The 112,913-nt window shown below is 70.3% G+C and carries 112 protein-coding genes and 3 tRNA genes (2 of these 115 running past the window's edge); 56 read left to right on the top strand and 59 right to left on the bottom strand.

The genetic code is table 11. From position 1 onward, the window contains the following. Positions 1-112, bottom strand: the 5' end (the start) of a protein-coding gene (locus KV097_RS16350; RefSeq protein WP_220366459.1) for a phosphoenolpyruvate carboxykinase (GTP). Its footprint begins 1,730 nt before the window's first position; the window shows 112 of its 1,842 coding nt (coding positions 1-112); its start codon is at positions 110-112; its stop codon lies off the left edge, out of view. A gap of 120 nt (positions 113-232) precedes the next feature. Between KV097_RS16350 and KV097_RS16355 the strand changes: the two genes are divergently transcribed. The 3 genes from KV097_RS16355 (at position 233) to KV097_RS16365 (ending at position 2,312) form a co-directional block, all read left to right on the top strand. Further along, entirely contained in the window at positions 233-556 is a 324-nt protein-coding gene (locus tag KV097_RS16355; RefSeq protein WP_220343063.1) for a helix-turn-helix transcriptional regulator, read from the top strand. A gap of 90 nt (positions 557-646) precedes the next feature. After that, positions 647-1,039, top strand: coding sequence for a YciI family protein (locus KV097_RS16360; protein WP_220343062.1), 393 nt, complete (start codon positions 647-649; stop codon positions 1,037-1,039). Positions 1,040-1,073: 34 nt separating this feature from the next. Further along, on the top strand, positions 1,074-2,312 hold the full coding sequence (locus tag KV097_RS16365; RefSeq protein WP_308289467.1) for a sigma-70 family RNA polymerase sigma factor: 1,239 nt from the start codon (positions 1,074-1,076) through the stop codon (positions 2,310-2,312). A 1,026-nt stretch (positions 2,313-3,338) separates the two neighbouring features. Here the strand turns inward: KV097_RS16365 and KV097_RS16370 are convergent. Further along, the gene (locus KV097_RS16370; RefSeq protein ID WP_220366460.1) at positions 3,339-4,127 is read right to left on the bottom strand and encodes a TIGR04255 family protein; all 789 of its coding nucleotides are present in this window, start codon (positions 4,125-4,127) and stop codon (positions 3,339-3,341) included. Positions 4,128-4,558: 431 nt separating this feature from the next. Then, positions 4,559-4,631: transfer RNA gene (locus tag KV097_RS16375), tRNA-Arg, on the bottom strand. A 181-nt stretch (positions 4,632-4,812) separates the two neighbouring features. Between KV097_RS16375 and KV097_RS16380 the strand changes: the two genes are divergently transcribed. From KV097_RS16380 to KV097_RS16390, 3 genes are all read left to right on the top strand, one after another. After that, complete coding sequence (locus KV097_RS16380) at positions 4,813-6,675, top strand: hypothetical protein (protein WP_220366461.1); 1,863 nt, start codon at positions 4,813-4,815, stop codon at positions 6,673-6,675. A gap of 553 nt (positions 6,676-7,228) precedes the next feature. Then, positions 7,229-9,061, top strand: a complete 1,833-nt coding sequence (locus tag KV097_RS16385) for a phosphoenolpyruvate carboxykinase (GTP) (protein ID WP_220366462.1) — start codon at positions 7,229-7,231, stop codon at positions 9,059-9,061. Positions 9,062-9,205: 144 nt separating this feature from the next. Then, positions 9,206-9,442 (top strand): hypothetical protein, encoded by a 237-nt coding sequence (locus KV097_RS16390; RefSeq protein ID WP_220366463.1) that lies wholly within the window; start codon positions 9,206-9,208, stop codon positions 9,440-9,442. Positions 9,443-9,586: 144 nt separating this feature from the next. Here the strand turns inward: KV097_RS16390 and KV097_RS16395 are convergent, their stop codons facing one another. Further along, the gene (locus tag KV097_RS16395; protein ID WP_220366464.1) at positions 9,587-10,609 is read right to left on the bottom strand and encodes an LLM class flavin-dependent oxidoreductase; all 1,023 of its coding nucleotides are present in this window, start codon (positions 10,607-10,609) and stop codon (positions 9,587-9,589) included. Between the two features lie 64 nt (positions 10,610-10,673). Between KV097_RS16395 and ygiD the strand changes: the two genes are divergently transcribed. Further along, the gene (gene ygiD, locus KV097_RS16400; RefSeq protein ID WP_220366465.1) at positions 10,674-11,546 is read left to right on the top strand and encodes a 4,5-DOPA dioxygenase extradiol; all 873 of its coding nucleotides are present in this window, start codon (positions 10,674-10,676) and stop codon (positions 11,544-11,546) included. 116 nt (positions 11,547-11,662) lie between these two features. Here the strand turns inward: ygiD and KV097_RS16405 are convergent, their stop codons facing one another. Both KV097_RS16405 and KV097_RS16410 read right to left on the bottom strand, forming a co-directional pair. After that, positions 11,663-13,105: an MFS transporter gene (locus tag KV097_RS16405; RefSeq protein WP_220366466.1), complete on the bottom strand. Its 1,443-nt coding sequence runs from the start codon at positions 13,103-13,105 to the stop codon at positions 11,663-11,665. 171 nt (positions 13,106-13,276) lie between these two features. Next, positions 13,277-14,494 carry an arginine deiminase gene (locus tag KV097_RS16410; RefSeq protein ID WP_220343052.1) on the bottom strand — a complete coding sequence of 406 codons (1,218 nt, stop codon included), beginning with the start codon at positions 14,492-14,494 and terminating at the stop codon, positions 13,277-13,279. Positions 14,495-14,517: 23 nt separating this feature from the next. On the opposite strand from KV097_RS16410, the gene KV097_RS16415 reads away from it, so the two are divergent. Then, the gene (locus KV097_RS16415) at positions 14,518-14,919 is read left to right on the top strand and encodes a DUF4446 family protein (protein WP_308289468.1); all 402 of its coding nucleotides are present in this window, start codon (positions 14,518-14,520) and stop codon (positions 14,917-14,919) included. Here the strand turns inward: KV097_RS16415 and KV097_RS16420 are convergent. The 6 genes from KV097_RS16420 to KV097_RS16445 all read right to left on the bottom strand — a co-directional run bounded on the left by KV097_RS16420 (position 14,916) and on the right by KV097_RS16445 (position 19,066). Next, the gene (locus tag KV097_RS16420) at positions 14,916-16,010 is read right to left on the bottom strand and encodes a phosphatase PAP2 family protein (RefSeq protein WP_220366467.1); all 1,095 of its coding nucleotides are present in this window, start codon (positions 16,008-16,010) and stop codon (positions 14,916-14,918) included. The genes KV097_RS16415 and KV097_RS16420 overlap by 4 nt on opposite strands. A 90-nt stretch (positions 16,011-16,100) precedes the next feature. Continuing rightward, on the bottom strand, positions 16,101-16,739 hold the full coding sequence (locus KV097_RS16425; protein WP_220366468.1) for a LysE family translocator: 639 nt from the start codon (positions 16,737-16,739) through the stop codon (positions 16,101-16,103). Positions 16,740-16,811: 72 nt separating this feature from the next. Then, positions 16,812-17,585 (bottom strand): ABC transporter permease, encoded by a 774-nt coding sequence (locus KV097_RS16430; RefSeq protein ID WP_220366469.1) that lies wholly within the window; start codon positions 17,583-17,585, stop codon positions 16,812-16,814. Continuing rightward, positions 17,582-18,358: an ATP-binding cassette domain-containing protein gene (locus tag KV097_RS16435; protein WP_308289469.1), complete on the bottom strand. Its 777-nt coding sequence runs from the start codon at positions 18,356-18,358 to the stop codon at positions 17,582-17,584. Before KV097_RS16435 ends, KV097_RS16430 begins: the two co-directional genes overlap by 4 nt. Further along, a complete protein-coding gene (locus tag KV097_RS16440; protein ID WP_220366470.1) occupies positions 18,355-18,714 on the bottom strand; it encodes a DUF1048 domain-containing protein in 360 nt (119 codons plus the stop codon). Before KV097_RS16440 ends, KV097_RS16435 begins: the two co-directional genes overlap by 4 nt. A 1-nt stretch (position 18,715) precedes the next feature. Continuing rightward, the gene (locus KV097_RS16445; RefSeq protein ID WP_220366471.1) at positions 18,716-19,066 is read right to left on the bottom strand and encodes a PadR family transcriptional regulator; all 351 of its coding nucleotides are present in this window, start codon (positions 19,064-19,066) and stop codon (positions 18,716-18,718) included. Positions 19,067-19,197: 131 nt separating this feature from the next. Here KV097_RS16445 and KV097_RS16450 point away from each other — a divergent pair, with 131 nt between their 5' ends. From KV097_RS16450 to KV097_RS16460, 3 genes are read left to right on the top strand one after another with little or no spacing between them, the layout of a single operon-like run. After that, positions 19,198-19,548: a helix-turn-helix transcriptional regulator gene (locus KV097_RS16450; protein ID WP_220366472.1), complete on the top strand. Its 351-nt coding sequence runs from the start codon at positions 19,198-19,200 to the stop codon at positions 19,546-19,548. Next, positions 19,545-20,027 (top strand): SRPBCC domain-containing protein, encoded by a 483-nt coding sequence (locus tag KV097_RS16455; protein ID WP_220345815.1) that lies wholly within the window; start codon positions 19,545-19,547, stop codon positions 20,025-20,027. Before KV097_RS16450 ends, KV097_RS16455 begins: the two co-directional genes overlap by 4 nt. A 32-nt stretch (positions 20,028-20,059) precedes the next feature. Then, a complete protein-coding gene (locus KV097_RS16460) occupies positions 20,060-20,401 on the top strand; it encodes a DUF2200 domain-containing protein (RefSeq protein WP_220366473.1) in 342 nt (113 codons plus the stop codon). On the opposite strand, the gene KV097_RS16465 is transcribed toward KV097_RS16460, so the two are convergent. Beyond that, positions 20,398-20,901: an alpha/beta fold hydrolase gene (locus tag KV097_RS16465; protein WP_220366474.1), complete on the bottom strand. Its 504-nt coding sequence runs from the start codon at positions 20,899-20,901 to the stop codon at positions 20,398-20,400. The genes KV097_RS16460 and KV097_RS16465 overlap by 4 nt on opposite strands. A gap of 89 nt (positions 20,902-20,990) precedes the next feature. Between KV097_RS16465 and KV097_RS16470 the strand changes: the two genes are divergently transcribed. Then, the gene (locus tag KV097_RS16470) at positions 20,991-21,359 is read left to right on the top strand and encodes a putative quinol monooxygenase (protein WP_220366475.1); all 369 of its coding nucleotides are present in this window, start codon (positions 20,991-20,993) and stop codon (positions 21,357-21,359) included. A gap of 31 nt (positions 21,360-21,390) precedes the next feature. Then, on the top strand, positions 21,391-21,924 hold the full coding sequence (locus KV097_RS16475; protein WP_220366476.1) for a GNAT family N-acetyltransferase: 534 nt from the start codon (positions 21,391-21,393) through the stop codon (positions 21,922-21,924). 32 nt (positions 21,925-21,956) lie between these two features. Here KV097_RS16475 and KV097_RS16480 read toward each other — a convergent pair whose 3' ends face one another. Both KV097_RS16480 and KV097_RS19545 read right to left on the bottom strand, forming a co-directional pair. After that, positions 21,957-22,418: a cupin domain-containing protein gene (locus KV097_RS16480; protein ID WP_220366477.1), complete on the bottom strand. Its 462-nt coding sequence runs from the start codon at positions 22,416-22,418 to the stop codon at positions 21,957-21,959. A 65-nt stretch (positions 22,419-22,483) separates the two neighbouring features. After that, positions 22,484-25,036: a LuxR family transcriptional regulator gene (locus tag KV097_RS19545; protein WP_304610684.1), complete on the bottom strand. Its 2,553-nt coding sequence runs from the start codon at positions 25,034-25,036 to the stop codon at positions 22,484-22,486. Positions 25,037-25,113: 77 nt separating this feature from the next. Here KV097_RS19545 and KV097_RS16490 point away from each other — a divergent pair, with 77 nt between their 5' ends. Continuing rightward, entirely contained in the window at positions 25,114-25,944 is an 831-nt protein-coding gene (locus tag KV097_RS16490; RefSeq protein ID WP_220366478.1) for an SDR family oxidoreductase, read from the top strand. A gap of 49 nt (positions 25,945-25,993) precedes the next feature. Beyond that, positions 25,994-26,665, top strand: a complete 672-nt coding sequence (locus KV097_RS16495) for a hypothetical protein (protein WP_220366479.1) — start codon at positions 25,994-25,996, stop codon at positions 26,663-26,665. Positions 26,666-27,105: 440 nt separating this feature from the next. Here the strand turns inward: KV097_RS16495 and KV097_RS16500 are convergent, their stop codons facing one another. Further along, positions 27,106-27,426, bottom strand: coding sequence for a hypothetical protein (locus KV097_RS16500; RefSeq protein WP_220366480.1), 321 nt, complete (start codon positions 27,424-27,426; stop codon positions 27,106-27,108). A gap of 773 nt (positions 27,427-28,199) precedes the next feature. Between KV097_RS16500 and KV097_RS16505 the strand changes: the two genes are divergently transcribed. Together KV097_RS16505 and KV097_RS16510 are read left to right on the top strand one after the other, a co-directional pair. Beyond that, positions 28,200-28,694, top strand: a complete 495-nt coding sequence (locus tag KV097_RS16505; RefSeq protein ID WP_220366481.1) for a hypothetical protein — start codon at positions 28,200-28,202, stop codon at positions 28,692-28,694. A gap of 561 nt (positions 28,695-29,255) precedes the next feature. Further along, positions 29,256-30,290 (top strand): hypothetical protein, encoded by a 1,035-nt coding sequence (locus KV097_RS16510; protein ID WP_220366482.1) that lies wholly within the window; start codon positions 29,256-29,258, stop codon positions 30,288-30,290. Between the two features lie 412 nt (positions 30,291-30,702). Here KV097_RS16510 and recD read toward each other — a convergent pair whose 3' ends face one another. The 3 genes from recD to recC are packed head-to-tail and all read right to left on the bottom strand — an operon-like array spanning position 30,703 to position 39,151. Then, the gene (recD, locus tag KV097_RS16515) at positions 30,703-32,439 is read right to left on the bottom strand and encodes an exodeoxyribonuclease V subunit alpha (protein WP_220366483.1); all 1,737 of its coding nucleotides are present in this window, start codon (positions 32,437-32,439) and stop codon (positions 30,703-30,705) included. Next, positions 32,436-35,771, bottom strand: coding sequence for a UvrD-helicase domain-containing protein (locus KV097_RS16520; protein WP_255559676.1), 3,336 nt, complete (start codon positions 35,769-35,771; stop codon positions 32,436-32,438). The genes recD and KV097_RS16520 overlap by 4 nt, the downstream gene beginning before the upstream one ends. Beyond that, the gene (gene recC, locus KV097_RS16525) at positions 35,768-39,151 is read right to left on the bottom strand and encodes an exodeoxyribonuclease V subunit gamma (protein ID WP_220366484.1); all 3,384 of its coding nucleotides are present in this window, start codon (positions 39,149-39,151) and stop codon (positions 35,768-35,770) included. Before recC ends, KV097_RS16520 begins: the two co-directional genes overlap by 4 nt. Positions 39,152-39,584: 433 nt before the next feature. Between recC and KV097_RS16530 the strand changes: the two genes are divergently transcribed. From KV097_RS16530 to KV097_RS16545, 4 genes are all read left to right on the top strand, one after another. Next, positions 39,585-40,073, top strand: a complete 489-nt coding sequence (locus tag KV097_RS16530; protein ID WP_220366485.1) for a hypothetical protein — start codon at positions 39,585-39,587, stop codon at positions 40,071-40,073. Beyond that, positions 40,070-40,513, top strand: coding sequence for a hypothetical protein (locus tag KV097_RS16535; protein WP_220366486.1), 444 nt, complete (start codon positions 40,070-40,072; stop codon positions 40,511-40,513). The genes KV097_RS16530 and KV097_RS16535 overlap by 4 nt, the downstream gene beginning before the upstream one ends. A 489-nt stretch (positions 40,514-41,002) precedes the next feature. After that, on the top strand, positions 41,003-41,179 hold the full coding sequence (locus tag KV097_RS16540; RefSeq protein ID WP_255559678.1) for a hypothetical protein: 177 nt from the start codon (positions 41,003-41,005) through the stop codon (positions 41,177-41,179). 43 nt (positions 41,180-41,222) lie between these two features. Then, positions 41,223-41,561, top strand: coding sequence for a cupin domain-containing protein (locus KV097_RS16545; RefSeq protein ID WP_220366487.1), 339 nt, complete (start codon positions 41,223-41,225; stop codon positions 41,559-41,561). A gap of 9 nt (positions 41,562-41,570) precedes the next feature. Here KV097_RS16545 and KV097_RS16550 read toward each other — a convergent pair whose 3' ends face one another. Then, a complete protein-coding gene (locus KV097_RS16550; protein WP_139084771.1) occupies positions 41,571-42,233 on the bottom strand; it encodes a response regulator transcription factor in 663 nt (220 codons plus the stop codon). A 103-nt stretch (positions 42,234-42,336) separates the two neighbouring features. Between KV097_RS16550 and KV097_RS16555 the strand changes: the two genes are divergently transcribed. After that, positions 42,337-42,615 (top strand): GlsB/YeaQ/YmgE family stress response membrane protein, encoded by a 279-nt coding sequence (locus KV097_RS16555; protein WP_139084769.1) that lies wholly within the window; start codon positions 42,337-42,339, stop codon positions 42,613-42,615. A 106-nt stretch (positions 42,616-42,721) separates the two neighbouring features. On the opposite strand, the gene KV097_RS16560 is transcribed toward KV097_RS16555, so the two are convergent. From KV097_RS16560 to KV097_RS16585, 6 genes are all read right to left on the bottom strand, one after another. Next, a complete protein-coding gene (locus KV097_RS16560) occupies positions 42,722-43,579 on the bottom strand; it encodes a hypothetical protein (protein WP_220366488.1) in 858 nt (285 codons plus the stop codon). Continuing rightward, complete coding sequence (locus tag KV097_RS16565) at positions 43,576-44,148, bottom strand: RNA polymerase sigma factor (RefSeq protein WP_220366489.1); 573 nt, start codon at positions 44,146-44,148, stop codon at positions 43,576-43,578. Before KV097_RS16565 ends, KV097_RS16560 begins: the two co-directional genes overlap by 4 nt. Before the next feature lie 124 nt (positions 44,149-44,272). Next, the gene (locus KV097_RS16570) at positions 44,273-46,372 is read right to left on the bottom strand and encodes an iron ABC transporter permease (protein WP_220366490.1); all 2,100 of its coding nucleotides are present in this window, start codon (positions 46,370-46,372) and stop codon (positions 44,273-44,275) included. A gap of 21 nt (positions 46,373-46,393) precedes the next feature. Then, positions 46,394-47,386: an iron-siderophore ABC transporter substrate-binding protein gene (locus KV097_RS16575; protein WP_220366491.1), complete on the bottom strand. Its 993-nt coding sequence runs from the start codon at positions 47,384-47,386 to the stop codon at positions 46,394-46,396. Between the two features lie 32 nt (positions 47,387-47,418). Next, positions 47,419-48,252: an ABC transporter ATP-binding protein gene (locus KV097_RS16580; RefSeq protein ID WP_308289470.1), complete on the bottom strand. Its 834-nt coding sequence runs from the start codon at positions 48,250-48,252 to the stop codon at positions 47,419-47,421. Positions 48,253-48,319: 67 nt separating this feature from the next. Continuing rightward, entirely contained in the window at positions 48,320-49,351 is a 1,032-nt protein-coding gene (locus tag KV097_RS16585) for a beta-propeller fold lactonase family protein (RefSeq protein ID WP_255559798.1), read from the bottom strand. A 154-nt stretch (positions 49,352-49,505) separates the two neighbouring features. Here KV097_RS16585 and KV097_RS16590 point away from each other — a divergent pair, with 154 nt between their 5' ends. Beyond that, positions 49,506-50,069: a dihydrofolate reductase family protein gene (locus KV097_RS16590; protein WP_220366494.1), complete on the top strand. Its 564-nt coding sequence runs from the start codon at positions 49,506-49,508 to the stop codon at positions 50,067-50,069. A 9-nt stretch (positions 50,070-50,078) separates the two neighbouring features. Here KV097_RS16590 and KV097_RS16595 read toward each other — a convergent pair whose 3' ends face one another. Continuing rightward, positions 50,079-50,945 carry an alpha/beta fold hydrolase gene (locus KV097_RS16595; protein WP_220366495.1) on the bottom strand — a complete coding sequence of 289 codons (867 nt, stop codon included), beginning with the start codon at positions 50,943-50,945 and terminating at the stop codon, positions 50,079-50,081. Positions 50,946-50,987: 42 nt separating this feature from the next. Further along, positions 50,988-51,836: an alpha/beta fold hydrolase gene (locus tag KV097_RS16600; protein ID WP_220366496.1), complete on the bottom strand. Its 849-nt coding sequence runs from the start codon at positions 51,834-51,836 to the stop codon at positions 50,988-50,990. A 58-nt stretch (positions 51,837-51,894) separates the two neighbouring features. On the opposite strand from KV097_RS16600, the gene KV097_RS16605 reads away from it, so the two are divergent. From KV097_RS16605 to KV097_RS16640, 8 genes are all read left to right on the top strand, one after another. Further along, on the top strand, positions 51,895-52,365 hold the full coding sequence (locus KV097_RS16605) for a MarR family winged helix-turn-helix transcriptional regulator (RefSeq protein WP_220366497.1): 471 nt from the start codon (positions 51,895-51,897) through the stop codon (positions 52,363-52,365). Between the two features lie 39 nt (positions 52,366-52,404). Next, entirely contained in the window at positions 52,405-52,749 is a 345-nt protein-coding gene (locus KV097_RS16610; protein ID WP_220342994.1) for a TfoX/Sxy family protein, read from the top strand. Positions 52,750-52,806: 57 nt separating this feature from the next. After that, the gene (locus tag KV097_RS16615) at positions 52,807-53,448 is read left to right on the top strand and encodes a hypothetical protein (protein ID WP_220366498.1); all 642 of its coding nucleotides are present in this window, start codon (positions 52,807-52,809) and stop codon (positions 53,446-53,448) included. A gap of 166 nt (positions 53,449-53,614) precedes the next feature. After that, positions 53,615-54,673 (top strand): PrsW family intramembrane metalloprotease, encoded by a 1,059-nt coding sequence (locus KV097_RS16620; protein WP_220366499.1) that lies wholly within the window; start codon positions 53,615-53,617, stop codon positions 54,671-54,673. A 4-nt stretch (positions 54,674-54,677) separates the two neighbouring features. Next, positions 54,678-55,028, top strand: coding sequence for a VOC family protein (locus KV097_RS16625; RefSeq protein ID WP_220366500.1), 351 nt, complete (start codon positions 54,678-54,680; stop codon positions 55,026-55,028). A gap of 43 nt (positions 55,029-55,071) precedes the next feature. Then, the gene (locus KV097_RS16630; protein WP_220366501.1) at positions 55,072-55,557 is read left to right on the top strand and encodes an SRPBCC domain-containing protein; all 486 of its coding nucleotides are present in this window, start codon (positions 55,072-55,074) and stop codon (positions 55,555-55,557) included. Between the two features lie 56 nt (positions 55,558-55,613). Beyond that, positions 55,614-55,817 carry an antitoxin MazE-like protein gene (locus KV097_RS16635; RefSeq protein WP_220345780.1) on the top strand — a complete coding sequence of 68 codons (204 nt, stop codon included), beginning with the start codon at positions 55,614-55,616 and terminating at the stop codon, positions 55,815-55,817. Continuing rightward, complete coding sequence (locus tag KV097_RS16640; protein ID WP_220345779.1) at positions 55,814-56,140, top strand: type II toxin-antitoxin system PemK/MazF family toxin; 327 nt, start codon at positions 55,814-55,816, stop codon at positions 56,138-56,140. The genes KV097_RS16635 and KV097_RS16640 overlap by 4 nt, the downstream gene beginning before the upstream one ends. 10 nt (positions 56,141-56,150) lie before the next feature. Here the strand turns inward: KV097_RS16640 and KV097_RS16645 are convergent, their stop codons facing one another. Next, entirely contained in the window at positions 56,151-57,701 is a 1,551-nt protein-coding gene (locus tag KV097_RS16645; protein ID WP_220366502.1) for a PucR family transcriptional regulator, read from the bottom strand. Between the two features lie 114 nt (positions 57,702-57,815). Between KV097_RS16645 and KV097_RS16650 the strand changes: the two genes are divergently transcribed. The 5 genes from KV097_RS16650 to KV097_RS16670 all read left to right on the top strand — a co-directional run bounded on the left by KV097_RS16650 (position 57,816) and on the right by KV097_RS16670 (position 64,845). Further along, entirely contained in the window at positions 57,816-59,333 is a 1,518-nt protein-coding gene (locus KV097_RS16650) for an APC family permease (RefSeq protein ID WP_301022511.1), read from the top strand. Beyond that, the gene (locus KV097_RS16655) at positions 59,333-60,778 is read left to right on the top strand and encodes a gamma-aminobutyraldehyde dehydrogenase (RefSeq protein ID WP_220345777.1); all 1,446 of its coding nucleotides are present in this window, start codon (positions 59,333-59,335) and stop codon (positions 60,776-60,778) included. The genes KV097_RS16650 and KV097_RS16655 overlap by 1 nt, the downstream gene beginning before the upstream one ends. Before the next feature lie 5 nt (positions 60,779-60,783). After that, complete coding sequence (gene gabT, locus KV097_RS16660; RefSeq protein ID WP_374106996.1) at positions 60,784-62,115, top strand: 4-aminobutyrate--2-oxoglutarate transaminase; 1,332 nt, start codon at positions 60,784-60,786, stop codon at positions 62,113-62,115. Positions 62,116-62,212: 97 nt separating this feature from the next. Further along, on the top strand, positions 62,213-63,706 hold the full coding sequence (locus KV097_RS16665) for an aldehyde dehydrogenase family protein (RefSeq protein WP_220366503.1): 1,494 nt from the start codon (positions 62,213-62,215) through the stop codon (positions 63,704-63,706). Beyond that, positions 63,703-64,845: a CaiB/BaiF CoA-transferase family protein gene (locus tag KV097_RS16670; protein WP_301022509.1), complete on the top strand. Its 1,143-nt coding sequence runs from the start codon at positions 63,703-63,705 to the stop codon at positions 64,843-64,845. The genes KV097_RS16665 and KV097_RS16670 overlap by 4 nt, the downstream gene beginning before the upstream one ends. A 43-nt stretch (positions 64,846-64,888) precedes the next feature. Here KV097_RS16670 and KV097_RS16675 read toward each other — a convergent pair whose 3' ends face one another. After that, complete coding sequence (locus KV097_RS16675) at positions 64,889-67,690, bottom strand: DUF6801 domain-containing protein (protein ID WP_220366505.1); 2,802 nt, start codon at positions 67,688-67,690, stop codon at positions 64,889-64,891. Positions 67,691-67,861: 171 nt separating this feature from the next. Between KV097_RS16675 and KV097_RS16680 the strand changes: the two genes are divergently transcribed. Beyond that, a complete protein-coding gene (locus KV097_RS16680) occupies positions 67,862-68,605 on the top strand; it encodes an HAD family phosphatase (protein WP_301022921.1) in 744 nt (247 codons plus the stop codon). Continuing rightward, the gene (locus KV097_RS16685; RefSeq protein ID WP_220366506.1) at positions 68,602-71,097 is read left to right on the top strand and encodes a glycoside hydrolase family 65 protein; all 2,496 of its coding nucleotides are present in this window, start codon (positions 68,602-68,604) and stop codon (positions 71,095-71,097) included. The genes KV097_RS16680 and KV097_RS16685 overlap by 4 nt, the downstream gene beginning before the upstream one ends. A 210-nt stretch (positions 71,098-71,307) precedes the next feature. On the opposite strand, the gene KV097_RS16690 is transcribed toward KV097_RS16685, so the two are convergent. Both KV097_RS16690 and KV097_RS16695 read right to left on the bottom strand, forming a co-directional pair. Beyond that, positions 71,308-72,246, bottom strand: a complete 939-nt coding sequence (locus KV097_RS16690; RefSeq protein WP_220366507.1) for a DUF6801 domain-containing protein — start codon at positions 72,244-72,246, stop codon at positions 71,308-71,310. Between the two features lie 135 nt (positions 72,247-72,381). Then, positions 72,382-73,983: a phosphatase PAP2 family protein gene (locus KV097_RS16695; RefSeq protein ID WP_220366508.1), complete on the bottom strand. Its 1,602-nt coding sequence runs from the start codon at positions 73,981-73,983 to the stop codon at positions 72,382-72,384. Between the two features lie 43 nt (positions 73,984-74,026). Between KV097_RS16695 and serS the strand changes: the two genes are divergently transcribed. Then, on the top strand, positions 74,027-75,301 hold the full coding sequence (gene serS, locus KV097_RS16700; protein WP_220366509.1) for a serine--tRNA ligase: 1,275 nt from the start codon (positions 74,027-74,029) through the stop codon (positions 75,299-75,301). Next, on the top strand, positions 75,298-76,116 hold the full coding sequence (locus KV097_RS16705; RefSeq protein WP_255559679.1) for an HAD family hydrolase: 819 nt from the start codon (positions 75,298-75,300) through the stop codon (positions 76,114-76,116). Before serS ends, KV097_RS16705 begins: the two co-directional genes overlap by 4 nt. Before the next feature lie 46 nt (positions 76,117-76,162). Here the strand turns inward: KV097_RS16705 and KV097_RS16710 are convergent, their stop codons facing one another. The 7 genes from KV097_RS16710 to KV097_RS16740 all read right to left on the bottom strand — a co-directional run bounded on the left by KV097_RS16710 (position 76,163) and on the right by KV097_RS16740 (position 80,919). Then, complete coding sequence (locus KV097_RS16710; protein WP_220366510.1) at positions 76,163-76,768, bottom strand: winged helix-turn-helix domain-containing protein; 606 nt, start codon at positions 76,766-76,768, stop codon at positions 76,163-76,165. Between the two features lie 130 nt (positions 76,769-76,898). Continuing rightward, positions 76,899-77,585: a WhiB family transcriptional regulator gene (locus KV097_RS16715; RefSeq protein WP_220342962.1), complete on the bottom strand. Its 687-nt coding sequence runs from the start codon at positions 77,583-77,585 to the stop codon at positions 76,899-76,901. Between the two features lie 75 nt (positions 77,586-77,660). Then, positions 77,661-78,230, bottom strand: a complete 570-nt coding sequence (locus tag KV097_RS16720) for a bacterial proteasome activator family protein (protein WP_220342960.1) — start codon at positions 78,228-78,230, stop codon at positions 77,661-77,663. A 14-nt stretch (positions 78,231-78,244) separates the two neighbouring features. After that, positions 78,245-79,096, bottom strand: a complete 852-nt coding sequence (locus KV097_RS16725) for a galactose mutarotase (protein WP_220366511.1) — start codon at positions 79,094-79,096, stop codon at positions 78,245-78,247. Further along, entirely contained in the window at positions 79,093-80,070 is a 978-nt protein-coding gene (locus tag KV097_RS16730; RefSeq protein ID WP_220342957.1) for an NAD(P)H-quinone oxidoreductase, read from the bottom strand. The genes KV097_RS16725 and KV097_RS16730 overlap by 4 nt, the downstream gene beginning before the upstream one ends. 19 nt (positions 80,071-80,089) lie before the next feature. Beyond that, positions 80,090-80,326: a DUF6457 domain-containing protein gene (locus KV097_RS16735; protein ID WP_220342956.1), complete on the bottom strand. Its 237-nt coding sequence runs from the start codon at positions 80,324-80,326 to the stop codon at positions 80,090-80,092. After that, entirely contained in the window at positions 80,323-80,919 is a 597-nt protein-coding gene (locus KV097_RS16740) for a molybdenum cofactor guanylyltransferase (protein WP_220366512.1), read from the bottom strand. The genes KV097_RS16735 and KV097_RS16740 overlap by 4 nt, the downstream gene beginning before the upstream one ends. 47 nt (positions 80,920-80,966) lie before the next feature. Between KV097_RS16740 and KV097_RS16745 the strand changes: the two genes are divergently transcribed. From KV097_RS16745 to KV097_RS16765, 5 genes are all read left to right on the top strand, one after another. Further along, complete coding sequence (locus tag KV097_RS16745) at positions 80,967-81,806, top strand: carbon-nitrogen hydrolase family protein (RefSeq protein ID WP_220366513.1); 840 nt, start codon at positions 80,967-80,969, stop codon at positions 81,804-81,806. Then, the gene (locus KV097_RS16750) at positions 81,803-82,870 is read left to right on the top strand and encodes a hypothetical protein (protein WP_220342950.1); all 1,068 of its coding nucleotides are present in this window, start codon (positions 81,803-81,805) and stop codon (positions 82,868-82,870) included. Before KV097_RS16745 ends, KV097_RS16750 begins: the two co-directional genes overlap by 4 nt. A 70-nt stretch (positions 82,871-82,940) precedes the next feature. After that, positions 82,941-83,029: transfer RNA gene (locus KV097_RS16755), tRNA-Ser, on the top strand. A gap of 4 nt (positions 83,030-83,033) precedes the next feature. Then, positions 83,034-83,513, top strand: a complete 480-nt coding sequence (locus KV097_RS16760) for a hypothetical protein (RefSeq protein WP_220342948.1) — start codon at positions 83,034-83,036, stop codon at positions 83,511-83,513. A 58-nt stretch (positions 83,514-83,571) separates the two neighbouring features. Further along, positions 83,572-83,658, top strand: a tRNA-Ser gene (locus KV097_RS16765). Here the strand turns inward: KV097_RS16765 and KV097_RS16770 are convergent. From KV097_RS16770 to KV097_RS16790, 5 genes are all read right to left on the bottom strand, one after another. Next, complete coding sequence (locus KV097_RS16770) at positions 83,640-84,392, bottom strand: ABC transporter ATP-binding protein (RefSeq protein ID WP_220345764.1); 753 nt, start codon at positions 84,390-84,392, stop codon at positions 83,640-83,642. The genes KV097_RS16765 and KV097_RS16770 overlap by 19 nt on opposite strands. Then, complete coding sequence (locus tag KV097_RS16775; protein ID WP_220342944.1) at positions 84,389-85,339, bottom strand: ABC transporter ATP-binding protein; 951 nt, start codon at positions 85,337-85,339, stop codon at positions 84,389-84,391. The genes KV097_RS16770 and KV097_RS16775 overlap by 4 nt, the downstream gene beginning before the upstream one ends. A gap of 5 nt (positions 85,340-85,344) precedes the next feature. Continuing rightward, a complete protein-coding gene (locus KV097_RS16780; RefSeq protein ID WP_220366514.1) occupies positions 85,345-88,011 on the bottom strand; it encodes an FtsX-like permease family protein in 2,667 nt (888 codons plus the stop codon). Continuing rightward, entirely contained in the window at positions 88,008-90,413 is a 2,406-nt protein-coding gene (locus KV097_RS16785; RefSeq protein WP_220366515.1) for a hypothetical protein, read from the bottom strand. The genes KV097_RS16780 and KV097_RS16785 overlap by 4 nt, the downstream gene beginning before the upstream one ends. A 129-nt stretch (positions 90,414-90,542) precedes the next feature. Beyond that, positions 90,543-91,325 carry an IclR family transcriptional regulator C-terminal domain-containing protein gene (locus tag KV097_RS16790; RefSeq protein WP_220366516.1) on the bottom strand — a complete coding sequence of 261 codons (783 nt, stop codon included), beginning with the start codon at positions 91,323-91,325 and terminating at the stop codon, positions 90,543-90,545. Positions 91,326-91,492: 167 nt separating this feature from the next. Between KV097_RS16790 and KV097_RS16795 the strand changes: the two genes are divergently transcribed. The 6 genes from KV097_RS16795 to KV097_RS16820 are packed head-to-tail and all read left to right on the top strand — an operon-like array spanning position 91,493 to position 97,984. Beyond that, positions 91,493-92,953 (top strand): benzaldehyde dehydrogenase, encoded by a 1,461-nt coding sequence (locus KV097_RS16795; protein WP_220366517.1) that lies wholly within the window; start codon positions 91,493-91,495, stop codon positions 92,951-92,953. A gap of 29 nt (positions 92,954-92,982) precedes the next feature. Continuing rightward, the gene (locus KV097_RS16800; RefSeq protein WP_220366518.1) at positions 92,983-93,930 is read left to right on the top strand and encodes an ABC transporter substrate-binding protein; all 948 of its coding nucleotides are present in this window, start codon (positions 92,983-92,985) and stop codon (positions 93,928-93,930) included. Next, complete coding sequence (locus tag KV097_RS16805; protein ID WP_220366519.1) at positions 93,927-94,769, top strand: ABC transporter permease; 843 nt, start codon at positions 93,927-93,929, stop codon at positions 94,767-94,769. Before KV097_RS16800 ends, KV097_RS16805 begins: the two co-directional genes overlap by 4 nt. After that, positions 94,766-95,539: an ABC transporter permease gene (locus KV097_RS16810; RefSeq protein WP_220342932.1), complete on the top strand. Its 774-nt coding sequence runs from the start codon at positions 94,766-94,768 to the stop codon at positions 95,537-95,539. The genes KV097_RS16805 and KV097_RS16810 overlap by 4 nt, the downstream gene beginning before the upstream one ends. Beyond that, a complete protein-coding gene (locus KV097_RS16815; RefSeq protein WP_220342931.1) occupies positions 95,529-96,371 on the top strand; it encodes an ABC transporter ATP-binding protein in 843 nt (280 codons plus the stop codon). The genes KV097_RS16810 and KV097_RS16815 overlap by 11 nt, the downstream gene beginning before the upstream one ends. Then, positions 96,368-97,984: a thiamine pyrophosphate-dependent enzyme gene (locus KV097_RS16820; protein WP_220366520.1), complete on the top strand. Its 1,617-nt coding sequence runs from the start codon at positions 96,368-96,370 to the stop codon at positions 97,982-97,984. The genes KV097_RS16815 and KV097_RS16820 overlap by 4 nt, the downstream gene beginning before the upstream one ends. 94 nt (positions 97,985-98,078) lie before the next feature. Here the strand turns inward: KV097_RS16820 and KV097_RS16825 are convergent, their stop codons facing one another. The 7 genes from KV097_RS16825 to pcaH all read right to left on the bottom strand — a co-directional run bounded on the left by KV097_RS16825 (position 98,079) and on the right by pcaH (position 104,572). Further along, a complete protein-coding gene (locus KV097_RS16825) occupies positions 98,079-98,774 on the bottom strand; it encodes a 3-oxoacid CoA-transferase subunit B (protein WP_220366521.1) in 696 nt (231 codons plus the stop codon). Then, positions 98,771-99,463, bottom strand: coding sequence for a 3-oxoacid CoA-transferase subunit A (locus KV097_RS16830; protein ID WP_220366522.1), 693 nt, complete (start codon positions 99,461-99,463; stop codon positions 98,771-98,773). Before KV097_RS16830 ends, KV097_RS16825 begins: the two co-directional genes overlap by 4 nt. Further along, positions 99,463-100,650 (bottom strand): thiolase family protein, encoded by a 1,188-nt coding sequence (locus tag KV097_RS16835; protein WP_220366523.1) that lies wholly within the window; start codon positions 100,648-100,650, stop codon positions 99,463-99,465. Before KV097_RS16835 ends, KV097_RS16830 begins: the two co-directional genes overlap by 1 nt. Positions 100,651-100,717: 67 nt before the next feature. Further along, positions 100,718-101,923 (bottom strand): 4-carboxymuconolactone decarboxylase, encoded by a 1,206-nt coding sequence (gene pcaC / locus KV097_RS16840; RefSeq protein ID WP_220366524.1) that lies wholly within the window; start codon positions 101,921-101,923, stop codon positions 100,718-100,720. Beyond that, positions 101,920-103,209: a lyase family protein gene (locus tag KV097_RS16845; protein ID WP_220345753.1), complete on the bottom strand. Its 1,290-nt coding sequence runs from the start codon at positions 103,207-103,209 to the stop codon at positions 101,920-101,922. Before KV097_RS16845 ends, pcaC begins: the two co-directional genes overlap by 4 nt. A 5-nt stretch (positions 103,210-103,214) precedes the next feature. Further along, a complete protein-coding gene (gene pcaG, locus KV097_RS16850) occupies positions 103,215-103,772 on the bottom strand; it encodes a protocatechuate 3,4-dioxygenase subunit alpha (protein WP_220342914.1) in 558 nt (185 codons plus the stop codon). Continuing rightward, entirely contained in the window at positions 103,769-104,572 is an 804-nt protein-coding gene (gene pcaH, locus KV097_RS16855) for a protocatechuate 3,4-dioxygenase subunit beta (protein WP_220366525.1), read from the bottom strand. Before pcaH ends, pcaG begins: the two co-directional genes overlap by 4 nt. A gap of 67 nt (positions 104,573-104,639) precedes the next feature. Between pcaH and KV097_RS16860 the strand changes: the two genes are divergently transcribed. Next, positions 104,640-105,461 (top strand): IclR family transcriptional regulator, encoded by an 822-nt coding sequence (locus KV097_RS16860; protein ID WP_220342912.1) that lies wholly within the window; start codon positions 104,640-104,642, stop codon positions 105,459-105,461. Continuing rightward, complete coding sequence (locus KV097_RS16865; RefSeq protein WP_220345751.1) at positions 105,458-106,642, top strand: 4-hydroxybenzoate 3-monooxygenase; 1,185 nt, start codon at positions 105,458-105,460, stop codon at positions 106,640-106,642. The genes KV097_RS16860 and KV097_RS16865 overlap by 4 nt, the downstream gene beginning before the upstream one ends. A 3-nt stretch (positions 106,643-106,645) precedes the next feature. Here the strand turns inward: KV097_RS16865 and soxR are convergent, their stop codons facing one another. Beyond that, positions 106,646-107,113 carry a redox-sensitive transcriptional activator SoxR gene (soxR, locus tag KV097_RS16870; RefSeq protein ID WP_308289471.1) on the bottom strand — a complete coding sequence of 156 codons (468 nt, stop codon included), beginning with the start codon at positions 107,111-107,113 and terminating at the stop codon, positions 106,646-106,648. A gap of 54 nt (positions 107,114-107,167) precedes the next feature. Here soxR and KV097_RS16875 point away from each other — a divergent pair, with 54 nt between their 5' ends. The 3 genes from KV097_RS16875 to KV097_RS16885 are packed head-to-tail and all read left to right on the top strand — an operon-like array spanning position 107,168 to position 109,115. Next, on the top strand, positions 107,168-107,914 hold the full coding sequence (locus KV097_RS16875; RefSeq protein WP_220366526.1) for a thiamine pyrophosphate-dependent enzyme: 747 nt from the start codon (positions 107,168-107,170) through the stop codon (positions 107,912-107,914). Beyond that, positions 107,911-108,816 carry a transketolase family protein gene (locus tag KV097_RS16880; RefSeq protein WP_220366527.1) on the top strand — a complete coding sequence of 302 codons (906 nt, stop codon included), beginning with the start codon at positions 107,911-107,913 and terminating at the stop codon, positions 108,814-108,816. Before KV097_RS16875 ends, KV097_RS16880 begins: the two co-directional genes overlap by 4 nt. Continuing rightward, positions 108,813-109,115, top strand: coding sequence for a WhiB family transcriptional regulator (locus KV097_RS16885; protein WP_220342902.1), 303 nt, complete (start codon positions 108,813-108,815; stop codon positions 109,113-109,115). Before KV097_RS16880 ends, KV097_RS16885 begins: the two co-directional genes overlap by 4 nt. On the opposite strand, the gene KV097_RS16890 is transcribed toward KV097_RS16885, so the two are convergent. The 7 genes in view from KV097_RS16890 to KV097_RS16920 are tightly spaced (at most 40 nt apart) and all read right to left on the bottom strand, a layout consistent with a single transcriptional unit that may run on beyond the window. Then, positions 109,112-109,600: a VOC family protein gene (locus tag KV097_RS16890; protein WP_220366528.1), complete on the bottom strand. Its 489-nt coding sequence runs from the start codon at positions 109,598-109,600 to the stop codon at positions 109,112-109,114. The two genes, KV097_RS16885 and KV097_RS16890, sit on opposite strands and share 4 nt — an antisense overlap. A 34-nt stretch (positions 109,601-109,634) precedes the next feature. Next, a complete protein-coding gene (locus tag KV097_RS16895; RefSeq protein ID WP_220342898.1) occupies positions 109,635-110,063 on the bottom strand; it encodes a nuclear transport factor 2 family protein in 429 nt (142 codons plus the stop codon). 11 nt (positions 110,064-110,074) lie between these two features. Continuing rightward, positions 110,075-110,368, bottom strand: a complete 294-nt coding sequence (locus KV097_RS16900; RefSeq protein WP_220342896.1) for a DUF503 domain-containing protein — start codon at positions 110,366-110,368, stop codon at positions 110,075-110,077. 3 nt (positions 110,369-110,371) lie between these two features. Beyond that, positions 110,372-110,887 carry a universal stress protein gene (locus tag KV097_RS16905; RefSeq protein WP_220342894.1) on the bottom strand — a complete coding sequence of 172 codons (516 nt, stop codon included), beginning with the start codon at positions 110,885-110,887 and terminating at the stop codon, positions 110,372-110,374. Positions 110,888-110,890: 3 nt separating this feature from the next. After that, positions 110,891-111,361 carry a GNAT family N-acetyltransferase gene (locus KV097_RS16910; RefSeq protein WP_220342892.1) on the bottom strand — a complete coding sequence of 157 codons (471 nt, stop codon included), beginning with the start codon at positions 111,359-111,361 and terminating at the stop codon, positions 110,891-110,893. A 25-nt stretch (positions 111,362-111,386) separates the two neighbouring features. Then, the gene (locus KV097_RS16915; protein ID WP_220366529.1) at positions 111,387-112,658 is read right to left on the bottom strand and encodes an RNA polymerase sigma factor; all 1,272 of its coding nucleotides are present in this window, start codon (positions 112,656-112,658) and stop codon (positions 111,387-111,389) included. 40 nt (positions 112,659-112,698) lie between these two features. Continuing rightward, a protein-coding gene (locus KV097_RS16920) for a YciI family protein (RefSeq protein WP_220343703.1) crosses the window boundary here: on the bottom strand, positions 112,699-112,913 show its 3' end. Its footprint extends 220 nt past the window's final position; the window shows 215 of its 435 coding nt (coding positions 221-435); its start codon lies beyond the right edge, outside the window; it ends in the stop codon at positions 112,699-112,701.

A 112,913-nucleotide genomic window follows, 5' to 3' on the forward strand; every position in this document is an offset into this window, starting at 1 on the left:
TGACGACCTCGATCCGATCGGCCCCCGTGACCTCGGCCCAGTGGCGCACGTACTCGCGGACACGCGGGTTCGTGAGGCCGGCCTCGTCCATCGCCTTCTCGGGATCTGCCATCAGGTGGGTCCTTTCGTTGTACGGGGTGCGAAGAAGGGTTCCACGACTTGAAGAAGTCTGCAACGATCCCTAGTTTGTTGCCCCGTGCACCATACGGTCGGAGCCCGAACAGAGGTCTTGATGACGCGCCACGTGCCGCAGCACCAGTCGGAGGCAGAGCTCTTCCGCACTCTCGGGCACCCCGTTCGGATCCGTGTCCTGGAGATCCTCCAGGACGGGCCCACCCCTGTCCGATCGCTGCTCGCCGAGCTCGGGATCGAGCCGTCGAACCTCTCGCAGCAGCTCGCGGTGCTCCGCCGAGCAGGCCTGGTGCAGTCCGCGCGGGAGGGGACGACCGTGACGTACGAGCTGTCGACGCCGGATCTCGAGCACCTCTTGCTGGCCGGTCGCCGCATCGTCGCCCGCCCCGCCGCGGCAAGCGCACCCGTCGTCGTCGGAGGCTGAGCGAGGCAGCATGTCGACATCGCGCCCTCGGCTCCGACGTTCCCCTCAGACGGCGCGTGATGCCGTCGTCCCGACGATCGAGGAGCTCGCATGAAGTACGTGATCATGATCCACTCCAACCCGCAGCCGTGGGGTCACCCCACAGGTGACTACCTCCCGGAGTTCCAGGCGCTGCCCGCCGAGGAGCGCGAGCGCCTGACCGGCGACTTCGAGCGCACGCTCACCGAGATGCAGGAACGCGGCGAGCTGGTGATGGGCGAGGCTCTGGGCGACCCGACCACCGCACGCCTCTATCGCTGGGAGGACGGGCGGCCGCTCGCGACGGACGGGCCTTACTCGGAGTCGAAGGAGCACCTGGCGGGCTTCTTCGTCATCGACGTCGAGAGCCTCGAGCGTGCGGAGGAGATCGGCGCGGTGTTCGCCGGGCCGGGCGAGACCGTCGAGCTGCGCCCCATGATGTGGCCGGGCGGCGACGACCAGTGACGCCGTCCTCACCGTGAGGCGCGGAGGCTGAGACGTGCTGGACGCACGGGTGCTCGAGGACGTGTGGCGGCGCGAGTCCGCGCACGTCCTGGCGGCGCTGCTGCGACGGCACGGCGACCTGGCGGACTGCGAGGATGCCGCACAGGAGGCGGCCCTCGCGGCCTCCGTGCAGTGGGAGCGCGACGGACTCCCGCAGAATCCTCGGGCCTGGCTGATCCGGGTGGCCTCGCGCCGCCTGGTCGACACGGTCCGCTCGGGCCGGGCGCGGGAAGAGCGCGAGGCGACGCACACCGACCGTATGGACATGCCGGCCAACGCCGACGGTGACGCCCGCCGTACGGATGCCGACGACACTCTCCGTCTGCTCGTGCTCTGCTGCCATCCCGCCCTCAGCCGCGCCTCCCAGGTCGCCTTGACGCTTCGCTCGGTCGCCGGCCTGTCCGCGAGCCAGATCGCGGCCGCCTACCTGGTGCCCGAGAGGACGATGGCTCAACGCCTGAGCCGTGCGCGCGCGACGCTCCGTGCCGCCGGAGCGCGGTTCGAGCTGCCGCCACCCGCGGAGGCAGCCTCACGCCTCGCCGCTGCGCTGGACGTCTGCCACCTGATGTTCAACGAGGGCTACGTGCGGAGCTCGGGCGAGCACCTCCTGGACGCCGACCTCGCCGGCGAGGCGATCCGCCTCACCCGACAGCTCCACCGCGCCGTCCCCGAGCACGACGAGGTCACCGGTGCGCTCGCGCTGATGCTCCTCACCCACGCGCGGGCACCGGCGCGCACCACTCCCACCGGCGACCTCGTCCCGCTGGCCGAGCAGGACCGTCGCACGTGGGACGCGACGCAGATCGCGGAAGGCGTACGGCTCCTCGAGGAGGTCCTTCCGCGCGGCCACGTCGGGCGCTTCCAGCTCCAGGCGGCGATCGCCGCCGTGCACGCGGAGTCACCGACGTGGGAGGAGACCGACTGGGCACAGATCAGCGTGCTCTACGCGATGCTCGACGCCGTCGCCCCCAGTCCCGCGGTCACGCTCAACCGTGCGGTCGCCGTCGGCATGGCGGTCGGCCCCGCGGAGGGCTTGGCGCTCGTCGACGACCTGCTGACCGATCCGGCGATGCAGCGGCACCACAGGACCCACGCCGTCCGAGCTCATCTGCTCGAAAGCGCCGGTGAGCTCGCCGGGGCCCACGCCGCCTACCAGCGGGCCGCGGCCCTCACCGCGAGCCTGCCCGAGCAGCGTTACCTCAACCGACGCGCGGCACGGCTCCCGCGCTCGTAGCGCCGTACGGTGTCGGCGGACCACGTGCACATTCTCTTCGCTAACGGCATGCGGTCGCGAACGGTGCCCGAGCCCTCACGGTCCTGGCACCTCAGGGGGCGTTCCAAGCCATCGGAAGCTCGAAACGATCGAATCTCGTACGATCTTCTTCTCGGTTTTCGGCATGCTCGGAGAGACGGTTCGCACGAGCCCGTGCGCCTCCCCCAAGACGCAGTCGTCAGGATCATCCTTCTGGATAACACCTGCCACACCCCCGTCCCTTACGCATCGCGTGCTGAACTCGATCGCATGGTAGGTGGAACGGTCGTACATGCGTTCAAGTTCCACTCCAACCTCGGCGCGAAAGGACTCCAAATGGACTGACATACCGTCACCCTTGTCGAACTGCAGTGAGGCACGCCCAGGTTCAGGCTCAGCCGTAAGCAGGTTGGGGACGATGTAATTCGGTCTCCGGAGTATTCGCCTGTAGAGCATTTCCTCAGGTGGGATCGAATCGTCGTTCCAGAGCCAATGACTCACGTGATTGCCGTCAGTGACGCGAAACGAACAGGGACCGCCACTTCGGGTTGTTCGCTATGACCTCAGAGGTGAGGTCACGAAGGTAGGAGCGAAGACGCGTCTCAGAAGGTCCCGAGTACACGTGCACCCCCCGTCGCGAAACAATAGAGAAGTTGGCCTGACCGAATTCGTCAACCTCAATTTCTATCCGGCGAACTCCGGCACGCCACTCTGCGATCAGAATCTGATCCGACTCATCGTAAGTAATTGTCGGAAACACTGAGTTAGTTGCGAGGACATTGCGGAGAACACTGAGTAGGCGACGGCGCGCTAGCTGGGTGGGTTCACCCAAGCCGAGATCTTGCAGATCGAGGATCAAACGGTCAAGGTCGTGGCGCGCGTATTCGAACGCGGCGATTCGCGGCCACGAATCACTTGGCTGAGTGTCGGAGATCACGACCCATCCCTCGGCCCGACTTCGCGCATCGCGCGAGGCCCACGTCTCCGCGTGCTTCTCAAGGATCATTGTCATGACATCCTTCCCCATGCCTCATGCATTTCCACGCTCGTGAACTCAACGAACTTGCGAATCAATTGCCGGTGGGCTACGTCTAGTCCTGCCAGTCGTAGATTCGACTCATCACTCAATAGGTCTCGTTCTGATTCGATGGCGAGGAACGTACCGTCGTCATCGACATCCAGACTGAGATTCACACTGCACCCCTCCATGCCCTCATCAGTGCACGTGTGTAGTCTCAGTCCTGAGTAAGTCGCATTCAGGGACTCCCCCACGTCTTCGATGTCCGGGGCGGACCATCTCGTAGCGATGCCGACGATCATCTGCTGGGCCGAATAGCCCTCGATCCTATTGACGTACTGGCATTCCGCACCAGCCAGGATGAGCGCCTCAGATGTCTCGGCCTCGACCGCGGCCTCGAACTGAGCGAACCGCTCCGCCATCGTCGTCGAAAGTGAATCGAATCCGGGGTATCTAGAGTCCGGGCTGAAACTCCAAGACAGAATGAAGCGGTCATTCTGAATGGCGAGATTCTGCTGGTCGTCCTCGGCAGACCACATCAAGTATGGAAATGGCCAGGCCCGCGGCGAGACCGGGACGACGGCCATTTCTTCGCCACCTCGGTTGCGCGGCCGCAGTGGCGGCAACTCAGCGGTGACCGGATAGTCATTTCGCCATCGCTCACGCAGGGAAGAGAAGTGGCTGACTTGCAGTCCTTCGACGGGCTCAAAGTAGACCGCCAAGTAGACACTGCGCACAGGAGGATGGGCGAAGCGGGCCTCTTGGCTCAACGTGTCCACGCTTGGAGGATAGCCGAGATCTACATCTGTGCCGCCAGTTTCCACTGTGTCAGCGAGGACTCGCTTGCAGTCACCGCGAGGACGATCGAATCACAAGGCGACACCGGTTGCCTGATCCCGTGGCAAGCGGCTCAAGCAGGCGTTCCTCGAGCCCGCCCTTATCCCCACTTCGAGAGAGTCACCATCCGAGACAGAGCCGCCGGCCGGCAGCGGCGGCGGCTCTGCATGCGTGCCCACGGAGGGTTGCCACGCGGTTGGGTGCGTGAGGAGTGATGCAACGAAGACGCGCCGCCCTTATCCTGCCCGCGCCCGAGCCGGCCCTCAGTACATGAGCGACCGACCGGCCACGGCCCGCAGGTTTACCCAGAGCGACTCGGCAGAAGAACGCAAGAGGCCCGGCACCATGGACGGTGCCGGGCCTCTCACTCCTGCGCGCTCGAAGGGATTCGAACCCCTAACCTTCTGATCCGTAGTCAGATGCTCTATCCGTTGAGCTACGAGCGCCCGCCTCGCACACCGGCGAAGCGACCCCTACTCTAGCGGGTCGTTCGCGGAGACCGAAATCGGGCTCCCCCGCCCGAACATTCTCGCCCCGGTGACCCCCGCGGGGCACTAGGTTTCGGTCCGGCGGCACAGCCCTCTCTCGGGTCGATCTGCCGTCCTCCCCCGTGAAACCGAGGTAAACATGACCGCACACGCGCGCGCCCGCAGGCGTACGCTCACGATCGTCGCGGCGGCCGCGACGGCCGTCACCGCGACCGCGCTGGCCGCGACCGGCCCGGCGATGGCCGAGCCCGTCGCCGCGACCGCCGCTGTCGGGTCCGCCTGTCCGGCGGCGTTCCCGCCGGCCGAGCTCGTCCGGGCGACCACGACGACGCCCGGCACAGCCGTCGAGGGCCTGACCGTGTCGACCGGCACCGAGACCGACACGGTCACCGGTGAGTTCGTCGGGACCATCGAGGACGGCATCGCACCGGGCGTCGACATGCTGGTGTTCAAGATGCGCGGCTCGCGGATCACCGACTCCGCCGGCAACGTCGACCGCGGCATCTGGGCCGGCATGTCGGGCACCCCGCTCTACGCCCCCGACGGGCGTCTGGTCGGCGCGGTGGCGTACGGCCAGTCGTGGTCGCCGAGCGAGTACGCCGGTGTCACGCCGGCTGCCGACCTCTACCGCTCGGGGTCGTACTCCTCGGCCGCCGCCTCGGTCCGGATCACCTCCAAGGTCGCGGACTCGATGCGTGCCACCGGTGCCTCCAAGGCTGCCGGCTCGCTGCGCCGCCTCCCGACACCGATCACCATCCCCGCCGGCGTCCCGTCGTCGAAGGCGGCGGCGATCGCGAAGAAGGCGAAGCTCAAGAACGTCACCTTCCGCAACGGCGGCGCGAGCAGCCGGACCGGGACGAAGGCGATCCCGGTCTCGGCCGGCTCCAACGTCGCCGCCTCCTACTCGTACGGGTCGCTCCCGCTCGCCGGCGTCGGCACGACCACGGCCGTCTGCGGCTCGACGGTCTACGCGTTCGGGCACCCGATGGACTGGCTCGGCAAGACGCGGATGTCTCTGCACGGCGCCGACGCCGTCTACGTCGAGCGCGACCAGATGGAGGGGTCGTTCAAGATCGCCAACCTCGGCGCGCCGATCGGCACGTTCACGCAGGACCGTCTGACCGCGATCGTGGGCACCCTCGGCAAGGCGCCGACCGGCCCGACCGTGCGGACCACCAACCGCTTCGAGAACCGCAGCCGCTACTCCGCGACCACGGTCATGTCGCAGGACTGGCTGTCGACGGTCGGAGCGACGCAGTCGAGCTACGACGGATGGACCGTGACCGACGGGACCTTCGGTGGCGAGGCCCGCGCGTACCGGTCCATCAAGGTGCGCCGCGCCAACGGCCAGATCCTGACCTACACGCGCAGCGACGTCTATGCCGACAGGTACGACATCACCGCCGGTGCCGCCGACCAGTTCGCGGGTGACATCGACTCGATCCTCTCCAACGACTACGAGGACGTCACGATCGTCGACGCCGCGCAGACGACGACGATCAGCGAGGGCTACAAGGCGTACCGGATCTCGCGTGTCGACGCGAAGCAGTTCGGGCGGTGGACGAAGGTGACCGACGAGGGGTTGATGGCTCGTCGCGGCGGCTTCCTGCGTCTGCGTGTCACGCTCGCGCGCGAGCGGGGCTCGATCGGCCCCGCCAAGAAGATCGTGAGCCTCAAGGTCGCCGTCCCGCGCAGGAAGTTCAAGCGGCCGATCGGGATCCTCAACGTCTCGGGAGGCACCAGCCTCGGCTACGAGGATGACGAGTACTACGAGGAGTACGCCGAGGACGAGTACTCGACGGCCAGCGATGCGTCGTCGCTGCCCGGACTCCTCAAGGCGATGACACGGGCGGAGCGCGGCAACGAGGTCACCGCACTCCTCAGCATGGGCGCCGGACGACGCGCGGTCGACAAGATGCACCGTCGCGCCACCTCGACGATCGTCACCGGCCAGCTCATGGTCCCGGTGATGCAGTACGGCAAGCCGCCGAAGAAGCGCTGACACCACGGCGTACGACAGAGGGCCCGCACTCCCGCAAGGGGGTGCGGGCCCTCCGCCTTTCCGCTCGCGGGTCACTCCCTGGCGCTCGCGGGTCACTCCCTGGCGTTCGCGGGTCACTCCCTGGCGTTCGCGGGGCACCTTTGGTCCTGAGGGTGACCCGCGAGCCGAAGAGAGTGACCCGCGAGCCGAAGAGAGTGACCCGCGGGCGGAGGGGGTCGTGGGAGGTTGCGACCCTGTCCGGAGATTGTGAAAAGCCAACTAGTTGGACGACTGTCCTGGTTCGACCCTTTTGAACTCGATTTGTGGGCCGGATCAACTTAAAACCGCAGGCCAGAGGCCCTTGTGAGAATGTTCACTATCTCGAGGCCCGTGTGAGGCGGGGGCGCGAACGGGGCATACATTGGCGACACGGCTCTCGTCCTTCGGGACCGCGCACCGGTCCCGCAGCGTGAGCCTCGCCCACCTATCCACATCAGCTGACCGGTCACGGGATTGGCCTGGCCAGTGCGAATCAACACGCTTGAATCGCGATGCGAGAAGGACACAGATCATCATGGCCGCAGACATCACCACCGACGCCCCGACAAGCACCTACAGGTCGAGCCACGCCGAGCTCCAGACCTGGGTCGACGAGGTCGCCGCACTCACCAAGCCCGACTCGATCACCTGGATCGAGGGGACTCCCGAGGAGTGGACCCGCCTCACCGACGAGCTGGTCGCCGCCGGCACGTTCGTGCGGCTCGACGAGAGCAAGAAGCCCAACTCCTTCTGGTGCGCCTCCGACCCGACCGACGTCGCGCGCGTCGAGGACCGTACCTACATCTGCAGCGTCGACAAGGCCGACGCCGGACCCACCAACAACTGGATGGCTCCGACCGAGATGAAGCGCATCATGATCGAGCTGTACGACGGCTCGATGCGTGGTCGCACGATGTACGTGATCCCGTTCGTGATGGGCCACATCGACTCCGCTCACCCGATGTTCGGCGTCGAGATCACCGACTCCGCCTACGTCGTCGCGTCCATGTCGGTGATGGCGCGTGTCGGCCGTGAGGTCCTCGACCGCATCGAGAGCACCCACGCGTCCTTCGTCCCCGCGCTGCACTCCGTCGGCGCGCCGCTCGAGCCGGGCCAGGACGACGTGCCGTGGCCGTGCAGCGACACCAAGTACATCGTGCAGTTCCCCGAGGAGCGCATGATCTGGTCGTACGGCTCGGGCTACGGCGGCAACGCCCTCCTCGGCAAGAAGTGCTACTCGCTGCGCATCGCCTCCGCGATGGGCCGCGACGAGGGCTGGATGGCCGAGCACATGCTGATCCTCAAGCTCACCTCGCCCGAGGGCGTCGTCAAGTACGTCGCCGCGGCGTTCCCCAGCGCCTGCGGCAAGACCAACCTCGCGATGGTCGAGCCGACCATCGAGGGCTGGAAGGTCGAGACCCTCGGCGACGACATCGCCTGGATGCGCGTCGGCGCCGACGGCCGCCTGTACGCCGTCAACCCTGAGTTCGGCCTGTTCGGCGTCGCGCCGGGCACCGGCTGGGACACCAACGCCAACGCGATGCGCACCATCGCCAAGGGCAACTCGGTGTTCACGAACGTCGCGCTGACCGACGACGGCGACGTGTGGTGGGAGGGCATGACGAAGGACGCGCCCGCGCACCTCACCGACTGGAAGGGCCGCGACTGGACCCCGGAGTCCGACGAGCTCTCGTCGCACCCCAACAGCCGCTTCTGCACCCCCATCCGTCAGTGCCCGATCCTCGCGCCGGAGTACGACGACCCCAACGGCGTCCCGATCGACGCGATCCTCTTCGGCGGTCGCCGCAAGACGACCATCCCGCTGGTGACCGAGGCCCGCGACTGGACCCACGGCACCTTCATGGGCGCCACGCTCTCCTCGGAGACCACGGCCGCGGCGACCGGTGCGGTCGGCGTCGTCCGTCGCGACCCGATGGCGATGCTGCCGTTCATCGGCTACGACGCCGGTGACTACTTCAGCCACTGGATCTCGATGGCCAAGAACAACGACGAGTCGAAGTTCCCCAAGATCTTCTACGTCAACTGGTTCCGTCGTGACGACGACGGCTCGTTCCTGTGGCCGGGCTTCGGCGAGAACAGCCGCGTCCTCAAGTACGTCGTCGATCGCATCGAGGGCAACGTCGACGCCGTCGAGACCCCGATCGGTCTCGTGCCGGCGCCCGGCGCCCTCGACACCGACGGGCTCGACGTCAGCGAGGAGCAGCTTGCGAAGGCCCTCGCCGTCGACGCCGACGAGTGGAAGACCGAGATCCCGCAGATCAACGAGTGGTTCGAGACGTTCGGCGACACGCTGCCGGCCGTGCTCTGGACCGAGCTCGACGGTCTGAAGGCCCGCCTCGAGGCCTGAGCTCTGGCGCGGCGCCCCGTACCCTCACGCAGGGTGCGGGGCGTCGTGCTGTCCGGGGCGCGTACGACTGGGGTCTGACCCGCCGCCCGCAGCACGGGCCCGAGGGCTGACGGGTCACGGCGCGCGCCGCCGTACGGTCACGGAGTGCTGATCTCCGACCCGCTCTCACGCCTGATCGCCGAGGCCGCCACCGGCCTCCCCTCCCCGCTCGCGACAGCGGTGGAGCTGCTTTCCGACATCGGGCTCGTCGTGCTCGCGCTGGTCCTGGCGGCCGCCTCGTACGGGCGTGGGCCTCGCACGCTCGCCATCGGGCTCGCGGCCGGAGCCGGCGTCGTGCTGGCGTACGGCGCCAGCGAGGTGCTGAAAGGTCCTCGTCCGTGACGAGCGGCCGTGCCGCGCTGTCGACGTGCTCGCGACCTGCCCCGCGGAAGGCGACTGGGCGTGGCCGAGCAACCACGCGACGATCGCCGCCGCCCTCGCGACGGCGGTGGTGCTGATGGCGCCGCGGTGGTGGGGTGAGCGGCGTCAGGCCGACCGGGGCGACCAGCCGATCGCCGGCAGGACCTCCTCGGTCAGGGCGGCGAGGTGCTCGACGTTGTAGGCGACGCCGAGCATGTTCGGCACCGTGATCAGCAGTGTGTCGGCATCCCGTACCGCGGCGTCCGCGGCGAGCTCCTCCGCCAGCGCGGCGGGCTCACCGACGTACGACTTCCCGAACCGCGACACCAGCCCGTCGATGACCCCGACCTGGTCTGCGTCCGAGCGCTCGCCGAAGTAGGCGCGGTCGGTGTCGTCGAGCAGCGGCACGATGCTGCGGCTGACGGAGACCCGCGGCTCGCGCTCCCAGCCCTGCTCGGCCCACGTGTCGCGATAGCGGGCGATCTGCTCGGCCTGGAGCTGGTCGAACGGCACGCCGGTGTCCTCGGTCAGCAGCGTGGACGACATGAGGTTCATCCCCTGCTTCGCGACCCACTCGCCGGTCGCCCGGGTCCCCGAGCCCCACCAGATGCGGTCGCGGAGCCCGTCGGACTGCGGCTGGATCGAGAGCGGCACCTGCTGGCCGGTCATCGCGGGGTCGGACAGCGCCACGCCCGCACCCCTGATCGCGGCGAGGAAGATCTCGGCATGCGTCCGCGCCATGTCGGCGTCGGTCCCGCCCTCCGGCGGCACGAACCCGAACGACTCGTACCCGCGCTGCGCGTTCTCCGGTGATCCGCGGCTGATGCCGAGCTGGAGCCGGCCCGCGCTGATCAGGTCGGCGGCGGCCGCCTGCTCCGCCATCGCGAAGGGGTTCTCGTAGCGCATGTCGATCACGCCGGTCCCGATCTCGATCCGCGACGTCCGCGCTGCGATCGCGGCCAGCAGGGGGAACGGCGACGCGAGCTGGCGCGCGAAGTGGTGCACACGCACGTACGCTCCGTCGAGACCGAGCTTTTCGACCTCGACGGCGAGATCGATCGTCTGGAGCAGCGCGTCCTGTGCCGTACGGACCTGCGAGCCCGGGACGGCCTGCCAGTGGCCGAAGGAGAGGAAGCCGACGTTCTTCATCTCCCCATGGTAGATGAAGTGTCAACTACCTCCGGCCTCCGGGGGCTTGGGCGACAATGACGACATGGCCGACCTCGCAGCCCCCTCCCTCATGCCCGCCGCGTTCATCGGCCACGGCAACCCGATGAACGCGCTCGAGCGCAACCGCTACACCGCGGCATGGCGTGCGCTGGGCGAGTCTCTGCCGAAGCCGCGCGCGATCCTCGTCGTGTCGGCGCACTGGTACATCAACGCCACGGCGGTCACCGCGATGCGCACCCCGAGGACGATCCACGACTTCTACGGCTTCCCACGCGAGCTGTTCGAGGTGCAGTATCCGGCGCCCGGGATGCCCGAGCTGTACGAGGAGGTCTCCGACGCCGTGCACCCGACGTGGTGCGGCGAGGACCAGGACTCCTGGGGCATCGACCACGGCACCTGGTCGGTCCTGACCCACGTCTTCCCCGACGCCGACATCCCGGTGGTCCAGCTGAGCATCAACGCCGACAAGGGCCTCGACTACCACCTCGACCTGGGCCAGAAGCTCAACGCCCTGCGCGCCGACGGGGTGCTCGTCCTCGGCAGCGGCAACGTCGTCCACAACCTCGGCGGGATGGACTGGGGACTCGCGGACGAGGGGTACGACTGGGCACACCGCTTCGACGAGTCGGCCAGGGAGCTGATGGCCGAGGACCCGACCAACATCGCGACGATGGACGCGCACGCCGACTACCGGCACGCGGTGCCCACGCCGGACCACTTCCTGCCGTTGCTCTATCTCGCCGGGATGGCCGACCAGTCAGGCCGTGGAGCGGACGTGCTCGTCGACGGCTACACGTACGGGTCGCTGTCGATGACGGCGTTCACGCTCGACCTGGACTGCCCGGACGCCGGTGCGGGAGCTCCCACAGGTGATCCCGGCACCCCTGCCTCGCCCCCGGACGGCTCCAACATCTGACCCGTCCGGCCCCGGCCCTCCCTCCCCGTCCCCGATTTGTGCACTTGGTCGAGGAATCCCCGGCCCGATTCCTTGAGGAGGTGCACAAATCGCGGACGGAGCGGGCGGGCAGGGAGTCAGTCGGCGAGCGCGGGTTCCGGCTCGCGGTCGACGTCGAGCCCGCCCTCCAGCTCGCGCCGGCTCATCTTCGGGATCAGCAGCGCGACCAGCGCCGCGACCAGCAGCGCCGCCGACAAGAACAGGAACCCCGCGACGTACGACGACTCTCGCGGCTCCCCGCCGCGTCCGAGCTGGCCCGTCACGATCGTCGCCATCACCGCCGAGCCGACCGCGCCGCCGATCGTACGGATGTTGGCGTTCATGCCGCTCGCCACGCCGGTCTGCTCCGGCGGCACCGCGGCGACGACGAGGCTCGCCAGGCAGGCGAAGACGGCGCCGAGGCCGATCCCGAACAGGCCGCTGGCGATCGCCGTCTGCCACGGCTCGTGGTGGACGAGGCCCATCGCCCCGAGCCCGATCGCGCTCAGGAGGCAGCCGATCACCACGACCGGCTTGGGGCCACGGATTCGGGTGAGCGGCGCGGTGACGAGTCCCATCACGAACGTGCCGACCGCCGAGGGCAGCATCAGCAGGCCCGACTGGGTGATGGACGCGCCGAACCCGTAGCCGGTGACGCTCGGGTCGGTCTGCAGCAACCGTGGCGTGAACGCGAACGACGCATACATGCCGACGCCCATGAGGAACGCGACGAGGTTGGCGGTCCACACCGCGGGGAGGCGCATCATGCGCAGGTCGATGAACGGTACGGCGGCCCGCTGCTCGACGTACACCCATCCGAGGAGCAGGACGACCGCCGCGATGAGGAGGCCGACGACCAGCGGCGCACCCCACCCGACGCGCGACCCCTCGCTGATGCCGATCAGCAGCGCCGTCAACCACCCGGCGAAGAGCAGCGTCGGGAGCAACGGGATGCGGCCCGGCGTGCGTACGGGGGACGCGGGCACGAGGAGCCACGCCGCGACGGCCGCGGCGCCGGTGACGATCGCCGGCAGCCAGAACAGCCACACGTAGCCCAGCCCGTCCACCATCGGCCCCGCCACCACCGTGCCGAAGCCACCGCCCGCTCCCATCAGGGCCGACGTGAAGCTGATCGCGCCGGAGATCTTGGGCTCGGGGAACTCGTCGCGGATGATCCCGAACGCCAGGGGTACGACGCCGCCGCCGACGCCCTGGATGACCCGCGCCGCGATCATCACGCCGACGTTCGGGGCGAGCGCAGCGACCACGGACCCGACCGCGAGCAGCCCGAGCGCGTACACCAGCACCCGCTCCTTGCCCGTCGCGTCACCGAGTCGGCCGGCCAGCGGCGTGAAGACCGAGGCGGAGACGAGGTAGGCAGTGACGACCCAGGTCACGGTCGTCGCGTTGGTCCCGAGCTCCTCCTGGATGCGCGGGAGCACCGGGATCGTGAGCGACTGGACCAGGGCGAACGACGCGACTCCGACGCACAGCACCGCGAGCGTGACGCGATAGTGCGTACGACGCGCGGTCGAGATCACCCTGGCCCCCTGTCACGGCGGCCGCGTGGGTGCGACCAGTCCTGCTATGCAACCAACCACAGGCCGTACGGGTTCATTCCGGCCGGGGGGCGTTTCGGGTGCTCACACCTCAGACGCCACGATCCCACCCCGAATACGAGGTGGGATCGTCGGACTTCCGGTGCGAGCACCTCAAACGCCGGGCACCACCGGGTCGCGCGCGATCGGGCACGACATGCAGCGAGGGCCGCCGCGCCCGGTGCCGAGCTCCGAGCCCTGGATCCGGATCACCTCGATGCCCGCGGACTCGAGCCGCGCGTTGGTCTCGATGTTGCGCTCGTACGCCACGGCGAGCCGCGGCGCGATCGCGAGCGTGTTGTTGCCGTCGTCCCACTGCTCACGCTCGGCGGTGACGGCGTCGAGCCCGGTGTCGATGACGCGCAGCCGGTCGATCTGCAACGCCTTCGCGGCCGCCTCGAGGAACGGAGCCGGCTCGTCGATCGACAGCGCGGTCCCGGAGCCCTCGGTGACCGGGTAGGCGCGGAGCGTGTCGGCGACCGCCGGATACATGACCACCGCGTCGACGTCGACCATCGTCACGACCGTGTCGAGGTGCATCGTGGCGCGGTCCTGCGCGATGGGCACCGCGAGCACGGTGGTCGCGAGGTCGTGCGCGAAGCACTGCCGCGCCAGCCGCTCGAACCCGGCCGGCGTCGTACGCTCTCCGACTCCGACCGCGATCACGCCGTCTCCGAGCAGCAGCACGTCGCCGCCCTCGAGGTGCTCGAGACGCGGCCCGTGGACGCGGGGAACGTGGGCGAACCGCGGGTGGTGCTCGTACACGATCTGCGTCAGGTGCGACTCGCGGGAGCGCGCGGGCATCGCAAAGCTCGTCAGCGCGACCTCGTCACGTAGCCACACCGATGAGTCGCGGGTGAAGAGGAGGTTGGGGAGCGGGTCGATGAGGAAGTCCTCGGGCTGCAGCAGCACGGTGACGACGCTGCGGATGCCGTCGAGCTCGTCGTTGCGCAGGCCGGCGGTGAGGATGGCGGCCAGATGCTCGGGGTCGTACGTCGTGAGCGCTCCGACGAGGTACTCCGCCACCGAGTCGCCGAGCCGCAGGTCAGCGGTGACGTCGGAGATCGCGGTCGCGCGGGCGGCGGGGTTCTCCAGCGTCTCCACGAGGAGGTCGCGCAGATAGAGGACCTCAACCCCGTGCGACTCCAGGGCACCCGCGAACGCGTCGTGCTCCTCCTGCGCCCGCCCCACCCAGGGCAGGCCGTCGAAGAGCAGGGAGTCGTTGTTGCGCGGGGTGAGCCGCTTGAGCTCGGGACCTGGCCGGTGGAGCATCACCGTGCGAAGGCGTCCGACCTCGTTCACCACACCCGGCGGGTTGACTTCGGCATCCATCCGTTCACCTTAGGCTGGACCCCGTGGCCCTCGCAGTCTCGCTCCTCGCCCTGGTGGTCGCGGCCCTCGCTCTGGGCCTCGTCACCGCGAGTGCCCGCAAGGCGCGACCCGACACTCGGCCGGTCGACCACCTGCCGCGAGACACCGCAGCGCTGCGGCGGGAGGTCGCCGCGCTGGCCGACGTCCAGCGGCACACGTTCCGGCACATGGCGGTCGTCCGCTACGACGCGTTCGGCGACACCGGCGGCGCGCTGTCGTGGTCCCTGGCGCTGGCCGACGACTCCGGCGGCGGCGTCGTCCTGACCTCGATCCACGGGCGCAACGAGACCCGGACGTACGCCAAGAGCGTCGCCGGCTGGAGCAGCGAGCAGACGCTGACGCCGGAGGAGGAGCGGGCCCTGTCCGAGGCCCGCGGGACGGGCTAGGCCGAGCCAGACGAGCTGGAGCCCGACGAGGTGGAGCCCGACGAGGTGGAGCTCGGCTCCTTGACGCTGCTGTAGCGCGTGCGTTCGCCGCGCCGGCGCTCCCAGGCGTCGCAGCCGATCATGACCGCGAGGGCGAGGGCGAAGCCGCCGATGATGTCGATCACGTAGTGCTCGGCGTAGTAAACGAGAGTGAACGACATCACGAGCGGATAGAGCAGCAACACCCAACGCCAGCTCGTCCGCAGGCGCTGGACCCCGTAGAACGCGATCAGCGCCGCGAGCCCCGCGTGCAGCGACGGCATCGCCGCGACGGGGTTGCCGACGTTGGCGAGGACCAGGTGGAACCCGCCGAGGCCCATGTCGGACCAGCCGCGGCCGGTGAGGCGTACGACCTCGTCGGCGAGATAACCGTCGCGCGAGGCCATCCACGGCGGGGCCATCGGATAGAGGATGTAGATCACGAGCGCGCCGAAGCTGATCGCGAGATAGCGACGCATCCAGCGCACCCACTCGGTCCGGGTCATCAGCCACAGGACGACGGCGATCGAGAGGCCCGCGATGAAGTGCGTGAAGTAGACCGTGGTGAAGACCACGTCGTACCACTGCGGCGGAGAGTCCAGCGAGCACGGCTGCTCGCAGAGCCAGTCCTGCAGGTGGCGGGTCGGGGTGGTGCCTCCGCCGAGCCACTCGTCGAAGACGATCGGCTCGGTGACGTGCACGGGCAACGGGATCAGCTCGTCGGCGAGCCCGCGGCTGTAGAGATAGACGAGCAGGAACGCGACCGGTCCCCACCAGTCGCGGAGGAACTGCATGTGCGTACGCCAGCCCGCGCCGAAGTTCCACGCGATCGTGAGGACCCACAGCCACGCGACGATCTGGACGACGTCGGTCGGCAGGCCGATGAAGGCGAGCCACAGCCCGAACCCGCCGACGAAGACGACCATCGCGGCGATGCGCCCGCGTCTCGAGGTCAGCGGGTTGTTGTCGGGCACAGCGCTCTCGGGCATGCCGTCCTCGTCCAGCACGCCGTCGTCCAGCAAGCCCTCGTCGAGGACGTCAGAACGCGCCGGGTCGCGGGTCGACTCGTCCACTCAGCCCCCTACGATCTCGCGCGCTCGAACCCAACGTTAGGACGCCACGGTGTCATACGCGATGTGATTAGCCGCCTACGGGTCGGCGAGTCACGCGGGCTTGGGCGCGTCCACGGCGAGCTTGACGCCGACCATGCCGAGGAGGCTGCCGCTGATCCGGCGCTGCCACGCCATCCACGACGGCCGACTCGCGAGGAACGCGGCGATCCCGCCGGCCACGATGATCAGCGTCGCGTTGACCACGGCGCTGACGGTGATCTGGATACTGCCGAGCACGAACCCTTGCAGCACCACGTCGCCGCGCGAGAGGTCGACGAACTGCGGGATCAGCGAGACGTACATGATCGCGGCCTTGGGGTTGAGCAGGTTGGTCGTGAGACCCATCGTGAACAGCCGCCGGTGGGAGTCGCGTGGGAGGTCGCGTGCCTCGAACGCGGAGAGGCCGCCGGGCCGGAGGGTCTTCCAGGCGAGCCAGAAGAGGTAGGCGGCGCCGGCGATCTTGAGCGCCACGTACAGCCACGGCACCACGACGAAGACCGCGGCGAGACCGACGTTGGCCATCACCATGTAGACCCCGAAGCCGACCATCGTGCCGAGGAGCGACACGAGGCCGGCGAGCGGGCCTTGGCTGATGCTGCGGGAGACGAGGTAGATCATGTTGGGCCCGGGTGTGAGCACCATCCCGAGGGCGACGAGCGCGATGCCGACAGCGGCGGCGGTCTCGATCATGCGCGGCTCCTCGGCTCGACCAGGCACTCTGCCTCCGAGGGTGCCACGCGCCTCTCGGGCGCAGCACGCGCTTTATGCCGTGGCGATCTTGCGGTGGTAGGCGCCCATGGCGAGGACGTACGCGACGACGAGGATGCCGAGGCACCAGGCCAGGGCGACCCAGAGGTCGTTGCCGACGGGCTGCTCGGCGAACAGCGCGCGGATCGAGTTGACGATCGGCGTGACGGGCTGGTTCTCGGCGAACCACCGCACCGGAGCGGACATGCTGTCGGTCGGGACGAACGCCGAGCTGATGAACGGCAGGAAGATCAGCGGGTACGAGAATCCGCTCGCGCCGTCGATCGTCTTTGCGGTCAGGCCCGGGAGCACCGCCAGCCAGGTCAGAGCGAGGGTGAACAGGGCGAGGATGCCGAAGACGGCGAGCCAGTCGAGCACGGTGGCGCTCGTCCTGAATCCCATCACGAACGCGACCGCGATGACGACCGCGACGGAGACCAGGGTGGCGACGAGCGAGGTGAGCACGTGCGCCCACAGCACGGACGAGCGGGCGATCGGCATCGACTGGAAGCGCTCGAAGATGCCGGCCTGCTGGTCGGTGAAGAGCCGGTAGGCGGTGTAGGCGATGCCGGAGGCGATCGTCATGAGCAGGATGCCGGGCAGCAGGTAGTTCACGTACGAGCCGGTGTCCTGACCGGTGTCGATCGCGCCCCCGAACACGTAGACGAACAGCAGCATCATCGCGATCGGGGTGACGACCGTGGTGATGATCGTGTCGGGGCTGCGGGAGATGTGGCGCAGCGACCGTCCGGTCAGCGTGGTGGTGTCGGGCAGGAAGTGCGTGGTCATCTGGACTCCTTGCGGTCGGCTCCGACGATGGAGAGGAAGATCTGCTCGAGGGTCGGCTGCTTCTCGACGTACTCGACCTCGGCGGGCGGCAGCAGCCGTTTGAGCTCGGCGAGGGTGCCGTCGGCGATGATGCGACCCTCGTGGAGGATCGCGATCCGGTCGGCGAGCTGCTCGGCCTCGTCGAGGTACTGGGTGGTGAGCAGCACGGTCGTCCCCTGACCGGCGAGCTCCTTGACGGTGTCCCAGACCTCGAGGCGTGCCTGCGGGTCGAGCCCGGTGGTGGGTTCGTCCAGGAAGATCACCGGCGGGTCACCGATCAGGCTCATCGCGATGTCGAGGCGGCGGCGCATGCCTCCGGAGTACGTCGACACCTTGCGACCACCGGCGTCGGTGAGGGAGAAGCGGGCGAGCAGGTCGTCCGCGATCGCGCCCGGGGCCGCGAGGTGGCGGAGCTTGGCGACCAGGACCAGATTCTCCCGGCCGCTGAGGATCTCGTCGACCGCGGCGAACTGGCCCGTGAGGCTGAACGACTCCCGTACCTGCGCGGGCTGCGTCGCGAGGTCGAAGCCGTTGACCGTCGCCGTCCCCGCATCGGCCGTGAGCAGCGTCGCCAGGATCCGGATGACCGTGGTCTTGCCGGCGCCGTTGGAGCCGAGCAGGGCGACGATGCTGCCTGGCGCCACGTCGAGATCGACGCCGCGCAGGACCTGAAGCTCGCCGTACGCCTTCTCCAGGCCGCGCAGCTGGATCGCGGGGGTGGCTGTGGCGGTCACGCGCCCGCCGCCTCGTCGATCGCCTTGATGAGGCGGGCGCGCTCCTTGTCGATCCAGTGCTTGCCCGAGTATGCCGCGGCGAAGGTCTCGGCGAACTCCACCGGGTCGTCCCCGACGATCGCGCGCACCGGCGTCTCGTCGGCGGCGGCTCGCTCCCACAGGTCGGCGAAGTCGTCGAACATCCTCATGAAAGTCTCGCCGTCGGTGATCCCGGAGCAGTACATGAGGTAGCGCTCGAGCGCCTTCGCGGCCGTCTCGTACGGCTCGGGGAGGGCCCCGATGCGGGCCCGGTAGCGCCGGAACTGCTTCTTCTGCTCGAGCGACCCGATCACGGTCTCTATCCACTTGGCGGCCATCTCAGCCTTCTCCTTCTGCGTTGTCTGTCTGTGCGTGGTGGAGCTGTTCGATGCGCTCGACGAGGAAGCCCCACGTCTTCCAGAACTCGTCGAGGTGCGCCTGGCCCTGGGTGTTCAGGGAGTAGACCTTGCGTGGCGGCCCCTTCTCGGACGGGACCTTCTCCACGTCCACGAGGCCGCGCTGCTCGATCCGTACGAGCAGTGCATAGACCGTGCCTTCGGCGATCTCCGCGAAGCCCTGGTCACGCAGCCACGCTGTGATCTCGTACCCGTACGCGGGTCGTCGGGTGAGGATCGCGAGGACGATCCCCTCCAACGTGCCCTTGAGCATCTCGGTCATCTGCTTGCCCATGGAGGTCACCTCCTCTCGGTACTCAGCGTTGTTGACTACTGGTACATAGTAACGCTGAATAGTCCTTCCGCACGGGTTCTTTATCGACTGAGACATTCCACCTTTCGGTTCACTGTCGTACGGTGAACCTTATGGTTCAGCAATCGCTCGACAAGGTCTTCGCGGCGGTGGCCGATCCGACACGACGGAAGGTCCTCGTACGGCTCGCCGAGAGCCCGGCCGCCGTGAGTGAGCTGGCCGCTCCGTTCGGGATGACGGTGACCGGGATGGCCAAGCACGTCCGCGTTCTCGAGGATGCGCGGCTCGTCACCACCGCGAAGGTCGGCCGTACGCGAGTGTGCCGGCTCGGCGAGGAGCGGCTGGAGGACGCGATGGCCTGGATCGGGTTCTACCAACGGCTGTGGGAACGCCGCCTCGACGGCATGGAGGCCTACTTCACGTTGGGCCTCGGCAAACGCGACACCTTGGAGGACGAGACATGACCGAGAACGAGAGCACGACTGAGGACCTGGCGCTGAGGCTGTCGCGCTGGCTGCCTGCGACGCCGGACGAGGCGTTCGACGCCTACACCGACGCCGAGAAGCAGAAGACGTGGTTCAGCATCCTCGACGAGGAGCCCGGCATCGTCGAGATCGACGTCGACCTCCGCGTCGGCGGCACGCAGACCGCTGTGTGGGGGCCGAGCCGCGACCAGCTCTTCCGCGAGGTGCAGACCTTCGTCGAGATCGACCGCCCGCACCGGCTGGTGACCGACTCGACCGGTTCGGACCCGTCGGGGGCGGAGATGACCACGCACGTCGAGGTGACGTTCGAGGCCGATGGCGACGGCACGTTGATGACCGTCGTGCAGAGCGGGTTCCCCGTGCCGGAGGTTCGCGACTTCTTCACCAGCGAGGTGTGGGCCGGCGCGTTCGACCGGGTCGAGGCCTTCCTGCGTACGCCGGCGGCGCGACTGCGGTGACCCGGGCCGCCGACGGGACTATCCTCACGAGGATGAGCCGCGTCTTCACCATCAGCGTCGCGTCGGTCTATCCCCACTACGTGGCGAAGGTCGAGAAGAAGGGCCGTACGAAAGCTGAGCTCGACCAGGTGATCGAGTGGCTGACCGGCTTCGACGAGGCTGCGCTGAGCAACCACCTGGCGAAGGAGACGACCTTCGAGGACTTCTTCGCCGACGCGCAGCTGAACCCGCACGTCTCCGAGATCACCGGCGTGGTCTGCGGGGTGCGGGTCCAGGACATCGAGGATCCCCTGATGCAGAAGATCCGCTACCTCGACAAGCTTGTCGACGAGCTCGCCAAGGGCAAGGCGATGGAGAAGGTGCTGCGGAGCTAGGCGCCGCGCGCCTCCGCAGCGATCGCCTGGGCTAGTCCCTCGAACTGGTGCCCGCCTGCGGGGTGCTCCACCACGCGCGCCGACGGCATCCGTACGGCGCCCAGCGCCAGGTGCTCGAACGGCACGACCTCGTCGTCGCGGCAGTGGTGCAGCGAGGTGTCCATGTCGGGCTCCGCCCCGTCGTACACGTACTGGGCGACGTCCCAGCCGTCCGGGCTCCAGTCCGGCGTCGCGAGCAGCAGCGCCCTCCGCGGCGCCCACCCACGCTCCGGCAGCACCCACTGCAGGATGGTCGCGCCGAACGAGTGACCGACGACGATGTCGTCGGGGCCGAGAGCTGCCAGCCGCTCACGCACCGGGCCGGCCCATGCGTCGACCGACATGTCCGCGTCGGAAAGCTGCGGGTAGTCCACAGGGCTGTCGAGGGCGTCGCTCAGCGCGTCGGCCATGACCTGGTCCTCCAGGTAGCCGCCCGCACCGTGGACGAACAACACGCGCATCGCTTCACAGTAGAGGAGTGGCGATGTCGAGAATCCGCCCTCGGCTCCGTTCTCCCCATGAAGGCACCCACAACGAAGGGATGACGCAGATGAGTGAACTGATCGGGATCGCGCGGTTCGACTTCCGCGACGGCGACGTCGAGGAGTTCAAACGCCTGTCCGAGCAGGCGATGGAGATCGTCCGGGCCAAGGAGCCCGGCACTCTGGAGTACAGCGTCTCCTTCAACGCCGACGAGACCGAGGCGATCGTGATCGAGCGCTACCGCGACTCCGAGGCGCTCCTTGCGCACGGGCAGAATCTCGCCCACCTCATGGAGCCGGTGATCGCGACCGGCTCGGTGCACGGTGAGCTGCTCGGGGACCCCAGCCCCGACCTGCGCGCCAACTTCGCCGAAGACGGTCCGGTGCAGCTCTTCACGCCGTGGATCTCGCTCTCACCGCAGACGAAACCGCGTTGACGGTCAGCCCCGTACGGTGGACCGTTCACTCGTGATCATCCGACGCGAGCTCCCGGCCGACATCGAGGTGACCCGCGAGGTGACCGCCGCCGCCTTCCGTACGGCCCCGCACAGCGCACCGCCCGTCGAGCCGAACGGCGACCCTGGCGAGGCGACGCTCGTCTCGTGGCTACGCGACGACGACAGCTGGATCCCGCAGCTGTCGATGGTCGCGGTCGAGGGTGACCTCGTGGTCGGCCACGTCGTGGCCACGCGGGCGTACGTGGACGCCGAGCCGGTCCTGGGCCTGGGGCCGGTGAGCGTCCTGCCGGACCACCAGCGGTCCGGGACCGGGACCGCTCTCATGCATGCCGTTCTCGGTGCTGCGGACGCGCTCGACGAGCCGCTGGTGGGGCTGCTCGGCGACCCCGCGTACTACCGTCGGTTCGGCTTCGTCCCTGCGCCGTCCCTCGGGGTGACCGCCCCGGACCCTTCGTGGCGCGACGCCTTCCAGGTGCGGACGCTGACCTCGTACGACGGCCAGACCGGCACCTTCCGCTTCGCCGCGCCCTTCGGCCGGCTCTGAGCAGAGGCCGCAACAGGGCTCAGCCGTTCCCCCTACTCGACCACCTCGGGGGCGGTGGCCATCGCGACACCGTGGCGCTGGGTCACCGACTTGATCACCTCCATCGACTCCTCGACCGGTCGATCCGCCGGCACTGTCCCGGAGAAGTCCTCGAAGAACCGCCCAGCCCTGTCGCCGGACGTGATCGCGATGAACCGCGCCGACTCCCCGACAACCCCGAACGTGCTCGGCGTCCCCGCCGGGAAGACGACCACGCCGCCAGGCTCCACCTCGTACGAGGTGCCGTCGACCATCGCGCTGACACGCCCCTCGAGCAGGAACAGCACGCCCGTCCACGGCGAGACGTGCGGCGGCGCCATCGGTGCGGCGGGGGCGACGACCTCGAACACCTCAAAAGCTCCGCTGTCGTCCTGGATGCCGACCTTCGCGACGTGGTCGCCGTCGATCATCGGAAAGTGCCGCCCCTCTCCGGGCGGGATGTAGACCGTGCTCATAACTCCTCCTCTGCCGTCGTACGCCCAGCGTCGGTCGGAGGAGCGTCGGTGCTGCGAGTAGCGGACTACTCGACTCCGACGATGTCTGTCATCGCCGCTCGATCGGACACCCCGAGCTTGCGACCCGCGCGATAGAGGTGACCCTCGACGGTCCGTACCGACACCGTGAGGTGCTCGGCGATCTCCTTGTTCGACAGGCCCCGGGCGGCGAGCACAGCGATCTCGCGCTCGCGCGCGGTGAGCGGCAGTGGACGCGCCGCGACCGCCAGTGCCGGCGTGCAGGCACCGGACCGGACGGCCAGCCTCTCAGCGAGGGCCGCGGCGGACAGAGCAGAGCCCTGCCGGCCGCGCCGCCGGTGCAGGTCGGCAGCCTGTGCCGCGGCGTCGCCCGCAGCGACCAGGTCGCCGAGTCGGGCCCAGGCGTCGGCGATGTCGAGCAGACGGTCACCGTCCCCGTCCGCCCACGCCCGCGCATGGTCGCGAGCCACCGCAGCGCGGGGACTGCGCCCGCTCAGTTCCGTGAGCCGGGGCAGGGCCGCCGGCGCGCCACCCAGCTGGACAGCCGTCTGCCAGGCGAGCACCTCGTACGCGGGCTCACCCGACTCGCGGGCGAGGTCCGCCGCGGCCACGGCATGGCCGAGCGCCTCGGTCGTCGCCCCCTCGGCGGCGGCGCCCCACGCCCGCGCGAGGAGATCGTCCGGCAGCAAGAGCTGGTACGCGGGGTGCTGCCCGGCGGCGATCTCGGCAAGGAGCGGAGCGGCCTGATCCGCCAGACCTGCCTGCCCGAGTGCGGTGGCCAAGAGCGTGCGGCACCGGAACCGGAACTCGTGTCCCGACTCCGCCAACCCGGCCCACGCCTCGCGCAGCGAGACGAGCGCGTCACCGACCCGCCCTGCGGCCAGGGCAGCATGCCCAACGACCACCTGACCCATCAGTCTCGCCGGCCCCGGCAGGTCGGCCGAGGCGGCCCGCATCAGCCGGGCCCTAGCCTCGGCCACGTCCGGTTCCCCAGCGAGGCGGTGCCCGAGTACCTGCAGGTCCGCGAGCCCGAAGCCCGGGATGCCTGTCGGCACATGGTCGACGGCGAGCCCACCCACGACCGCCGCCTCATCGAGCAGACCGCGTTCACCGGTGACCGCGGCCGCCGCGGACACGGCGGACGCAACGAGGATGCGGGCGAGATCGTCGGGCAGATCCGTGCGCAGCAGCGCGGGACCGCGGTCCAGGACGGGCGTGAGGTCACCAACGGCAGCGGCGAGTGCGAGCGACATCGTCGCCACGTGGAGCACGGCCTCGCCGGTGGCCTCGGCGGCCGCCAGTGCACGGCGCGCCTCGGTGGGCGCGGCGATCGTCCAGAGCAGGTTCCCCGCGCGGTGCAGCTCGACCATCGCGCACGTCGCTGGATCCGGCGCGGTTCGTACGAGCTCGGTGAGGATCGTGTCGGCCTCCTCGCCGCGACTGAGCCACGAGAGCGCCGCGGCGTGCACCAGCCGGGCACCCGGATCCCCCGTTGAGGCCGCCGCACGGGCCAGCCGCTCGGCCAGCGGCAGGTCGTACATCCGCGTCGCGGCCTCGGCCGCCGCAAGGAACAGACCGGGATCGGGCGGAAGGTCGGAGTCGAGGGTGAGCACGGCTCGCGGGATCGGGTCCGGCTCGGCGTCCAGGGTCTGCGCGACCTGAGCGCGAAGGCGGCGCGCGCGCAGCGTTCCCATCACGGAGCGGCGGACCTCGCCATACAGGGGGTGCGCGAGCCTTGCGACGAGTCCGTCGGTGCGCACGAGTCCGCGGCCCTCAGCCTGCTCGACGTCGGCAGGCGACGTCAGCGCGCACAGCGTCAGTACTGCCACGGGTTCAGCCAGCGCGACCATGTCGACCACGTCCTGTACGCCCGCCGGCAGGGCGCCGATCTCACGTTCGAGGAGGTCGGTGAGCTCGGGAGAGATCGCGAGCTCACGGGTCCACCTCCAGATCCCGGTCGTCGGGCCGAACCGACCCGCCGCCGCCTCCCCGGCCAGCAGATGCCGGAGGAACAGCGGGCTGCCCTGGGTCAACGCCCACAACCGCTGGGCAGAGGCCGAGTCGACCGGCCCACCGAGCACGCGGGCGACGAGGCCGGTGGTCTCCGAGACGTCGAGCGGCGTCAGGTCGAGGCGTGGGAGATGGTCGTCCTTCCACAGGGACGTCACCGTGTCGGGGGCGGGTTCCCCGGTCCGGAGGGTGACGACGACCGGGGCCAGGCGTCGTACGACTAGGCGGTGCAGCACGATCGCGGAGTGCTCGTCGAGCAGGTGGGCGTCGTCGACGGCCAGCACCAGCGGCTGCCGTTGGGCGAGCTGTTCGAGTGCGCGGCCGATGGTCTCGGCGGCGTCACCTGACGGGATGTCGAGGACACCGGCGAACGCCCCCAGCGGGTACGGCCGGGCGGCGGCGCTGCCATGAGCCCACAGAACCGTCGTCCCACGGCCGCGCGGACCGCCGGCCAGCGCCTCGCGGGCGAGCCGGGTCTTGCCCACCCCCGCCGGGCCCGCCACCACGATCCCCGCCCCACCAGGCCGGATCGCCGCCGCGACCCTGCGCAGCTCGTCGTCCCGACCGGTGAGCGGCCACGGCCGCTCCATGACGTCAGGCTAGCGACGCGCGATTCGAGTACCGGACTACTTGCACCGCCTGGGGCGAGCCGCGCGAACGTCGAAGCATGAGCACTCGTACGGTCCTCGTCACCGGTGCCGGTCGCGGCATCGGCCGCGCCACCGCCGTACGCCTCGCCCGCTCAGGCTGGCAGGTGTACGGCGGCGTCCGCACCGACCTTGCCGCGAAGGAGCTCGCCGCGGAGTCCGACCGGATCACGCCGATCGAGCTCGACGTCACCGTGCCCGAGCACGTGGCGGCGCTCGAACGCGATCTCCCCGACCGACTCGACGCGTTGGTCAACAACGCCGGCATCGCCGTCGCCGGGCCGGTGGAGACGCTGTCGCGGGAGGCCATGCACCACCAGTTCAAGGTGAACCTGATCGGACCGCTCGCGGTGACCCGGGCGATGCTGCCGCGGCTGCGCAGTGCGCGCGGGCGTGTCGTTTTCATCTCCTCGATCAACGGGCGGGTGTCGTTCCCGTTCACCGGGATGTACAACGCGTCGAAGTACGCGATCGAGGCGGTCGCGGACTGCCTGCGAGTCGAGCTGAGCCCGTTCGGCGTACAGGTCGGGTTGGTCGAGCCAGGGGTCACCGACACCGATCCCTGGGCGGAGATGGACCAGGTCATCGGCCAGCTCGAAGCCGACCTCGAACCCGAGCAGCGGGTGCTCTACGCGGCGCACTTCGCCGGTGAACGTCAGCTGGTCGCGAAGATCCGCAAGAACGCCAAGCCGCCCGACCGGGTCGCCGCCGCGGTCGAGCGAGAGCTGACGCGGCGGCGGATGCGGCCGCGCGTTGTCGTCGGACGGGATGCGCGGATGATCCTCGCGATGAAAGCGCTGCTGCCGGCCCGCGGGCTCGACGCGGTGTGGAGACGCGGGATCGGGGCGTGAGCGAGGCGGAACAGCCGTCGTGATCCTCGGTCGCCCGGATACTGTGCGCATGAATGCCGAGGTTGATCTCATACTGGAGCGCGCTCGGCAGGCCGGGTCTGCGGACGGGGTGCAGGTAGACGCACTACAGCCAACCCCTGACTTCGAGGTACTGGCGGCCCAGCTCGCCGTCCGCTCCGCTGACTCGAAGACGTGGACCCACGAACGCGTGATACTGCCATCCGACTCAGAATGGCGTCGTCTCACACATCTCCAAGACCCCACCGCATACGCACACGCAACCTGGGGCGAGATCCTGAAGCGCGCCGAGTGGATCCGCACGATGGGGCCTACGCCCGATGCGCAGACCGTCGACGTCGCGAGTTCCGCTGTGGCGTCTGCCGAAGTCTTGTGGCAGCACTTTCTCGACGAGATGCCGCGTGACGTTGTCTTAGAAGACCGTGGTGACCGGCTGATCCTCCACGACCCTTCAGGCTCGACTCGCACCTTCGTCTTGAGCCCGTCGGAATTGCGCTCGGTGATTGTTCTTGACCGGGCATACGCCATCCAGCGTGGTTCAGCCCCGCCCGAACAAGCCTCGTTGCCAGCATGGCTAGTCGAAGATCTGCGGGAGGTCTTCCTCTTCGATGACTCGCCTCGAGAGCCCTACGTACTGCTCGACTGGAACATGGAGTTTGTCCTCTCCCAGCGTCCGGCGTTCCCCGCTGCGCCGCTCGTCTGACCGGTCGTTTGAGGCCAGAGGGGACTTTGCAGTCTCTTCAAGCGCCAAAGCGACCGTCTCTTACGGTTCGGGTCGAGCTCAGACTCTCAGGGGGTCTGCCAGTCCGGAGGATCGGCGAGCGGTTGTCTGTGCGGTACGCCGTACGGCGTCGCGGCTTCCGACGATCGTCAGGTGCTGCGCCACATGGGTGACGGCGTGTGGAGCATCTCGCAAGTGAGCAGCCGGGAACAGGGCGGGGGAACGATGACGACGACGTTGTCAGCCTGGCTGCCTTGGGCCTGTGCACGATCATCGCGTGCATGGTCTCGACGTCCGAGAGCAGCCACGGCGAGAGCGACATCGGCCGGAGGCGATCTGAACGACAGCCATCGGGCCGCCCGCAGCACGAACGATGACTCCGGTGTCGCCGTCGCGGACGCCCAACCCGTAGTCGTTGCGCGTCAACGGGATCGGGCGGCCGACGTACATCGGCTACAGCGCCACCTCGGGAGCGCGCTCGGCGAGGTGGTTGCGGTGCCGGGTGCCGAATTGGCCCGTGCAGCGGCGCAGGGTGCAGGCAGCGCGGCCGCTGCGCTCGCACGGCGCTGGCCGTCGCCGGGTGTCGCGTCGGCGTGGTCGGCGTGGTCGGCGTGGTCGGCGGCCGAGGTCACGACGTACGGACTCGCCGCGCCGGCCGGTGCCGGTGCGGCCGCGAGGGTGCCGGCGACGACCGCGTTCGTGGTGGCGAGCATGAGCGCAGCCGTGCGCACAGCGCGAAGCATCGTGGTGTTGTGTGCGATCCGCCGAGTACGGATTGGTGAGCCTGGGCCGTCCGAGAGGTCGCCGGGCGTGGGACGACCGTACGAGCGCGGGGGTTCAGCACAGTGTGAGTTTGAGAGCGTTGCGCATCGGACGACCGTAATTCGCGGCGGATTGACGCACTTACTGCGGGGTTTGGAGGTCCGGACGTGGGTTTAGGCCATGGTCTGCCGCGACGACTTCTGCCAGCAGTTCCTGCGAGGATCGGCCGCGTGAAGTGGGAAGTGGTTGGCTAGGAAGTCCGCCCAACGTCTCAAGTGCGGCCCTAGCAAGTTCGCGTGGGTAACGCTTGCCTTGGAGTGGCACGCGAGAGGACCGCCCAGGCCTCCCGGGACACGGACTTGAAGACCTCAGACTTCTTGAACGCCGCTTGACGCGCCGACTAACCGGGAGGAGGCTTCACATAGAGCGCGACCCTTGCGCAGAGCGCACCGGATGCTGATCGCTGGTTGGTAACGCCACACCATCGTGCGGCGCGCCGGCGCCGCTTCATGATGGGCTTGGGTCGGCTCGGGTCGCTGTGCCCACGGCTGCCAGGCTGTTGCTTGCAGCCCCAGACTTTTGATTCTGAATGACTCTGAGAGCTGAGGTCACAATGGGATGGTGCGGCACCAATCCGGCGGAAGCGTCACGCACGCCATGCAGTCGCCAGGACTGTACGGAGGTCGGAGCGGACTACTACGAGAACCGACCTACCATCAGCGATCAAGATGGTAGCGGCGAAGGAGGTTGTCTGGTGCTTTCTTCGCTTACCACCGACCGTGAGCGGATCCTCGTCAGTGCGCTCCTTTACCCGTCGCTCATTCGCCTCCGAGAAGAGGTATTCCCCCGGTCGCGCCTCGGCAGATCGATTCTGAAAGAGTTCGAGCGTCACTACGAAGAGGCCGTCAGGATACTTCGATCTGACGAAGTTCTTCTCTCGCAACTCATTGAGTTCATGATCATGATTCAGCCCTGGACTCGCGCAATTCTCGGGGAGGATGCTAGTCGTTCTGCCTATCCTTACGGTGACACGCTGTACACCTACAATGCACAACAACTTCGGCCGGGGGTTGTCGCGGCCCTCAAAGACCTCATGACTCAATTCTCCGAACGTGCCACCCCGGAGTTCCGCCAGTCGCTCGAGGTCTACGGCGAGATCCTTCCCCAGTTCGAAGGCGTCCCGGCGCAAGACGTTGTGTCGGAGTTCCGGAAGGCCGAGTTAGTCGACTCCGAACATGTCTCGAAGTGAGGACCCTATCCACGCTGGCGACGTGGTACTTGGCGCGGACATCCCAACGTCGCCGAGAGAGTTGTGCCGTCGGATGTCGAGCGAGGTCGATATGACTGACATCCAACGAACGGCATCTCAAGACTGTGGGATCGTCGATCCCATAGTTTTCCGAGAGGCGGCGTCCGCGTTCCTACAATGGTTCTCGGTGCTGCCCACGCTGACACCAACAGACCCGCCATATGTTATGGACAAAGGGCCGGTCGACCGCGTATGGCACGCATTTATCCTCAACACCGAGGCATATCGAAACTTCTGTTCCCAGCACCTTGGAAGTTTCCTCGATCATTATCCCCAGGATGGCAGTCCGCCGCAGGTGTGGGTCGATTTCACACTCGCTCGCTTGCACTCATACTTTGGCTCTGATGTCCATCCATATCTTGAGCGTTGGAGTAGTGGCGGCGGTCCGACGGTAGCTTGACGATCCCGCGTCGTTCTATGCAAAGCAACCGTTACTAGCCCTTCTCAGGCGCACCTTGCACCTTCGTTAGGCCAGTTTCAACTTTCTGAGAAGGAACGCCAATGCGCATAAGCATTTCCGCCGGATTATCGGTTTCGCCACAAGACATTTTCCCAGGCGACGAACTGCCGCCGGTGGATGTGCCGCCTGTCGATATCAACGACTTCTTTGAGTTGCGGACTTTCAGTACGTCCAGCACTACATTCGAACCGTTCGAACGCTTGTCGGCCGAATGGTCAATCGTGGAGCGGTCAGAGAATGTGTTGGCGTCAGATTACAACTTTTCCCTGGTCGGTAGTGAAGGAATCATACACGACGACATCAGCGCATCCGGAGTTGTCAGCTTTGCGCTTCACTCGAACACGTTGCTTCGCATCCAGGGGAGGCGGCGGGGAGGGGGAATGGCTGCAACCGTCGGGCAGGGCATAGGACTTACTGTTGATGAGAGTGATTGTCGAATTCTCGAAGTACCCTCGCAAATCCTTAACGGAGTGGTCGAGCACGGTATGTCCGGCTTGGTGAGCGACGCTGCGTCAATTCGCCGACGCACCTACGTCGTGCCCGGCACGTTGCAAGTTGCGGAGCGAGAGGTTGTATCTACTTGGCAACTGGGGTCGATCCGGTACGATTTCCCGCTCGCGCTCGTTTTGAACAATATGTTCGACGGCGACCTGGATGTAAGCCTGACGGCACGTTTCGCTGTTGATCACGAGGACGAGGAAAGCTACCTCGAAGTAGACGTCGCCCACTCATCACACGTGGACTTTGCTGCGGCTGAGGACATTCTTAGCTTCGGCAACACATCGAGCGTCGCCCGCACGGCGAATCGCCTGATGCCAATGATTCTCGACTTCGTAGCCGAACGCATCGAGGGACAGGCCATTCAAGCGTTTTTTGCGGTGTTGGCTGCGACCTCTTTGCGGGAAACGCATCGGCTTGTGGCTGTGCGCGTCGTTCCGCTAGAGAATTTCAGTTATCTAGCCATCGTTATGTGTCCTCGGCGCGAAGGACCTGACTTAGGCTCGCCGGACAACGATTTGCGTGAGGAAGTTCGCATTGGTGGCGCCGTCAATTCACCGATTCCGAAGGACGAATAGGGCGCCGCTAGGGCCCGCCTTGGAAATCTTCAAATGGATTGGATGTGGAGCGCCACGTAGTGGAAGGGTTCGGCAACCTCTGGCTGACCTTGGACCGACGGGGGCGACGACACGCAGTGGTTCGACCGGGTACTGGTCAAAGGCGACGGTCACGTTATGGATCGTATGGCGATGCTTACTGGGAATGAGCGCGCCCGCTATTGCGCCGCCCAGCGTTTGGGGTCGGCGGCACCTAAAGCTACACAAGCGGACAATTCGCGACCACCCGCCACGAGGGCACCTAGCCCTTTTTGGGCGGAACGACGCGAGACGGCGAGGACGACATGGCGCTTGCGCGGTCGGGACCGACTGACGCGTCGGCGACGTCGTCCGTGACCAGAACCGGAAACCATCGGGAGCCCTCCTTTCTGTCTCAGTCGATGAGTCGCTCAGCCAGTCCGGAGGACCGCCGCGCGGTCGTCCGCACCGCCTCCGCGATCGCATCGCGGGCGCCGACGATCGTCAGGTGCCCGGCTGCGCGAGTGACTGCGGTGTAGACCATCTCGCGCGTGAGCAGCCGTGAACGCGGCGGCGGGACGATGACGACGACGTTGTCGGCCTGGCTGCCTTGGGCCTTGTGCACGGTCGTCGCATGCATGGTCTCGATGTCTGACAGGCGCCACGGCGAGAGCCGAAGAGGACCAGAGGCGGTCTGAATGACCGCCACCGGGCCGTCCTCGGCACGCACGATGACGCCGGCATCGCCGTTGCGGACGTCAAGCCCGTAGTCGTTTCTCGTCACCAGGAGGGGGCGCCCCACGTACATCGTCTGCAGCGCCACCTCGGGAGCGCGCTCGGCCAGCGACCGTTCGACGAGCTGGTTCCAGTGTCGGGTGCCGAAGGGCCCCGTACGGTGCGCGCACAGCACCCGGAGCGTGTCCAGATGGGTGAGAGCAGCGTCCGCGTCGCCGCTCAGCGCGAGGTCCCGGAGCCGTACGGCGTGGTCGACGACCTGCGGGAGCAGGTCGAGCGAGGGCGCGTCGGTCTCGACGAACGCGACGTCCGTGCCGGCAACATCCACCGCGCTGAGCACTTGGTCGGTGTCGCCGGCTTGCAAGGCCACTGCGAGGTCAGCACGCACGCCTCCCACGCGATGGTTCTTCGTCAGCCGGACGACGCTGCCGCCAGGCTCCAGGCCACGTACGAGGTCAGCGAGCACCGAGCCCGCCTCGACGGACGCCAGCTGGTCGGGGTCGCCGACCAGAAGGAGACGGGCGTCGGGCGCGAGCGCGTCGATCAGCCGGGCCATTATGCTCAGCGAGACCATCGAGGCTTCATCGACGATGACGAGGTCATGGGGCAGCGGGTTACGGGCGTCGTGCCTGAACCGCTGACTGGTGCCCGGGATGCTGCCGAGCAGGCGGTGCAGGGTCACCGCCGGGCTGACCGACGACGCGCGAGTCGGGTCGGCGTCGATCATCTCGTTCATCCGGGCGGCTGCCTTGCCGGTGGGCGCGGCCAGCCCGATGCGGAGAGCCTGGCCGCGACCGACGCCCAACGCACGGAGGACGCGATCGATCGTGTGCGTCTTGCCCATGCCCGGCCCGCCGGTCAGCACCGTGGTGGCGCGCTCGGCAACGCCGCGCACGGCGTCCTTCTGCGCCTCGTCCAAGCCCGGCTCGCGCATGACCTCGTCAACCGCTGCCGGATCGACCGGGCGCACGGACGCCGCCCGCCTCGCCCGCAACGCGTCGGCGATGAGCCGCTCGTCTGCGTGATAGCGGTCGAGATACACCAGCCCGAGATCGACGCGCAGCACGCCGGCGGCGACCAGACCAGACGAACGTACGGCCTCCAGCCACGCTCCCGGCTCGGGCAGCTCGACCGCCTCACCCACGGTCGGCGGCTCGTTGTCGAGATCCTCCTCGTCCAGGTCCGCGGTGAGCGCTGCAACGGAGTCGAGCGAGAGCGCGGTCGACCCGTCACGCACCGCGCGTACGGCGAATGCCAGCGCGAGGGCAGCATCGCTGCCGACCTCCTCGCCGAGCTGGCGACAGACACGGGTGGCGACGACGCAGTCGCTGCCGTCCAGGAAGCCTGCCTCGTTCAGCGTCCGCAACCGCCCCTCGGCAGTGATGCTGAGCGCCGAGTCTCCGGTCGTCGCCGTCATCGCGCCTCCTCGCGCGTACGACCATCGAGCACGGCCGACAGGTCCTCGAGCATCGCCGACGGCGGGCGCCACGAGAACACCCCGCACGGGTGCCCGTCGACCAGTGGGGTGTCCGGGCCGGCCATGCCGCGCAGGTACAGGTACATCACACCGCCCAGGTGCTGGTCGGGGTCGTACGCCGGGAGCCGCCAGCGCAGATAGCGGTGGAGCACGACCGAGTACAGGATCGCCTGCAGCGGGTACGTCGAGTGGGTCATCGCCTCGGCCAGCCGCGCCGGTGCGTACTCGGCGAGGGTCAGGTCGGCGTCGCGCGGTCCGAGCCAGTTGGTCTTGTAGTCGACGACGTAGAACTTGCCGTCGTGCCGGAACGTCAGGTCGATCGAGCCGGTCAGATAGCCCAGCAGCGCCTGGCCGCCGAGCTCCTCGCCGTCGAGGGCGTCGGCGTACGCGCGCAGCGGATCGCCGGCCGGCAGGTGCTCGCGCAAGATCGGCGCCATCGCCCCCAACCGCGCGTTCGCATGCGGGCGGTCGCCGCCCGCCAGCGGCAGCTCGAAGTCCATCTCCGCGAACCGGTCGGTACGAGGCAGGTCAACCAAGGTCACGCCGCCGGCGAGCGGCCCGAGCGGCGTCGTACAGACGGCTTCGAGCGCGGTGGCCAGCGCGTCCGGGTCCACGTCGACCGGCCACCACGCCGAGTGTTCGCGGATCCGGGTGAGGAGCTCCTGGTGCAGGTCGCCGGCCTGGAAGTCGGCGTCCTCCAGCACCGCGTGCACCAACGATCCGAACGTGGTGCCGACGGGCATCTGCGCCATCGGAGAGGGGACCTCAGCGCCGACGCCAGCCTCGACACCGGCGACGCTCGCAGCGACGGTGAGCGGTTCCTCGTCGTCGCGCCCCACCGCATCGGGCTCGGGTTCGGAGGTGGCCGCGCCCGCGTCGTGCGAGGCCGCGGTCAGCGACGAGTACGACGTCCGCCGCCACAGCTGGTCGACCCACGCGCGGTCGAACCGTCGTACGGTCAGCGGCGTCGTCGGCCCTTCGGCCAGCATCTCGGGGGCGCTGCGGTCGCCATCGACCTCGGTGAGGCTGAACGCGCCGTGCGCGGCCCACGTCTGAAGGAGGTGCTCGGAGACGGCGGCGTCCTCCAGTGGCACCCGTTCCGCGGGGACGACCACGTCGCCACCACCCTCGACGCGCGCCGCGAGCAGCGCCGAGAGCTCGTCGCCAGAGCCTGCCTGCCCGAACAACAGCCGGTGCAGGGCCGAGTTGGCGGTGTTCCAGGTGGGAGCCCACCAGACGACGACCTGCGACTGGGCGCGCGTCATCGCCACGTACGCCAGCCGCATGTTCTCCCCGAGCGCCTCCGACCGGTGCTCCGGCTGGTTCACCTCGTCGGCGTCGAACGAGAGCACCCGGCGCCCGTCGCGGTGGATGATCGCGGGCGTCGGGTCGTCCTTCATCCAGTGGTCGAACAGGAACGGCGCATAGACGATCGGATATTGCAGGCCCTTGCTGCCGTGGATCGTCGACAAGGTGACGGCCAGGGCGTCGGAGTCGAGCCGCATGATCCGCGACGCCGCGGTGGTCGCCGTCCCGTCGGCGCTCTGCTGCCTCAGCCAGGCGACCAGGCTCGGCAGCGCACGCGTGCCCTCGAGGACGTGCTCCTGCAGGAGCTGGGCGCAGTGCTCGATGTCGGTCAGGTCGCGCTCGCCACCGACCTGCGACAGCACGCGCGCATCGAGCCCCTGGCTGCGCGCGACATCCAGGACGGCGGCGATGGCGCCGCGATGGAACGCCGCGACCAGCGACCGTACCTGGGCAGAGATCGCCTCCGTCGCCTGCTCGCCGCGCGCATCGAGCTCGTCGGCCGTCCAGCCGAGGAACGGTGTGAGCGCCGCGAGGCGGAGGCGGTCGGCGCGGTACGGCTGCTCGAGCGCCATCATCAGGTGCAGCCACCACTCGGCGGCGGTCGTACGGAGGACGGACTCACTGGAGACCAGGACGGACGGGATCCCGTGCCTACGCAGGGCCGCGCGGATGCCGTGCAGGTCACGGTTGGCGTACGCGAGGACGGCGATGTGCTGCGGCCGTACGGGAGCGCCGTCGAACGTGGCACCAGAGGTGAGCAGGCGGGCGATGTCGGCGGCAGCGTCGGCGTAGACGTTCTCTCGTACGGACCCGATCGCCAGCTTCTTGTCGCTCAGCATCGCGCGCAGCCGCACCGGGCTGTTGTCGGGCGCTCCCTGCAGGCGGTGCGCCGTCCGCTGGGCGGTGATCGGGTGGGCGACGATGTCCGGCGAGAGCTGGACGTTCGCCATCAGCAGCTGCAGCGCGTCCACCAGCGGCGCGTCGCTGCGGTAGTTCGTCGGCAGCGACGTCCGCGTCGCCGCGGTCTTGGCGGCGAGCAGGTACGTGGCGACGTCACCGCCACGGAAGGCGTAGATCGCCTGCTTGGGGTCGCCGATCAGCACGAGGGTCTTGTCCTCGGTGGCGAACGCGCGCGAGAACACCTGCCACTGCACCGGATCGGTGTCCTGGAACTCGTCGACCAGCACCACCGACCAGCGCTCACGCATCCGCCGCCGCGCCGGGCTGTCGTCGGCCTCCAGCGCGTCGGCGAGCTCGGTGAGGAGGTCGTCGTACCCGAGGAGCGCCGCCCGGCGCTTGCGTCGCGTGACCTCGGCGCGGACCTTCTCGATGAACGCCAGCCGCACCGCGACCGGGCCGGTCGCGTTCGCGGGTGACAGCACGGCGCTCGGGTTGTCGAGCGCGATCTGCGCGTCGGCCTTCGCCTGCGCGTAGTCGAGGGTCGACCCCGCGACGTGCTCGGCCAGGTAGAGGTCGTCGACGACGTCGGTGCGCAGGTCGGTGAGGTCGTCGGCCAGCGTGGCGTACGAGTCGGAGTCGCCGGCGACACCCAGGCCCTTGAGCACGTAGTGGCAGAACTGGTGGATGGTCGCGATGGTGGCCGTGTCGAAGTCGGCCACGGCGGTGGCGAGCCGGTCGATGCGCGCGGCGAGCTCGTCGGCGGGGCAGTCGCGCAGGTGGTCGACCAGGACGTCGTTTGTGGCGTCGCCGCGTTGCAGGGCGGTGAGCGTCTCGGCCATGCGCGCGCGGACGCGTTCGCGCAGCTCCTGGCTCGCGGCGCGGCTGAAGGTGACGATCAGCAGCTCGGACAACGGCCGCCCCTGCTCCGCCACGTACCGGACCACGAGCGCCGACAGCGTCCACGTCTTGCCCGTGCCGGCGCTCGCCTCGATGAGCGTCGTCCCCGACGGGAGCGGTGCGGTGATGTCGAAGCTGGTCATCGCGTCGGCGTTCGTCGGGCTCATGCCTCGCCCCCGTGCTCGTGGATGGGATTCCAGATGCGCGGCGCGAAGTATTCGAGGCTGCGGAGCCGGTTGAGATCCTCGACGCGTGCCTGCGGGCCGACGACGAACCGCCACCACGGGTCGTCGTTCTCGCCGGAGAACCTGCCGCCTTCCCAGACGGGACGGGCGCGGTCGAGCGCTTGCTGCAGGCCGTACGGGTCGCCGGGGCGGGTCCTGCGGTACGCGGCGGCGAACGCGCTCGCGGTCTTCGGCGGGACCCCCATTGGGAAGCGCATCCCGGACTGCCGGACCCGTACGAGATCCGCGAGCCGTACGAGGGCCTCCGCCGGGTCGGGCGACGAGAGCCGGAGGCCGCCCCGCTTGCCCAGCAACTCGGCGCCGTGCTCGCGCTCGGGCTCGGCCGCCGCGAGCGCCAGGAGACGCACCCACGCGGCCGCGACGTGCTTCGCACTGATCGTCGAATACGTCCGTACCCACACGGTGTCGTGAGCGGTGTCGTCATGGATGGCGCTCACCACGCCGGTCAGCCGTACGGTGCCGCCGCCCTCGGAGGCGGGCAGGTCGAGCCGGATGTCGGCGGACCGGGGCTGGCCGGTGCCGTGGTCGGCGGCGATTGCCCTCACGTTGCCCGCGATCTCCTCGCGGACCTTCCGGCCTCGCGCGCCCGGCGGGAAGCTCCCCCGTACGACCTCCCGGTCGAGGGCGTCCTCGAGCGCCAGGCCGTCGAGCACCTCGTGCAGCACGCGTTCGCCGATGTCCCACTGCTCCAGGCCGTCGAGGGCGATCGGCAACGCGTCGTTCGCCTCGTCCACCTGCCGCGGGACGGTCACGTCGAGGCGGTGCCGCAGGAACTCGCGTGCCGGGTTCTGCAGGAACGCCACCAGCTCGTCGACCGTGACGGCAGAGACGGGCTGTATAGGGAGCGGCTGGTCGAGGAAGTCCTTCTTGGCAGGCGGGTCCGCCCGGAACGCGCGCAGCGCCTCGGCTCCCGCGAGCGCGGCGGCGTCGAACGTGCCGCCGGGCACGGGGCCATCGGGGCGGAAGTTGCGTTCGTCGAACGCCTGCAGCGGGTGGTGCCGTACGAAGCTCGGATCGGTGTCGCCGTCCGCGTCTCCGGGCGCCGTCACCGTACGGGCTGCTGCGGCGATCAGCTCTTGGAGCGGTACGGCCGGCGGGCGGCGCTGGCCGTTGTGCTCGTCGAAGCCGGAGTAGATCGCCACGAAGCGCTCGCTCGCCGCCATCACGGCGTCGAGCAGCAGCTGGCGATCCTCGCTGCGCGCGTCGCGCTCGCCGACCTGCGGACTGCGGGCCAGGACGTCGTCGCCGTCGACGACGGGCGAGCGCGGGTAGACGCCGTCGTCGACGCCGAGCACCACCACGGCCTTGTGCGGCACCGAGCGCATCGGCACCATGGTGCACACCGTGATGGCGCCGGTCCGGAAGTTCGCGCGGGTGGGTCGTGCCCCCCACCGCTGGTCGAGGAGCACCCGGATGTCGTTGAGGCGCAGCGTCGTCTGGTCGCCGGCCGTCTCGCCGATCGCGGCAAGGTCGCGGTCGAGCTGGGCGAACTGCCACCGCTCGTCCGGAGGCGTGTCGGCGAGCGCCTCGATGGTGTCGTGCAGCCAGCGCATCCACTCGCGCGCCGAGAGGGTGCCTCGTACGGTGTCGGCGGCGCGCTTGAGCCGCTCCATCAGCTCCAGGAACCGGCCGACGACCTCGATGTCGCGGCTGCCGATGTCGTCGACGGGTACGCGCGCGGCTGACGGGCCGTCGGTGTCGGCGGCGACCGCGACGCCGAGGGCGATGCGGTCCATGCCGCGGGTCCACGTGTTCGCGTCGAGGCCGGCCAGCTGGTACTCGCCGCGGTGACCCGCGTCGTACCCCCATCGCACTCCCGCGTCGGTGACCCACCGGCCGACCCGCTCGAGGTCCTCCTCGTCGAACCCGAACCGCGCCCGTACGGACTCGTGGCTCGCGACGTCGAGCACCTCGGAGACGGTCATCCGCCCGGCGACGAGCGCGACGACGCGGTGGGCCAGGTCGATCAGCGCGTTGGTCGCGCCGAGGGCGCGGTCGGCGAGCTGGACGCGCAGCTGCTGGCCTGGGTGGTACGGGTCTTGGCCCTCGTCGGGGGTGCGGACGAGGCTGAGGCCGAACGTGGCCTGGATGAGCGGCGCGAACGTCTCGATGTCCGGGCACATCACCAGGATGTCGCGCGGCTGCAGCGTGCCTTGACCGTCGGCGAGGAGGGCGGTGAGGACCTCGCGGAGCACCTCGACCTGGCGGGCCTGCCCGTGGCAGGCGTGCACCTGCATCGAGAAGTCGTCGGGCGTGGTGGTCCGCGTCTCGTCGGGTGCGCGGTTGGCGCGGATGTCGGCCTGGAGCAGCGCGAGGCGGTCTGTCTTGGTGGTCGGCGTCGCAGTCTTGAGCGGGTCGTGGACGGTGACGCCGTCGGTGCTCAGGACCGCCTGCAGCTCGCAGACGTCGCGGCCGAGCGTGGCGAGCAGCGGGTGCTTGGCGTGGCGGGCCGTACGGTCGTCGGCGCGTGCTCCGACGGAGGTGTGGCCGTCGAGGTCGGCCCACAGCTGCGGTGAGGGGTGGGGCAGCCAGAGGTGGAGGTCGCGGCAGGCGCCCAGGGCGACGACCAGCTCGCGCTCGGCTGCGGCGAGGCGGGTGTAACCGAAGAAGGACAGGCGTTGCGGGAGGTCGAGGTCTGCCTGGCTCGACGACAGCTCTTCGACCACGCGCCGGTGGCGTTCGGTCACCGACTCGGTCAGGTCGTGCCGTTCGCGGACGAGCTCGACCGTGCGCCGCCACAGGATCGGCTGCCAGAGGAAGTCGTCGGGCAGCATGCCGCCGACGCCGTCAGAGGGTGTGCCCTTCTCCCAGTCGGCGAGCATGTGCGGACGCTCTCGCGCGTACGAGGCGAACAGCCCGGCGATCCGCCGCGCCACGGCGTACCGGCGCGACTGCCGCGCCTTACGCTCCCACTCGGCGCGTGGGTTGTCGGTGATCTCGGGGCCTGCACCGAGGTGGTGGGTGAGTGCGTCGAAGTGAGGGGATCCGGTGAGTTCGTCGATCGCCTCGAGGGTGGGCCAGACGAGTCGGTCCGCTTGCCAGGGATCGTCCCGGTCGCGGCCGAGCAGCATGCTGATGAGCGACTGCGGCGCCATGATCTCCAGGCCCGCCGCCACGCCGTCGTCGCCGGCTGTGGTGCCGAGGCTGTGGGAGAGCTGCTGCGCCAACCACCGCTCCACACCGCGTGCGGGGACGACGACGACTTCTGGTGCGAAAACGTCCGCAGGCTCGTCGTGCAGCATCGCGGCGAACTCGCGCACGAGCGCTTCCGGCTGGTCGCCCCGGTGCACGTTGATCCCCACCGCAGTGACTCTAGCCCTGAGCGCTCGTCGTGCAGTGACTTCTCGATTCGCTCCTTCGCAGCCAGACGTTGACGCTGTGAGATGCCGTAGACGTTTGTCGCAGTGGCTTCTCGAACTCTCAGTCCTCAGTGCAGCGACATTCGTGACCATGCGACCAACTCGAGCGAAAGACTGTGAGGTCTGCTTCGCTGCGGTTCAAGGTGGCCCATTTTGGTGGTTACCTCGCTACCGGACGGTACGCGGCGGGGTGTCGTGGCCCGCCAGCCGCTGGCTTCACACGGATTGACGCAACTCCGAGAACCCGCTGTCGGCGACGGACATCGGGAGGCCGGGAGGCCCCGGACCTTCCGGCAAGACCTCCATAGGCCCCCTAGGGCACGATGCGGGTCGATTCCCCTAGTCTTGCCACACCGTCGGCGGAAGGAGCACGCGCTTGATCGGCATTTCCGCCCGCCGTCGACGCTGGTCAGGCAAGCGCGCACTTGGGGTCGGCCTCGCGTTGCTGGGAATCGCGGTGCCGATTTACCTCGCGTATTCAGGCAGCACCGACAAGCCGCCGTCTGCATCCGTGCAGGCTCTTCTTGCATTCATCTCGGTGGTGAGCCAACTCGGCGCCGCTCTGGCGTTCAGCCGCGTGGGGGTCGTCGATCCGTCCCACCTGCGAGGCGCAATACGGAGACTCGAGCTACTCCGACAGCGCAGCGCGTCGGCACGTCAGATCGCTGATGCACTCGTTGACCAGCCGAAGATTGAGCTCGGCGACCGGCGAGCTGTGTTCGGCGAGCTGAGCGTGTTCACGAGCGTCATCCAAGAGGAGATCGTCGAAGCGATGGGCGACTGGTACGCCGCCATGCCACATGTTGCCGATCAGGTCGCTGGGGAACTTGAGCAGGGCATTACCAAGGAGGATGAGGACACGTGAGTGACGAGCCGATCCGAGGCAAGGTGGCCGCGATCATCAATAGGCGTGAGCTTGCATTGAACGTTGGCGAAGATGACGGCGTGGCTGTCGGGATGAGGTTCGCGATCCTCAACAGCAAGGGTGTTGGCATCACCGATCCCGATACCGGCGCGCCGCTGGGCGACATCCCAGTCATAAAGACAGTCGTGAAGGTCACACGCGTCGATGGGCCAAAGCTTGCCACCGCCCGCACGTTTCGGACCGTGCCGGGTAAGCCGGGCGTCGCCGAAGCCCTCCTACGGTCTAGCTCAAACTGGGCAGGCACCCCGACTCGCGTCGAAACGCTGTCAATCGACCCGTCACGAGCGGATGTCGTTGAGATCGAGGATGAAGACTCGTTCATCAAGCGGGGTGACACCGCCGTCCAAACTTTCGGCGACGAATACGACGACTACGCCTGAGTGAGCTGCCAGTGGCCGATGCGGCGCTATGCATCGCCCGCCCGATGTCGTCCCAAGCACGGGTCCAGCCACAATCCAGTTACGCGGCTCGTTTTGAACACACCCAATGCGGGGCGGAGATGTGCCCTTCAGCACCCGCAGGACCGCCCCGCCCCATGGCGGCGTCAGATGCCTTTGACGCCACACCGCTAGACACACATAGGCGGCCCCGTATGCCGGCAGGGAGTTAGCGCCGACCCATAGCATGGCGAACATGCTGCAGAACCTGTCGTCGGCGCTAGGCGATCACTCAGACATTGCCATTGCCGTGGTCGCCGCCGTGGGTGTCTACCTCACGGCGCGACCAGCCCTGGCGGACATCGGCCTTAAGCGTCGACTCGAGACGGCGCAGCGCTTCTCAGAGTTAGTGCAGGCCGCCAACAAGGGAGAAGTGAACGGGGTGCTGGGACGCTGGGGATCGTCGACTTCTCGATCTTCCCGCATCTCGGCATGGAGCCCGACAACACCATGGCCTGCGCCGGGACGTGGGCGGACGAGATCGGGGGTCCGGCGTACGCGATCGACGACCAGACGGCCATCACGGTGACCGACGGCACCGTCGAGGTCGTCTCCGAAGGGCAGTGGCGGCACTTCCCCGTGCAGACGAACTCCGCGGGCGGGCGTTGAAAGCGACCTTTCTCGTACCGGCCCACGGGGTCATGCTCAAACGATGAGCCTTGATCCTGCTGAGACGAACCCCGATCACTACAAGGTCATCTTCGAGAACGACCGTGTCCGCGTTCTCGAGTACGTCGATCAGCCCGGCACTGTCACCGCCCCGCACCAACACCCCGACAGCGTGATGTACACGCTGTCCTCGTTCCGGCGACGACTCGTCCAAGGGGACGAGCAGCGCGAGGTGGAGATCGAGGCAGGTACGGTCGGCTGGCTTCCGGCGCAGCAGCACCACGGGGAGAACATCGGCGAGACCCCGACGCACGCGATCTTTGTGGAGCTCAAGGGCCCGACGGCGTCGGCCGGGGACGAGACGCTCGGCCCGACCGCGTGACGGAACCTGTCAGGGACCGCCTCGCCAGTGCTCGATGCGGCGCTTGTCGGGCAGGAACCCGTGGTCCACACCCCAGAGAACGGCTTGGGTCCGGCTCTCGACATCGATCTTGCGGTACAGCCCGCGAATGTAGGACTTGACGGTGTTGGGACTGAGGTAGGTCAGTGCTGCGATCTCGGCATTGTTCTTGCCCTGGGTGATGAGGGCGAGGATCTCCGCCTCACGATCGGTCAGGCCTTCGCCGCGCCCGGGCCAGTCACCACCCTGGGTGCGGGCCTTGGCCGCTGGAGGGCTGACCACGATCTCGCCCGCGTGCACGGACTCGAGGGCGGCGACGAGCTCTCGGGCCGTGAGCGCCTTGGACAGATAGCCGTGCACTCCAAGATCCTGGGCTGACGCGAGGAGGTCTGGGTGGAAGCTCCAGGTATAGACCACGACTCGTCGGGCGCGCGGGTTGTCGATGAGGGCCTTGATCTCCGCGCGATCGGACTCCGGCTGGGCGAAAGAGTCGTACAGCGCGATGTCGACGCCGTCCTCGACGGGCATGTTCGTGTCCAGCTCGGCGACCACGACGCGGTCGCGGTAGGGCTCAAGCATGTTGGCGACCCCCATGACGACGACGTCGTAGTCGTCCACGAGGGCGACCTGGATGGGGCGGCCTCGATTGCTCATGACCACACGCTAACCCACCTAGGGGTGTGCCACACCCCTCCTAGGGGTGGTTGCGTAGTGGGCAGAGGGCGCAACAGTCGGCCTCTCGAAGAAAGGGAGACTCATGCTCGGACTCATCATCACCATCCTCATCGTCGGCGCCATCGCCGGCTTCGTTGCCCGACTCCTCGTGCCCGGTCGTCAAGACCTCTCCATCGTCGCGACCATCGTGCTCGGCATCATCGGCTCGTTCATCGGCGGCATGCTCGGCTACCTGTTGTTCCACAAGGACGCAGACGACGGCTTCTTCCAGCCGGCGGGCATCATCGGCTCGATCATCGGCGCAGTCATCGCTCTGCTGATCTGGCAGTGGTCGAAGCGCCGCAACTCCTCCCACGCCTGAGTGATCGAGCAGCCCGGCGCCGGGGCCAACGGGGGTGGTCCCGGCCCGGGTCGGCTCTTGTGCAACAGCCAGAAGAAGTACCAACGGGTCCGTCGCGGCCCGCGGCCTACTCGTCCATCAAGCCGCCGGTGGCTGGGAGCGTGCTGCCGTCGCTCAGGGTGACGGTGTAGTGCCACGCGCCCATGACTTCGGGGTGCTTGCTGCTGGGTGCTTCTGAGGGCCACCATGCGGCGAATCGTCCGTTCTCGACGGTCGCTTCGACGTCGGTTCCGATGGGAGTTCGGACCGTCACGGCTTTGACGTCCTTGCCTACGTACCCGTAGATCCAGACCAGGTACCCCTTGCGGAACCAGCCTTCGTCGGTGACGACGTCCGAGTTGCCCGTCTCGTCGAGCTGGCGAGGGTGCAGGGGTGGGGTTGGGGTGGATTCCTCGATGTTGGCGTAAATCTTGTGGTCTGCGGGGTCTTCGCCGGCCGCCGCGTTGCGCATCAGGCAGGTTGCCTCGCCGCTGGGTGCGGTGATGAAGACGTACGTCCAGCCCCCGCGTCGCTCGGCCAGGACGTTCTGGTTGGCGCTCGTGGTGGCCATGGCGGGTCGAGGGCGTCCGGAGCGCTTGGCGTTGAAGGCGAGCTTGGCGCGGCAGGTGTCCGCGGCGGCGGCGCTCTCCGTCGCGGTGAGGGGTTCTGGCTTCGACGTCCATGATGCGAAGGCCGAACCTCCACCGAGCGCCAGCGCCGCTGCCGCGGTCCCGGCGGCGGCGAGCGCGCCGATCGGCAGCAGTCGCCGCCAGCGACGCCGGAGCCACGTCGGCTCCTTCGCAGGCGGGACGGCGGTGGGGCTTGTCACGATACGGGTGAACGTGTCGTCGGCGTGCTGTCGCTCTGCATCGCTGAGGGAGGTCTCGGGGGCGGCGTCGAGGCTCCGCAGTGCGGTGTCCATGTCGTCAGTCGTCTGCTTGGTCACGGGATGCTCCCCTCAGGGGCGGCGGCCGCGGTCGGGTTGCCGGCCGCGCTGGAGCTTGTGTGACGTCGGAGGGTGCGGCGCGCGCGGGAGAGTCGGAGACGGTACGCAGCGGAGGAGATGCCGAGCACCGTTGCTGCTTCTGGCGTGGTCAGCCCGTCGAACACGGTGAGGGCGATGGCCTCTTGGTCGGAGGCGCTCAGCTGCGCCCAGGCCGAGGCGATGTCGACCCGTTGAGCGACGAGCTCGGAAAAGGTTCCCCCATCGCCGTCGAACGTGCCTGCCTCGGCGAGGCGTACCGTGAGAGCGGCTCGTCTGTCGCTGCCACGGCGGGCGTTCTGGATCGTGTTGCGCGCGACGCCGAACAGCCACGCTCGGGCGTCGGACAGCGTTGCGGGGAGGTCGTCTAAGCGTCGCCAGGCGATCAGCATGACCTCCCCGGCCACGTCCTCCGCGTGGGACGGATGAACTCGCCTGCGTATGAACCGCAGCAGGTCGACGTAGACCGCGTCGTAGATCTCGCGGAAGCGCTGTTCACGCGCCAGCGGCGACGGCGAGGACGTGGGCTCCATACCCTGCTCCTGTCCGGGAACGACGAAGTGTGTCGTGGCGGTCCCGAGATTCTCGAGCATGGGGATGGGTGAGGAGCTATCGGGTCTCGTTACCCCCCGCTAGCGCTCCGGGCTGCTCGACCAGCTAGACAGTCCGTCGGCTCTTGTGCAGCAGCCAGAAGAAGTACGGCGCCCCCACCAGCGCGGCCAGCAACCCCGCAGGCAACTGCGTCGGCGCGGCAACCGTCCGCCCGAGCAGGTCCGCCAGCACCAGCAAGATCGCGCCCAGCAGCGCCGCCACCGGGATCACCCGCAGGTGCCGCCGCCCGACCAGCGACCGCGCCGCGTGCGGAGCCACCAGCCCCACGAACGCCACCAGCCCGATCGCCGCCACCGCCGTCGCCGTCAGCAACACCGCGCACGTCAGCAGCATCAGCCGCGCCGGCCCCGGCCGTACGCCCAGGACCCGAGGCGTGTCCTCGTCGATCGACAGCAGGTCCAGATACCGGTAACCCACCATCACCGCAGGCACCAGCACCACGATCGCGATCATCAACGGCACCAGGTGCTCGTACGACCGCCCGTACGTCGAGCCACCCAGCCACGTCAACGCCTTCGACGCGTTCCACGGATCGGTCGTCACGATCAGCAGCGACACGATCGCCTTCGCCGCGAACGACACCCCGACACCGACCAGCACCAGCCGGTCCGTCGCAAAGCCACCGCGCGCCGCCAACCCGAACACGATCGCCGCTGCCACGAGCGCACCCACGCCCGAGGCGCCCGCGAGCGCCCAGAACGACGCCAGGGGCACCAGCGTCACCACGATGACCGCGCCCACCGACGCACCACCGGCGACGCCGATGATCGTCGGGTCGGCCAGCGGATTGCGCGTGACGCCCTGGATCGCCGTCCCGGCCACCGCGAGCGCCACACCGGCCAGCAGCGCGGCGACGACACGCGGCACCCGCGCGCCCATCACGTTCGTCACGATCGGGCCGGCGTTGCCGGTTGCCCAGTTGACGAGGTCACCGAGCAGGAACGTCCGGTCGCCGATCAGCACCGCGGCGACGCACAGCGCGAACAGCACCACCGAGAGCACGACGACCAGCACCCACGGATGCTTCGCCCCGAGCCCACGTACGTCGAGCGCGTTCGACGCGTCGTCGAGGCGCGAGGCACGCAGCCGGTACGCGAACCACACGAGCACCAACGCACCCAGCAGCGACGTCACGACACCGGTCGGCACCTCGACCGCCCGCTGCGCGCCGACCACCGCCCGGATCAGCACGTCCGCGGCGAGCACGATCACCACACCCGCCAGCCCGGAGACCAGCACGAGCACCCGGTGCCGGTGCAGGCCCGGCACCACCGGCGCGGCCAGCCGTACGAGGGCAGGTGCCGCGAGACCCACGAACCCGATCGGCCCCGTCAGCGTCACCGCCGCCGCGGACAGCACGACCGCGAGGACGAGGACGACGAGCTGCGTCTGCCGTACGGGGACGCCCAGCGATCGTGCCGCGTCGTCACCGAGCACCATCACGTCGAGGCGCCGCGCATAGAACATGAGCACCGCCAGGCACGCGAGCACCACCGGAGCCATCAACCGCACGGCGTCGAAGCCGTTCTGACTCACGACTCCCGACTCCCACGCCTGGATGCCGCGGGCCTCCATCGGGTTGAGGATGATCAGCGTCGTCGCGAGCGACATCAGCACCATCGCGACGACGGTGCCGGCGAGCACCAGGCGTACGGTCCCGTAGTCGGTGCCCGCCAGCCCGAACACGACCGCCGCCGCGGCCATCCCGCCGAGGAACGCAAGCACCAGGTCCCCAAGCAGGATCCCGGGCAGGCCCACCGTCGCCGCGGCCGTCAACGCGAGGTAGGCGCCGGCGTTGACGGCGAGCGTGTCGGGTGAGGCGAGCATGTTGCGCGAGATCGACTGCATGACGCAGCCGGCCGCGCCGAGCGCGACGCCGACCACCGCCCCCGCCGCGACGCGTGGCAGCCGGGAGTCGACGATCACCGCCGACGCCTGCTCCGAGGCGCCGCCGGTCACCCACGCCCACAGATCGCCGAACCCGACCGTCGCGGTCCCCTGAACGACGTGCACGGCCGCGAGTGCGACGGCGAGCACGACCAGACCGACGACCACGAGGACGAGCCTCAGGGACGCTTTCGGCTCGGCGTCGAGCTTCGGGAGGTCAGGGGAGTCCGCGGCGGCGGGCTCGGCGGTGAGCGTCATGTCGAGGGGTGGGTACGGAGGTCAGGAGCCCTGGACGGTCTCGACGACAGCGTCGAGGAAGTCACTCATCGACGCGGGTCCGCCGAACATCCAGATGGCGTCCGGGAGACGCGTCACGTTGCCGGCCTTGACGAACGGCAGACCGGTCCAGACCTTGTTCTCTCCGAGCGCCTCCGTGTACGGGTCGGCCTCGCCCTCGTTGCCGATGTACCAGTAGAGCGTGTCGGCCGGGAGCTTCGTCAGACCCTCGACGTCGGTGGTCCCGAGGCCGTAGGCGGGGTCACCCTCGATGCCCGGGATCGTGGTCCACGGGTTGGCGAAGCCGAGCTCCTTGAGGAGCGCGCCGAGCTGCGAGCCGTCGAGGTACGGACGGACCGAGACCGCGCCGCCGGCCTCGTACGCATCGCTGAACGCGACCGGCTTGCCCGCGAGACCGGCCTCGTCGACCGCCTTCTTGGTCTCGTCGAGCTTCTTGTCGAAGTCTTCCTTGAGCTTCTTCGCCTCGTCCTCGGTGCCGGTGGCCTGCGCGACGAGGTCGACGTTCTTCCACATCTGGCCGAGCGGATCCTTCGCGTCGCCGCCCGGGACGACGATGACGGGGGTCGTCTTCTCGATCTGCTCGATCGCGTCGCCGACGAGCTGGTCGGTGACGAAGACGGCGTCGAGGTCGAGGCTGGCGAGGGTGTCGAGGCTCGGCTCGCCGCGCGTGCCGATGTCGGTCGCGTCGTCATCGAGCTCGACGGACTTGTCCCAGGTCTTGAAGCCCTTGATGTCGGACACCGCGGTCGGCTGGACGCCCAGCGAGATGAGGTACTCGACGGTGTTCCACTCGGTGGAGGCCACCTTCTTGGCGGGGCCGTCGAGCGTGACCTTCTTGCCGCGCGAGTCGGTGATGGTGATCTTCTCGCCGCCGTCCGACGAGGCGTCGGCGTCGTCCTCGGTGGTGCCGCAGGCGCCGAGCGCGAGGGTGAGGGCTGCCGCGGACGCGACGAGCAGGGTACGGGTGGGCTTCACGGCCTGGGTTCTCCTTCGATGGGGGTACGCCGTCAGAGGGTGACGGCGATGGTGGGACGAGCGTGGTGGCGCGCACGGGCGCGGGTACGGAGGTGGCCGTCGTGAGGGTCGACGTGCACGTCGACGGTGACCCCGTACGCGGGTGAGAGCAGCTCGGTCGTGAGCACTTCCTGCGGGGTGCCGACCGCGGTGACCCTGCCCTCGACGAGCAGCACGACCTCGTCGGCGACCGCGGCCGCCTGGTCGAGGTCGTGCAGGACGATGCCGACGGCGATGCCGTGCTCGTCGGCGAGGTCGCGGACGATGTCGAGGAGCTCGACCTGATAGCGGAGGTCGAGGTACGTCGTCGGCTCGTCGAGCAGCAGCACCGGCGTGTCCTGCGCGAGGCAGCTCGCGAGCCAGACGCGCTGCGCCTGTCCACCCGAGAGGGTGTCGACCCCGCGCCCGGCGAGCTCGGTGACGCCGGTCATCGCCATCGCGCGCTCGACGATCGCGTGTCCGTCGGGATCGCCGCCGCCCCACCGCGAGCGGTGCGGGTGACGGCCGTACGCGACGACCTCCCGGACGGTCACGCCACCCGGCGCCGAGCGCGACTGCGAGAGCAGCGTCAGGCGGGTGGCGAGCTCCTTGGCCTTGAGATCCGTGACGGACTCGCCCTCGCACAGCGTGATCTGGCCGGCGGACGCCTTGTGCAGGTGGGCGAGCGTCCGCAGGAGCGTCGACTTGCCGCTGCCGTTCGGACCGATCAGCGCGGTCACGCGGCCGGGGACGAGCGCGATGCTCACGTCGTCGACCACAACGGCCGAGCCGTACGCCGCGCAGACGCCGTCAGCGGTCAGCTCGGGTGCGCGCGGGTTGATGTCCACCTCACCAAGGTAAGGCATACCTATGTAGGTAGGGAATCCCAGGCTGTGATCTCCATCCGCCGAGTCTCTAAGCCGGGCGCACCGCGATCCAGGTCGGCGAGGGGGTCGCGAGCCGGCCCGTGGGCGCACCGAGCTGCCCTGAGACCCCGAACTCGTACGAGGCGATCGCAGCGGAGCGCTCGCCGACGACGAGGACGTAGCCGCCGACCACGGCGAAGTGGCGTGGCCAGCTGACCCCTGCAGGCGTCTCGGCGACACGAACGAGCGATGCGGATCCGGTGTCGAACACCGCCAGCGAGTCCGGCCCGCGATTGGAGACGACGACGTGGGCGCCCTCACCGGTCGTGGCGATCTGTGCGGGATAGGTGGTCTCGTGACTGGCCGTCGTCCGGACCTCGGAGATCACCTCGGCGACGGTCTCGTCGGCGACCCCATCGGAGTCGCCTCGCTTCTCGAGGTTCAGGTGCAGCAGCGTCGCCGACAGCTCCCCGATCACGAGCACCCCGGCCCGGCCCGGGTGGGAGACGACCTGGCGGGGGCCGGTTCCCGGAGGCAGCACCCAGGCGTGTCGTCGCTCCAACCGGCCGTCGCGGGTGATCGCCAGCGAGGTGAGCCGGTCCGTACCGAGGTCGACACAGAGCACGTTCTCACCGGCGACGTCCACAGCGACCATGTGCGGGTGCGGGGCATCCTGCCGTTCGGGGTGTGGACCCGAACCAGTCATCTGCACGCGGTCGACCGTCGCCTGCGGTCGTCCGTCCGGCGCGAGCGCGACGAGGGAGACGGTGCCGCCGAGGTAGTCGGCCGTCAGCAGCCATCGGCCGTCGCGGGTTACGGCGGCATGACACGGCGTTGCGCCGGTCGGGGCCGTCCCGATGACCTCCATCGCACCGGACTCCGCCACGGTCACGGCGGTGATACCGCCCGCGAGCGTCTCGTTCGTGGCGTAGGCGACCGGCAGTCTCGGGTGCCAGACGACACACGAGGGCGACTCCATCGCGAGCGCTCCGCATGGCTCGATTGCGCCGTCACCGTGAACCCGCGCGGAGCGGATCCCCGGCTCCCCGTCGGTGGTGGAGCACCCGATAAGGGCAAGCATCGTCGTCACGCGGGGACCTTACAGTCAGCTCCGCCGACTGACGAGAAAACTTCGGGCCACGGTGTCGAAAAGGTGCTGCCCCGTTCGGCGTAGAGGCGAGAACCGCCCCGGCACTAGGGTCGTGGCGGTCGCAACCCGATCACTGGAGGACACCATGCGCACCCTCATCGTCACCGCTTTCGTCTCCGCCGACGGCGTCATGGAGGGCCCGGGCGGCGAGCCCGACTACCGCAACTCCGGCTGGACGTTCAAGGACGTCGAGTTCGACGAGGCCGCGTACGAGATCAAGGATCGCGAGCAGAAGGAGGCGACCGCGCTGCTGCTTGGTCGCACGTCATACGAGGCCTTCGCGCCGGTGTGGCCGACGATGGAGGAGTTCAAGGAATACAACGAGATGCCGCGCTACGTCGTCTCGACCACCCTCGAGTCCGACGACGACCGTTGGCCCGCGACGATCCTGCGCTCGCTCGACGACGTCGCCGCGCTCAAGGAGACGGAGGGCGGACCGATCCTCGTCCACGGCAGCGCGGAGCTCGGCCACAACCTCGCCGACGCAGGGCTGGTCGACCGATACCACCTGCTGGTGTTCCCGCTGCTGCTCGGCGCTGGCAAGCGCCTGTGGAGCGAGGCCGACAAGGATACGACCAAGCTCACGCTCGTCGAGCACGAGGCATACCCGAACGGCATCCAGAAGCAGGTCTTCGACGTCGTGAAGTGACCTCCGCGGTCACGTCTCGTCGAGCACCTCGCGCAGCCGTACGGCAAACGCCTCCGGGTCGCCCTGCTGGCCGAACTCCCCTCCGAGGAACCCGCCGTGGCCGCCAGGGAAGACCACCGGCTCCTGACCGAGGGCCCCGGCCACGGCGGCGGTCGTACGGTCGGTGAGCAGTCCCGCCGAGTCGGCGCCGACCGCCAGCACGATGCGGGTCGGCGTCGCGCGGACGGCGTCGACGTCAGGCTCGTACGCGGTGATCGCGTCCGAGACGCCGGACAGCAGCGGATCGTCGCGCGACCCGTCGTCCTCCGACGGCAGGCCAAAAGCGGACGGATCGGGCGGCGGGGCAGCGGCGAACTCGTCGGTGAGCTCCCCCTTCCACGAGGAGAGGGCGATGAACGACGCCATGCCGTGCCCCCATCCCTTCTCGTGATAGATCGCGTGCGTCGCCTTCTCGGCGGCGAAGGCACGGTCGGCGTCGGGGAGCAGGGCCAGCATCGGCGGCTCGTGCGCCACCAGGGTCGCGACGTCGTCGGGGTAGGCGGCCACGAGCGCCAGGGCGCTCACGGCGCCGCCGCTGCTCGCGAAGACGTCGACCGGGGCGATGCCGAGCTCGGCGATGATCCGGTGCATGTCCTCGGCGTTCTGCTCCGGCGTGTGCGCGGTCGAGTGGTCGTGCCGGGTGCTGCGGCCGAGGCCACGAGGGTCGTACGTGATGACGGTGCGATCGCCGAAGCCGGTCGCGAGCGACGTGAACCCCTCGGCGGTCATCGGGGCGGCGACGAGCATCAGCGCCGGCGGATCGGTGGGCGGAAGGGGCCCGCGTACGTCGTAGGCGAGCGTGGCAGCGGGTGTGGTCAGGCTTCTGGTGTCGGTCATGGTGGGCAGACCTGGACCGCCACCCGGAACTCATCGGTCGCGTCAGAGCCCGCCCGCCGCGAGGAAGTCACCGAGGACGCGGTTGAAGCGCTCCGGCCGCTCGAGGTTGGGGTAGTGCGCCGCGTCCTCGATCATCACCAGCTCCCCGTGCGGCACCGACGCGACGAGGCGCTCGGCCATCCGGCGGTGATCGTCAGCGTCCTCGGCGCCGGCGATCGCGAGCACCGGTACGGAGATGCCCGACAGCCGTGACCACGTATCGGTCACGCCGGTCGGCCTCGCGGGCGGGACCGGGACGCCGTGCTCGTCGACGACGACCTGCTCGGCGAGGGTGTGGCTCGCCATCGCCTCCACGGCGTCCCACACCGCGGGGTCGACGTCCGCGCGGGTACGGCGCGGGCCGGCCACGAACGCCATGAACGCCCCCAGCCAGGCCTCCGCGTCACCGGCGGCAGCGGCACGCTCCCACTGCGCGAAGACGTCGAGCGCCCAGGCGTCCTCGAACACGGGCTCGCTCGTTCCGACGCCGACGGTGACGACCCCGGCGACGCGGTCGGGGTGCTCGAGTGCGGCGTCGACGGCGGTCGCGCCCCCCATCGAGATCCCGGCGAGGACAGCACGCTCGATCCCGAGCGCATCGAGGAGCGCGACCACGTCGTCGCAGAGCCTCGCCTCGGTCGCGTTCGAGGACCAGCCGTGACCGCGGGCGTCGGGCGCGAGGACGCGCCGCTCGGGGAACGCGTCGAGCTGTGGTCCCCAGATCCGGTGGTCGACCGCCCCTCCGTGCAGGAAGACGAGCGGCGTGGCGCCCGTACGAGGGTCCCGGTCGACGAACGCGACGTGCTGGTCGACGAGGGTGAGGTGCTGAAGATCGTCCGTACGAGCCAACATGACAACCAAGGTGTCATACGCCTGCGGTTTTGACAACCCAGGTGTCATCATGGGGAACGTGACCGCCACTCCGTTGGACCCCGACCGTCTCGCAGCCCGGCTCGCGGAGGTCTATCTCGTCGTCGGCCCCCTCTCTCGCAAGGTCCTCCGGATCGTCGAGCAGAGCCAGCCCGTGATGGGCATGTCCGTCGGAGTCCGCGCCGTCCTCGACCAGCTCCACCGAGAGGGCGCCCGCACCGTGCCGCAGATGGCGCGCACGCAGGACCTCAGCCGCCAGTTCGTGCAGCGCATGGTCAACGACGCCTCCACGCTCGGATGGGTCGAGGCCGTCGACAACCCGGCCCACCGGCGCTCCTCGCTCATCCGGATCACTCCCGACGGCGAACGCGCGATCGCCGCCGTCGTTGCCCGCGAGCACGAGCTCATGGGCCGCGTCCCCGGCGACCTCACCGACACCGACGTCGACACCACGCTGCGGGTGCTCCGCGCGATGCTCGCTGGGCTGGAGGACGTCGAGGCACAGTCTTAGCCCTCGCTTTCTGTCCGGACGTCGGCGCACACTGGCCTCATGTCGTACGACGACGAGCTGGCCGAGCGCATCCGCGACGTGTCGCTGGCGATCGCCTCGGGCGAGGACTTACTCCGCGAGCAGCGGATGTTCGGTGGGCTGGCGTTCCTCGTCGCCGGCAAGATGGCGGTCGCGGCGAGCGGTCGCGGCGGTCTGATGGTGCGGGTCGACCCCGAGGACGTCGGCGCGCTGCAGGCTGCCGACGGCGTCGAGCCGATGATGATGCGGGGACGCGAGCTGCGTGGGTGGCTCCACGTCAGCAGCGACGCCGTCCGCGACGACGCCGCGCTGGCGGAGTGGGTGACGCGCGGCGTCTCATACGCGCGATCGCTCCCCGCGACGTAGTCTGCAACCCACCAGCACGACCGCACCGCGGGCCGCTGGTCCCGCGACGGGGGGATCATGGCGATCTCGCGCGCCGGCTTCTCGCGCCACCGGGTCCCGGCCGAGCACCGGCTCCTCGGGCTCGACCGGAGGACCTTCGTGTACGCCGTCCCGGCGCTCGTCGTCTATCTGCTCTGGGCGTGGCTCGTCCCGTGGATCGACAACCAGGTCCCGTCGGACGACCCGATCCGTGCCGGTGACGTCCTCCAGGTCACCGACCGCGTCACCATGACCCCGTCACCGGGTTGGGGCCTCGTCAGCGGTCTCCGCACGAGCGACAAGCCGCGCGACGGCACGGTGGCGATGGACCAGACCATCCTCACCAAGGACGGCATCTCCTTCGAGGTGACGCAGGGTCCGTTCAAGGGCTCGACCCGCAGACTGCTGCGGCAGATCGACCGGATCAGCACCACGACCGGCGACCCCGCCGGGTTCTCGGTCACCGGCAGCCCTCGACCGCTCACGACCGACTCGGGGCTGCGCGGCCTCGTCGAGGGCTTCGAGTCCCAGCGCAACGTCGGGGTCAGTGCCGCCTTCGTCGTCGACGACACCGGGATCGAGGTCCAGGTCGTCGGCGCCCCTGAGGCGATGAAGCAGAGGAGCTCCGACATCGAAGACATGCTCCGGAGCTTCACCGACACCCGGCGGGACGACTCGTGACCGCGACCGCGATGCCCGTCCCCGCGCCCGACGGGGACGAGGTGCTCGCCCGCCGCCGCGACGCGATCATGGTGTCCGGCTGGGGCGCGCCGTACGGTTCGTCCAGCCGCACAACGCCTGCTTCTGGGTCTATCTCCTCCTCGTCGGCCTCGGGCTCTGGAAGTTCGTGACCCTGTCCCTGCCGACGGCCGAGATCTTCGCCGACGCCAACACCGTCGCGATCGTCAGCTCCGGCCTGTTCGCCATCGTCTTCCTGCTGTTCCTGCACTCGTTCGACCGGTACGAGAAGACGCCCGGCCGGCTGGCCCTCACGGCGTTCGTCGCGGGCGGCTTCGCCGCGCCCTGGGCGTTCGCGCTGCCCGGCAACGCAGCCCTCATGGACCTGTACGGCAAGCTCTTCGGCCAGACCTTCGCCGAGGACTGGCAGGCAGGTCTGACGGCCCCCTTCGTCGAGGAGACGTCCAAGGCGGTCTTCTTCGTGCTGCTCCTTGGGCTCGCGCCGGTGGTGATCCGCACGGTGTACGACGGGTTGATGGTCGGCGCGTACATCGGTCTCGGCTTCCAGATCCTGGAAGACGTGCTGTACGGCCAGAACGCGGCGATGTCGCACTTCGGCACGGATCAGACGTCGACCGTGCTGGAGACGTTCGTGGTCCGCGCGATCACCGGCATCCCGTCGCACGCCCTCTACACCGCGCTCTTTAGTGCCGGGCTGATCTACGTCATCGGCACGGTCGCCCAGCCGCGGCGCGTGGGGCGCGGGTTGGCCCTCATCGCGACCGCGATGCTGCTGCACGGCCTCTGGGACTCGATGGCAGCGCTCGTGGGCCCGTTCGGAGCTGCCGCGGCCGGCGCGATGATGCTCGGCCTGACCGTCGCCGCCCTGGTCGCGCTGGCGGTCGCGATCCACCTCGGTGGGACACGCGAGCGCGGATACCTCCGGGCGATCCTCCAGCCCGAGGTCGCCGACGGCACGATCACCGAGGCTGAGCTCGATGCGGTGGCGGGCGGTCGCAGGCAACGCCGCCGCGCTCGACGCGCCGCACTCCGGTCACGGCCGAAGGGTGTGAGCCGGCGGCGGGAGAAGCACGTCATGAACGCGACCCTCGACCTCGCGCACGACCTCGCGTCCTCCAGCGGTGGCGAGAGTCGCGCCGTCGCGCACTCGCGGCGCGAGATCGCCCGGCTGAGAACGCCTCGGCGAGCTCCACACGCTCTAGCCTGACCGGATGAGCGAGATCGACCTCTTCGCCGGGATCTGCGTCAGCGACCTCGACGCCGCGAAGGACTGGTACGCCCGTCTGCTCGGCACGGACGAGGTGTTCCGACCCAACGACACCGAGGTCGTCTGGGAGCTCGGCGAGCACCGCTTCCTCTACGTCGAGCTCAAGCCCGAGCACGCCGGGCACGCCATGCAGACGCTGTTCTTCGACGACTTCGACGCGTTCGTCGCCGGGGTGAGCGCACGCGGCATCGAGCCGGCCACTCGCGAGACATACGAGAACGGGGTCCGCAAGCACACCTACCGCGACCCCGACGGCAACGAGATCGGCGTGGGCGGCGGCCCCGTCGAGGAATAGCCACGCGGGATTAACCCGTACTCCCTCGCGGTTGCACGTCGCCATGACGACACCCACGCTCGCCGACGTCCAGCACGACACCTTCACCGTGACGCTCGAGCTCGCGGTCCCACCGGAGCTCGTGTACGAAGCCTTCGCCGACCCCGCCGTACGAAGGCGATGGTTCCGGCTCCCGGGTCGCGACGCCACGTACGAGCACGACTTCCGCGTCGGCGGCGGCGAGTCCGCGCGGAGCACGTTCCGTGCCGTCGACGGCACTGCTGAGCGCCTCGCATACGACTCGCGGTTCGTCGACCTCGTGCCTGCTCGGCGGATCGTCCTCGCGTACGAGACTCGCGTCGACGACGTGCTGCGATGGACCGCCCTGGTCACCGTCGCGCTCGACCCGACCGACGATGGCACGCGCCTGCGCTGGACCGAGCAGGTCGCCTTCGTGACGCCGACCGGTGACGGCACCCACGACCTTCCCCACGTCCGAGGCGGGATCAGGCTTCAGCTCAACGGCCTGGCGGGCGCGCTCGGACTCTGAGGACGTCCGTTGCGAGACCTTGAGCCGGTACCCTTGTTACATGTAACGTCGGTGACATGACTGTTCGTGACCGCGTCGCCGAGCACCGCCGGCGCATGCGCGAGCGCGGATACCGGCCGATCCAGGTGTGGGTTCCCGACGTGCGGACCGAGCAGTTCCGCGATGAGGCACACCGCCAGGCCGCCGCCGCCGCACGCGCCGACCGTCGAGACGACGACCAGGACTTCGTTGACGCCGTCTCCGACAGCTGGGACGAGTGAACCGCGGCGAGCTGTGGGCAGTCGCCGGCGGCACCTACGCGTCGAAGCCTCGGCCCGCCCTGATCCTTCAAGAGGATCTTTTCGACGCCACGGAGTCGGTCACCGTTGTTCCGCTGACCACGACGGTCGTGGATGCGCCGTTGATCCGGATCCCCGTTCCGTCGACACGAACGACAGGGATCGAACGACCGAGCTTCGCGATGGTCGACAAGATCACGACCGTACGGCGCACCAACGTCAGCGAGCGCATCGGGCGCCTCCCTGCCTCACTGCTGGTTGACATCGAGCGAGCGGCGTTGCTCTTCCTCGGCCTCGCGCGCTGACGTCAGGCCGTCAGCGCGCGCGGGCCAGCAGCCCCAGCAGCAGGGCGACCCGGTCCTCCGCGACGTCGAGCCGCGCGCCGGTCAGCTCCTCCACCCGCGTCATCCGGTGGCGGAGCGTGTGCCGGTGCACGCCGAGCGCACGCGATGCCGTCTCCCACGAGCCGTTGTGCCGCAGGAACACCTCGAGCGAGTCCAGCAGGACGCGCTCACGCTCCGTGCGGCTGTCGAGCAGCGGGGCCAGAGGCGATGCGGCCAGGGTCGCGACCCGTGCTCGTACGAGGTCGTCGGCCAGGATCGCCTCCAGCGTCAGCGTGCCGTACCAGCCGACCGGCTCGTGCGACGCCCGCGCCGACGCCGCGGCGTGCGCCGCCGCCGCCCGGCCAGCCGCGGCCCGCTCGGTCGGCAGCGCACCGCTGACGCCGACGACCACGTCGTGGCGGCCCGCACGGCCGAGCGCGTCCACGACAGCGTCGGCACCCGCTGCCGCGTCCCGGTCGTGGAGCAAGACCAGAACGCCGTCGGCGGAGTCGGTCTCGACGTGCGCCAGCGCCGCCGCTTCGAGAGCGTGGGCGACCAGGTCGCGCGGCGACGTGCGGCCAGTGCCCGCACTCGCGACCAGCATCCGTACGGGCTCGCCCGGCTCGAAGCCGAAGTGCCGGAGGTGCCGGACGATCGACGGAGCGACCACCTCGTCGTCGAGCAGCAGCTCGAGCACGGTCGCGCCGAGCCGGTGCCGCGCGTCCACGAGCTCGCGGGGTCGCTCACGCTGGAGGGTGAGCAGGGAGACCGCCTGGTTGAGAAGCAGCCGGTCGCCGACCGACAGGGCACCCGGGACCTCCACCGCGAGCCATCCGCTCGGGCGCTCGAGGCCGCCGAGCCGCTGGATCACGAGCGTGCCGGTGTCGGACACCACGGTGATGCTCGCGCGTCCGGGACGCGCGACGAGCGCGACCAGCTCGGTCGCGACGCGCTCACCCAGCTCCGGCGTCTCGCCCGCGGAAGCGACCGGGTGTTCCAGCTCGTCCAGCACGACGACCGCCGCGCGCAGCTCCCGAGCGACGGCCGTGACCAGACCGGCGACACCCTCGTCGAGCGTCGCGCGCGTCATCTGGCGCTGGAACCCGACCGCGCGGTGCATCACGGCGTTCTGCTGCTCCGCCCGGTGCGCGGCGACGGCCTGCGTGATCGCCACGAACGGTGTCGGCAGCGGGACCTCGATCAGCGGCATCGCCGACCGTCGGCACGCCTCACGCAATCCCGGAGGGATCGTGTCGAAACGGACGCCGATCCCGAACGCGACCCCCACCACACCGGCCGCCGCGAGCCGCTCGACGTACGCCTCCTGGCCCGCGTGGTCGCGTGGCATCCGCAGGCCGGTGGTGAGGACGAGCTCGCCGCCGTCCAGGAACGGCGTCGGGTCGACGACCTCGATCGCGTGGGCCCACCCGAGCGAGACCTCGGGCACGTCCGCGGGCTCCACGAGGCGGAGCCCCAGGGCCTCCTGGGCGAGCAGCCACGCCAGCGTGACGCCGTACGGGTCCTCGGGCTGCGGGGTTGCCATGGACATAGTGTCCACGGCTCGTCGCCAAGGCACGCCACTTCGTCAGGATCCCTGCTGGACTCGTCGCTCCTAGCCTGCTTGACACCACCCCCGCCCGTTCCCAGGGAGACTCCCGTGACGACCTCGCCGCTCGACTCGGACGACGCGCACCTCGCGTCGCTCGGATACACCTCCGACTTCAAGCGCGACATGAATCTGTGGGGCAACTTCGCCCTCGGCTTCACCTATCTCTCCCCGGTCGTCGGCGTCTATTCCCTCTTCGGGACCTCGCTCGCCAGCGGCGGACCGCCGATGATCTGGGCGATCGTGCTCGCCGCCCTCGGCCAGCTGCTGGTCGCCCTCGTCTTCAGCGAGGTGGTCGCGCAGTATCCCGTGGCCGGCGGTGTCTATCCGTGGGCCCGCCGCCTCTGGGGCCGTAAGTGGGCCTGGATGACCGGCTGGGTCTACATGATCGCGCTGACCGTGACCATCGCCGGCGTCTCGTACGGGGCGGGGCCGTTCGTCGCGATCGTCCTGGGGATCGACGAGACCACCACCGTCGTCGTGTGCTGCGCGATCGGCCTGATCCTGCTCACGACACTCCTGAACCTCGGCGGCACGAAGCTGCTCGCCAGGATCGCGTTCTTCGGCTTCGCCGCCGAGCTCGTGGGCGCTCTCGTCGTCGGCATCTGGGTCCTGCTCACCGAACGCCACCACAGCGTCGCCGCGTTGTTCGACACCTACGACGTGCAGGGCGACGGGTCGTACCTGCCGGCGTTCTTCGGCGCCGCGCTCATCGGCCTCTACCTCTTCTACGGCTTCGAGGCCTGCGGCGACGTCGCCGAGGAGGTGCGCGACCCGGGCCGCCAGATCCCCAAGGCGATGCGGATGACGATCTATATCGGTGGCGCCGCGGCGTTCTTCATCACCTTCGCGCTCGTGCTCGGGGTGCCGAGCTTCGCCGCCGTGTTCACCGAGCAGGACAAAGACCCGGTGTCCACCGTGCTCGAGAACGCGTTCGGCTCCGTCGGCTTCCGTGTTGTGCTCGTGATCGTGCTGATCTCGTTCCTGTCCTGCGTGCTCAGCCTCCAGGCCGCGGCGAGCCGGATGATCTACGCCTACGCCCGCGACGACATGGTCCCCGGCAGCGGGCTGCTCAAGCGGTTCTGGCAGGCACGCCACGTCCCGCCGTTCGCCCTGATGCTCGCCGCACTGATCCCGGTCGTCATCATCCTCGGCTCGCAGGTCTCCGACGACGCGCTGGTGCGGATCATCTCGTTCGCCTCGTTCGGCATCTACCTCGCGTTCATGATGGTCGTCGCCGCCGCGCTGCGCGCCCGCCTGCGCGGGTGGAAGCCGTCCGGCGCGTTCACGCTCGGCGGCTGGGGGCTCCTGGTCACCGTCGCGGCGCTCGCCTATCAGCTGGGCGCGTCGCTCATCATGATCTGGCCCGGGGACGACCCCGACGTCCCGTGGTACGACACCTGGATCGTCGCGCTCGGTGCCGCGATCGTCCTCGGCGTCGGCCTCGTCTACATGCTCGTCGCCCGGCCGTACCGCCACTCCGACGCCGCCCACGGCGACGCCATCAACATCGTCACGCCTTACCCTGGCGACTCCAAGCCAGGGACCACCTCCACAGGAGCCCACTGATGACCGACACCGTCCACGTCCAGAACTTCGTCGACGGCCAGCTCGTCGACACCCGCGACGGCCGCCGTACCGACCTCGTCGACCCGAGCACCGGGGAGACGTACGGGGACGCGCCGCTGTCAGGGGAGGCCGACGTCGACCTGGCCTACGAGTCGGCGGCCAAGGCGTTCGACACCTGGCGTCGCACGACGCCCTCGGACCGCCAGCAGGCGCTCCTCAAGATCGCCGACGCCATCGAGTCGCGGGCTGAGGAGCTCGTCGAGGCGGAGAGCCGCAACACCGGCAAGGTCGTGCCGGTGACCATGGCGGAGGAGATCCCGCCGATGGTCGACCAGATCCGGTTCTTCGCCGGGGCCGCGCGCGTCCTCGAGGGGCGGGCCACCGCCGAGTACATGGCCGGCCACACGTCGTGGATCCGCCGTGAGCCCGTCGGCGTCGTCGGCCAGGTGGCTCCGTGGAACTACCCGATGATGATGGCCGTCTGGAAGTTCGCGCCGGCGCTCGCCGCGGGCAACACGGTCGTGCTCAAGCCGAGCGACACCACCCCCGTGTCGACGGTGATGATGGCCGAGATCGCGGCCGAATTCCTGCCGCCGGGCACGCTCAACGTCGTCTGCGGCGACCGTACGACCGGGGCCGCGGTCGTCTCGCACCCGACGCCCGCGATGGTGTCGATCACCGGGTCGGTCGCCGCGGGCAAGCAAGTGGCCGAGGCAGCCGCGCACGACATCAAGCGGGTCCACCTCGAGCTCGGCGGCAAGGCCCCCGTCGTCGTCTTCGACGACGCCGACATCGAGGCCGCGGCCGAGGGGATCGCCACGGCCGGCTACTTCAACGCCGGCCAGGACTGCACCGCCGCCACCCGCGTGCTCGTGCACCCGCGGGTCCACGACGACTTCGTGGCCGCGCTCACCGAGCAGGCGAAGGCGGCCGCGACCTCGTACGAGAAGGGCCGTCACGACGAGGACGTCTGGGTGCCGCCGGTCAACAACGTCCACCAGCTCGAGCGCGTCCTCGGCTTCCTCTCGCGCGTCCCCGACCATGCGACCGTCACCGCGGGCGGGGGACGGCAGGGCGACCGCGGCTTCTTCGTCGAGCCCACGGTCATCGACGGGCTGCAGCAGGAGGACGAGCTGATCCAGCAGGAGATCTTCGGCCCCGTCATCACCGTCCAGACCTTCGAGCACGAGGACGAGGCGATCGCCAAGGCCAACGGCGTGCCGTACGCCCTCGCGTCGTCGGTGTGGACCAAGGACCTCGGTCGCGGCCTGCGGATGTCCAACGCGCTCGACTTCGGCTGCGTCTGGATCAACACCCACATCCCGCTCGTCGCCGAGATGCCGCATGGTGGGTTCAAGCACTCCGGATACGGCAAGGACCTGTCGATGTACGGCCTCGAGGACTACACGCGGGTCAAGCACGTGATGGCCAACCTCGAAGGATGACACCCATGACCGACCAGGCACGACTCCTCAAGACCGCGGTGCCGGGCCCGCGCTCGATCGCGCTGCACGAGAGGCGCGCCCAGCACGTCGCGCGCGGGTTCGGGATCACCCTCCCGGTGTTCGTCGACCACGCCGACGGTGCGCTCCTCGTCGACGTCGACGGCAACCGGCTGATCGACCTGGGGTCGGGCATCGCGGTGACGAGTGTCGGGGCGGCGGCGCCCAAGGTCGTCGAGCGGATCGCCGAGCAGGCGGCGAAGTTCACCCACACCTGCTTCATGGTGACCGAGTACGAGGGCTTCACCGAGGTGGCCGAGGCTCTCAACCGGCTCACGCCCGGTGACCACGACAAGCGCACCGCGCTGTTCTCGACGGGCGCCGAGGCGGTCGAGAACGCGGTGAAGATCGCGCGTGCGGCCACGGGTCGTCCGGCTGTCGTCGTGCTCGACCACGCCTACCACGGCCGCACCCTCATGACGATGACGATGACGGCGAAGAACGTCCCGTACAAGGAGGGCTTCGGACCGTACGCGCCGGAGGTCTACCGCGCGCCGATGGCGTACCCGTACCGCTACGACGGTGACGAGAAGGCGTGCGCGGCCGATGCGCTGGCGCGGCTCAAGGACCTCGTCCTGACGCAGATCGGTGCCCACAACGTGGCGGCGATCGTGGCGGAGCCGATCCAGGGGGAGGGCGGCTTCATCGTCCCGGCCGAGGGGTTCCTGCCGGCGGTGGTGGAGTTCGCGCGCGAGCACGGCATCCTGTTCGTCGCCGACGAGGTGCAGACCGGCTTCGCACGGACGGGGCGCATGTTCGCGAGCGAACACGAGGGGATCGTCCCGGACCTGATCACGACCGCGAAGGCGCTTGCCGGGGGCATGCCGCTGGCGGCCGTCACCGGTCGCGCCGAGGTGATGGACGCGGTCGCGCCCGGCGGACTGGGCGGCACCTACGCCGGCAACCCGGTCGCGTGCGCCGCGGCGCTGGGGGCGATCGAGACCATCGAGAGCGAGGGCCTGGTCGCCCGGGCCGCGGAGATCGAGCAGATCGTCAAGCCGCGGCTCGAGGCGCTGCGGGCGGACTCCGGGGGGCGGATCGGCGACGTACGCGGCCGCGGGGCGATGCTCGCGATCGAGCTGGTGGAGCCCGGCACCAAGGATCCGGCACCGCGGTTCGCCCAGGCGCTCGCCGCACACTGCCACGCCGAGGGAGTGCTCGTGCTGGTGTGCGGGACGTACGGCAACGTGATCCGGCTGCTGCCGCCCCTGGTGATCAGCGACGCGCTGCTCGACGACGCCCTCGGGGTCCTCGAGGCCGGTGTCCGGGCGCTGCCGTGACGGGCACGCGTACGCCCCGTCCCCGATGTGTGCAGTTCCTCAAGGAATCGGGGGCGCACTTCCCTGACCAAGTGCACACATCGCGGACGGAGCGGCCATGACTGACGTCTCGTACGACCCGCGCACCGGACGCGTGAACGGCGAGGTGGAGGCGACCCCGCTGGACCAGGTCGACGCGATCGTGGCGGCTGCGGCGGCGTGCGCGATCGAGGTGGCCGCGACGCCGCCCGCCGAGCGTGTCCGGTGGTCCGCGGCGATCGCGGACGCCCTCGAGGCGGCGCGGGACGAGCTCGTGGACCTGGCCGACGCGGAGACGGCGCTCGGGCGACCGCGTCTGGAGGGTGAGGTCGCTCGGACGGCGGGGCAGCTGCGCTTCTATGCCGACGTCGCGGTGGAGGGCTCCTATCTCGGCGCCACCATCGACCACGCCGCCGGCGCCAACCCGCCGCTCGCCCGGGTCAACGTGCCACTGGGGCCGGTCGCGGTGTTCGGCGCCAGCAACTTCCCGTTCGCGTTCAGCGTCCTCGGCAACGACACCGCGTCGGCCCTCGCGGCGGGGTGCCCCGTCGTCGTCAAGGGACACCCCGCGCATCCCCTCCTGAGCCAGCGGCTCGGTGCTCTCGCGACGGAGGCGTTGCGCGACGCCGGAGCGCCCGACGGCGTGCTCGGGATCGTCCATGGCTTCGACGCGGGCGTGCACCTGGTCGCGGCCCCTCAGATCGCGGCCGTCGCGTTCACGGGCTCGCAGCGCGCGGGCATGGCGCTCCGCGAGGCGGCGCAGCAGCGCGACGTCCCGATCCCCGTCTTCGCCGAGATGGGCACCGTCAACCCGGTCGTGGTGACCCCCGCGGCCGCGGAGGCCCGCCTCGGCGAGATCGCCTCCGGGTTCGTCGGCTCCTTCACCCTCGGTACGGGGCAGTTCTGCACCAAGCCCGGTCTGCTGCTCGCGCCGCGCGGCTCGCGGGCCGCCGAGGCCGTCGCCTCCGCCCTCCGCGAGACCGCACCGCGAGGGTGGGCGCTGACCCAGGGCATCGCCGACGCGGCACGGACCGGCGTCGGCGAGCTGGTGGACGCCGGCGCGGAGGTGGTCGCGGAGATCGCCGGCCCCGACGACGGCTGGTCGGTCTCCTCCACCGTCCTGTCCGTTCCGCTCGACGCGCTCCAGCCGGGCAGCCGTCTGCTCGAGGAGTGCTTCGGACCGGTGGCCCTCGTCGCGGAGTACGACGACGAGACCGCCCTGACCCGGACCGTCGGCGCTCTCCAGGGGACGCTCGCCGCGACCGTGGTCGCCGACGGTGACTCCGACCCAGACCTCCCCGGCGTCCTCGCCGAGCTCACCTCCAAGGCGGGGCGCGTCACGGTCGGGGACTTCCCGACCGGCGTCGCGTACACGTGGGCGCAGCACCACGGCGGTCCGTGGCCCGCGACCTCCGACCCGACGGCGACCTCGGTGGGGGCCGGCGCGCTCAGCAGGTTCACACGGCCGGTCACCTACCAGTCGGTGCCGGACGCCGCGCTGCCCGCGCCGCTGCGTGAGAGCAACCCGTGGGGCATCCCGCGGCGGGTCGACGGGCGGCTGATGACGCCGTGACCGCGCCGCTGGAGGGGATCCTCGTGGCGGACTTCAGTCGCGTCCTCGCCGGACCGATGGCCACGTCGATGCTCGCCGACCTGGGCGCCACGGTCGTCAAGGTCGAGCGCCCCGGCGTCGGGGACGACACCCGGCACTGGGGACCGCCGTGGACGGCGGCCGGCACCGCGTCCTACTTCGAGAGCGCCAACCGCACCAAGCGCAGCGTCACCCTCGACCTCCGCGACGAGGGCGACCTCGCCCTCGCCCGTCGCCTCGTACGCCGTGCTGACGTGCTGGTGGAGAACTTCCGCGCCGGCACGCTCGACCGGCTGGGTCTGGGGTACGACGCGGTGACCGCCGACAACCCCCGACTCGTCTACTGCTCGATCACGGGCTTCGGCAGCGGTGCAGGGGCCGCACTGCCGGGATACGACTTCGTCGTGCAGGCCGTCGGCGGACTCATGAGCATCACGGGCGACCCCGACGGCGAGCCGACCAAGGCCGGAGTGGCGCTGGTCGACGTCCTGACCGGCAAGGACGCCGTCATCGGCATCCTGGCGGCCCTCGCCGAGCGTGAGCGCAGCGGACGCGGCCAGCGGGTGGAGGTCGCCCTGCTGTCGAGCCTGCTCGGGTCGCTCGTCAACCAGGCCACGAGCTGTCTGACGACCGGCGAGGCCCCCCGGCGGATGGGCAACCAGCACCCGTCGATCGCGCCGTACGAGACGCTGCGGTGCGCCGACGGCATGCTGGCCGTCGCCTGCGGCAACGACGGACAGTTCGCGCGGCTCTGCACGGGCGTCGGTCGTCCCGAGCTCGCCGAGGACCCGCGCTTCGCCACCAACGCGAACCGTGTCGCTCACCGCGCCGACCTCGTCACCGCCCTCGAGGACGCGCTGTCCGCCGACACCGCGGCGGCGTGGCAGGAGCGGTTGTCCGACGCCGACGTGCCGGTGGGCGAGGTCGGCGACATCGGTACGGCGATCGCCCGGGCCCGCGCACTGGGGCTCGAGCCGACGGTCGACGTCGGTGGTGGCCACCCGCCGCAGGTTCGCCACCCTGTCACGTACTCCGTGACCACACCGGCGCCGCCCACTGCGCCGCCTGCCCTCGGAGAGCACGACGACGAGATCCGCCGCTGGCTCGCCGACGACACGTGACCCCTGGTTCGGCGGAGGGAGGAACCAGGGGCCACGGGTCGCGCTACCGGCGCCTGACCGAGAGCTTCACCGTCTTGGTCGCCCCACCGGTGGTCGCGCTGCCGAGGTAGCGGACCCGGAGGGTGGCCCTCCCCGCCTTCGGCAGCTTCTTCAGCCGGACGACCGCCCGGCCGCTCTTGCGCAGCGTCGCCGTCCCGACCTTCTTGCCGCGGTAGTAGACCGCGACCTTGCCCGACGGCGTGATCCCGCTGGCCTTCACCGTCACCCGGACCTTGGCGCGCGTCTTGCCGGCGACGACCTTCTTCGTCGTCACCTTCGCGGCGACCGACGCCTTGGCCTTGCGGATCGTGAGACGGACGGTCGTCGACGACGGCTTCGTCTTCGTGTCACCGAGGTAGCGCACCGACAGGGTGTGCGTGCCCGGCTTGAGCGCCGTACGGGGCAGCACCACCGTGGCGCGCCCCTTCGTCACCGTGGACCGCGCCAGCAGGGTGCTGCCCTTGCGCACCTCCACCCGGCCACCCGCCGTCGACGGCGAGACGGAGACCGCCACCCGCGGCGAGACGCCGTACCGGGTCGAAGCTGCCGACGCCTTCACCGACGACGGCGCCGGCGCCGGCGTGCCCGGCTCGTCCACGACCGGCACGGTCCCGATCGTGAGCTCCTCGCCGTCCATCGCGGTGCAGTCGAGACCGACGTCGGTGATGACGCCGAGGGCACCCGGCGTGAGGACCGCGTTGATGAACATCCTCTCCGGCATCGCCACGGTCAGGGCGCCCGACTGCGGCGCCGTCAGCTCGGGCAGCCCTCCCTTCACCGGGATGGTGATGCCCTCGGCGGGCACTGGGAGCGACAGCGGCACGGTCGCCGACTTCAGGCCCGTCATGGGCACCTCGTATGTCCGTCCTGTGGCCGTCTCGGTGAAGACCGCCGAGGCGGTGGCCTGACCGGCCACCGCGGTCTGACCGAAACCGGCCTCCTCCATCGGCGGCACCGGGGCGGCGCTGAAGTCGGGCCCGGCCAGCAGCTCAGCCATCGGACGCGCCATCTTGAGCGAGACTTCCGTGTCCGGCACGGTGAACTTCTCACCGGGCGCGAGCTTTGCCGGTATGTGGGCCCGCGCGTCAACGCGGAATGTCACGTCGCCGCCCATCACCGCCGCCACCGGGTCGGTCGTGCCCGGGTCGCCGAGGTCGTACGCGCACCGGTAGCGCACGTCACGGATGACACCGGTCTGCGGGGCGGCCGGCTCCTCCACCTTGATGGTGACCGTCCCGGTCGTCGACACGCCGTCGGCATCGGTCATCGTCACCGTGAACCGGTCGGTCCCGACGAAGCCCGGGTCGGGGACGTAGGTGTACTTGTGCTGGACCTTTGCGAAGATCGACGCGGGGCTTGCCGGATCGTCGTCGGCCACGAAGAACGTCTCGATCGCGCCGTGCTCGGGCTCGCCGTACGTGAAGCGCGCCGCGCCCGAGGTCCAGACGAAGGGTCCGGTCATGTCGAGGTCGCGCGCCCAGGGCCAGCCGTCGAACGGCTTGTCCCTCGTCGTCGTGAAGGTCTGGTCACGCACGACGGGGGCAGCGTTCACGATGGTGAAACGGACGGTCGAGGTGCTCGCCTGACCGTTGGTGTCGGTCGCGGTGTACGTGAAGGAGTAGCTTCCCGGCGCCGCGTCCTCCCAGGGCTGGATCATGGCCTTGTCGCCGTCGACCGTGAGATCGATGTTTCGGCCCTCGTTCGGTCCCGAGAGCGGGCCCGCCGTGTAGGTCAGTGCACCCTGGCCGCCGGTGCCCTTCAGCGTGACCGCGGTCGGTCCGGCGAAGATGCCGCGGTACGCCGGGTCTGCCACCGTGATGTCCTCGGTCGCGACCGGTTCTGCACTGCCTGCGACCTCCACCTGGACCGACGCGGTGGTCTCGTGGGTGCCGTCGCTGACGGTGTAGGTGAAGGAGTCGGAGCCGACGTAACCCGCGGCCGGGGTGTACGTCAGGGTCGGGGCCGTGCCGCTCAGCGCACCGTGAGCGGGCGCCGTGGTCGTGTAGGTGAGGTCGGCGCCCTCGGGGTCGGTCGCCTCGAGCGTGACGGCCACCGGGGTGCCCGCGTCGGTCCTCACCGAGACGTCGTTGGCGACCGGGGGCTGGTTCACGGGGACCCTGATCGGGATCGCCCCGAAGACTCCGTCACCGTTCGGACCGGCGGGGTCGAGGTCGCACGCCAGCTTGACCGCTCCCTCGCCGCCGACCACCGTTCCGTCGGCCGTCAGCAGCGTCGCCGCGACGGTGAAGCGCGCCGGCATCCGGAGCGTCGCCGCCTCCGAGGCACCGGCCGGCACGGTGATCGCCGGGACATCACCCTCGGTCGGGATGATCCACGGCACGTTCGGCGACGTCGGGACATCGGTCTGTGGAGACACGAGGTTGCCGATCGGGACGACCAGAGGCTCGCTGACCCCCGGTGCCGTGATCGTGATGGCCGCATCTGTCGACTTGCCGCCCGCGGTCTTCGCCCGGAGCAGGCCGACAGTTTGGATGCGAAGTTCCTCCGGCATCGTCAGCGTGATCTGGGTCTTGCGCGGCGGGATGGTCTCGCCGGCCACGACGGAGTCGGGCACCTCAACGGCAGCACGGACCCCGACGTCCCACACACCGAGCGGCAGTCCGGCGGCGTCGACGTTGCACTTGTAGTTGTAGTCCTTCACCAGGTCGGTGTCCGCGGCGGCAGGACCTGCGGCCGCCAGCCCGAAGGCGCTGAGCGTGCCGGCGACGAGCGCGCCGGCCGTGAGCGATCCGACGACGCGGCGACCGCGTGCCGTGAGTCCGGTGGGTGGATCAGCCTGCTTCATCGTTCTCCCTCTCCAGACGCAGCACGATCCCGTGCCGCAGACGCAACTCAGTGTGACAGGGAGAGATACATCACACACCTTTTTTCAACGGCCTCGCCGCCGCGGCCGCCGCGCCGAGGTTTTCTCCTGCCACGTGACGCGACCGCAACCTCGACCGAATACCCTCGAAGAGTGACCGAGTCCGCACTGGTCCAGTGGGCCGACTATGACGCTGCCCTCTTCGATCTCGACGGGGTTCTGACCCCGACCGCCGAGGTCCACATGCGCGCCTGGGCAGCGCTGTTCAACGGCTACTTCGCCGAGCACGGGGTCACCCCGGCCTACACGGACGCGGACTACTTCGCCTACGTCGACGGCAAGCCGCGCTACGACGGGGTCCGTTCTCTCCTCGCCTCGCGCGGGGTGACCATCCCCGAGGGCGACCCGACCGACCCGCCGACGGCGGAGACTGTCTGCGGTCTCGGCAACCGCAAGAACGTCGAGCTCGAGCACGAGCTGGAGCGCGACGGCGTCCGCCCGTACCCCGGCTCCGTCGCCCTGCTCGACCACCTCGCCACGGTGCCCATCGGCCTGGCGGTCGTGTCCAGCTCGGCCAACGCTCCCAAGGTCCTGGCCGCCGCCGGGCTCGCCGACCGCTTCCCGGTGGTGGTCGACGGGGCCGTCGCCCGCGCACAGCAGCTGCCCGGCAAGCCCTCCGCCGACACGTTCGTCTACGCAGCCAAGGAGCTCGGGACCGACGCGAGCCGCTCGATCGTGATCGAGGATGCGGTCTCCGGGGTGCGTGCAGGTGCCGCCGGCGGCTTCGCACTCGTCATCGGCGTCGACCGCGGCGCCGGGCGCCAGGTTCTGACTGACGCCGGCGCCGACGTCGTCGTCGCCGACCTCGCCGAGCTCGTCCCAGGAGGTGCGGCATGAGTCCTGTGCCTCGCGACACCCCCCGCCCCGTCGTCGACTATCTCGACCGCCACCGGTGGCCCGTCCACGGATGGCGCCTCGTCGAGCGGTTCTTCACCGGCGAGGACCTGGGCCGTACGGAGACGCTCTTCGCGCTCGGCAACGGCTACCTCGGCATGCGCGGCAACGTCGAGGAGGGGCGCGAGTCGCACACGCAGGGCACGTTCATCAACGGCTTCCACGAGACGTGGAAGATCAACCACGCCGAGGAGGCGTTCGGCTTTGCACGCGTCGGGCAGACGATCGTCAACGCCCCCGACGTGAAGGTCATCCGGCTCTACGTCGACGACGAGCCGCTCCTGCTGCCGGTCGCCGACCTCATCGACTACGAGCGCTCGCTCGACTTCCGTACCGGGGTGCTGTGCCGCGAGATCGTGTGGCGCACCCCGGCCGGCAAGCGCGTCCGGATCAAGTCGCAGCGCATGGTGTCGTTCACCCAGCGCCACCTCGCGGTGATGACGTTCGAGGTCACGATGCTGGACGCGGCCGCTCCTGTGACGCTGTCGTCGCAGATCCTCAACCGGCAGGACGGTGGCGACGAGTACCACGTCCGCTCCGCCGCCATGGGCGAGGGCACCGACCCCCGCAAGGCCGAGCGCTTCGGCCGTCGGGTGCTGATCCCCGAGCTCCAGGACGCCGGCGACGACGACGCCCGCGTGATGCTCGGCTACCGCACCGCCGAGTCCGGCATGACCATCGCCGTCGCCACCGACCACACCATCGAGACGCGGGACCCGGTCGAACGCACGGTCCAGGTCACCGACGACATGGCCAAGGTGGTCTATCAGATCGATGCGCAGCCGGGCCGTACGATCCGGCTGACGAAGGTGGCGGCGTACCACACGTCACGCGGTGTCCCCGCCCGCGAGCTGGCCGACCGCTGCCGCCGGACCCTCGACCGGGTCGCCTCCGAGGGCGTGGGGAGGCAGTTCGCCGACCAGAAGTCGTGGCTCGACGACTACTGGTCGCGCGCCGACGCCACCATCGGAGGTCAGCCGTCGCTCCAGCAGGCGCTGCGGTGGAACCTCTTCCAGGTCGCGCAGGCCGCCGCCCGGGCCGAGGGTGCCGGCATCCCCGCCAAGGGGGTGACGGGCTCGGGCTACGGCGGCCACTACTTCTGGGACACCGAGGTCTATGTCCTCCCGTTCCTCACCTACGCCTATCCCCAGCTCGCGAGGGCGGCGCTGCGCTTCCGCTACAACATGCTCCCGGCCGCGCGCCGACGCGCCCGCGACCTGTCGCAACGAGGCGCGCTGTTCCCGTGGCGGACGATCAACGGCGAGGAGGCGTCGGCGTACTACGCAGCCGGCACCGCGCAGTACCACATCGACGCCGACATCTCGCACGCCCTGAGCCGCTACGTCGACGCCACCGGCGACACCGACTTCCTCATGCGCGAGGGGATCGACGTCCTGGTCGAGACCGCTCGTATGTGGGCCGACCTCGGCTTCTGGCGCAGTGAGGGACGCGGGTCGTTCCACATCCACGGCGTCACCGGTCCCGACGAGTACACGACCGTCGTCAACGACAACCTCTTCACCAACGTCATGGCGCGCCACAACCTCCGGCGGGCCGCGCGAGCCGCACGCGAGCTGGAGAGCGCGTGGCCGCAGGCGTACTCGCGGATGGTGAAGCGCCTCAACCTCGACACCGACGAGGTCGAGGAGTGGGAGCGCGCCGGCGAGGCGATGGTGATCCCGTACGACGAGCACCTCGGCATCCACCCCCAGGACTCGCACTTCCTCGAGCGCGAGGTGTGGGACCTCCCGCACACGCCGGCCAACAAGCGACCGCTCCTGCTGCACTACCACCCGCTGGTGATCTACCGGTTCCAGGTGCTCAAGCAGGCCGACGTCGTGCTGGCGCTGTATCTCCAGGGTGACCAGTTCACGACGGAGCAGAAGCGCCGGAACTTCGAGTACTACGACCCGATCACCACCGGTGACTCAACGCTGTCGGCCGTCGTGCAGGCGCTGATCGCGGCGGAGGTCGGCTACTCCGACCTCGCGCTCCGCTACTTCACCGAGGCGCTGTACGTCGATCTCGCCGACCTCCACGGCAACGCCTCCGACGGCGTCCACGTCGCGTCGACGGGCGGCGTGTGGAGCGCGCTCGCGACCGGCTTCGGCGGGTTCCGCGACTACAACGGCGAGTTCTCGATCGACCCGCGGCTCCCGTCGAGCTGGGACAGCCTCACCTACCGGGTCACGATCCACGGCAGCCGCATCCGCGTCGACGTGCGGGAGGACCAGGTCGAGCTGACCGTCGAACGAGGGCCCGGCGCGAAGTTCTCCGTACGCGGCAGCGTCGTGCACGTCACGGCCGAGGAGCCGGTCGTCGTCCCGCTCGACGGCCAGGGCCCGTTGCTGGAGGGCGGCCCGGGGCCTGGCCCGCTGGACGGCGTACGCCGCGCCGACGGCTCGATCATCACGGCCACCGTCCCCCACCCCTAGCCCCGTTTGGGGTGCTCACACCCGACAGTGGGGGATCCCACCTCGAATACGAGGTGCGGTCCGCGCGTTTCGGGTGCGAGCACCTCAAACGGAGGGGTGGTGCCGGAACGAGCGAGTGCCCCGGATCCGCGCAGGATCCGGGGCACTCGTCCCCTCGGAGGGTCAGGACGGCTCACGCCGTGCCGCAGCCCGAGACGTCGTGCACTCGTTCTATCGGCGGACCTTCACCTTGACGGTCTTCGTCGCGCCCTTGGCGTACACGGAGCCCCTGTAGGTCAGCTTGACCCGGTAGGTGCCCTTCTTCTTGAACTTCTTGAGCTTGATCGTCACCTTGCCGTTGCGAACGGTGCCCTTGCCGACGGTCTTCTTGCCGACCTTGGCGGTGACCTTGCCGGTCGCGGCCGGGCTGCCGGCGGCGACCCGCACGGCGAGCTTGGCCTTGGTCTTCTTGGCCCGGATCTTCTTGGGCGAGACCTTGGCGGTGATCTTGGAGGCGTTCTTGGCGATCGCCAGCGAGCCGATCGCGCGGCTTCCCCCGAGCGAGCAGGCCATCGTGACCGGAGCGGTGGTCCCGAGCCTCTGGTAGACGGTGGCGGCAACATCGAACCGCGCCGGCATGTTGATCGTCGCGGACGTGTGGGCCCGCGCGGGGACGCGAATGGCAGGCACGTCGCCGACCGTCCTGATGGTCCACGGCGAGGCCGCGGGGATGGCCTGCTTCGCGGCAGCAAGGTTCGCGATCTTTGCCGTGATCGCCGAGGCGCCAGGAGCGGTCACCGTGATGCTGGCGTTGTTGGACGCGCCCGAAACGTCGGTGCCCTGGAGCAGACCGGTCGTCGCCGCACGCAGGGTCTCCGGCAGCGTCAGTGTGATCGTCGTCTTGCGAGCAGCGATCAGCTGCCCGCGGCGGACCGAGGTAGGCACGGCCACCTGCGTGCGCACGCCGACGCTGAAGTTGCCGAGGTCGATACCCGCGCCAGCGACGACGCGGCAGGTGTAGTTGAAGCTCTTGTTGAGGTTCTTGTCGGCAGCGTTCGCAGCCGGTGCACCGGCGATAACGAGGCCGCCGACTCCGGCTACCAGGGCGGCGCCCGTGGCCGCGGCCGCGAGCCGTGTGCGGCCCTTCGGCGCGGGGTGGGTCTGAGGCATGGTGAACTCCCTCCGAGGACGATGCGATCTGCATCACATGCGAAGTTGAGTTCAACAGTGAGTTACAGCGTGCGGAACCCATCGGTACCATCCGTTACCGGATCGTAATCTTTGGTCAACTGACCGGATTCCGACTCAGCGCGGCACGCGGACCAGCAGGACGCCGGGCTCCACGGTCGCGCACAGCTCGGTGTGCTCACCGATGGGATCGCCGTCGAGCTGCATGGCCGCGGGCCTGTCCGTACGGATGGTGACGGTGCGCCCCGTCATGCGGTCGAGGCGTTCGTCAGTGCGCTTGCCGCGGGCGAACAGGCGCAGCCCGACGGAGAGGAACGCGAACTTGTGTGGTGGCGAGATCGCCACCACATCGAGCACCCCGTCGTCGATCTGCGCGTCCGGCAGCAGGGGAAGGCCCCCTTGCAGGAAGCCGACGTTGCCGACGATCACGGTCAGGGCTCGGCGCCGTACGAACGCCCCGCCATCGACCGCGATCTGCACCCGTGTGGTGGGGAAGCGGAACACCTGCGTGGCGCCCGATACGACGTAGGCCAACCAGCCGACCTTCTTCTTCAGCTGCTCGTTCGTGCCGGTCATGACCGCGGCGTCGAAGCCGACCCCCGCCATCACGAGGAAGGTGGTGCTGTCCTCCGACCCGTCGATCTGCAGGCGGACGACGTCGACCGCGCGGTCCTGACCGGTGAAGGCGTTGTCGATGGCGTCGACCAGGTGCAGGGGCAGCGAGAGGTTGCGTGCGAGAAGGTTGCCGGTGCCGAGCGGCACGATGCCCACGCCGATCCCGCTGCGCGCCAGCTCTCCGCAGGCCTCGCGGACCGTCCCGTCGCCCCCCGCGACGATCACCAGGTCCGCCTCGCCCTCGAGCGCCTCGACCGCCTGGGCGGCGCCAGGGTCGTCCACCGTCGTCTCGAAGAACACCGGCTCGGCCCAGCCGTGACGTGCAGCCGCCTCCGCCACCCGCTCGCGGAACGCCGCGACGTCGCCGACCTTGACCGGGTTGAGCACCACGCCGACCTGGCGTCGTCCGGTGCCCGAGACGCCGGGGTGCGACGGCTCCTCCACGGCGAACACGGGCCGCATCAGCAGCCACCACAGCGCGAGCGGGATCGCGGTCCCGAGGGCGAAGCCGGCCACCACGTCGGACAGGTAGTGGACACCCAGGAAGATGCGGTCCAGGCCGGCGGCGAGGCCGAGGAGGATCCAGATCGTGATGACGGCCTTGCGCAGCAGACCGCGACGCATCAGGAGCAGCGTCACGATCACCATGACCGTCGAGAACGTCGCGCCTGCGGTGGCGTGACCGCTGGGGAACGAGTACGAGGTGAGCGTCTGGAAGGGGTCGTCGAAGGCCGGCCTCGACCGGTCCACGGTCCGCTTGATGACGTACACGGCGGTGAACTGGACCGCGATCGTCAGCGCGATCCACACCGCGAGGCGAGAGGCCCTGCGCCACACCGCGACCAGGACGGTCAGCCCCATCACGATGCGCAGCGTCCACGGCCCGAGACCGTCGGCGACCCACAGCAGGGTGTCGATCAGCATCTCCCGGCCCGCGACCGCGTCGTGCGCGGCGTCGGCGACGGCCTGGTCGAGATCCAGCAGAGGAGCCCACTCCCACCAGACGGCGGCGGTGAGCCCGACGAAGACGACGACCAGGAGGCCGACCAACGCGGGCACGAGGACTGGGCGCGCCGGACGGGCGCGGCGGAGGTCGATCGGCACCCGATCAGGGTAGTCGTGTCCGGCCCGCCGATAGGCTTGGGGAATGATCGACGTTCGTACGCTCCGTGACAACCCTGACGAGATCCGCGCCGCCCAGCGCCGCCGTGGCGAGTCTGAGGCTGTCGTCGACGAGCTCATCGCGGCCGACGAGGCCCGTCGATCGGCGATCGGCCGGTACGAGGCGCTCCGTGCCGAGCAGAAGCAGCTCGGCAAGCAGGTTGCCCGCGCCACCGGTGACGAGAAGGCCGAGATCCTCGCTCGCACCCGGGAGCTCTCCGCCCAGGTCAAGGAGGCCGACGCCGCGTCCGGTGAGGCCGGTCGCCTCTTCGACACGCTGCTCGCGACGCTCCCCAACCTCGCCGCGCCGGAGTCGCCCCCCGGCGGCGAGGACGACTTCGTGGTCCGCGAGACCGTCGGGGAGCCGCGCGACTTCGCCGCCGAGGGCTTCACGCCGCTCGACCACATCGAGATCGGCAAGCGCCTCGGCGCCTTCGACATCGAGCGGGGCGCCAAGGTGAGCGGTGCCCGCTTCTACTTCCTCACCGGCATCGGCGCCCAGCTCGAGCTGGCTCTGGTCCAGATGGCGATGGACCGCGCGACGGCGTGGGGCTTCACTCCGATGATCCCGCCGGCGCTGGTGAAGCCGTCCGCCATGGAGGGGACCGGATTCCTCGGGCAGGCCGCCGACGACGTCTACCACCTCGAGAAGGACGACCTCTACCTCGTCGGCACGTCGGAGGTGCCGCTCGCGGCGTACCACTCCGACGAGATCCTCGACGCCGAGTCTTTGCCGCGCCGTTACGCCGGGTTCAGCCCGTGCTACCGCCGCGAGGCAGGCTCGTACGGCAAGGACACCCGGGGCATCTTCCGGGTGCACTGGTTCGACAAGGTGGAGATGTTCGTCTACGCGACACCCGAGGACTCCTACGCGGTCCACGAGGAGCTGCTGGCCCACGAGCAGGACTGGCTCAACGCGCTCGAGCTCCCGTACCGCGTGATCGACGTGGCGGCCGGCGACCTCGGTCTCTCGGCGATCCGCAAGTTCGACTGCGAGGCGTGGATCCCCACCCAAGGCAAGTACCGCGAGCTGACCTCCGCCTCCAACTGCACCAGCTTCCAGGCGCGCCGTCTCGGCATCCGCATGCGTGACGGCGAGCAGGTCACCCCGCTGGCGACTCTCAACGGCACGTTGATGGCGTCGACCCGGACGATCATCGCCCTCCTCGAAAACCACCAGCAGGCCGACGGGTCAGTCCGGGTCCCCGTGGCGCTGCAGCCCTACCTCGCAGGCCGAGAGATCTTGGAGCCGCTGTCTTGACGTTGACCTCGCACACCACCGACGGCGCCGCCACGACCTGGAGGCCACGCATCGTGGCCCTGGACGTGGACGGCACGATCGTCGACTACGACAACGAGATGACCGACGCCGTACGCCAGGCGGTCCGCGCGACCGCCGAGGCCGGGATGCACTGCGTGATCTCGACCGGCCGCTCCGTCTCCGGCGTCATGGACGCGGTCCAGAAGCTCGGGTTCACCGAGGGCCTCGCGGTCGCCAGCAACGGCTCCGTGGTGTTCTCCTACGATCCGATCACGATCCTCCACACCGTCACCTTCGACGCCGGCCCGGCCGTGCGCGCTCTGATGGCGGAGGTGCCGGAGGCCGCCGTGGCCGTGGAGAACGTGGGCGTCGGCTTCCGCATGAACAAGCCGTTCCCCGACGGGGAGCTGGGTGGTGAGATCGCTCACGAGCCGATCGAGGACCTCATCGCCGAGCCGGTCACCCGCGTGATCGTCCGCAGCCCCGACTCCTCGGCGGAGGAGTTCGCCGAGCTCGCGCACTCGTTGGGCCTGGAGGGTACGAACTACTACGTCGGTTACACGGCCTGGCTCGACCTGGCGCCGGAGGGCGTCTCCAAGGCGGCCGGTCTCGAGCAGGTGTGCGCCGAGCTGGGTGTCGACCGCGCCGACGTGCTGGCGATCGGCGACGGTTCCAACGACGTCGAGATGCTCGAGTGGGCCGGCCGCGGCGTCGCGATGGGGCACGCCCCGCTGCACGTCCAGGCGGTGGCCGACGACGTCACCGAGACGGTCGAGAACGACGGCGTCGTGCGGGAGCTCGAGAAGTACCTCTGAGGTCCCGCTGGGCCGGCCGCCCCCGTGCGCGGCCGGCCACCGGGAATCAGGCGGTCAACGCACAGATCGGTGCGTGGCCGACGACCTCGTCGAACACGTCGAGCACCTCGTCGACACTGGGCGGTGCCGTGCGAGCGTGGCGCGCACCCGCTTGACGGGGCCGGCTCGAGGCCTGCCGAAGGTGCCGCTTGACGGTGGACAGCGAGCACCCGAGGCGCTCGGCGAGCTGGGCGAACGTGTCTCTCGGGTTGGCCCGCCGCGCCGCCAGGACCGCCTCGTGATCGACCGGTGAGCCCGCCGTACGGACGCCCGCGATGCGGTCGATGTCGGGATTGCCCACCGTGATGCCGAGACGGTTGCGGATCTCGTGGCGCTCCTGCGGCGAGGTGCAGGCCACGTACCCGGCAACCTCTCCGTCGACCACGGCCCGATAGAGGCACTGGACGAGGAGGGGGCAGGAGGCACATGCCTCGGCCGCCTTGTCATGAGCCGCCTGCCAGGCGTCCCACGACTCACCGGAGCTCGAGACGTCCTCGAGCGGGACGGAGAGCGTGTCGTAGACGTCGGCCATCGTCGCGCAGGGCGGGACGACGTCGAGCGATGCGTCGACCTGACGGCGGGTGGACGGGTTCTGAGTGGAGCCGGTGCGCATGATCTTTGCATCCCCTTCGAGCTACGAGATGCAAGGAGTCAAACAGGTGCGACAAAGCACGAATCAGCGCGCAAATACTCAACCGGCAGATGGGCGTTACTCAGCGGGAACCAGGTACGTGTTGCCTGCGTCACACCGTATCTGACGCGGGTGTCACCGTCGACCGGTGCGGCGACGGTGCCGAGTACCACTCACAGGCACCCCGCCGGGGCCGTCCCTGCCCGCTGGAGACGTGGCGCCTCCGCACGCGGCTCGCCACGACATGGGTGGGCGCGTTGCCGACGACCTCGTCGAAGACGTCGAGAACCGCGTCGACGCTCGGAACGGCCGTGCGAGACGGCCGGGCGCCCTCACTCGATGCCTCGCGCACGCGGCGCTTGACGGTGGAGACCGAGCAGCCGAGACGATCGGCGAGCTGGGCGAAGGTGTCGCTCGGGTACGCGCGCCGTGCCGCGAGGACGTCGTGGGGACCCGGCACCGAGTCTGTCGGACGCAGTCCGGCGAGCCGGTCGGTGTCCACAGCGCTCACCGTGATGCCGAGACGGCTGCGGATCTCGTGCCGCTCCTGCGGCAACGTGCAGGCGACGTAGCCCTCGACGTCCCCCTCGACGACCGCCCGATAGAGGCACGTGGCGAGCAGCGGGCAGGAGGCACAGGCCTCGGCCGCCTGGTCCCGAGCCCCATTCCAGGCGTGCCTCGACTCGCACGGATCCGCGAGCGTGTCGTAGACGTCTCGCATCGACACGCAGGGCGGCACGACATCGAGCGACGCGTCGAGTCGACCGCTGGTCCGGCTGTGACTGAAGCTGGTGCGCATGATCTGGCCTCCCCTTCGCGCGACGAAGAGGACAGTGAATCACCTGCTACAAGGTCTGGGCCAGCGAATAGATTCTCAGAGGTACATCCCCGGGCGGGGCTGCTGGCCCTCCTCGGGCTGCTGATAGCCCGGCATCCCGGGGCGCAGGCCCTGTGGCGAGGCGCCCGGAGCCCCCGGCAGCGCTCGTCGCATCTGCTGGAGCTGCGACTGAGCGGCGATCTGCTGGGCGTAGATCGCGGTCTGGATCCCGTGGAACAGCCCTTCGAGCCAGCCGACCAGCTGCGCCTGGGCGATCCGGAGCTCGTCTTCGGACGGCGTCTCCTTGTCGAACGGGAGACTCAGGCGCTCCAGCTCCTCCACCAGCTCCGGCGCGAGCCCGTCCTCGAGCTCCTTGATGGAGGTCTGGTGGATGTCCCGGAGCCGGACCCGACTGGCCACGTCCAGCGGCGCAGACTTCACCTCTTCGAGGAGCTGTCGGATCATGCTCCCGATCCGCATGACCTTCGCGGGTTGCTCGACGAGGTCGGTGACCGGGCGGTGACCGCCCTCGTCCTCGCTCTCGACGGGCTCGACCTCCTGGCCGTCGGGTCCGACGACACGGTGCTGGTCAGAGATTTCGGCGCGCTCGAACGGGTCTCCTGACATGCCGTCCACTGTAGTCACGGTCGGCGGATCGTCCAGGTGAGCACGTGTCTGCTCCCCGGCTGGAGGACGACGAGGTCGTGCCCGCTCCGGAAGGCGTTGGCGGGGCTGGAGCAGGGCTCGACCGCGAGCGATCCGCGGCCCTCGGGCGTGTAGGCCTGCAACCAGAGCACCCCGGGTCCGCACCGCACCTCCGTCCCGCCGACGCGGACCACGACCTCGCCGGTCTCGTCACGGCGCAGGTCGGTGTAGGCGTAGTCGAGAACCGTGCTCCCCAGCGGGCGGGTCGACCCGAAGTCGTACGGGCTGCCGGCCACCTCCTTCCGCCGCAGCGGCAGGTGGCGTACAGGGGTGGTCTCGAGATAGCTCTCGGCGGGGATCCACAGCGGCGTCTCGTCGCCCTCGTCCAGCACGAGGTACGGATGGAAGCCGCACCCGTACGGCGCCGCCACGTCACCGGCGTTGGTCGCGGTCAACGCGACGTTGAGACCGCCCGACGACAGCACGTAGTCGAGGTCGAGGCGCACAGTGAAGGGAAATCCCGCAGAGCGTGGCACCTCGACGGTGAGCCGCACGCTCTCTGGCGTCGCGGCGGCGACCGTCCACGCGATGTCGTGCACCAGCCCGTGCAGCGCGGTCGCAGCCTCGGGCTCGTTGATCGGGACCTCGTACGTGACGCCCTCGAACGTGTAGACCCCGTCCTCGAGGCGGTTCGGCCAGGGCGCCAGCACGGCGCCGCTGTATGCCGGGTGGCTGCCGTCCCCGTCCTGAGGCACCACGACGTCTCGGCCGTGCTGGCGCAGCGCCACCAGTCCACCCCCGTGCGTGGCCACCGTCGCCGACCACGCGCCGCACTCGAGCTCGATCACGGGGTGAGCACGACCTTGCCGATGTTGCCGGAGTCGTCGAGGACCCGGTGGGCGTCCTGGACGCGCTCCAGCGGGAGGACGTCGTGGATCACGGGACGGACGCTCTGGTCGACGAAGAGCGGCCACACGTTGTCGACCAGGCTCTGGACGATCTCGCCCTTCTGGGAGACCGGGCGTGCACGCAGCCCGTACGCACCGACCGTGGCGCGCTTGGCCAGGAGCGCACCGAGGTTGAGCTCGCCCTTGACCCCGCCCTGGAGGCCGATGACGACGAGCCGGCCGTCGCGGGCCAGCGCGGAGACGTTGCGGGGGAGATAGGCGGCACCCATGTTGTCGAGGATGACGTCGGCGCCGTGGCCCTCGGTGGCGGCACGGATGCCCTCCACGAAGTCGGCCTCCCGGTAGTTGATCGCGAGGTCGGCGCCGAGCTCGCGGCAGGCGGCGAGCTTGTCCTCAGAGCCGGCCGTGACGGCGATCCACGCCCCGAAGGCCTTGGCGAGCTGGATCGCCATCGTGCCGATCCCGGAGGCGCCACCGTGGACGAGCAGACGCTCGCCGGGCTGCAGGTCGGCCGTCATGAAGACGTTGGACCAGACGGTCGCCGCGACCTCCATGATCCCGCCGGCCTGGACCGGGTCCATGCCCTCGGGCAGCGGCGCGACCTGCTCCTGCGGGACGGCGACCTTCTCGGCGTACCCGCCTGCGGCGAGCAGGGCGACCACAGGATCACCGGTCCGCCAGCGGGTGACCCCGTCGCCGACGGAGTGCACGATGCCGGAGACCTCGAGCCCGAGCACGTCGCTGGCTCCCGGGGGCGGCGCGTAGTTCCCCTGCCGCTGGAGGACGTCGGCGCGGTTGACACCAGCCGCGACCACCTCCACCACGACCTCGCCAGGCCCCGCGACGGGATCCTCACGGTCGACCACGACCAACGCCTCGGGCCCTCCGGGCTCCTTCACGACCACGGCACGCATGACGTCACCGTACCGGTGGCTACTCCTCCCAGCGGGTCGCCAGGGCGGTCACCTGGTCCAGCGCGCGGTCGAGGTCCTCGGGGGTGCCCCCCGACGTGGCCGCGGCGTATCCGACCAGGAAGGCCGTCACCGGAGCGGCGCGACGCTCCACGCCGTGGGCCACGTCGCGGGCGGTCTCGAGGATGGCGTCCAGGTCGTAGTCCGGCTCGATCCCGAGCTCGACACAGACGGCGTCGGTCCAGTCCTGCAGGCTCATGGGTCCGACGTTATGTCCTCAGGGCGGTCGATGTCTCGCGCCTCCCGCCCCGACGACGCGATCTGACTCACCCGGAGCGGCTCGACGAGGGTCCGCATCGACACGTCGACCCAGTCCGGGCGGCGGGCGGACGCGCCCTCCAGGGCGTCACGGTGCCAGGCGCTGCACAGCTGTTGGGTGCGTCCGCCGTCGTCGACGAGCATCGCTCCCGCAAAGTCCCGGTCGGCAGCGATCGCGCCGAGGAGACGGTCGACGGTGCCGGCAGCGACGTAGGGAAGGTCGCCCGCGAGGAGCACGACGTACGGCGCCGCGCACCGACGGAGCCCGGCGGCGACGGCGTTCGCCGGCCCCGAGCCGGGAGGCTCCTCGCGCACCCACTCGACGTCGACCGCGGTGACCCGACGGGGACCGACGACGACCCGCCGCTCGGCCTCCGACACCGCGAGCAGCGCACGGTCGAGCAGAGGGACGCCCTCGACGAGGACGCCGAGCTTGTCGGAGCCGAAGCGCCTGGACGCGCCGCCCGCCAGCACGATCGCGTCGTACGGCACGTCGTGTGGCGACCGCTCGGGCGAGCTCCTCGCGTGGGTCACGCACCTCACCCTGCCGGAGCCTGGGGGTCGGCTGCAAAGATGGACGTATGCAGGTCGCCCTCGTCCAGCTGAGCGCGACGACCGACGCCGCGACGAACCGCACGTTGGTCGACGACGTCCTCGGCACGCTCGGTCCGCACGACGGACTCGACCTCGTCGTCCTCCCCGAGGCGACGATGCACGACTTCGGTGACGGGTCCCTCGACCTGAGCGCGGTCGCGGAGCCGCTGGACGGGCCGTTCGCGGAGCTCCTGGCAGCGCACGCGCGCCGGCTGGGCGCGTACGTGGTCGGCGGAGGGTTCGAGGCGCGTCCAGCATCGGCAGGCGGCCCGGGTCTGCCGTACAACGTGCTCCTGGCCTTCGCCCCCGACGGCAGCCTCGCTGCCTCGTACCGCAAGATCCACCTCTACGACTCGTTCGGGTACGCCGAGTCCGAGCGCCTTGCCGCGGGCGAGATCGCGCCGGCCGTCCTCGAGGTCGCGGGTCGACGGGTCGGGTTGATGACCTGCTACGACCTCCGGTTCCCCGAGATGGCGCGGATGCTGGTCGACGCCGGCGCCGACGTGCTCTGCGTCCCCGCCGCCTGGGTGCGAGGTCCTCTCAAGGAGGACCACTGGACCACCCTGCTGCGCGCGCGGGCGATCGAGAACACCATCGACGTCGTGGCCGCCGACCAGTGCGGGAAGTACGTCGGCCTCAGCATGGTCGTCGACCCGCTCGGCGTGGTCGTCGCGTCCGCGGGCGAGGAGCCCACAGTCGTACGCGCGTCCCTCTCGACCGAGCGCCTCGAGGGCGCCCGCGCGACCAACCCGTCGCTCGCCAACCGCCGCATCGCCGCGCCGGTCTCGCCGACGGCCACCGACGGCCACCAGGGAGCGACGCCGTGAGCACCGCAGGAGGACGCCGCGCCGCACCGCGCCGCAGCGCCGACACCATCAGCTACATCCCGCCCGTGCGAGAGCCGCGCTTCAGCATGAAGGCGTTGCGCGCGGCGGGGGTCAGCGGACTCTTCCTCGCCTGGCTCGCGGGCTTCGCCGTCGCTCTCACCTCGGTGGCGGCCGTCGGGTTTCCCGACGGTTATGCCCGCTACGGGGCTGCGCTCCTCGCCGTCGTCTTCACCGCCGGGGTCGCCCGCCGCAGCGGGGGCCGCAGCGCTCTCTGGGCCACGCTCGTCGCCATCCTCAGCGCGATCGCCCTCCTCACCGAGTGGTCGTGGGCGATGGCGGCCGCCTCCGTCCTGACCGCGACCTTCGGCGCCGTGCTCGCCGTCCTGATGACCCGTCCGGCCGAGTCGGTGTCGGCGGTCGTCCGGGAGTACACGATCGCGCTCGTGGTCGCGACGAGCGCCGCGGTCGCCGTCGCCGCCTGGAACGCCCCGCTGGTCTACCAGCGCTACTACCTCCTGGTCCTCGGTGCCGCGCTCGCCGCCACGTTCGGCATCGTCTGGAGCCTCGGGGCCGGCCTCCACGGTCTGGGGCGCCGAGGCGTCGCGCTCATCGTCGGTGGCGCCGGACTGGTCGCGGTGCTGCTCGTCTACGGGACGATCGTCCGCTCGTACGGCTCTCCCGGGGTCGTCGAGGCGATCGACGACGCGGTGGTCTGGCTGCGCGAGACGATCGGCGGCGTGCCCCGGCCGACCGAGGTGCTGATCGGGTTCCCTGCCCTCGTCTGGGGGGTCAGCACCCGGTCCAACCGGCGCCAGGGCTGGTGGATGTGCGCGTTCGGCGTCGTCGGCACGGCCGTGATGGCGACGGCGCTCGGGTCCCCGAACGCCGACACGACCTACGTCGCGCTCTCCACGCTGTACTCCGCGATCCTCGGCCTCGGCCTCGGCCTCGCGATCCGCGCACTCGATCCCGGGTCGACGTCCCGCTCGGGCCGCCGGGCCGCACGCCGCGACGGCGACACCTTCGTCCGTCCCGAGCCACCTCGCTTCGCGGCGCTCAAGTAGGGATCCGCCGGTCGAGCCCGCCGCGCGCGGGTGCGACAATCGACTCGGCGTCGTGCGCGCACGGCGTCGAGGAGGGGTGCCGGAGTGGCCGATCGGAACCGCCTTGAAAGCGGTCGCTGGCAGCGATGTCAGCCGCGGGTTCGAATCCCGCCCCCTCTGCTCCATGAATGAGACGACGAGATCTTCCACGTACCGCCTCACGCTGTTCCTGGCGCTGAGGCTCTTCGGCATCCGCATGATGGTCGCCGCGGTCGGCGCCGTCGTCGCGGCCGTGCTCCTCACGATCGGCGGTGACGCCGCGATCTGGGGAGTCGTCGCCTCCGTCCTCGTCGGGCTGCTGGTCGTCGCGTCGCTGGCGGCGCTGCGGTGGCCGCCGCGCCTGCTCACGCTGACCCCCACGGGTTATCAGGTCCACCGTGTCCGCGGAGTCGGTGTGCGTCAGGCGCTGTGGAGCCAGGTCGAGCGTGTTGACGACAAGCCGTCGGCCGAGGGCACCCCGACGTTGGTCATCGGCCTCGAGCACGCGCGTACGACCGAGCTGCCGCTGATGCTGTTCGGTGCCCGCGCGCTGGAGGTCCAGCGTGAGATCAGGGCGCGGCTGGACAGCTCGCACGGATACCGCCCGCTGCCGCCCGCCGAGTGAGGCCCGCCCCCGACTGGTTCGGCCGACGCGTGACCTAGTAGCCTTGAGCGGCACCCTCGGAGGTGTCGCATAGTGGCCTAGTGCGCCCGCCTGCTAAGCGGGTTGAGGATAAAACCTCTCGCGGGTTCAAATCCCGCCACCTCCGCCGTCCGAAGCCGTGACCGGTCCCCGACCGGTCACGGCTTCGTCGTTGCCGGGCGCACCGACCACCGTCCCGCCGCGCAGCGTGAGAACCCGGTCGGCGCGCTCGACGAGCAGCGGGTCGTGGGTCGCGACGACCGCCGCGATTCCTCGCCGGTGCACCAGCTCGACGATCAGGTCCATGACGGAGGCAGCGGTACGGCTGTCGAGCTGGCCGGTGGGTTCGTCCGCGATGAGCAGAGCCGGCTCGGCGACCAGCGCCCGGGCGACCGCGACCCGCTGCTGCTGGCCTCCCGACAGCTCGTCCGGCCGCTGTCGGCCGTGGTCGGCCAGTCCGACGGCAGCCAGCGTCTCCTCGACGCGTCGTCCTCGCTCCGCCGCGTCGACCCTACGGATCCGCAGCGGGACCTCCACGTTCTCCACGGCGGTCAGGACGGGGAGCAGGCCGAAGGACTGGAAGACGAACCCCACCGCGTCCCTGCGCAGGCGAAGCAGCTCGTCCTCCGTCGCGGTCGCTGTGTCGGTGCCGACGAGCTCGACGCGCCCGGAGGTGGGACGGTCCAGGCCACCCAGCAGGTTGAGCAGGGTCGTCTTGCCGGAGCCCGAGGGACCGCGGACGACGACGAGCTCGCCGGGGCGCGCCTCGAGCGTCACGCCCTTGCAGGCGTGCACCTCGCCGGCAGGGGTCCAGAAGACCCGGCCGGCCGCGTCCGCGCGGACCGCGGGCTGCGCACTCATCGGGCACCCCCGTCGCCGTTCGTACGCGGTCCGCGGTCGTCGGCGCCCTCGGTGCCGTGACGCTCGCCCGGCCAGACACCCACGTGGTCGCTCTCGAGCGCGAGGCGGACCCGGTGCCGCAGGTCGAGCGCACGGGTGAACTCGTCGGGCAGCTGCAGACGCCCGACACGGTCGAGAACGGCGTACTCCTCAGCGATCACGGTGTCCTCCCCGCTCTCGTCGACGGATGCGCGTCGAAGGACCTCTGTCGACGTACGTCCGTCGCGAATCTGCACCGTCCGGCTCACGTGCTCGGTCACCGTCGCGTCGTGGGTGACGATCAGGACCGTCGTCCCTCGCTCCCGGCTCACGTCGTTCATCGCCCCGAGGACCTCCGCGCTCGCCGCGTCGTCGAGCTCGCCGGTCGGCTCGTCGGCCAGCAGGACCCGAGGGGCGTTCGCCATCGCGACCGCGATGGCGACCCGCTGCTGCTGGCCGCCCGAGAGAGCGGGGGGCCGGCGGTCGCGGCAGTCGGCGACGCCGAGGAGCTCGAGCAGCTCGTCGGCGAGCACCGCCCGCCGTCGTGAGGACTGACGCCCCACGGCTCCCACGAGCGAGACATTCTCGCCCGCGGTGAGGTACGGGAGGAGGTTGCGTGCGGTCTGCTGCCACACGAACCCGACACTGTTCCGTCGGAACCGGACGCGTTCGCTCCGCCCCATCGACAGCAGGTCGTGGTCCGCGACCACGGCGCGGCCCGCGGTGGGGACGTCGAGTCCGGAGAGGATCCCCAGCAGCGTGGACTTCCCGGAACCCGACGCACCGACCACGGCCACGACCGACCCGGCGTCGACGTGCAGGCTCAACCCTTGCAACGCCTGCACCTCGACGCCACGCGTGCTGAAGACGCGGACGAGGTCGGAGCACACGATCGCCCCGTCTGCCTCGGCTGTCTCGGCTGTGGTCACCTCGATCACTCTCCCATCATCCTGAGCGAGCTGGTCAGCTCCCTGCGCGCGGATCCTTCGGCGGCGAGGAGCGCCCCGGCGAGGGTGACGAGCAGAGCGCCCACCGCGACGAGGGCCAACCAGAGCACCGGGAACGTCGTCGGCGGCCGCGCGTCGCCGCCGGTGAAAGGGTGCAGGTCGATGGCGCCCAGGAGGAGCAGCGGCAGCACGACGCCCACTACCGCACCGACCGCTCCTGCGACGACGACGAGCAGACCGACCTCCCACAGGGGAAGCACCCGGGCGCGTCGCGCGGCGAGGCCGAGCGCGCGCACCACCGCGAGGTCACGCGTGCGGGAGGCGGCACCGGCCACCAGGGCCATGACGACCGTCACGCCCACGAGCAGGGCTGCCATCGCGGCAGCTACCCCGGCGACCACGTCGACACCAGCGACGACCGGGTTCTCCGCGAGGACCGTCTCCTCCCTGGCGGGCGTCGTGACCGTGGCGTCGGGGAACAGCCTCGCGGCCCGACGCGCGAGCGCGGGCGGTGGCGCGCCGGTCGTCGAGGAGAGAACGGAGAGGACCGGATCGTACTCGGGGCGCTCGTCGCCCAGGGCATCACGGTCGGCGAGGACCCAGAGCTGGTCGGGGACACCGGCCAGGCGCGCGGGCCCGACGGCCACGACGCGGGACGGGACACGGTCGACGGTGACGTCTCGCTCTCCCTCGAGGCTGTCGGCGAGCGCCTGGGACACGACGACCGGCACGCGACCGTCGATCGGAGCCGCCAGTCGATCGACACCCGGGACGGCCCCGGGCACGTCGCGCTGGACGTCCTCGAGCGCGAGGGCGTCGGTGAGAACGCGCGTCGCGTAGGCAGTCGTGCCCGACCGCACGCTCACGTCCGACCCGTCCGTCAAGGTCACCGAGGCCCGCACGTCGGCGAGACGCGAGAGCTCTGCCACCCTCTCCGGGTCGAGCGAGGATCCGGAGACCCGGAGGTCTGCACCGGCAGCCTCGGCTGCGGTCGCCGCGCGTCCAGCGTCGAGGGTGGCGACGGCGCACCCGGCGAAGGTCGCCGCACCGAGCGCGGCGACGAGGGAGACGACTGCAGCCGGCGAGACCCGGTCGTCTCGGGTGCGCGCGGCACCGAGGAGCCCGACCAGTCCCGTACGCCGCCGCTGCACCGCGGCGACCCGCCGCGCGAGCATCGGGAGCAGGCGCCGCGCCAGCACCGCGCCGGCCAGGCAGACGAGGACTGGCGCGGCGATCAGGAGGGGGTCGACACCACCCGTCTGCGTCCCGAGTCCTCGCTGGGAGACGGCGACCACGGAGGCCACGGCGAGGAGGATCACGGCCAGCTCGACTGCTACCCGCGGCACTCGGGGACCGCGCTCGCCGGCCGGGGTCGCGGCCAGCGCAGCGGTGACTGCGGGGAGCAGACCGCAGAGGACAGCCGGCCACCACGGGACGGCACCGTGTACCGCAGCAGCGACGGCTGCGCCGAGCGCCGCCGCCGGCAGGCCGACGATCAGCCCAACGACGGCGCCTGCGGCGGCCAGCTGGGTCGCGGAGGCGCCGCGGGCCCGGGCGAGGGCGAGCAGCGTGCCGCTGCGTGAGCGGACCAGACCTGTCGAGAGCACCAGCACGCACAGCGCCGCAGCAACAGGGGCTGACGCGAGGAGTGCGGTCAACGAGGTCAACGACACCGCAGTGTCGTCGGCCTCACGGAGCACACCGGTGGTGTTCGTCGAGAACGTGGCAATTCCGGCCGGGACCCGCATGAACCCCTCGCCCGGAACCTCGACCTCGCTCTCCGGGGCGAGCTCGACCGCCGTCCGGGTGAAGGCGGAGAGCTCGTCGACCAGCGCCGCGCCCTCGGCGGCGGTGAGGCGCTCTGGTGTCGCGGGGTACCAGAGCTTCAGTGCCGTGTGACTGCGCTCCACGGAGGCAGGCCCGGTGCCGTGGAGGTTCTCCGCCGAGACCCACCCGGCTGCCGCCACCGTCCAACGGCCGCCAGTGGTGGTGACCACCGGGGCGATCCCCCCGGAGATCTGGCGCCAGAACGGACCCTGTGGCGCGACCGCTTCGTAGGTGCCGCTGAGCCGGTAGCGCCGGTCCGGAAGGCCACCGCCCGTCAGCACCCGTACGTCGCCGACCCTCCAGCGCGCCTCCTCGGCGGCCGCACGCGTGAGGATGAGGTCGGCCGTGGCCCGTTCACCGGCCGGCGGTCGAGGCAAGGTTCCCTCGACCATCGTCACGTGCCTCGGCAGATCGGGCGAGAGGGTCAAGTTCACGTAGCAGTCCGGCAGCATCGGGCCGCCAATCTTCTCCGCCGTCTTCCGCGTCGCCGCCGTCAGGGTGAATGCCGCGGGCTCGGTGACCGACCGCAGGAGCGGCGGCAGCTCGGCGCGGGTCTTTTCCAAGCGATCGCGCAGACCACGCCAGTCGTCGGCGACCAGCTCCGGCGGTGGCGTGATCTGCTGCTCGTCGACCAGGTCGCGCGCGGCCGGCGAAATCTCCACGAGCGCGTGGCGCTGGGCGTCGGTCAGGAGGTTCGCGAGCGCCACCGGCGCCGCGGACGCGAAGAACGCGAGCACCACGACCACGGTCGCGGTCAGGGCGAGCACTCCGCGGAGAGCGACCACGTAGCGGAGGAGGAGCCGCGCGACACCCGATCGTCTGTTCACACGTCCTCCTTGCGCAGGAGGTCGTCGGCGTCACCGCGCGCCACGACCACGCCCGCGAGGGTGATGACGATCGCCGCGGAGGCGAGCAGCACGAGCGACGCTGCCAGGACGGGCCCGTCGAGCGCGACGACACGCCCGAGGTCCGGCGCCGTCTCCGGGACGAGGGCGCGGGAGAGGACGGGCACCAGGACGGCCACCAGGAGCACCGCGCCGGCCACGCCCGCGACCAGGCCCGCTGCCATCGCCACCGCGCTCTCACCGAGCCGTGCGCGGCCCCGCACGGCTCGGGTCGCCCCGAGCGCACCGAGGACGGCCGACTCGGCGCGACTCCCACGCACACTGCCGAGCACGACCGCCGCGAGCCCGATCGCCCCCAGGAGCGCGACCCCCACAGCAGCCCAGCGCCATGCCGTCTGCGCCGCTCCGGGCGACAGCTCGCCCTGGCCGGAGCGAGCCCGCACCACGGTCACCGGGCGGTCGGCCACCGACGGCACGGCCCGGGCGGTCGCCAGCGGATCGCCGCTCGACAGGAGCAGGGTGTTGACGGTGAGGAGGGCCTCGGGCTTCGACAACGACGTCTGGACCGCCGTCCTGCTGGCCACCATCCCCTCCCCGGTGGGAAGACCGGACAAGGACCGCGCGATCCGGCGTACGACCGCTGGGAACGTCGCGGCCACGTCCGGGACGAGCACCTCCAGGCGGTCACCGACCACGACGTCGAGATCCGACGCGAGCCCACCGGTGATCGCGATCGGGACGGCGCCGGCCACGACGCCGTCACCATCCTCACCACCGTCGACCGCCAACAGCGTGGTCTTGAGATCGGCCACCCCCACTGGCGTCTCGACGGCGCCGCGGACGCGGTCGACGGCGGGCAGCCCGGCGTACGGACCAAGGTCGACCTGAGGACTCTGCCGGCCATCGACGACCCGCTCGGCTCCGACGGAGACCCGGACGTCGTCACCGGTCTGCATCTCACGAGTCCGATCCACCACGGCACCTGCCGACGCGGAGGCGACCGCGGACGCGGCCGCCGTACCGACGACCAGAGCCACGAGCGTCAAGGTCGCGGCAGTCGCGCGCGACCGACCTCCGGCCCTACGGAGCGCGAGCACGAGCGCCAGACCGTTGCTCGCGCGCGCAGCGACCCGTGCGGCGGCTCCGAGGAGCGGCCGGGTCAGCAGGACGGTGACGACGGCTGCGGCAACCAGTACCAGTGCCGGCGCGAGAACCGTCAGCCCGTCGACACGAACGGCGCCCGACGACGACTCGAGCACGACGTCCCCGAGCCAGGCGGCGCGCGCCGTCAGGAGGATGCCGGCACCGGCGAGGAGGATCGCGACGACCAGAGCCACCGGGGCGGTGCCCGAGCGCCCGACGACTGCCGGAGGCCAGGCGCGTGCGATGGCGAGTGCCGGCGGGACGACGACCGCGACCGCCAGGACGTACGGCGATGGTGGGCCGAGCGCCGCCGAGCACGCCACGAGCCCGAGCGCCGAGCCCAACGCCCCGATGATCGCGACGTCACCGCCGTGCCACGCGATCACCTGGCCCGGGGACGCGCCCCTGGCCACGACCAGCATGGCCTCCGTGCTCCGAGCCGCGCGCACCGCGCCGGCGACGTGCCACATCACGAGGGTCCCGACGACGCCGACGAGCACCAGCGCGACCCGTCTCACCGCGTTGACGGAGGACTCGGCGCGCGCGATCTCGCGGACCCGGTCGGCGAGGCTGCCGTCGAGGGCCGCCCCAGCATCGTCGGCCTCCTCCACGAAGGCACGCAGTGCTGACGTCAACCGGTCGAGGTCGCTGCCCCCGACCGACGACGGGACCGTGAGCGTCCACGTGGACGTACGGTAGTCAGGGAGCCGCACCAGCGTCGCCGCCGAGAGGACGACCGGCCCGACCGCCCCGGCGTCGGAGCCGGAGGCGACTCCCGGATCGCCGAACCACCGCGGATCCGTCGGGTCGTCGGCCGCCCAGGTCCCCACGACGAGGACGCTCACGGGCCCGAGGTCCAGCGTGTCACCGGGCGAGACGCGCAGTCGCTCGGCGGCGGCCGTCGTCAGCGTCGCCTCGCTGTCCGACACCGCCCAGCGCCCGGAGGTCAACGACGCGAGGCCGGCCAGCTCGCGACGTTCTTCGACCAGGAACGACCGTGAGCCGACGACGATGTCGTCGGCGCGGGTGCTCGCTGTGACGACGAGCCCGGACGCCTCCGCGCGGCGGGCGAGGCGCTCGGCGGCACGGACCTCCTCGTCCATCCGCGTCGTGGCGGTGACCCGCAGGGCAGCGCTCCGAGGAGGGAGGTCTGCGAGGGCACGCGCGACGTCGTGGTCGAGCCGGTCTGCCGTGCTGGTCGCCAGTCCTGCCACGAGGACGGCGAACACGGCGCTGGTCACGGCGAAGGCAACGAGAATCCCGGCATGGGCGCGAGAACGGCGCCACGTCAGGCCAGGATTCACCACGACTTCCCTCCGGTCGGGCGACAGCGTAGGGCACGGCGGGGTCTTCGATGTCGGCCTCGGCGATCACATCCCGGCCATCCGCAGGTCGTGCTCGATCTGCCGCGTCGCCTCCAGGAGCTCCGGCAGGAGCCTCTCCACGTCGTCCTCGGCGTCGCGCTGACCGGCGCTCACCGAGACGTTCGCCGCCGCGATGGTGCGTCCGCGGGGGTCGCGCACGGGCGCCGCCATGGAGCGGAGCCCGAGCTCGAGCTCCTGGTCGACCAGTGCCCAGCCCTGCTCGCGAACGACGTCGAGCTCGGCGCGCAGCTGTGCCGCCGAGGAAACGGTGCGCGGCGTGAGCCGTTCGAACGTCATCTCGGCGAGCACCCTGTCAAGGTCGCTGGGCTCGAGACCGGCGAGGAGCACCCGCCCCATCGAGGTCGCGTACGCCGGGAAACGGGTGCCGACGCTGATGGCGACGGCCATGATCCGGCGGGTAGGGACGCGGGCGACGTAGACGATGTCAGCCCCGTCCAGGACCGACACCGACGACGACTCGTGGACGCGGTCGGTGAACGCCTTGAGGTGAGGCGTGGCGATGTCGGGCAGCGTGCTGCTGGAGAGGTAGGCGTAGCCGAGATCGAGGACGCGCGGACGCAGCCAGAACTCGCGTCCGTCGGTGGCGGTGTATCCGAGCGAGACCAGCGTGTGCAAGAACCTGCGGGCCGTCGCGCGGGTCAGGCCGGTCTGTCGGGCCACCTCGGCGAGGGTCATGCGCGGGTGGTCGGCGTCGAAGGCCCGGATGACCGCGAGCCCTCGTTGCAAGGACTGGACCGACTCCACCGGTCGGCCGTCGTCAGTCGTCACGGTTGGCACCCTATTCCGTCGTCGAGACCCCCACACGCGCTGCGGCGGTCGGCGACCTCTTCCGTTGACCTGTGATGAGCGTCATAGTAGGTTCGTATGCTGGACAAGCGTTCGCTTAGCGAACGCGCCGGGACAGCGACTGACCTTAGCACCGAGAGGACGAGGCTTTGCTGGACACATCGGTCTGGAGCGGACGGATCTCCCTCGGGGGAGACTGGGTGGAGGCATCGGGGGGCGCGACCTACACGGTGGTCGAGCCCGCGACCGGCGAGAGTCTCGGTCAGGTCGGCAAGGCGAGCCCCGACGACGTACGCCGGGCTGCACAGCACGCCACCGAGGCGCAGCGCAGCTGGGCGGCGACCCCTCACTCCGAGCGTGCCGCCGTGCTCCGCAGGGCGGGCGACCTGTGGCACGCCCACGCCGAGGAGGTGATGGGCTGGAACGTCCGCGAGGTCGGCGCCGTCCCCGGAATGGCCGGGTTCTCCCTCGACGTGGCAGCAGCGGAGTGCTTCGAGGCGGCCGCGCTCCCGTCGTACGCCGCCGGCAAGGTACTCGCCACCGACCAGCCGCGTCTCTCGATCTCCCAGCGGGTCCCGGCGGGCGTCGTCGGCGTGATCTCCCCGTTCAACGTCCCCCTCATCCTCAGCATCCGGGCCGTCGCCCCGGCGCTCGCGCTCGGCAACGCCGTCATCCTCAAGCCCGACCCGCGCTCGGCGGTGACCGGCGGTGTGACGATCGTGCGGATCTTCGAGGAGGCTGGCCTCCCCGCCGGTGTCCTCCAGCTGCTGCCCGGCGGCGCCGACGTGGGCGAGGCGCTCACCGCCGACCCCGACGTCCGGGTCATCGCGTTCACCGGGTCGACACCCGCCGGCCGCAAGGTGGGCGAGGCCGCGGGGCGTCACCTCAAGCGCGCCCACCTCGAGCTCGGCGGCAACTCCGCCTTCCTGGTCCTCGAAGACGCCGACGTCGACCAGGCGGTGAACCTCGCCGCCTGGGGCGCCTTCTTCCACCAGGGCCAGATCTGCATGACGGTCGGGCGGCACCTCGTCCACGACAGCCTGTACGACGCGTACGTCGAGAAGCTCGCCGCGAAGGCCGACCAGCTGCCCGTCGGCAACCCGGCCACCGACGACGTGGCGCTCGGGCCGATCATCGACGAGGCGCAGCGCGACAAGATCCACGCCCTCGTCACAGGGAGCCAGCAGGCGGGAGCACGCCTGGTCGCCGGCGGGACGTACGACGGGCTGTTCTACCGCCCCACCGTGCTCGCCGACTCGCCGGTCGACGCGCCTGCGTACGCCGAGGAGGTCTTCGGGCCCGTCGCGTCGGTGGTCAGGTTCTCCGACCTCGACGAAGCGGTGAAGCTGGCCACGGCCGGCGACTACGGGCTCTCGCTCGGGATCGTCACCCGCGACGCCATGCGCGGTCTGGAGCTCGCGGCCCGCATCCCGTCGGGCATCGTCCACGTCAACGACCAGACGGTGAACGACGAGGCCAACGCACCGTTCGGCGGACTGGGGGTCTCCGGCACCGGCTCGAGGCACGGCGGCGCCGAGGCCAACATCGACGCGTTCACCGAGACCCGCTGGATCACGCTCCGCAGCGAACCCCCGACGTTCCCCTTCTGACCTTCAGCCCCACCCCCGAGAGGAATCACATGCGCCCCACGACCAAGGCCGCCGCGGTCTTAGCGTCGCTCGTCCTGCTGACCGCCTGCGGAGGCGACGACGACGCCGGTGCCGACGGCCCGGACGAGGTCACGGTCGGGGTCATCCCGATCGTCGACACCGCGCCGATCTGGCTCGGCAAGGAGAAGGGCTTCTTCGAGGACGAGGGCATCGACCTCGAGATCGAGACCACGACCGGCGGCGCCGCGGCCGTGCCCGGGGTCGTCAGCGGTGACTTCGACTTCGCCTTCGGCAACGTGGTGTCGCTGATGGTGGGAGCCGACCAGGGACTCCCGCTGACCTTCGTCACCAACGGCACGTCGTCGGCCGGAGTGGAGCCCGACTTCGGCGCGGTGCTGGTGCCCGGCGACTCGCCGGTCAAGACGCCGAAGGACCTCGCGGGCAAGACCGTCTCGGTCAACAACCTCAAGAACATCGGCGACACCACCATCCGTGCCGCGATCGAGACCGACGGCGGCGACCCCGAGGACGTCAAGTTCGTCGAAGTGCCCTTCCCCGAAGCCCCTGCAGCGCTCGCCAACGATCAGGTCGACGCGATCTGGGTGCTCGAGCCGTTCATGTCCGCCGCGCTGGCCGACGGGGCGCGGGCGGTCACCTACAACTACCTCGACATGTCGCCCGAGCTCGACATCGCCGGCTACTTCACCACCACCGAGTACGCCGGAAAGAACAAGGACCTGGTCGAGCGCTTCAGCCGCGCCATGAACAAGTCGCTGGACTACGCCGGCGACAACGACCAGGAGGTGCGCGACATCGTCGGCACCTACACCAAGATCGACGAGCCGACTCGCGCCAAGATGGTCCTGCCTGTCTTCCGCTCGGAGTTCGACGAGGCGTCGATGGAGAAGCTCGGCACCGCCGCCGTGAAGTACGGGACTCTCAAGAACGAGCCTGACCTGGACGCCCTGCTTCCATGACGTCGGTCACCGCGTCCCCGTCCGCCGACACGCCCGCGCCCCCGCGTCGCGCCGGCGGACGGGGCGCCCCACTCTCCTCGGCAGCGCTCGGGCTGCTCGGCATTGTCGGGTTCCTCGTGACCTGGGAGCTCGTGGTGCGCTCCGGGCTGGTCGAGGAGCGCTTCCTCCCGACCGCGTCGACCGTCCTCGGCGAGCTGCGCAGCCTCGCGGGCACCAGCGACTTCTGGGCGTCGGTCCGAGAGACCGTGACGACCTGGGCGATCGGTCTGGCCATCTCGGCGGCCGCCGGCGTGGCGCTCGGCCTGGTCATCGGTCAGAGCCGGTTCCTACGCCGCGCCACGAACTCGACGATCGAGTTCCTGCGTCCCATCCCCTCGGTGGCGCTGATCCCGCTCGCCTCTCTTCTGTACGGCACCTCGATGCAGTCCACCCTGCTGCTGGTCCTCTATGCGTCCTTCTGGCAGGTGCTCATCCAGGTCCTCTACGGCGTCGGCGACGTGGATCCCGTGGCCTCGGACACCGCACGCAGCTACGGCCTCGGATGGGCCGCGCGCGTCCGCTACCTCGTCTGGCCGTCGGCTCTGCCTTACGTGATGACGGGTCTGCGTCTCGGTGCGGCCGTCGCCCTCATCCTCACGATCACCGGTGAGCTCATCATCGGAGGAGGTGGGCTCGGCACCGCGATCGCGCTCGCGAACTCCGGCGGCGCCACGGCCCAGATGTACGCCCTCATCCTCATGACCGGGTTCATCGGTGTCGCCATCAACCTCGTCGCACGCCTCGTCGAGCGGCGCGCCCTTCGCTGGCACGTCTCGGTCCGACGGGAGGAGGTCGCATGAGGATCCTCACCCGCGTCGCCTACGTGCTCGGGCTCCCGGTCGTGCTCGTCCTGCTGTGGTGGGTACTGACCATCGACTCAACCAACTTCTTCGTCCCCGAGCCGGGCGAGCTGGCCGCCACGTTCGTCGACACCTGGATCGGCCCTCGGTTCCGCGAGGACGTCCTCCCGAGCGTCGCCCGCTTCACCGTCGGGACGCTGCTCGCGATCGTCCTCGGCGTCGCCGCGGGCCTGCTGATCGGCTCGGTGCGGTGGTTGCGGTCGCTGCTCGAGCCGATGCTCGAGTTCTTCCGCGCCCTCCCGCCGCCGGTCCTCGTTCCGGTCCTGATGCTGCTCATCGGCGTCGACAACCGTATGAAGGTGCTGGTCATCGTCTTCGGCGCGATCTGGCCCGTCCTGCTCAACACCGTCGAAGGCGTACGCGCCGTCGACCCGGTCCTCGTCGACACCGCCCGGACGTACGGGCTCACCCGGCTCACGCGCCTGCGGACGCTCGTGCTCCCCAGCGCTGCGCCGCAGATCGCGGCCGGGGTGCGGCAGGCACTCTCCATCGGGCTGATCCTCATGGTGATCTCCGAGATGTTCGCCTCGTCGTCAGGGCTCGGCTTCACGATCGTGGTGTTCCAGCGGTCGTTCGCGGTCGTCGAGATGTGGAGCGGCATCGTTCTGCTCGGCCTGATCGGGGTGGCGGTCTCGATCGTCTTCCAGGCGTGCGAGCGCCGGGTCCTCCATTGGTACTACGGCCAGAAAGAGGTGCAGCATGGAAGGTGACAGCGTCACGGTCCAGAACGCGTCGCGCGACGGTGTCGACGCCCCCGTCGTGCTGTCGGTCCAGGGTCTCCAGAAGATCTACACGGCCGACTCCGGCGACGTGGAGGCGGTGCGCGACCTGACCTTCGAGCTGCGACAGGGCGAGCTGGTCTGCCTGGTCGGACCGTCCGGATGCGGCAAGACGACGCTCCTGCGCTGCATCGCGGGGCTGCTGGAGCCGACCGCCGGCACGGTGCTCCTCGACGGCGCGGTCGTCACCGCCCCTCCGAAGAAGATGGCGGTCGTGTTCCAGGAGTACGGGCGCAGCCTGTTCGCCTGGATGACGGTCCGCCAGAACGTCGAGCTGCCGCTGAAGAACGCGGGCATGCCCAAGGCCGAGCGCCGGAAGGTCGTCTCGACGGCCCTGCACGCGGTAGGCCTGGAGCACGCCGAGACGTCCTACCCGTGGCAGCTCTCGGGCGGGATGCAGCAGCGGGTGGCGATCGCGCGGGCGGTCGCGTACGAGCCTGAGGTCCTGCTGATGGACGAGCCGTTCGCCGCGGTCGACGCCCAGACCCGCGCGGACCTGGAGGACCTGATCCGTCGCGTCTGGAAGGACCTCGGCATCACCGTCCTCTTCGTCACCCACGACATCGACGAGTCGGTCTATCTCGGTGAGCGGGTGCTGATCCTCTCCAACTCGCCGACCGTGGTGCAGGAGGACCTGACCATCGACCTCCCGGCCGAGCGTGACCAGCTCGCCACCCGGTCTATGCCGAGGTTCACCGAGCTCCGCACGCACGTCTATGCCGAGATCCAGAAGGCGAAACGGGGCTCGGGAGCGGACGCATGACGGCGGACGTCCGCACCGCCACGTTCGACGTCCTGCGGCGTCACGCCATGACGACCATCTTCTCCAACCCGGGGTCGACGGAGGTCCCGTTCCTCGTCGACCTGCCCGACGACCTCCGGTTCGTGCTCGCACTCCACGAGGGGTCGGTCGTCGGGATCGCGTCGGGGTGGGCGATCGCCACGCGCGAACCGGCCCTCGTGCTGCTGCACACCACGGCCGGGCTGGGCAACAGCGTCGGGGCGATCGCCACCGCGAGGGTGAACCACGCGCCGCTCGTGGTCGTCGTCGGACAGCAGGACCGGCGCCACCTGGCACTCGAACCGTTCCTGGCCGGGAGGCTGGACAGCCTCGCCGGCGACTACCCGCTCGACATGCTGAATCCGGTGCGTCCGCAGGACGTCCCGTCGGCGATCGACCGTGCGGCACACCGTGCACGCCGTGACCAGGGACCGGTTGTGGTGGTTGTGCCGATGGACGACTGGAGCACCCCGTACGACCCTCAGGACCTGTCCGCTGCGCGGGTGGTCCGTACGCCCGCGCCGGAGGGCGTCGACGTCGGTGACCTGGCGCGGCTGGTCGGCCGTGCCGAGCGACCGGCGGTGGTCGCCGGGTCCGGCAACGACAGCCGGACCGGCTGGGACGCGTTGACGGCGCTCGCGGAGCGGCTCGAGGCACCGGTCTGGCAGGAGCCGTTCGGGGCACGGGCCGGGTTCCCGCAGGACCACCGTCTCTTCGCCGGTCACCTTCCCGCCGACCGGCCCCGGGTCCGCGCGGCCCTCGGCAACGCCGACGTGGTGCTGATCGTGGGCTGCGCTGCACTCCGCCAGTACCCGTGGGCGGAGGGCCCGCTCGTCCCTCCGGGCGCCACGGTCGTGGTCGTGACAGCCGATCCCGAAGAGGCGTACCGGTCACCGGTCGAGCTCGCCGTGGTCGCCGACCCCACCGTGGTCGTCCGCGCGCTCCTCGAGGCACTCGGCCCTCGTCCTGCCGAGCTCTCCGAGCGGTCGTGTCGTCCCGACCCGCCGAAGCCCGAGCGGCCGACGGGCCTGGTCGAGAGCGGACGGCTCCGGTCCGCGGACGTCTTCGAGGTCCTCGCCGACGTTCTCCCGCGCGACACGGTCCTCCTCGAGGAGTCACCGTCGTCGCGCCCGTTGCTGCAGGCGATGGTCCCCGCTCGGGAGCCGCTCGGGTTCGTGTCGGCGGCGATGGGTGGGCTCGGGTTCGCCATGCCGGCCGCCATCGGCGTCAAGATGGCGGTCCCGCAGCGGCCGGTCGTGGCGGTGGTAGGTGACGGGTCAGCGATGTACGCGGTGCAGTCGCTGTGGACGGCTTCGCACCTCGACGTCGGCGTGCTGTGGATCGTGATGGCCAACGGCGGCTACGCGGTGATGGACCGGCTCGCCGAGCGCGCTTCCGGCAAGCCGCCGTGGCCGTCGTTCCTCGAGGTGTCGGTCGGTCGGATCGCCGAGGCACTGGGCTGCGACGTCGTCCATGTCGACGACATCGAGACGCTCACGCACATCCTGACCGATGCCGCCTCGCGCCTCAACGAGCCCGGACGGCCCCTTCTCGTGGAGGTCGCCGTCGCCCCCGACACGAGCTTCGCGCCCTAGCCGCGCGACACCGACCGAGCGTGCCCGCTTCGCGCCCGTCCCCCGGGGAGGCGAGCGGGCACGCTCGCCCCGTGCGTTCCCAGAGGTCCCGGTGTCAGTCCTCCAGCCGGCGGATCGTCACCGGCAGCCTGTCGCGGAGACCGTCGACGGAGATCCCGTAGGTCGCCCGCACGGTGACGCCGTCGGGTCCCACGTCGACGATGCCGTACTCGGTGTAGACGCGGCTGACGCACGCGAGGCCGGTGACCGGATAGGTCAAGGACTCGACGAGCTTGCTCGACCCGTCCTTGGCGAAGAGCGTCATCATCACGAACACCCGCTTGGCTCCGACGGCCAGGTCCATCGCGCCGCCCACCGCGGGGATCGCGTCCTCCACGCCGGTATGCCAGTTGGCGAGGTCGCCGCGCTGCGACACCTGGAACGCCCCGAGGACGCACACGTCGAGGTGCCCGCCCCGCATCATCGCGAACGAGTCGGCGTGGTGGAAGTAGGAGGCGCCGGGAAGCTCTGTCACCGGCACCTTGCCCGCGTTGACGAGGTCGGGATCGACGTCCTCGCCCTGCGCCACCGGGCCCATCCCGAGCATCCCGTTCTCCGTGTGGAGGACGATGCCGGAGTCGGGCGTGAGGTGGTCGGCGACATGGGTGGGCCGACCGATGCCGAGGTTGACGTACGACCCGGGAGGGATGTCACCGGCCACCACCCGCGCCAGCTCGTCGCGCGACAGAGGTGCCCGGTCGGGGTGCTCGACGGTCACGTCGGTGCGCTCGCCGACGTCGGGCGCTCTCATGCCACGGCGCCTTCGCGTGCGGCGATCCGCTGCTCGGCGCCGACCGCGACCACCCGGTCGACGAAGATTCCCGGCGTCACCACCGCCTCGGGGTCGATCTCATCGGCCTCGACCACCTCGTCCACCTCGGCCACGGTCGTGGTCGCGGCGGTCGCCATCACCGGGCCGAAGTTGCGGGCCGTCTTGTGGAACACGAGGTTGCCCGCCGTGTCGGCCCGCCGTGCGGAGATGAGGGCGACGTCCCCGCCCAACGGGTACTCGAGGACGTAGTCGCGTCCGCCGATCGAGCGCGTCTCCTTGCCCTCGGCCAGCACCGTGCCGTACGCCGTGGGCGTGAAGAACGCGCCGATCCCGGCGCCCGCGGCACGCATCCGCTCGGCGAGGTTGCCCTGCGGGACGACCTCGAGCTCGATCCTGCCGGTGCGGTAGAGAGCGTCGAAGACGTGCGAGTCGGGCTGGCGCGGGTAGGAGCAGATCATCTTGCGGACCCGCCCGGTGGCGAGCAGCGCCGCAAGTCCCGTCTCGCCGTTGCCGGCGTTGTTGCTCACCACCGTGAGGTCACCCGCGCCCTGGAGGACCAGGGCGTCGATCAGCGAGAACGGCATCCCCGCCGTGCCGAAGCCTCCGACCAGGACCGTCGCGCCGTCCTGGACGTCGGCGACCGCGGCGTCCGCGTCCAGCACCTCCATCAGGAGGCTGCCTGCTCGTTCTCGAGGACGACGGCGAGGCCCTGCCCGACGCCGATGCAGATCGCGGCCACGCCCCAGCGGCGTCCGTTCTCGCGCAGCACGGCGGCGAGCGTGCCGAGGATCCGGCCGCCGGAGGCGCCGAGCGGGTGGCCCAGCGCGACGGCGCCGCCCCACTGGTTGACGAGGTCGGGATCGAGCCCCCACGCGTCGACGCAGGCGAGGCTCTGGACCGCGAAAGCCTCGTTGAGCTCGACAGCGCCGACCTGGTCCCACCCGATGCCGGCGCGGGCGAGAGCCCGGTTGGCCGCCTCCACAGGGGCGTACCCGAAGGCCTGCGGCTCCAGCGCCATCGCCCCGCGGCCCGCGATCCGGGCGAGCGGCTCACGGCCGGTCAGCTCCGCACCCCGCTCGGAGCCGAGGAGGACCGCCGAGGCGCCGTCGCTGAGCGGTGAGGCGTTGCCGGCCGTGATCGTGCCGTCGGGGCGGAAGGACGGCTTGAGCCGCGCCAGCGCCTCGACCGACGAGTCGGGACGTACGCCCTCGTCGCGGGCCAGGTCGGCACCGTCGACGCCGACCACCAGGTCGTCGTAGCGGCCCGCCTCCCACGCGGCGTGCGCGCGCTGGTGCGAGGCTGCTGCGAAGGCGTCCTGACGCTCGCGGGAGATGCCGAACCGCTCCTGCAGCTGCTCGTTGGACTCGCCGAGCGAGACGGTCCACTCCTGGGGCATGCGCGGGTTCACCAGCCGCCAGCCGAGGGTGGTCGAGACCATCTCGGCATCGCCGGCAGGGAATCCGCGGGTCGGCTTGGGCACCACCCAGGGCGCTCTGCTCATCGACTCCACGCCGCCGGTGAGGATCACGTCGGCGTCGCCGCACTCGATCGCGCGCGATGCCGAGATGGCGGCGTCCAGGCTGGAGCCGCACAGCCGGTTGACCGTGACACCTGGGACGCTGACCGGCAGGCCGGCGAGCAGGGCCGCCATCCGGCCGACGTTGCGGTTGTCCTCGCCGGCGCCGTTGGCGTTGCCCCACACGACATCCTCGATGCGCTCGGGGTCGAGGGCGGGCGACCGCTTCAGCGTCGCCGCCACGACCGTGGCCGCCAGGTCGTCGGGGCGTACGCCGGACAACCCGCCGCCGTAGCGGCCGAACGGCGTCCGGACGGCATCCAGCACGTACGCAGGCATCGCACTCCTCAGCAGGACAGGCGTGTTGTTCGCTTTGCGAACGGGGGTACGTCAGGTGAACAGTTTATCACGCCTCGTCGTCATCGATCTCGGCGAAGACCTGCTGCATCACGCCGAGCGCGGCGTTCGTGACCGGGACACCGGAATAGATCCCGGTGTGCAGCAGCACCTCGGCGATCTCCTCCCGCGACAACCCGTTGCGCAGGCCCGCACGCACGTGCATCGCCAGCTCCTCGCGATGCCCCAGCGTCGCCAGCAGTGCGAGCGTGATCATCGAGCGGCTGCGGCGGTCGATGACGTCGCGACCCCACACCTCGCCCCACGCGTAGCGGGTGATGAGCTCTTGGAAGGGACGCGTGAGCGCGTCGGTCTTCGCGGTCGCGCGGTCGACGTGCGCGTCGCCCAGCACCGCCCGCCGTACCTCCATGCCGCGGGTCGCCGCCTCGTCCCCGATGTGTGCAGGTGATCCAGGAAATGACCCGGTGATTCGGTGGCCAAGTGCACGAATCGCGGACGAGACCTCCGCTGGCGCCTCCGCGGGGGCCAGGTGGGCCACGCCCTCAAGAACGATCAGCTCGCCGTCGCGCACCCCGTCGGCGATCTCCCTGAGCTTGTCGGGGGGCGTCGCGACGTCGTGCTCGCCCGCGAGCGCGACCACCGGAGAATCGATCTGGTCGAGCCGGTCGCGCACGTCGAACGCCGCGAGCGCCTCGCAGACCTGCGCGTAGCCCTCGGCGTCGGTCGCCTGCAGCACGTGCAGCAGCGCGGAGCCGACACCTGGCTCGCGCTCGAGGAAGCCGGGCGCGAACCACCGGTCCGCCGACGTGGTCACCATCACCGGCGTCCCGGAGGCGCGTACGGTCGCAGCGCGGTCGTGCCACATCTGGGCGTCACCGATCTGCGCACCCGTGCAGATCAGCACCGCGCCGGTCACCGCCTCCGGCGCGTCGAGCAGGAGCTGCAGCCCGACCGCACCGCCCACGGAGTCGCCGGCGTAGAGGAACCGCACCGCCTCGTCACCCCGGGCCTCGGCCGCACCGGCGGCGAATCCGAGCACTCCCTCGGCCAGCTCGGCGATCGTGAACGGCGACCGCACCGGCCCGTCGACGTGACCGGGGAGGTTCCACCCGACCACGTGGAAGTCGCTCCCGAGCTCCTTGGCCGCCGCCGACCACAACGCCGAGGCGGAGGTGCCGAGCGACGGGCCGACGACGAGGAGGGGGAGCGCGCCGTGACCGGCCAGCTCCTCTCCGGTGATCCGAGGAACCGTCATGCGGAGGCCTCCAGGAACGTACGGGTGCGGACGAGGGTGGCGTCGACGAACAGCTCGGTGGCACCGAGGTAGGAGGATGCACGCGTCCCCACGGGCTCTGTCCCGATGACATCCGGGCCTGATCCGGCGCCGGCGCCGGTCGACCGCCGGACGCCGTCACGCTCGGTGAAGATCCCCTCGCCGGCGGCCTCGAGGGTGGCGCGCATCCGGGCCGCGTCGACCCGCAGCCCGGCAAGGAGCTCGCTGGCCTGCTCCGACGCGACCACGGCGCGGCGCGCGAGCGTACGGAGCGTCTCCCACTCGGCGTGCCAGGAACCGTCCGGTCGCTGGTCGCCGGCGAGCGCCGCCGCGGTGTGCAGCGTCGAGGCGAGCGGGGGCGCGGCGAGCGCCGCACGACGCAGCAGGACCGAGAGCACCGGATTCTGCTTGTGGGGCATCGTCGAGGAGCCGCCGCGGCCGTCCTTCGTCGGCTCGGCGAGCTCGGCGATCTCCGGGCGGGCGAGCGTCAGCACGTCGGTCGCGACGTGTCCCCACGCGTCGGTCGCCGTGACGAGGGCATCGCCGGCACGAACGACAGGGGTACGGCGGACGTGCCAAGGCGTCGTCCACGCCAGCCCGAGCGTCGTCGCGGCGGAGCGCGCGAGCGACACGGCCACGGCGGCCGGGTCCGGACGCCCGCGCAGCCGGGCGAGCTCGGTGGTGGCCGCCAGCGTGCCCACCGCCCCGCCGAGCTGCGCCGGTAGGCCGCCCCGCACCCGGTCGATGTCGTGCGCGGCGTCGAGCAACCCCTCGAGCCACCCCGCCGCGACCAGCCCGAACGTCGTCGGGACGGCGTGCTGGGTCAGCGTCCGGCCGACCATCACCGTCCTCCGGTGCGCCTCGACGTGCCCGACGAGTGCGATCGCCTGCTCTCGGAGCTGCGCGGCGATGTGGTCCAGGGCATCGCGGAGCACCAGGACGACCGCCGTGTCCACGACGTCCTGGCTGGTCAGACCCTGGTGGATCCAGGTGGCGTCCGACTCCGCGGCGCCAGGGGGCGCCGCGCGCCGGCGCAGCAGCGCGACCAGACCGATGACGGGGGTGCCGCCGTCCTCGGCACCCGCCGCGAGCTCCGGCAGGTCGTCGGGGCCCACCAGCCCGACGAGGTCCAGGGCCTTCGGAGCGAGGCCGGCGTCGACGAGCGCGTCGAGCCACGCCTGCTCTATCTGCACCGTCGCCGCGAGGACGTGGGCGTCGCCGAGCAGGTCCCCGGCCCGCTCGTCACCGGGCCAGAGCAGATCCGTCATGGGTCTCAGTGTCCCGGAAACTGGAGGAACACGGTCTCATCGTCACCCTGGAGCCGGATGTCGAAGCGAAGCCCTTGCTCGTCCTCGACCGCCAGCAGCGTGGCGCGCCGGTCGTCCTCGACCGACGCCAGCAGCCGGTCGGCGGCGAGGACGGAGGTGTCACCGGGGACGTAGGCCCGCGTGAAGAGCCGGTTCGTGAGTCCGCGCGCGAGGACGGTCACCGCGAAGAAGGCTGCGGCGCCCTCCTCGGTAGGCCCGGGCACGAGGGTCCAGAAGCTGTACGTCCCGTCGCGCCGCGTGGGTGCCCGACCGAACCCGGTGAACGTGGCCCCGTCCCGGCACAACGAGCCCGCCCTCGCCACCACGGCACCGTCCGGCGCGGCCTGCCAGATCTCGACCAGCGCGTCCGAGATCGGCGCGCCCGCACCGTCGTACACGGTCCCGTGCAGCTGCACCGCCCCCGGCGTGCCCGGCGAGACGAGCTCGCGGTCACCGGCGTACGGGAGGGCGAAGTGGAAGAACGGCCCGACGGTCTGTCCGGGGGTGGGCGTCAGGGTGCTCATGCGTCACCTCGATCGCTCGCGTCGTCCTCGGGCTCCATGTAGGTGCGGCTGCTGCCGGTGAGCACGATGTCCCAGCGGTAGCCGAGCGCCCACTCGTGACTCGTCAGGCCGTGGTCGTACGTGGCGACGAGCCGCTCGCGCGCTTTGGCGTCGGTGACGCTCTGGTAGATCGGGTCGAGCGCGAACAGCGGGTCGCCCGGGAAGTACATCTGCGTCACCATCCGCTGGGTGAAGTCGGTGCCGAAGAGCGAGAAGTGGATGTGCGCCGGCCGCCACGCGTTGTGGTGGTTGCGCCACGGGTACGGGCCCGGCTTGATCGTCTGGAAGCGGTAGACGCCGTCGCTGTCGGTCAGGCACCGCCCGACACCGGTGAAGTTGGGGTCCAGGGGCGCCGGGTGCTGGTCGCGCTTGTGGATGTAGCGACCGCCGGCGTTCGCCTGCCAGATCTCCACGAGCTGGTGCCGGACCGGCCGTCCTTCGCCGTCGACCACACGACCGGTGACGACCGTACGCTCGCCGATCGGCTCGCCGGTGCTCTGGATCGTCAGGTCGGCCTCGAGCGGGTCGACGTCGCGGGTGCCGAAGCAGGGCGCCCACCGCTCGATCGTCTCGGGGTCGGCGTGGTGCAGGTCCTTGGTGGGGTGGCGCAGCGCGGTGCTGCGGTAGGGCGGGTAGTCGCGGCGAGGCTGCGTCTCCTCGACCCCGGAGCGCTGGTAGGCGGCCTCGATCTCCTCGATCTCGGCCGTGATGTCGGCCTGCGTGGTGGACGTGCTGTCGTCGGAGGGCACGGCTGAGGTCATCCCCGCACGCTAGGTGACCGCGGTCACACGATGAAGACTACGATTCCGTCCAGCGGAAGGAGCGGGCATGGCCGGCAACACCTCGGCACCCGGCGTGACGGTGGCTGCGCGAGTCATGGCGCTGCTCGCCGCGTTCGACGCCGGCCACCGCCGCCTGACGCTGAGCGAGCTGGCGCGGCGCTCCGGCCTGCCCCTGGCGACCGCGCACCGCCTGGTGGGCGAGCTGGTCTCCGCCGGGGCGCTGTCGCGGCGTCCGGACGGCCGGTACGTCGTGGGCCGGCTGATCTGGGACATCGGGCTGCTCGCGCCGGTGGAGGCCGGACTGCGCCAGGTGGCCGAGCCGTTCCTCCACGACATCTACGCCGCCACGCTGGCGACGGTCCACCTCGCGGTGCGCGACGGCGACGAGGCGCTCTACCTCGAGCGGATGCGCGGGCGTACGTCCGTCCCGGTCGTGAGCAGCATCGGCTCGACGCTGCCCCTGCACGCGACCGGGGTGGGCAAGGTCCTGCTGGCGCACGCTCCGGACGACGTCCGCCGCCGGGTCCTCGGCTCGCTCACCCGCGTGACGCCCTACACCGTCACCCAGCCGGGCATCCTCGAGGACGAGCTCGTGCGGGTTCGGCGCGACGGCTACGCGACGACGTACGAGGAGATGTCGCTGGGCGCCTGCTCGGTCGCGGTCCCCGTCCGTCGCAGCGGGTCGGTCGTCGCCGCGATCGGCGTGGTGGTGCCGCACCTCAAGCGCGACCGGTCGCGACTGGTGGCCGCGCTGCAGGTCGCCGCCCAGGGGATCGAGCGGCAGCTCGGGGCCGATCCCGCAGGCATTCCGCCCAGCAGAAGCGGCACATCGACCGACGACCCGCGGCACGCTCCAATGTCCCCATGAGCCCCGTCACCTCGCGGACCCAGGTCGCCATCGTCGGCGCCGGGCCCGCCGGTCTCCTCCTCGCCCACCTGCTCGCGGCGGAGGGTGTCGAGTCGGTCGTGCTGGAGACCCGCAGTCAGGAGTACGTGGCGGCACGGATCCGTGCGGGGATCCTCGAGCAGAGCAGCGTCGACCTCCTGAGCGAGGCCGGTCTGGGCGCGCGGCTCGCGCACGAGGGTGACCGGCACCGCGGGATCTATCTCCAGTTTCCCCACGAGCGCCACCACCTCGACTTCGTGGACCTGGCCGGCCGCAGCGTCTACGTCTACGGGCAGACGGAGGTGCAGAAGGACCTCGTCGACGCCCGTGCCGCCGGTGGTCAGGAGTGGGTGTACGAGATCACCGACACCGCGCTGCACGAGGTCGACAGCGACCGGCCGTCGGTCACCTACCGCGCCGCCGACGGCACGGAGCACCGCCTCGAGGCTGACGCGATCGCCGGCTGCGACGGGTCGTTCGGGCCGAGCCGATCCGCGATCCCCGGCGGCACGACGTGGGAGCGCACCTATCCGTACGCGTGGTTCGGCATCCTCGCCGACGTCGCTCCGTCGACCGACGAGCTCGTCTACGCCTGGCACCCCCACGGTTTTGCGCTGCACTCGATGCGGTCGGACACGGTGAGCCGGCTCTACCTGCAGGTCGAGCCCGGCACCGACCCCGACTCCTGGTCCGACGACCGGATCTGGGACGAGCTGGCGACCCGGCTGGGCCACGGCCAGGACGGGTGGGAGCTGAAGCCGGGCCCGATCACCGACAAGAGCGTGCTGCCGATGCGGTCCTACGTCCACGCCCCGATGAGTCACGGGCGCCTCTTCCTCGCCGGCGACGCGGCGCACATCGTGCCGCCGACCGGGGCCAAGGGACTCAACCTCGCGATCGCCGACGTGGCCCTCCTGGCACCGGCCCTGGCAGCGCTGGTCCGGTCGGGAGACCGCCGCCTCGCCGACGCGTACTCGCAGAGCGCGCTGCGGCGGGTCTGGCGCTGCACGCACTTCTCGTGGTGGATGACGACGATGCTCCATCAGGACGGCGACCCGTTCAGCGCGCAGCTCCAGCTCTCGCAGCTGCGCTGGGTCACGTCCTCGCAGGCGGGCGCGACCGGTCTGGCGGAGAACTACTCGGGGCTCCCGTTCGAGGTGTGAGCCTCACGCCTGCATGGCGTCGGCGGGCTTGTCACCCTCGAGGTAGCGGGGCCCGGGCCCGAGCCGTGCGGCTCGGTCGCCGGGGTTGTTGAGCGCACACGTCTTGAGCGACAGGCACCCGCACCCGATGCAGGAGTCGAGGCTGTCGCGCAGTCTCTCCAGCTCGGCGATGCGGGCATCGAGGCGCGGTCGCCAGGACCGTGAGAGCCGGGTCCAGTCCTTCTTGGTCGGCGTGCGCCCCTCGGGGAGGGTGGCGAGGGCGTCGCGGATCTCGTCCAGCGACAGGCCGATCCGCGACGCAGTCCGGATGAAGGCGATGCGGCGCAGCGCGCTGCGCCCGTAGCGACGCTGGTTGCCGGCCGTCCGCTCGGACTCGATCAGCCCCAGCGACTCGTAGTAGCGCAGTCCTGACGGCGCCACCCCGCTGCGCTCCGAGACCTCGCCGATCGTCAGGTCGGGCTCGCTGATCACCGTGGCTCCTTGCACGCTTGACCTCATGTCGACGTGAAGTCGCACGATACCCGCATGGCCACGACGACCGTCCCCCCACCGATCCACGACCTCCTCGCTCGCATCACCGGTGACGAGAAGCACGACCCGAGCGCGCACTCGACGCTCGACGTCGTCTGGGTGCTCTACGACCAGGTCCTGGACATCGCCCCAGACCGTCTGGACGACCCGACGCGCGACCGGTTCCTCCTGTCGAAGGGGCACGGGCCCGCCTCGACCTACGCCGTCCTCGCTGCCAAGGGATTCATCCCCGTGTCGTGGCTCGACGACGTCGCCTCGTGGGAGTCGCGGTTGGGGCACCACCCGGACCGCACGCTCGTTCCCGGCGTCGAGATCGGCAGCGGCTCGCTCGGTCACGGGCTCCCCCTCGCCGTCGGTCTGGCGCTCGGTCTGCGCGCGCAGCGCAACCCCGCCCGGGTCGTGGCGCTCGTGGGAGACGGCGAGCTGGACGAGGGTTCCAACGCGGAGGCGATCGCGGTCGCGGGGCGCCTGCGGCTCGGTGGACTGACCTGCGTCGTCCTCGACAACCACAGCGACAAGTTCGGCTGGCCGGGCGGGATCGCCGCGCGCTTCGCGCTGGAGGAGTGGGAGACGGCCGACGTGGACGGGCGCGACCACGCCGCTCTTCGTACGGCGCTGCGACACATCGACCCCGGACGTCCCACCGCAATCGTGGCCCGCACGACCGACGAGTTCTTGGCCCCGGGCCGGTCAGAAAACCAGCAAGGCATGGACACCAGGACGAAGGACAGCGCCGCATGACCACCCGTACGCCGATGCGCGAACGCTTCTACTCCGAGCTCGGGCCCCTCCTCGACAGCGATCCACGGGTCGCTGTCGTCCTCGCCGTGATCGGCTCCAGCGGCCTCACCGACGTGAGCGCGCGCCATCCGGACCGCGTGATCGACGTCGGGATCCGCGAGCAGACGATGGTCGGGGTCGCCGGCGGCCTCGCGCTCGCAGGGCTGCGGCCGATCGTCCACACCTACGCCCCGTTCCTGGTGGAACGCGGCTACGAGCAGCTCAAGCTCGACCTGGGACACCAGGACGTCGGAGCGCTCCTGGTCAGCACCGGCGCCTCGTACGACGCCAGCACCGCCGGCCGTACCCACCAGGCGCCCGCCGACGTCGCGCTGATCTCGGCGTTGCCGGGGTGGACCGTGCACGTGCCGGGTCACGCCGAGGAGCTCGCCCGCATGGTCCGCCGTGAGTCGGCCACCGATCAGCGGGTCTACGTGCGGATGTCGTCCGCGCAGAACGCCCGTCCCCACCCGGTCGACGGTCGGCTCCACGTCGTGCGCGGGGGCCGGCACACCCTTCCGCTGGTGGTCGTGGTCGGCCCGCTGCTCGACACCGTCCTCGAGGCCACCCACGATCTTGCCGTCCGCGTCGCCTACACGTCGACGCCGCATCCCCTCGACGCCCACGGCCTCCGGACGCTCGCCGGGCCGACGCCGGTCGTCGCCATGGTCGAGCCGTACCTCGAGGGCACGAGCGCTGCCGCCGTCGCGGCCGCGCTGGTGGATCGTCCGAGCCGGGTGCTCCACGTCGGTGTCCCGCGCGACTCCGAGCTACGGCGGTACGGGTCACCGAAGGATCACGCTGCCGCGCACGGTCTCGACGCGCCCGGGATCCGTGCCCAGATCAAGGAGCTGGTCGGATGAGCGCCGTCGCCAGGGCCGCCCTCGATGCGCCTGACGTCCCCTGCCGAGTGGCCGGCGCCGACCTCTGGTTCGCCGAGCACGCCGACGAGATCGAGCGCGCCAAGGCGCTCTGTCGCGCGTGTCCGATCCGCGACGCCTGTCTCGCCGCCGCCCTCACCCGCCGGGAGCCGTGGGGCGTCTGGGGCGGCGAGGTCTTCGTCAAGGGCCAGCCGGTCGCGCACAAGCGGGGTCGCGGCCGACCGCCCGCACGGTGCGGACCGAGAGCGGAGCGGAGCCCCCGGCGCCACGACATCCTCTAGTTGTCGCTGCGCTCAGCGTCGGTGCGCTCAGCGTCGGTGGCGAAGTCGTCGCTGCGCTCGCGCTCCGACCTCGCCAGCAGCTCCTCGAAGATCGTGATCTGGAGGCCTGCGGGAGCCTCCAGCCGCGCGTTCAGCGAGCGCCACGGCGTCTCCCGGGGTGAGGCGATCAGCTCGGCTCCCGCCTCGACGAGCCGGGCCGTACGCTCCTCGCCGTCGGCCACCTCGAACGCGACCCGCAGCCGAGGGGTCGTGGGGTGGCCGACCTCGACGTCGTCGATCATGCGTCGTTGGGCAGGGTTCGCGATCTCGAGCGTCGCCCGGCCTGCCTCGAGGATCGTGACCCGGGCGTCCCCGTCACCCTCGTACGCGACCTGCTCGGGGAGGCCGAGAACGTCACGGTAGAACCGGACGGCCTCGTCGTAGTCGTCGGCCTCGACGACGAGCCGCAGCTGCTTCACCGGGTTGTCGGTAGGACGTGCCTCCATACTGACACCGTAGGCGTTGACACTGATGTGAAGGTCAAGACGCTGCCGGCGCGAACCCTGCCTCGGTCATCGCACGGTTCATCGCGTCTCGCAGCGCGTGCAGGGCCGACTGCGGCCGCACCATCACGGTGAGCTCGGCGACCTTGCCGTCCTCGTCGAGCTGGAGCATGTCGATCCCGTGCAGCGCCTTCCCGTCTACGCTCGCCCGGAAGACGAGGATCTCGGACGGCACTGGCGCACCCTCGTCGGCGCGCGACCCGGCGCCCTGGAGCTCCCCGACGTATCGGAAGTCCTCGAAGACCGCCATCACCAGGGCGAGCACCTGCTTGACGACCTCCCTGCCCTCGAACGGCGCGAACTTCACAGGGCTGTGGAAGGTGACGTCGGCGGCGAAGACGTCGTCGAACGCGTCCAGGTCGCGAGCCTCGACGGCGGTACGGAAGCGTTGTGCGGCATCGGTCACGGGGGGACTCCTCAGTCCTCGGTGTTGAAGAACGAACGGTGGGTCCCGAGCAGGTCGACCTCAGGACGGCTAGCGACGAACCGCTCGAGCTTGTCGAGCACGGCGATCACGTGCGAGTTGTCGCCGGCGACGACCGCGACCCCGATCGAGGCACGACGATAGAGGTCCTGGTCGTCGGTCTCGGCGACCGACACGTCGAAGGTACGGCGCAGGTCGGAGACCAGCGGGCGCACGAACGCGCGCTTCTCCTTGAGCGTATGGACGTCACCGAGGAGAAGGGAGAACTCGATCGTGCCGACCCACATCTCTCAGGCGTCGTCGGAGAAGCTCGAGTCGAGGACGTTGCGGGCGTCCGGCGACTCGTCACCACCCGAGGGGTTGATGACGACCACGGTGGCCTTCGCGTGACGGACCACCTGCTCGCTCACCGAGCCGAGCAGGAGTCCCTTGAAGCCGCCAAGCCCGCGACGCCCGACGACGACCGTCGAGGCCTTTTCCGAGGCCTCGATGATGCGGGTCGCGGGCTTGCCGTGGACGGCGCACGTGCGCACGTCGACCTCAGGGTATTTGGCGCGGAGTGGCGCAAGGTCGTCGTCGAGCACCTCGACGACCGCCGCGGCGAAGTCCTCCAGGGGCGGCATGTAGCCGGGCTCCCACGTCTTGGGGCGGGGTGCCGTGGTGAGCACCCAGGCACGGGTCACCGTCACCGGCTGACCGGTGAGCCTGCCGTACTCCAGAGCCCACTCGACCGCCTGGTCGGAGAAGTCGGAGCCGTCGTGGCCGACGAGGATCCCACCGTCGAAGTCGATCTCCTTCGTGGTCATGCCTCACGGTATCGCGAGGCGCTCCAGGTCGGTGAGGCGTACTCCCGGGGCGACCTCGCGCTCGGCGACGGGGACGAAGCCGTGGCGGGCGTAGAAGGCCAGCCCTGGAGCGTTCCGACTGCCGGTCGAGACGATCGTGCGGTGGGTCGGTTCGAGCGCGGACAGCACCTCCAGCAGCGACGACGCGACGCCGCGACGATGGGCCGGCGGGTCGACGACGAGCCGGAAGATGTCGATCGTGCCGTCGTCGAGGCGTTCCCACGAGACGGCTCCCACCAGCACGCCCTCGGCGTACGCGCCGAGGAACAGCTCGGAGCTCTCCTGCAGCTCCTCGAGCGTCTCGTGCAGCATCGGCAGCTCCGGGAAGTCGATCAGCGCGGCCTCCACCTCGTACGCCCGTCGTTGGACGGCCAGCAGCTCTGCGGCCGTCTCGGCGTCGGTGACGTCGAGCGGCGCGATGTCGAGGCTCTCCACCTGCCACACCGTAGGGGCTAGGGGTTCACCTCTCGGCGCGTGCCTGGGCGGCCGCCGCCAGCTCCATGAGGACGCGGCGGTCGTGGACGCTGCCTGCCAGTCGCGCGGCCGCCTCGAACTCCACCGCCGCCTCCCCGTCGCGGCCCAGCCGCACCAGGAGGTCGCCCCGCACGCTCGGGAGAAGATGGTAGGACGCCATCCGAGGATCGCGCCGGAGCGGCTCCAAGGCGCGCAGGGCATCGGCCGGGCCGAACGCCCGGCTCACCGCGACGGCACGGTTCAGCGCGATCACCGGCGACGGGTTGAGCGCCGCCAGCCCGTCGTAGAGCGCGACGATCCGCTCCCAGTCGGTGTCCTCAGGGCGCGCGGCCCGGGCGTGACAGGCGGCGATGGCGGCCTGCAGTGTGTACGGCCCGAGCGGGCGTCGCAGCGAGACGGAGCGGTCGATCGCGTCCAGGCCGTGGCGGATCAGCGTACGGTCCCACCTCGAGCGGTCCTGGTGGTCGAGGAGCACCGGGGCGCCGTGCCGGTCGGTCCGGGCGGCGAAGCGTGACGCCTGGAGCTCCATCAGCGCGACCAGTCCGTACGGTTCGGGCTCCTGCGGCAGGAGCGCAGCGAGCACGCGCCCGAGCCGCATGGCCTCGCGGCACAGGTCCTCTCGGACGACCCGGTCGCCCGAGCTCGCCGAGTAGCCCTCGTTGAAGATCAGGTAGACGACCTCGAGGACCGCCGCCAGTCGACCGGGAAGCTCCTCGGCGGAAGGGATCTCGAAGGGGACCTGCGCCTCGGAGAGGGTGCGCTTGGCGCGCGAGATGCGCTGCCCGACCGTCGCCGCCGGGGTCAGGAAGGCGTGGGCGATCTCGTCCGTCGACAGCCCGCCGAGCATCCGCAGGGTGAGGGCGACCTGGGCGTCGCGGGTCAGCACAGGGTGGCAGGCCACGAAGACGAGCCGCAGGACGTCGTCACCGACCGGGTCGCCGACGACGTCCTCGGGCATCGGAAGCGCGGCGCGCCGCTGTTCCTCGAGGTCTGGCGCCAGCACCGCGTACTTGCGGGTGAGGTTCTGGTCGCGGCGGACCCGGTCGACCGCGAGGTTGCGGGCGACCTTGGTCAGCCACGCCCCGGGGTTGTCGGGGACGCCGTCGCGCGGCCACTTCTCGAGCGCGACCACGAGCGCGTCCTGCGCGAGGTCCTCGGCGTAGCCGACGTCGTTGACGATGCGGACCAGCCCGGCGACCACGCGCGCCGACTCGATCCTCCAGATCGCGTCGATCGTCCGACCGACGTCGCCGGGCATCCGCTGCGCTCCTACCGCTCCGCGCTCCTGCCGCTCGTCCTCAGGAGCCGTGCTGGTGCTGGACCTGCTCGCGGAGCTTCTCTTCCTGCTGCCTGAGCTCGGGGGTGTACTCCGCGCCGAAGTCCTCGGCCTCGAAGATCGGCCTGAGCTCGACCTGGCCGGGCTCGCTGGGATCGTTCGGGATCCGCTTCGCCCACTCGACGGCCTCCTCGAAGGACTTGACCTCCCAGATCCAGTAGCCGGCGAGCAGCTCCT

Source organism: Mumia sp. zg.B17, from assembly GCF_019550915.1.
Taxonomy (GTDB): Bacteria; Actinomycetota; Actinomycetes; order Propionibacteriales; family Nocardioidaceae; genus Mumia.

Coding starts and splice junctions, on each gene's coding strand:
- KV097_RS16355 (WP_220343063.1), top strand. CDS start 233: ATGACGCGCCACGTGCCGCAGCACCAGTCGGAGGCAGAGCTCTTCCGC.
- KV097_RS16360 (WP_220343062.1), top strand. CDS start 647: ATGAAGTACGTGATCATGATCCACTCCAACCCGCAGCCGTGGGGTCAC.
- KV097_RS16380 (WP_220366461.1), top strand. CDS start 4,813: ATGACCGCACACGCGCGCGCCCGCAGGCGTACGCTCACGATCGTCGCG.
- KV097_RS16385 (WP_220366462.1), top strand. CDS start 7,229: ATGGCCGCAGACATCACCACCGACGCCCCGACAAGCACCTACAGGTCG.
- KV097_RS16395 (WP_220366464.1), bottom strand. CDS start 10,609: ATGAAGAACGTCGGCTTCCTCTCCTTCGGCCACTGGCAGGCCGTCCCG.
- ygiD (WP_220366465.1), top strand. CDS start 10,674: ATGGCCGACCTCGCAGCCCCCTCCCTCATGCCCGCCGCGTTCATCGGC.
- KV097_RS16410 (WP_220343052.1), bottom strand. CDS start 14,494: ATGGATGCCGAAGTCAACCCGCCGGGTGTGGTGAACGAGGTCGGACGC.
- KV097_RS16425 (WP_220366468.1), bottom strand. CDS start 16,739: ATGATCGAGACCGCCGCCGCTGTCGGCATCGCGCTCGTCGCCCTCGGG.
- KV097_RS16430 (WP_220366469.1), bottom strand. CDS start 17,585: ATGACCACGCACTTCCTGCCCGACACCACCACGCTGACCGGACGGTCG.
- KV097_RS16440 (WP_220366470.1), bottom strand. CDS start 18,714: ATGGCCGCCAAGTGGATAGAGACCGTGATCGGGTCGCTCGAGCAGAAG.
- KV097_RS16445 (WP_220366471.1), bottom strand. CDS start 19,066: ATGGGCAAGCAGATGACCGAGATGCTCAAGGGCACGTTGGAGGGGATC.
- KV097_RS16450 (WP_220366472.1), top strand. CDS start 19,198: ATGGTTCAGCAATCGCTCGACAAGGTCTTCGCGGCGGTGGCCGATCCG.
- KV097_RS16455 (WP_220345815.1), top strand. CDS start 19,545: ATGACCGAGAACGAGAGCACGACTGAGGACCTGGCGCTGAGGCTGTCG.
- KV097_RS16460 (WP_220366473.1), top strand. CDS start 20,060: ATGAGCCGCGTCTTCACCATCAGCGTCGCGTCGGTCTATCCCCACTAC.
- KV097_RS16465 (WP_220366474.1), bottom strand. CDS start 20,901: ATGCGCGTGTTGTTCGTCCACGGTGCGGGCGGCTACCTGGAGGACCAG.
- KV097_RS16470 (WP_220366475.1), top strand. CDS start 20,991: ATGAGTGAACTGATCGGGATCGCGCGGTTCGACTTCCGCGACGGCGAC.
- KV097_RS16480 (WP_220366477.1), bottom strand. CDS start 22,418: ATGAGCACGGTCTACATCCCGCCCGGAGAGGGGCGGCACTTTCCGATG.
- KV097_RS19545 (WP_304610684.1), bottom strand. CDS start 25,036: ATGGAGCGGCCGTGGCCGCTCACCGGTCGGGACGACGAGCTGCGCAGG.
- KV097_RS16490 (WP_220366478.1), top strand. CDS start 25,114: ATGAGCACTCGTACGGTCCTCGTCACCGGTGCCGGTCGCGGCATCGGC.
- KV097_RS16495 (WP_220366479.1), top strand. CDS start 25,994: ATGAATGCCGAGGTTGATCTCATACTGGAGCGCGCTCGGCAGGCCGGG.
- KV097_RS16500 (WP_220366480.1), bottom strand. CDS start 27,426: ATGCTTCGCGCTGTGCGCACGGCTGCGCTCATGCTCGCCACCACGAAC.
- KV097_RS16510 (WP_220366482.1), top strand. CDS start 29,256: ATGCGCATAAGCATTTCCGCCGGATTATCGGTTTCGCCACAAGACATT.
- recD (WP_220366483.1), bottom strand. CDS start 32,439: ATGACGGCGACGACCGGAGACTCGGCGCTCAGCATCACTGCCGAGGGG.
- KV097_RS16520 (WP_255559676.1), bottom strand. CDS start 35,771: ATGAGCCCGACGAACGCCGACGCGATGACCAGCTTCGACATCACCGCA.
- KV097_RS16540 (WP_255559678.1), top strand. CDS start 41,003: ATGGAGCCCGACAACACCATGGCCTGCGCCGGGACGTGGGCGGACGAG.
- KV097_RS16545 (WP_220366487.1), top strand. CDS start 41,223: ATGAGCCTTGATCCTGCTGAGACGAACCCCGATCACTACAAGGTCATC.
- KV097_RS16550 (WP_139084771.1), bottom strand. CDS start 42,233: ATGAGCAATCGAGGCCGCCCCATCCAGGTCGCCCTCGTGGACGACTAC.
- KV097_RS16555 (WP_139084769.1), top strand. CDS start 42,337: ATGCTCGGACTCATCATCACCATCCTCATCGTCGGCGCCATCGCCGGC.
- KV097_RS16565 (WP_220366489.1), bottom strand. CDS start 44,148: ATGGAGCCCACGTCCTCGCCGTCGCCGCTGGCGCGTGAACAGCGCTTC.
- KV097_RS16570 (WP_220366490.1), bottom strand. CDS start 46,372: ATGACGCTCACCGCCGAGCCCGCCGCCGCGGACTCCCCTGACCTCCCG.
- KV097_RS16585 (WP_255559798.1), bottom strand. CDS start 49,351: ATGCTTGCCCTTATCGGGTGCTCCACCACCGACGGGGAGCCGGGGATC.
- KV097_RS16590 (WP_220366494.1), top strand. CDS start 49,506: ATGCGCACCCTCATCGTCACCGCTTTCGTCTCCGCCGACGGCGTCATG.
- KV097_RS16595 (WP_220366495.1), bottom strand. CDS start 50,945: ATGACCGACACCAGAAGCCTGACCACACCCGCTGCCACGCTCGCCTAC.
- KV097_RS16600 (WP_220366496.1), bottom strand. CDS start 51,836: ATGTTGGCTCGTACGGACGATCTTCAGCACCTCACCCTCGTCGACCAG.
- KV097_RS16610 (WP_220342994.1), top strand. CDS start 52,405: ATGTCGTACGACGACGAGCTGGCCGAGCGCATCCGCGACGTGTCGCTG.
- KV097_RS16615 (WP_220366498.1), top strand. CDS start 52,807: ATGGCGATCTCGCGCGCCGGCTTCTCGCGCCACCGGGTCCCGGCCGAG.
- KV097_RS16625 (WP_220366500.1), top strand. CDS start 54,678: ATGAGCGAGATCGACCTCTTCGCCGGGATCTGCGTCAGCGACCTCGAC.
- KV097_RS16630 (WP_220366501.1), top strand. CDS start 55,072: ATGACGACACCCACGCTCGCCGACGTCCAGCACGACACCTTCACCGTG.
- KV097_RS16635 (WP_220345780.1), top strand. CDS start 55,614: ATGACTGTTCGTGACCGCGTCGCCGAGCACCGCCGGCGCATGCGCGAG.
- KV097_RS16645 (WP_220366502.1), bottom strand. CDS start 57,701: ATGGCAACCCCGCAGCCCGAGGACCCGTACGGCGTCACGCTGGCGTGG.
- KV097_RS16655 (WP_220345777.1), top strand. CDS start 59,333: ATGACCGACACCGTCCACGTCCAGAACTTCGTCGACGGCCAGCTCGTC.
- gabT (WP_374106996.1), top strand. CDS start 60,784: ATGACCGACCAGGCACGACTCCTCAAGACCGCGGTGCCGGGCCCGCGC.
- KV097_RS16665 (WP_220366503.1), top strand. CDS start 62,213: ATGACTGACGTCTCGTACGACCCGCGCACCGGACGCGTGAACGGCGAG.
- KV097_RS16675 (WP_220366505.1), bottom strand. CDS start 67,690: ATGAAGCAGGCTGATCCACCCACCGGACTCACGGCACGCGGTCGCCGC.
- KV097_RS16685 (WP_220366506.1), top strand. CDS start 68,602: ATGAGTCCTGTGCCTCGCGACACCCCCCGCCCCGTCGTCGACTATCTC.
- KV097_RS16690 (WP_220366507.1), bottom strand. CDS start 72,246: ATGCCTCAGACCCACCCCGCGCCGAAGGGCCGCACACGGCTCGCGGCC.
- serS (WP_220366509.1), top strand. CDS start 74,027: ATGATCGACGTTCGTACGCTCCGTGACAACCCTGACGAGATCCGCGCC.
- KV097_RS16710 (WP_220366510.1), bottom strand. CDS start 76,768: ATGCGCACCGGCTCCACTCAGAACCCGTCCACCCGCCGTCAGGTCGAC.
- KV097_RS16715 (WP_220342962.1), bottom strand. CDS start 77,585: ATGCGCACCAGCTTCAGTCACAGCCGGACCAGCGGTCGACTCGACGCG.
- KV097_RS16720 (WP_220342960.1), bottom strand. CDS start 78,230: ATGTCAGGAGACCCGTTCGAGCGCGCCGAAATCTCTGACCAGCACCGT.
- KV097_RS16730 (WP_220342957.1), bottom strand. CDS start 80,070: ATGCGTGCCGTGGTCGTGAAGGAGCCCGGAGGGCCCGAGGCGTTGGTC.
- KV097_RS16735 (WP_220342956.1), bottom strand. CDS start 80,326: ATGAGCCTGCAGGACTGGACCGACGCCGTCTGTGTCGAGCTCGGGATC.
- KV097_RS16745 (WP_220366513.1), top strand. CDS start 80,967: ATGCAGGTCGCCCTCGTCCAGCTGAGCGCGACGACCGACGCCGCGACG.
- KV097_RS16760 (WP_220342948.1), top strand. CDS start 83,034: ATGAATGAGACGACGAGATCTTCCACGTACCGCCTCACGCTGTTCCTG.
- KV097_RS16770 (WP_220345764.1), bottom strand. CDS start 84,392: ATGAGTGCGCAGCCCGCGGTCCGCGCGGACGCGGCCGGCCGGGTCTTC.
- KV097_RS16800 (WP_220366518.1), top strand. CDS start 92,983: ATGCGCCCCACGACCAAGGCCGCCGCGGTCTTAGCGTCGCTCGTCCTG.
- KV097_RS16805 (WP_220366519.1), top strand. CDS start 93,927: ATGACGTCGGTCACCGCGTCCCCGTCCGCCGACACGCCCGCGCCCCCG.
- KV097_RS16810 (WP_220342932.1), top strand. CDS start 94,766: ATGAGGATCCTCACCCGCGTCGCCTACGTGCTCGGGCTCCCGGTCGTG.
- KV097_RS16815 (WP_220342931.1), top strand. CDS start 95,529: ATGGAAGGTGACAGCGTCACGGTCCAGAACGCGTCGCGCGACGGTGTC.
- KV097_RS16820 (WP_220366520.1), top strand. CDS start 96,368: ATGACGGCGGACGTCCGCACCGCCACGTTCGACGTCCTGCGGCGTCAC.
- KV097_RS16825 (WP_220366521.1), bottom strand. CDS start 98,774: ATGAGAGCGCCCGACGTCGGCGAGCGCACCGACGTGACCGTCGAGCAC.
- KV097_RS16830 (WP_220366522.1), bottom strand. CDS start 99,463: ATGGAGGTGCTGGACGCGGACGCCGCGGTCGCCGACGTCCAGGACGGC.
- KV097_RS16835 (WP_220366523.1), bottom strand. CDS start 100,650: ATGCCTGCGTACGTGCTGGATGCCGTCCGGACGCCGTTCGGCCGCTAC.
- pcaC (WP_220366524.1), bottom strand. CDS start 101,923: ATGACGGTTCCTCGGATCACCGGAGAGGAGCTGGCCGGTCACGGCGCG.
- KV097_RS16845 (WP_220345753.1), bottom strand. CDS start 103,209: ATGACGGATCTGCTCTGGCCCGGTGACGAGCGGGCCGGGGACCTGCTC.
- pcaG (WP_220342914.1), bottom strand. CDS start 103,772: ATGAGCACCCTGACGCCCACCCCCGGACAGACCGTCGGGCCGTTCTTC.
- pcaH (WP_220366525.1), bottom strand. CDS start 104,572: ATGACCTCAGCCGTGCCCTCCGACGACAGCACGTCCACCACGCAGGCC.
- KV097_RS16860 (WP_220342912.1), top strand. CDS start 104,640: ATGGCCGGCAACACCTCGGCACCCGGCGTGACGGTGGCTGCGCGAGTC.
- KV097_RS16865 (WP_220345751.1), top strand. CDS start 105,458: ATGAGCCCCGTCACCTCGCGGACCCAGGTCGCCATCGTCGGCGCCGGG.
- KV097_RS16875 (WP_220366526.1), top strand. CDS start 107,168: ATGGCCACGACGACCGTCCCCCCACCGATCCACGACCTCCTCGCTCGC.
- KV097_RS16880 (WP_220366527.1), top strand. CDS start 107,911: ATGACCACCCGTACGCCGATGCGCGAACGCTTCTACTCCGAGCTCGGG.
- KV097_RS16885 (WP_220342902.1), top strand. CDS start 108,813: ATGAGCGCCGTCGCCAGGGCCGCCCTCGATGCGCCTGACGTCCCCTGC.
- KV097_RS16890 (WP_220366528.1), bottom strand. CDS start 109,600: ATGGAGGCACGTCCTACCGACAACCCGGTGAAGCAGCTGCGGCTCGTC.
- KV097_RS16900 (WP_220342896.1), bottom strand. CDS start 110,368: ATGTGGGTCGGCACGATCGAGTTCTCCCTTCTCCTCGGTGACGTCCAT.
- KV097_RS16905 (WP_220342894.1), bottom strand. CDS start 110,887: ATGACCACGAAGGAGATCGACTTCGACGGTGGGATCCTCGTCGGCCAC.
- KV097_RS16915 (WP_220366529.1), bottom strand. CDS start 112,658: ATGCCCGGCGACGTCGGTCGGACGATCGACGCGATCTGGAGGATCGAG.